90 protein-coding genes (1 of these 90 running past the window's edge) are annotated in these 115,343 nt (G+C 69.8%); 49 read left to right on the top strand and 41 right to left on the bottom strand.

Going from position 1 to position 115,343, the window contains the following annotated elements:
• Window positions 1–280 precede the first annotated feature (280 nt).
• Window positions 281–4,291 carry an RHS repeat domain-containing protein gene (locus D7Y04_RS33255; RefSeq protein ID WP_121761918.1) on the top strand — a complete coding sequence of 1,337 codons (4,011 nt, stop codon included), beginning with the start codon at window positions 281–283 and terminating at the stop codon, window positions 4,289–4,291.
• Between the two features lie 967 nt (window positions 4,292–5,258).
• On the opposite strand, the gene D7Y04_RS33260 is transcribed toward D7Y04_RS33255, so the two are convergent.
• From D7Y04_RS33260 to D7Y04_RS33270, 3 genes are read right to left on the bottom strand one after another with little or no spacing between them, the layout of a single operon-like run.
• The gene (locus D7Y04_RS33260; RefSeq protein ID WP_121761919.1) at window positions 5,259–5,708 is read right to left on the bottom strand and encodes a hypothetical protein; all 450 of its coding nucleotides are present in this window, start codon (window positions 5,706–5,708) and stop codon (window positions 5,259–5,261) included.
• Window positions 5,705–6,538: a class I SAM-dependent methyltransferase gene (locus tag D7Y04_RS33265; RefSeq protein WP_121761920.1), complete on the bottom strand. Its 834-nt coding sequence runs from the start codon at window positions 6,536–6,538 to the stop codon at window positions 5,705–5,707. The genes D7Y04_RS33260 and D7Y04_RS33265 overlap by 4 nt, the downstream gene beginning before the upstream one ends.
• A 10-nt stretch (window positions 6,539–6,548) precedes the next feature.
• Window positions 6,549–7,955, bottom strand: coding sequence for a general secretion pathway protein GspE (locus tag D7Y04_RS33270; RefSeq protein WP_121761921.1), 1,407 nt, complete (start codon window positions 7,953–7,955; stop codon window positions 6,549–6,551).
• Window positions 7,956–8,111: 156 nt separating this feature from the next.
• On the opposite strand from D7Y04_RS33270, the gene D7Y04_RS33275 reads away from it, so the two are divergent.
• From D7Y04_RS33275 to D7Y04_RS33315, 9 genes are all read left to right on the top strand, one after another.
• Window positions 8,112–9,146: an SPFH domain-containing protein gene (locus D7Y04_RS33275; RefSeq protein ID WP_120599303.1), complete on the top strand. Its 1,035-nt coding sequence runs from the start codon at window positions 8,112–8,114 to the stop codon at window positions 9,144–9,146.
• A gap of 22 nt (window positions 9,147–9,168) precedes the next feature.
• A complete protein-coding gene (locus D7Y04_RS33280) occupies window positions 9,169–10,089 on the top strand; it encodes an NAD+ kinase (RefSeq protein ID WP_121761922.1) in 921 nt (306 codons plus the stop codon).
• Between the two features lie 419 nt (window positions 10,090–10,508).
• Entirely contained in the window at window positions 10,509–10,931 is a 423-nt protein-coding gene (locus tag D7Y04_RS33285; protein ID WP_120580288.1) for a PTS sugar transporter subunit IIA, read from the top strand.
• Window positions 10,932–10,964: 33 nt separating this feature from the next.
• Window positions 10,965–11,450, top strand: coding sequence for a PTS sugar transporter subunit IIB (locus D7Y04_RS33290; RefSeq protein ID WP_120599301.1), 486 nt, complete (start codon window positions 10,965–10,967; stop codon window positions 11,448–11,450).
• Window positions 11,451–11,454: 4 nt separating this feature from the next.
• On the top strand, window positions 11,455–12,174 hold the full coding sequence (locus tag D7Y04_RS33295; protein WP_121753257.1) for a PTS sugar transporter subunit IIC: 720 nt from the start codon (window positions 11,455–11,457) through the stop codon (window positions 12,172–12,174).
• Between the two features lie 17 nt (window positions 12,175–12,191).
• A complete protein-coding gene (locus D7Y04_RS33300; RefSeq protein ID WP_370457279.1) occupies window positions 12,192–12,986 on the top strand; it encodes a PTS system mannose/fructose/sorbose family transporter subunit IID in 795 nt (264 codons plus the stop codon).
• A gap of 33 nt (window positions 12,987–13,019) precedes the next feature.
• The gene (locus tag D7Y04_RS33305; protein WP_120561227.1) at window positions 13,020–13,298 is read left to right on the top strand and encodes an HPr family phosphocarrier protein; all 279 of its coding nucleotides are present in this window, start codon (window positions 13,020–13,022) and stop codon (window positions 13,296–13,298) included.
• 43 nt (window positions 13,299–13,341) lie between these two features.
• Window positions 13,342–15,153: a phosphoenolpyruvate--protein phosphotransferase gene (gene ptsP, locus D7Y04_RS33310; protein WP_121761923.1), complete on the top strand. Its 1,812-nt coding sequence runs from the start codon at window positions 13,342–13,344 to the stop codon at window positions 15,151–15,153.
• 93 nt (window positions 15,154–15,246) lie between these two features.
• The gene (locus tag D7Y04_RS33315; RefSeq protein WP_120594768.1) at window positions 15,247–15,573 is read left to right on the top strand and encodes a hypothetical protein; all 327 of its coding nucleotides are present in this window, start codon (window positions 15,247–15,249) and stop codon (window positions 15,571–15,573) included.
• A gap of 61 nt (window positions 15,574–15,634) precedes the next feature.
• On the opposite strand, the gene D7Y04_RS33320 is transcribed toward D7Y04_RS33315, so the two are convergent.
• The 7 genes from D7Y04_RS33320 to D7Y04_RS33350 form a co-directional block, all read right to left on the bottom strand.
• A complete protein-coding gene (locus tag D7Y04_RS33320) occupies window positions 15,635–16,039 on the bottom strand; it encodes a hypothetical protein (RefSeq protein WP_121761924.1) in 405 nt (134 codons plus the stop codon).
• 41 nt (window positions 16,040–16,080) lie between these two features.
• A complete protein-coding gene (locus tag D7Y04_RS33325; RefSeq protein ID WP_233601687.1) occupies window positions 16,081–16,545 on the bottom strand; it encodes a DUF4329 domain-containing protein in 465 nt (154 codons plus the stop codon).
• Window positions 16,546–16,739: 194 nt separating this feature from the next.
• Window positions 16,740–17,276 (bottom strand): MgtC/SapB family protein, encoded by a 537-nt coding sequence (locus D7Y04_RS33330; RefSeq protein ID WP_233601688.1) that lies wholly within the window; start codon window positions 17,274–17,276, stop codon window positions 16,740–16,742.
• A 10-nt stretch (window positions 17,277–17,286) separates the two neighbouring features.
• Window positions 17,287–17,892, bottom strand: a complete 606-nt coding sequence (locus D7Y04_RS33335) for an MXAN_6521/LA_1396 family lipoprotein (protein ID WP_120594769.1) — start codon at window positions 17,890–17,892, stop codon at window positions 17,287–17,289.
• 100 nt (window positions 17,893–17,992) lie between these two features.
• Window positions 17,993–20,650: an RND family transporter gene (locus D7Y04_RS33340; RefSeq protein WP_120594770.1), complete on the bottom strand. Its 2,658-nt coding sequence runs from the start codon at window positions 20,648–20,650 to the stop codon at window positions 17,993–17,995.
• A gap of 114 nt (window positions 20,651–20,764) precedes the next feature.
• Complete coding sequence (locus tag D7Y04_RS33345) at window positions 20,765–22,933, bottom strand: site-specific recombinase (protein WP_121761926.1); 2,169 nt, start codon at window positions 22,931–22,933, stop codon at window positions 20,765–20,767.
• A 118-nt stretch (window positions 22,934–23,051) separates the two neighbouring features.
• Window positions 23,052–23,648 (bottom strand): ABC transporter substrate-binding protein, encoded by a 597-nt coding sequence (locus D7Y04_RS33350; protein WP_121761927.1) that lies wholly within the window; start codon window positions 23,646–23,648, stop codon window positions 23,052–23,054.
• Window positions 23,649–23,881: 233 nt separating this feature from the next.
• Between D7Y04_RS33350 and metK the strand changes: the two genes are divergently transcribed.
• From metK to D7Y04_RS33365, 3 genes are all read left to right on the top strand, one after another.
• A complete protein-coding gene (gene metK / locus D7Y04_RS33355; RefSeq protein WP_120594773.1) occupies window positions 23,882–25,072 on the top strand; it encodes a methionine adenosyltransferase in 1,191 nt (396 codons plus the stop codon).
• 128 nt (window positions 25,073–25,200) lie between these two features.
• On the top strand, window positions 25,201–26,118 hold the full coding sequence (locus tag D7Y04_RS33360; protein WP_120594774.1) for a methionyl-tRNA formyltransferase: 918 nt from the start codon (window positions 25,201–25,203) through the stop codon (window positions 26,116–26,118).
• 81 nt (window positions 26,119–26,199) lie between these two features.
• Window positions 26,200–27,450 carry a glycosyltransferase gene (locus D7Y04_RS33365; RefSeq protein ID WP_120594775.1) on the top strand — a complete coding sequence of 417 codons (1,251 nt, stop codon included), beginning with the start codon at window positions 26,200–26,202 and terminating at the stop codon, window positions 27,448–27,450.
• A gap of 1 nt (window position 27,451) precedes the next feature.
• Here D7Y04_RS33365 and D7Y04_RS33370 read toward each other — a convergent pair whose 3' ends face one another.
• The 3 genes from D7Y04_RS33370 to D7Y04_RS33380 all read right to left on the bottom strand — a co-directional run bounded on the left by D7Y04_RS33370 (window position 27,452) and on the right by D7Y04_RS33380 (window position 32,150).
• Window positions 27,452–28,861: a di-heme oxidoredictase family protein gene (locus D7Y04_RS33370; protein ID WP_233601689.1), complete on the bottom strand. Its 1,410-nt coding sequence runs from the start codon at window positions 28,859–28,861 to the stop codon at window positions 27,452–27,454.
• 74 nt (window positions 28,862–28,935) lie between these two features.
• On the bottom strand, window positions 28,936–30,348 hold the full coding sequence (locus D7Y04_RS33375) for a hypothetical protein (protein ID WP_158620595.1): 1,413 nt from the start codon (window positions 30,346–30,348) through the stop codon (window positions 28,936–28,938).
• A complete protein-coding gene (locus D7Y04_RS33380) occupies window positions 30,345–32,150 on the bottom strand; it encodes an Ig-like domain-containing protein (RefSeq protein WP_233601714.1) in 1,806 nt (601 codons plus the stop codon). The genes D7Y04_RS33375 and D7Y04_RS33380 overlap by 4 nt, the downstream gene beginning before the upstream one ends.
• A gap of 268 nt (window positions 32,151–32,418) precedes the next feature.
• Here D7Y04_RS33380 and D7Y04_RS33385 point away from each other — a divergent pair, with 268 nt between their 5' ends.
• Both D7Y04_RS33385 and D7Y04_RS33390 read left to right on the top strand, forming a co-directional pair.
• Entirely contained in the window at window positions 32,419–32,820 is a 402-nt protein-coding gene (locus D7Y04_RS33385; protein WP_121761929.1) for a type II secretion system protein GspG, read from the top strand.
• A gap of 106 nt (window positions 32,821–32,926) precedes the next feature.
• Window positions 32,927–33,334: a type II secretion system protein GspG gene (locus D7Y04_RS33390; RefSeq protein WP_120579881.1), complete on the top strand. Its 408-nt coding sequence runs from the start codon at window positions 32,927–32,929 to the stop codon at window positions 33,332–33,334.
• Window positions 33,335–33,528: 194 nt separating this feature from the next.
• On the opposite strand, the gene D7Y04_RS33395 is transcribed toward D7Y04_RS33390, so the two are convergent.
• Complete coding sequence (locus D7Y04_RS33395) at window positions 33,529–34,002, bottom strand: YchJ family protein (RefSeq protein ID WP_121761930.1); 474 nt, start codon at window positions 34,000–34,002, stop codon at window positions 33,529–33,531.
• Between the two features lie 139 nt (window positions 34,003–34,141).
• Between D7Y04_RS33395 and D7Y04_RS33400 the strand changes: the two genes are divergently transcribed.
• From D7Y04_RS33400 to D7Y04_RS33410, 3 genes are all read left to right on the top strand, one after another.
• Entirely contained in the window at window positions 34,142–35,035 is an 894-nt protein-coding gene (locus D7Y04_RS33400; RefSeq protein ID WP_120594780.1) for an undecaprenyl-diphosphate phosphatase, read from the top strand.
• A gap of 14 nt (window positions 35,036–35,049) precedes the next feature.
• A complete protein-coding gene (locus D7Y04_RS33405) occupies window positions 35,050–35,673 on the top strand; it encodes a CoA pyrophosphatase (protein ID WP_120594781.1) in 624 nt (207 codons plus the stop codon).
• Between the two features lie 140 nt (window positions 35,674–35,813).
• Window positions 35,814–36,734, top strand: a complete 921-nt coding sequence (locus D7Y04_RS33410; protein WP_120594782.1) for a class I SAM-dependent methyltransferase — start codon at window positions 35,814–35,816, stop codon at window positions 36,732–36,734.
• Window positions 36,735–36,742: 8 nt separating this feature from the next.
• Here D7Y04_RS33410 and D7Y04_RS33415 read toward each other — a convergent pair whose 3' ends face one another.
• The 4 genes from D7Y04_RS33415 to D7Y04_RS33430 all read right to left on the bottom strand — a co-directional run bounded on the left by D7Y04_RS33415 (window position 36,743) and on the right by D7Y04_RS33430 (window position 42,407).
• Entirely contained in the window at window positions 36,743–37,336 is a 594-nt protein-coding gene (locus D7Y04_RS33415) for a hypothetical protein (RefSeq protein WP_121761931.1), read from the bottom strand.
• 3 nt (window positions 37,337–37,339) lie between these two features.
• On the bottom strand, window positions 37,340–39,715 hold the full coding sequence (locus D7Y04_RS33420; protein WP_233601690.1) for a hypothetical protein: 2,376 nt from the start codon (window positions 39,713–39,715) through the stop codon (window positions 37,340–37,342).
• 119 nt (window positions 39,716–39,834) lie between these two features.
• The gene (locus D7Y04_RS33425; RefSeq protein ID WP_120594785.1) at window positions 39,835–41,190 is read right to left on the bottom strand and encodes a sigma-54 dependent transcriptional regulator; all 1,356 of its coding nucleotides are present in this window, start codon (window positions 41,188–41,190) and stop codon (window positions 39,835–39,837) included.
• Window positions 41,187–42,407, bottom strand: a complete 1,221-nt coding sequence (locus D7Y04_RS33430; protein WP_233601691.1) for an ATP-binding protein — start codon at window positions 42,405–42,407, stop codon at window positions 41,187–41,189. The genes D7Y04_RS33425 and D7Y04_RS33430 overlap by 4 nt, the downstream gene beginning before the upstream one ends.
• Window positions 42,408–42,509: 102 nt before the next feature.
• On the opposite strand from D7Y04_RS33430, the gene D7Y04_RS33435 reads away from it, so the two are divergent.
• Together D7Y04_RS33435 and D7Y04_RS33445 are read left to right on the top strand one after the other, a co-directional pair.
• Window positions 42,510–43,916: a serine hydrolase gene (locus D7Y04_RS33435; protein ID WP_121762052.1), complete on the top strand. Its 1,407-nt coding sequence runs from the start codon at window positions 42,510–42,512 to the stop codon at window positions 43,914–43,916.
• A gap of 953 nt (window positions 43,917–44,869) precedes the next feature.
• The gene (locus D7Y04_RS33445; protein WP_233601692.1) at window positions 44,870–45,262 is read left to right on the top strand and encodes a hypothetical protein; all 393 of its coding nucleotides are present in this window, start codon (window positions 44,870–44,872) and stop codon (window positions 45,260–45,262) included.
• Between the two features lie 13 nt (window positions 45,263–45,275).
• Here D7Y04_RS33445 and D7Y04_RS33450 read toward each other — a convergent pair whose 3' ends face one another.
• Both D7Y04_RS33450 and D7Y04_RS33455 read right to left on the bottom strand, forming a co-directional pair.
• A complete protein-coding gene (locus D7Y04_RS33450; RefSeq protein ID WP_121761933.1) occupies window positions 45,276–46,748 on the bottom strand; it encodes an MBOAT family protein in 1,473 nt (490 codons plus the stop codon).
• Between the two features lie 3 nt (window positions 46,749–46,751).
• A complete protein-coding gene (locus tag D7Y04_RS33455; protein WP_121761934.1) occupies window positions 46,752–49,487 on the bottom strand; it encodes a GDSL-type esterase/lipase family protein in 2,736 nt (911 codons plus the stop codon).
• Window positions 49,488–49,668: 181 nt separating this feature from the next.
• Between D7Y04_RS33455 and D7Y04_RS33460 the strand changes: the two genes are divergently transcribed.
• From D7Y04_RS33460 to D7Y04_RS33475, 4 genes are all read left to right on the top strand, one after another.
• Complete coding sequence (locus D7Y04_RS33460) at window positions 49,669–50,730, top strand: mannose-1-phosphate guanylyltransferase (RefSeq protein ID WP_120578420.1); 1,062 nt, start codon at window positions 49,669–49,671, stop codon at window positions 50,728–50,730.
• Between the two features lie 220 nt (window positions 50,731–50,950).
• The gene (locus D7Y04_RS45960) at window positions 50,951–53,332 is read left to right on the top strand and encodes a serine/threonine protein kinase (RefSeq protein ID WP_233601693.1); all 2,382 of its coding nucleotides are present in this window, start codon (window positions 50,951–50,953) and stop codon (window positions 53,330–53,332) included.
• A gap of 170 nt (window positions 53,333–53,502) precedes the next feature.
• A complete protein-coding gene (locus tag D7Y04_RS33470) occupies window positions 53,503–54,873 on the top strand; it encodes a phosphomannomutase/phosphoglucomutase (protein ID WP_120594790.1) in 1,371 nt (456 codons plus the stop codon).
• 50 nt (window positions 54,874–54,923) lie between these two features.
• Window positions 54,924–55,856 carry an ROK family protein gene (locus D7Y04_RS33475; protein WP_120594791.1) on the top strand — a complete coding sequence of 311 codons (933 nt, stop codon included), beginning with the start codon at window positions 54,924–54,926 and terminating at the stop codon, window positions 55,854–55,856.
• Between the two features lie 135 nt (window positions 55,857–55,991).
• Here the strand turns inward: D7Y04_RS33475 and D7Y04_RS33480 are convergent, their stop codons facing one another.
• Window positions 55,992–57,038: a YCF48-related protein gene (locus D7Y04_RS33480; RefSeq protein ID WP_121761935.1), complete on the bottom strand. Its 1,047-nt coding sequence runs from the start codon at window positions 57,036–57,038 to the stop codon at window positions 55,992–55,994.
• Between the two features lie 46 nt (window positions 57,039–57,084).
• A complete protein-coding gene (locus D7Y04_RS33485; RefSeq protein ID WP_233601694.1) occupies window positions 57,085–57,978 on the bottom strand; it encodes a DUF547 domain-containing protein in 894 nt (297 codons plus the stop codon).
• A 62-nt stretch (window positions 57,979–58,040) separates the two neighbouring features.
• On the opposite strand from D7Y04_RS33485, the gene D7Y04_RS33490 reads away from it, so the two are divergent.
• Window positions 58,041–59,081 carry a Rieske 2Fe-2S domain-containing protein gene (locus D7Y04_RS33490; RefSeq protein WP_120594793.1) on the top strand — a complete coding sequence of 347 codons (1,041 nt, stop codon included), beginning with the start codon at window positions 58,041–58,043 and terminating at the stop codon, window positions 59,079–59,081.
• A 49-nt stretch (window positions 59,082–59,130) separates the two neighbouring features.
• On the opposite strand, the gene D7Y04_RS33495 is transcribed toward D7Y04_RS33490, so the two are convergent.
• On the bottom strand, window positions 59,131–59,340 hold the full coding sequence (locus D7Y04_RS33495; protein WP_120594794.1) for a hypothetical protein: 210 nt from the start codon (window positions 59,338–59,340) through the stop codon (window positions 59,131–59,133).
• 143 nt (window positions 59,341–59,483) lie between these two features.
• Complete coding sequence (locus tag D7Y04_RS33500; protein ID WP_120594795.1) at window positions 59,484–60,869, bottom strand: TolC family protein; 1,386 nt, start codon at window positions 60,867–60,869, stop codon at window positions 59,484–59,486.
• Between the two features lie 203 nt (window positions 60,870–61,072).
• Here D7Y04_RS33500 and D7Y04_RS33505 point away from each other — a divergent pair, with 203 nt between their 5' ends.
• Complete coding sequence (locus tag D7Y04_RS33505; protein ID WP_121761936.1) at window positions 61,073–61,561, top strand: MarR family winged helix-turn-helix transcriptional regulator; 489 nt, start codon at window positions 61,073–61,075, stop codon at window positions 61,559–61,561.
• A 39-nt stretch (window positions 61,562–61,600) separates the two neighbouring features.
• On the opposite strand, the gene D7Y04_RS33510 is transcribed toward D7Y04_RS33505, so the two are convergent.
• The 4 genes from D7Y04_RS33510 to D7Y04_RS33525 form a co-directional block, all read right to left on the bottom strand.
• Window positions 61,601–62,392, bottom strand: a complete 792-nt coding sequence (locus D7Y04_RS33510; RefSeq protein ID WP_121761937.1) for an energy transducer TonB — start codon at window positions 62,390–62,392, stop codon at window positions 61,601–61,603.
• 15 nt (window positions 62,393–62,407) lie between these two features.
• Complete coding sequence (locus tag D7Y04_RS33515; RefSeq protein ID WP_120581013.1) at window positions 62,408–62,845, bottom strand: biopolymer transporter ExbD; 438 nt, start codon at window positions 62,843–62,845, stop codon at window positions 62,408–62,410.
• Window positions 62,846–62,848: 3 nt separating this feature from the next.
• Window positions 62,849–63,541 (bottom strand): MotA/TolQ/ExbB proton channel family protein, encoded by a 693-nt coding sequence (locus tag D7Y04_RS33520; protein WP_120581012.1) that lies wholly within the window; start codon window positions 63,539–63,541, stop codon window positions 62,849–62,851.
• A 215-nt stretch (window positions 63,542–63,756) separates the two neighbouring features.
• Window positions 63,757–64,749 (bottom strand): aldo/keto reductase family protein, encoded by a 993-nt coding sequence (locus tag D7Y04_RS33525; RefSeq protein WP_121755849.1) that lies wholly within the window; start codon window positions 64,747–64,749, stop codon window positions 63,757–63,759.
• 158 nt (window positions 64,750–64,907) lie between these two features.
• On the opposite strand from D7Y04_RS33525, the gene D7Y04_RS33530 reads away from it, so the two are divergent.
• The 10 genes from D7Y04_RS33530 (at window position 64,908) to D7Y04_RS33585 (ending at window position 80,359) form a co-directional block, all read left to right on the top strand.
• The gene (locus D7Y04_RS33530) at window positions 64,908–66,509 is read left to right on the top strand and encodes a hypothetical protein (protein WP_121761938.1); all 1,602 of its coding nucleotides are present in this window, start codon (window positions 64,908–64,910) and stop codon (window positions 66,507–66,509) included.
• Between the two features lie 19 nt (window positions 66,510–66,528).
• Complete coding sequence (locus tag D7Y04_RS33535) at window positions 66,529–67,527, top strand: MoxR family ATPase (protein ID WP_171809712.1); 999 nt, start codon at window positions 66,529–66,531, stop codon at window positions 67,525–67,527.
• Complete coding sequence (locus tag D7Y04_RS33540; protein WP_121761939.1) at window positions 67,520–69,298, top strand: hypothetical protein; 1,779 nt, start codon at window positions 67,520–67,522, stop codon at window positions 69,296–69,298. Before D7Y04_RS33535 ends, D7Y04_RS33540 begins: the two co-directional genes overlap by 8 nt.
• Complete coding sequence (locus D7Y04_RS33545) at window positions 69,295–70,281, top strand: ABC transporter ATP-binding protein (RefSeq protein ID WP_121761940.1); 987 nt, start codon at window positions 69,295–69,297, stop codon at window positions 70,279–70,281. The genes D7Y04_RS33540 and D7Y04_RS33545 overlap by 4 nt, the downstream gene beginning before the upstream one ends.
• Complete coding sequence (locus D7Y04_RS33550; protein ID WP_199749775.1) at window positions 70,278–71,801, top strand: ABC transporter permease; 1,524 nt, start codon at window positions 70,278–70,280, stop codon at window positions 71,799–71,801. The genes D7Y04_RS33545 and D7Y04_RS33550 overlap by 4 nt, the downstream gene beginning before the upstream one ends.
• Window positions 71,802–71,806: 5 nt before the next feature.
• On the top strand, window positions 71,807–72,658 hold the full coding sequence (locus D7Y04_RS33555) for a DUF58 domain-containing protein (protein WP_167548260.1): 852 nt from the start codon (window positions 71,807–71,809) through the stop codon (window positions 72,656–72,658).
• Entirely contained in the window at window positions 72,655–74,388 is a 1,734-nt protein-coding gene (locus D7Y04_RS33560; RefSeq protein ID WP_121761942.1) for a BatA and WFA domain-containing protein, read from the top strand. The genes D7Y04_RS33555 and D7Y04_RS33560 overlap by 4 nt, the downstream gene beginning before the upstream one ends.
• Window positions 74,385–77,126 (top strand): VWA domain-containing protein, encoded by a 2,742-nt coding sequence (locus tag D7Y04_RS33565; protein ID WP_121761943.1) that lies wholly within the window; start codon window positions 74,385–74,387, stop codon window positions 77,124–77,126. The genes D7Y04_RS33560 and D7Y04_RS33565 overlap by 4 nt, the downstream gene beginning before the upstream one ends.
• 2,022 nt (window positions 77,127–79,148) lie before the next feature.
• Window positions 79,149–79,964: a hypothetical protein gene (locus D7Y04_RS33580; protein WP_121762055.1), complete on the top strand. Its 816-nt coding sequence runs from the start codon at window positions 79,149–79,151 to the stop codon at window positions 79,962–79,964.
• A 47-nt stretch (window positions 79,965–80,011) separates the two neighbouring features.
• Window positions 80,012–80,359 (top strand): response regulator transcription factor, encoded by a 348-nt coding sequence (locus tag D7Y04_RS33585; protein ID WP_233601696.1) that lies wholly within the window; start codon window positions 80,012–80,014, stop codon window positions 80,357–80,359.
• Here D7Y04_RS33585 and D7Y04_RS33590 read toward each other — a convergent pair.
• From D7Y04_RS33590 to D7Y04_RS33615, 6 genes are read right to left on the bottom strand one after another with little or no spacing between them, the layout of a single operon-like run.
• The gene (locus tag D7Y04_RS33590; protein WP_120598628.1) at window positions 80,342–81,322 is read right to left on the bottom strand and encodes a DUF4438 domain-containing protein; all 981 of its coding nucleotides are present in this window, start codon (window positions 81,320–81,322) and stop codon (window positions 80,342–80,344) included. The two genes, D7Y04_RS33585 and D7Y04_RS33590, sit on opposite strands and share 18 nt — an antisense overlap.
• A 16-nt stretch (window positions 81,323–81,338) precedes the next feature.
• Window positions 81,339–82,436: a hypothetical protein gene (locus D7Y04_RS33595; RefSeq protein WP_120598627.1), complete on the bottom strand. Its 1,098-nt coding sequence runs from the start codon at window positions 82,434–82,436 to the stop codon at window positions 81,339–81,341.
• A 59-nt stretch (window positions 82,437–82,495) separates the two neighbouring features.
• A complete protein-coding gene (locus D7Y04_RS33600) occupies window positions 82,496–84,484 on the bottom strand; it encodes a hypothetical protein (protein ID WP_121761946.1) in 1,989 nt (662 codons plus the stop codon).
• Between the two features lie 21 nt (window positions 84,485–84,505).
• The gene (locus tag D7Y04_RS33605) at window positions 84,506–85,810 is read right to left on the bottom strand and encodes a hypothetical protein (RefSeq protein ID WP_120598625.1); all 1,305 of its coding nucleotides are present in this window, start codon (window positions 85,808–85,810) and stop codon (window positions 84,506–84,508) included.
• 36 nt (window positions 85,811–85,846) lie between these two features.
• A complete protein-coding gene (locus D7Y04_RS33610; protein ID WP_120598624.1) occupies window positions 85,847–86,917 on the bottom strand; it encodes a hypothetical protein in 1,071 nt (356 codons plus the stop codon).
• Between the two features lie 42 nt (window positions 86,918–86,959).
• The gene (locus D7Y04_RS33615) at window positions 86,960–88,174 is read right to left on the bottom strand and encodes a hypothetical protein (protein ID WP_121761947.1); all 1,215 of its coding nucleotides are present in this window, start codon (window positions 88,172–88,174) and stop codon (window positions 86,960–86,962) included.
• A 112-nt stretch (window positions 88,175–88,286) separates the two neighbouring features.
• Between D7Y04_RS33615 and D7Y04_RS33620 the strand changes: the two genes are divergently transcribed.
• The gene (locus D7Y04_RS33620; protein ID WP_121761948.1) at window positions 88,287–89,078 is read left to right on the top strand and encodes a DNA alkylation repair protein; all 792 of its coding nucleotides are present in this window, start codon (window positions 88,287–88,289) and stop codon (window positions 89,076–89,078) included.
• A gap of 52 nt (window positions 89,079–89,130) precedes the next feature.
• Here D7Y04_RS33620 and D7Y04_RS33625 read toward each other — a convergent pair whose 3' ends face one another.
• Window positions 89,131–90,441, bottom strand: a complete 1,311-nt coding sequence (locus D7Y04_RS33625; RefSeq protein ID WP_233601697.1) for a hypothetical protein — start codon at window positions 90,439–90,441, stop codon at window positions 89,131–89,133.
• 135 nt (window positions 90,442–90,576) lie between these two features.
• On the opposite strand from D7Y04_RS33625, the gene D7Y04_RS33630 reads away from it, so the two are divergent.
• The gene (locus D7Y04_RS33630) at window positions 90,577–91,623 is read left to right on the top strand and encodes a hypothetical protein (RefSeq protein WP_121761950.1); all 1,047 of its coding nucleotides are present in this window, start codon (window positions 90,577–90,579) and stop codon (window positions 91,621–91,623) included.
• Between the two features lie 39 nt (window positions 91,624–91,662).
• Here D7Y04_RS33630 and D7Y04_RS33635 read toward each other — a convergent pair whose 3' ends face one another.
• Together D7Y04_RS33635 and D7Y04_RS33640 are read right to left on the bottom strand one after the other, a co-directional pair.
• Window positions 91,663–96,402: a translocation/assembly module TamB gene (locus tag D7Y04_RS33635; RefSeq protein ID WP_121761951.1), complete on the bottom strand. Its 4,740-nt coding sequence runs from the start codon at window positions 96,400–96,402 to the stop codon at window positions 91,663–91,665.
• Window positions 96,399–98,576 carry an outer membrane protein assembly factor gene (locus tag D7Y04_RS33640; RefSeq protein WP_233601698.1) on the bottom strand — a complete coding sequence of 726 codons (2,178 nt, stop codon included), beginning with the start codon at window positions 98,574–98,576 and terminating at the stop codon, window positions 96,399–96,401. The genes D7Y04_RS33635 and D7Y04_RS33640 overlap by 4 nt, the downstream gene beginning before the upstream one ends.
• A gap of 166 nt (window positions 98,577–98,742) precedes the next feature.
• On the opposite strand from D7Y04_RS33640, the gene D7Y04_RS33645 reads away from it, so the two are divergent.
• Window positions 98,743–99,057, top strand: a complete 315-nt coding sequence (locus D7Y04_RS33645) for a hypothetical protein (RefSeq protein ID WP_120593633.1) — start codon at window positions 98,743–98,745, stop codon at window positions 99,055–99,057.
• Window positions 99,058–99,112: 55 nt separating this feature from the next.
• Here D7Y04_RS33645 and D7Y04_RS33650 read toward each other — a convergent pair whose 3' ends face one another.
• Entirely contained in the window at window positions 99,113–100,666 is a 1,554-nt protein-coding gene (locus D7Y04_RS33650) for a 4-alpha-glucanotransferase (protein ID WP_121762057.1), read from the bottom strand.
• Window positions 100,667–100,839: 173 nt separating this feature from the next.
• The gene (locus tag D7Y04_RS33655) at window positions 100,840–101,358 is read right to left on the bottom strand and encodes a hypothetical protein (protein WP_121761952.1); all 519 of its coding nucleotides are present in this window, start codon (window positions 101,356–101,358) and stop codon (window positions 100,840–100,842) included.
• Window positions 101,359–101,521: 163 nt separating this feature from the next.
• Here D7Y04_RS33655 and D7Y04_RS33660 point away from each other — a divergent pair, with 163 nt between their 5' ends.
• From D7Y04_RS33660 to D7Y04_RS33690, 7 genes are all read left to right on the top strand, one after another.
• On the top strand, window positions 101,522–102,106 hold the full coding sequence (locus tag D7Y04_RS33660; protein WP_121761953.1) for a DNA-3-methyladenine glycosylase: 585 nt from the start codon (window positions 101,522–101,524) through the stop codon (window positions 102,104–102,106).
• Between the two features lie 35 nt (window positions 102,107–102,141).
• A complete protein-coding gene (locus tag D7Y04_RS33665; RefSeq protein WP_120593630.1) occupies window positions 102,142–102,771 on the top strand; it encodes an RNA polymerase sigma factor in 630 nt (209 codons plus the stop codon).
• A gap of 65 nt (window positions 102,772–102,836) precedes the next feature.
• Complete coding sequence (locus D7Y04_RS33670) at window positions 102,837–103,076, top strand: anti-sigma factor (RefSeq protein WP_014399836.1); 240 nt, start codon at window positions 102,837–102,839, stop codon at window positions 103,074–103,076.
• On the top strand, window positions 103,073–104,143 hold the full coding sequence (locus tag D7Y04_RS33675; RefSeq protein ID WP_121761954.1) for a radical SAM protein: 1,071 nt from the start codon (window positions 103,073–103,075) through the stop codon (window positions 104,141–104,143). The genes D7Y04_RS33670 and D7Y04_RS33675 overlap by 4 nt, the downstream gene beginning before the upstream one ends.
• Window positions 104,144–104,341: 198 nt before the next feature.
• Window positions 104,342–105,103 carry an SDR family oxidoreductase gene (locus D7Y04_RS33680; protein ID WP_121761955.1) on the top strand — a complete coding sequence of 254 codons (762 nt, stop codon included), beginning with the start codon at window positions 104,342–104,344 and terminating at the stop codon, window positions 105,101–105,103.
• A gap of 182 nt (window positions 105,104–105,285) precedes the next feature.
• Window positions 105,286–105,909 carry a DedA family protein gene (locus D7Y04_RS33685; protein WP_121761956.1) on the top strand — a complete coding sequence of 208 codons (624 nt, stop codon included), beginning with the start codon at window positions 105,286–105,288 and terminating at the stop codon, window positions 105,907–105,909.
• A 93-nt stretch (window positions 105,910–106,002) separates the two neighbouring features.
• Window positions 106,003–108,189 (top strand): hypothetical protein, encoded by a 2,187-nt coding sequence (locus tag D7Y04_RS33690; RefSeq protein ID WP_121761957.1) that lies wholly within the window; start codon window positions 106,003–106,005, stop codon window positions 108,187–108,189.
• Here D7Y04_RS33690 and D7Y04_RS33695 read toward each other — a convergent pair.
• Window positions 108,186–111,335, bottom strand: coding sequence for an ABC transporter substrate-binding protein (locus D7Y04_RS33695; RefSeq protein ID WP_121761958.1), 3,150 nt, complete (start codon window positions 111,333–111,335; stop codon window positions 108,186–108,188). The two genes, D7Y04_RS33690 and D7Y04_RS33695, sit on opposite strands and share 4 nt — an antisense overlap.
• Before the next feature lie 65 nt (window positions 111,336–111,400).
• Here D7Y04_RS33695 and D7Y04_RS33700 point away from each other — a divergent pair, with 65 nt between their 5' ends.
• Complete coding sequence (locus D7Y04_RS33700) at window positions 111,401–112,441, top strand: lasso peptide biosynthesis protein (RefSeq protein WP_121761959.1); 1,041 nt, start codon at window positions 111,401–111,403, stop codon at window positions 112,439–112,441.
• Here D7Y04_RS33700 and D7Y04_RS33705 read toward each other — a convergent pair.
• On the bottom strand, window positions 112,425–113,450 hold the full coding sequence (locus D7Y04_RS33705) for an arginine N-succinyltransferase (protein WP_120575303.1): 1,026 nt from the start codon (window positions 113,448–113,450) through the stop codon (window positions 112,425–112,427). The two genes, D7Y04_RS33700 and D7Y04_RS33705, sit on opposite strands and share 17 nt — an antisense overlap.
• A 334-nt stretch (window positions 113,451–113,784) precedes the next feature.
• Between D7Y04_RS33705 and D7Y04_RS33710 the strand changes: the two genes are divergently transcribed.
• Entirely contained in the window at window positions 113,785–114,831 is a 1,047-nt protein-coding gene (locus tag D7Y04_RS33710) for a heparin lyase I family protein (protein WP_121761960.1), read from the top strand.
• Window positions 114,832–114,919: 88 nt separating this feature from the next.
• On the top strand, window positions 114,920–115,343 hold the 5' portion of the coding sequence (locus D7Y04_RS33715; RefSeq protein ID WP_121761961.1) for a hypothetical protein. It continues 389 nt past the right edge of the window; 424 of the gene's 813 nt are visible here — the first part of the coding sequence; the start codon lies at window positions 114,920–114,922; its stop codon lies off the right edge, out of view.

Raw genomic sequence — 115,343 nt, forward strand, 5'->3', positions numbered from 1 at the left:
TACTACCAAGCCATGCCCATGATGAAGGAGGAGCGTCTACTTCCCCTCGTGCAGCGCTTCTCTGAACTCCTTCACGCACACCACGTCTTCCGGCAAGCCTTCGGTTTCATATGAGGGGATAGCTCAGGGGCTTCAGGACATCGTCCTTCTGGACCAGGGAATCGCGACCATTCCGGACTCCTTCGCACGGTCCCGGGCCCGGGTGCTTCTGTCACGCGGTTCCAGATTCGTTGATACCACGCTCTTCATTCCCATTGGAGCGGTGTCCGCGGAGCGCGGGATGTATCGCTCACTGGCGATGGATGTGAACGGTGATGGGCAGATGGACTTCGTGCAGCCGGATGGCTCGGGCTCCGAACTCCAGGTCTGGATCCGGCAAGGAGTCAAACCCTTCCTGCTGCGGTCAGCGACAGATGCCATGGGGGCGCGGGTCGAGTTCGACTATGCGCCCCTCACGGACACCGCCATGTACACGCGAGGGCAGGGTTGCATCTACCCACAGCCTTGCGTGCGTCAGGGCATGTGGCTGGTGTCCGAACTGCGAACCGAAGCGGGGCCGTTTCACCCCATGCGCCGCGTTTCCTACCAGTACGAGGACGCGCGTCTGGATGCCTTGGGCAAGGGTTTGCTTGGCATCCGCAAGCGGACGGTGACGGACCACGCTTCCGGCTCTGTCTCGCGTGAGACCTACGCCCTCGCTCCGCTCGTGGGGAAGCGGTATCCGCTGGCGCGGCAGTTGCTCAACCGGACTGTTCGCACCCCGCTGTCCAATGGCCGGACCTGGATCCGGGAGACCGTCGCCACGCCTGCCTATGTCGAACGCACTGCGGCGGATGGAACTCGTTACTTCTCTGTCTATACGGCATCGAAGACCGAGCGTGCGTTTGAACTGGGGCTGCCCGTGCTGTGGTCCGTGACGCGCACGGTGGAGGATTTCGATGCGGACTTCGGCAATGTGAAGGCTGAGAAGTGGGTGTGGTCGGATGGTTATGTTTCGCGGCGTGATACCGCGTACGAGAACCGTGTCCCGACATGGCAGGTGGGGCTGCCCAGCCGGATCACGGAGACCGCGACGACTGCGCAGGGGCTGTCTCGAACGCGCATCCGGAGCTTCGTCCATGCTCCGGGCTCGGGCCTGCTCACGGACGAGGTGACTGAACCGGATTCGACGGACCCGGACGTCTACCTGGCCACCCACTACGACTACACACCGGACGGAATGGGACTTCGCGGCGGCGTGACGCTGAGGGCCCTGAGCGGCGCGACGCGGACCACTTCGTACGAGTACGACTCCGCCACGAAGACGACTGTCTCCGCCATCACCAATCCAGCCGGGCACCGCCAGATGATGGCCTATCATCCTGGCCTGGGCGTGCTGGCCGCGACCGTTGATGCGAATGGGGTGCGCCAACGCTGGCAGTACGACGCCTTCGGGCGTCTGCGCGTCGAGGACGGGCCGACGCTCGCGGATGTCTCGTATGAGTACCTGCCGGGCCGTATCCGGACCGCCCGGGCGGGAGGCAGTGAGGAAACCGTCTTCCTGGATTCGCTGGGGCGTGCGGTGACACGGCAGCGCCAGGACTTCGCCGGCAACCTTGCTGAGGAGAACTACTTCTACAGCGCGGCCGGGCGTCTGGTGGAGGTTCAGCGTCCCTCCCCGTCGGGTGAGACAGCCGTGGCGCGCACTCGCTACCAGTACGACGAACTGGGACGCCTCACGCGGCTGACGCAACCGGACGACACCTTCCAGACGCTGGCCTACGCGGGTCTGACCCTGACGGAAACGGATGCGCGAGGCAATGCCACCACGACCGAACTGAACGGCCGCGGTTGGGCCATGAAGGTCAGTGAGCCGAACCCGGCGGGTGGCGTGCTCAATACGACCTTCGAGTACGGGCCCTTTGGGACGGTGACGGGCACCGAGTCCGTGGGGCGGCACGCGAGCATGGAGTATGACGTGAGAGGACGGCGCACCCGGTTGTCCGACCCCTCGAATGGCGTGTCAGTGACTCACTACAACGCCTTTGGCGACACGCGCCTGGTGGAGGACGCGGAGGGAGAGCAGCAGGTCTTCATGCGTGATTCCCTGGGCCGTACCACCAGCGTTATCACCTTGCTTGGAGAAACCACGTACTCCTGGGACACGGCGGTCAACGGCGTGGGCGCACTGGCGGGCACGGCGAGCGCGGACGGCGTGTCCACCGCCTATGTCTATGACACGCTCAGCCGTCGCAGCAAGGAGACGACCCAGGTCGCCGGTTCCCTCTACTCCTTCGACTACACCTACGACGCGTACGGCCGGCTGAAGACGGTCGCCTATCCGGAAATCGGCGGGACCTCGCGACTCCAGGTCCAGTATGGCTATACGCCGCGGGGGGACCTGCTGGACGTACGGAACGTTGCATCACAGCTTGTCTACTGGCAGGTGGGGGCTCGCACGGCCAGCGGGCATTTGAGCCATGCCGTTCTGGGAAATGGTACGGAGAGCCATTACCGCTATGACAACGTGGGCGCATTGCGCTTGGTGGAGACGGGGTCGGGCACCTCCAACCTCCAGCGGCTGCTCTTCAATTACGACGCGAACGGCAACCTCACCGAACGCAATGACGGCGTGGCGGAGTCGACCGAGGAGTTCGGTTATGACGGACTGGATCGGCTGACCCGATGGACAGTGTATCAGAACTGCCAGCGCGCCATTTTTGAGTACGGCTTCTCGTCGGACGGCAACCTCACGGGCCGCACGACTGTGGAGGGGAGCGCTCCTGGCGAGTCGTATGTCTATGGCCAGAATGGAGCTCCGCCGCACGCCGTGACTCAAGGCCCGCAGGGGTCCTACGGATATGACGCGCGCGGCTTCCGGGTAACGGCGCCGGGAGGCACCGTCGTGGAGTACACGGTCGCAGGGCTCCCCCATCTCATCCAGCGTGACGCGGACGAACTGACTTTCCAATACGACGCCTTCAATGCACGTGTGCGGAAGATGCGCTCCAACGGGGAGTATTCCGTCACGGTGGGGGCTGGGTTGTACGAGAAGCAGGTGGAGCGGCTGCGGACGCGCCACCTGTTTTCCATCACCGCGGAGGGTCTGCCCATTGCCCGGGTGACACTGTCCCGGCGGGACGCAGGCCGCCCGTTCACGCAGGAAATCGCATACGTCCATCGCGATCCGTTGGGCAGTGTGGAGACGCTTTCCGACCAGCAGGGGGCGCTCGTCGCGCGGATGAAGTTCGACCCCTTCGGTCGCCGCGTCTTCCCTCAGGCGCTTGCAACGGCCCAATCGCCCGTCGTGGGGAAGGCCCTGCGTGAGGGGTTCACCGGCCACTCACACGACGATGAACTGGGGCTCATCGACATGAAGGGTCGCATCTATGACCCATCCGTGGGCCGCTTCCTGACCCCGGACCCATTCGTGCAGGCGCCGTCAAGGAGCCAGTCTCACAACCGCTACGCTTATGCGTGGAACAATCCGCTTCGCTACACGGATCCCAGTGGGCTCATGAATGAAGGGGGCTGCAGTGGAACCCCTGAAGATGGCGAGTGCTGGGAGAACATCGCGGTAGGAGGTGACGGAGGCGGGCAATCGAGTGACTCCACCATCTACGGCTCCTACTTCGGCTGGCAGAGTGACACCTGGTATGCGACGGGGCCAGACGGTCGGAGGCGGGGGCCGGGGCGCGTGCCAGGAAGTGTGACGGCGGGCGAAATCGAGCAGATGACGGCCGAAGCACGTCGGGCGTTCTTCCAGGCCGAATCGACAGGCGGCCAGGTGCCCGTCAACTTTGGCACGGATGAACTGGATGCCGCAGTCGATCAGGGAAGCGATCAGTTTCTCTTGGGGATGGGGGGGATCTTGTCGGTCGTCAGTCTCGCATCTGCGACAGGAATCTCGGAGGTGGCTCCGGCCGCGGTCGCTCGGGCCGCTGTGAAGGCCACGGTGGCTGGCAGTGGCGTCGCCGTCGCGAGTGGTACGGGCCCCCACGCGCCGATGGTCGTTGTCCGAATCATCAAGAAGGGTGAAAAAATCGCGGACATCGTCAATGAGTCAAAGGCTTTGACCTTCACTTCGGGAAATGAGCATGCTCTCGTGAGGCTCGCGACAGGGGAACGTGCGCTCGTCTCAGGTGGTCCGGGAGGGATTACCTTTGCTCCAGGCCAGGTAACTCGCATTTTCGGGCATACGCATCCAACTTCGGCCCCCCCTAGCTCGGCGGACTTCGAGGCGCTGCGGAGGCTCGGGCAGTCACAACAAACTGTCTACCATGGTGGTCAGGCCACCAAGATAAGGCCGTGATGAGTGTCTTGATCCAAGGTGTAACTCCCTGTTCTGTTTGTGGCAAGATCATGGGGCCGGAGGACGCCGTGGTGCAGTTGCCTGCCTTTGTCTGGAATGAGGCGGACGTGCTCCTTCCGTTCAATGACGCTTCAATGCATCGGATATGTTTTGAAGCGCATCCACTGCGAGCGCGAGTGGAGGCTGCCCTTGAAGAACTCAGCCGCAAGACTGGGCCGGGACGGCGGAAGTGCGCCGTATGTGGGAATGAGATCCTGGACCCAGACGACTATCTGATGGTGCCACGGCTCACCGATGATGCGGCTTCTCCAGTTTATCGTTTTAACTACATGCACCTTCACCGTTCGCACGTCCGTGGATGGCGTGAGCTCGGGGACCTTGAGCGCCTTCTGGAGCAGTTAGAGGCCGGAGGGGGCTGGGAGGGAAATGTGCTCCGGGACTTGCTCCAGCAACTTCGAAGGCTGTCGGTCTGAACACGCAGGAACTCGGCGCGGGGGCGAACGCCCCCGCGTCCGGGTGGGTTGTCTCGATAGGAGACGGCACCATGCCAATACCGGCATCCAAGGTGGGAATCGTAGTCGCGCGGGACTGTGGAGCCCGGGTAGCCGACTTGGCTCGCGTCTTTCACGTATGGGTCGTTGAATCGCGCGTAAACACCCCAGTTATCCAAGGCGTCTGGGAGAGCGGCCTGGTGGAGGCGGCAATCGATCCTCTCGCGGCAGGCGTCACGTCATTCGCCGCTCTCGAGGGAGAATCTCCAGAGGCGATGTGCGCCCGGATCGCCGGTGCTGTGGACGAGCACCATGGTGCGTTCGCACATGATCCCCCGTGGTCCGAAATCGAGGTCTTCGGGGCCAAGCTGACGCCAACCCTGCGGGAAGTCTTCGAGGAACTCGGAGCAACGGCCTGTACTCCCACGCAGGAGGGGTTCGTCTGTCGGCGGCGCGGGAGTGATGAGGATTTCGATTCAGCGTGATGCAGGACGCCTGGAGTCGAGGCTGACGGGCTTGTTCAGCTTGTGCATCACCCGCGTCTTCCTGACGCGCTGGGGCGCGGTCTTCTTGGGCTTGGGCTCTGGGAAGATGGTCCCGAGCGTATCCATCGGAACGCTGTACTCGAAGCGGAACTGAGGCCCCGCGACCAGGGGCCTCAGTTCCGCTTCGAGTGCACGCCGGATCATGTCGCGAACCTGGCCAGGAGTGACGGCCGTCTGATGCGGGTAGATCCAGTTGTCCGGGCGGCTGACGCGAAGGTCGACCACGAGCACACACCGGGGGGCGTCCTCGCTGGCCTGGATCGCCAGGAGCATGGGCGTGTCGCGGACTCCCTGGGAGTGCGTGGGCTTCTTCCGGATGCGCCAGTCGTAATGGGTCTCACCGAAGCGAACCCGGCGGGTGCCCTTCTTGGGAAGAGTCATGTCGCGCGAGCCTCCCGAATCGCGGTCAGTTGCCGCATGCCCCAGCGCAACGGAACGCTCCCATCCGAGCGGCGCAGCGGCTCCACGGCCTGAATGAACGAGGCCTTGAGCGATGCCTGTGCCGCCGGAGACAAGCGGTCCGCGTCATACGTCGTGAGCAGTGACTCCCAGACCTCGCTGGGTGAGCCATCGCCCTGCACGGAGAGGGACCGCATCGTGACGTCCACGAAGCCCTCTGCGAAGAGTTCTCGCAGTCCGTCCACAGAGCGGACCCGCGGGTCTCCCAGTCGCGTGGGAGGAACCGCCGCCGCGCTCTTCATGAGTCCGGCGAACACCTCCAACGCATTCCCCGGCACCAGGTCTCCACCCACGACGATGGACACCCGTCCGCCCGGCTTGAGCACACGCCGCAGCTCCGCGAGCACGGTCTCCACATCGTCCATCAGCATGAGTGCCAGATGGCTCAGCACGACATCGACACTGGCATCCTCGAACGGAAGCGACTGCGCCCGTCCCGGGACCAGGGTAGCAGTGCCGTTCAACCGACCCTGTGCCGCGACAAGCTCGTGCTCGCTCATGTCGAGCCCCAGCAGCGACAACCCGGGCTGCTTCCTTCGAGCCAGCAGCTCCAGCAGATACCCATCCCCGCAGGCCAGATCGAGCACCGCCAGGGGCCGCGCATCGCCAGGCACAACTGCCTCCAGCAGTGCATAGCTCGAAGGCGCCGTCCCGCCCTCGACTTCGACCGGAGCGGAAGCGAACCACTTCGAAGTCACGCCCGCGAGGCGCGCATGGAAGTCGAGCAGATACGACTCGGAAGGGGAGGGCATGCGGACCTCTTCAGCGCCGGGGCTTCTTCTGTCCCGCGTTCGTGGCTTCGGCGTTGAGCGCCAGCACGGAGTACAGGTTCATCGTGTAGACGCTGTTCTCCGGCTCCAGGTCCGAGGCCTTCTGGAAGAACGCACTGGCGCGTTCGTAATCGCGCTGGTGGTTCAGGAGGATCATCCCCATGCGGTTGTAGAGCGGCGCGGGCTTCGGCAACAGCCCGATGCTGCGCTCCAACAGGTCCAGCGCCTCCGCCAGCTTCCCCGCCTGCTCCAATCGCACCACGCGCTGGAGCACCTCCTCCTGCGCGTCCTCCTTCCTGGCCACCGGAGCTGGCGCCACGGGAGGAGGCTTCGACGTCAGCGCCGAGGCCAGCGACACCGAAGGCATCGGCGCCTGTGTCTTGGCCCCCGGAGCACGGGCCGCCACCGCCTTCGCGGCCGGAGGCACGGTCTTCGGCTCACTCCGCCCGAACGCGGGCACGCCATCCCCCGTGAACGCCACCTCCGCCGACGCCAGTGTGCCCACCAGCTTCGTCACGCCGCGCTCCGACAGCGACTCGAACACCGCGCGCAGCTCCAGCTCCGTCACCTGGGTGATCATCGCCATGTCCGCCAGCGCCGTGCGCCCGTCCACGAACGACAGCACGTACGCCTCGAACGGGCTCAGCGGCCGGTTCACCAGGTCCAGGCTCGCGACGATGACCGGCCGCACCGGAGGCCCCTTCGTCTTCGGCTGGGCCTGCGCCTGGAACGACACCACCCGCGTCGCCTCCTGCTGTGGCGGACGGGGCACTCCGCGCGCTCCCGTCTGCTCCGGCCTCGTGAGCAGCGCGCGCACCAGCGACACGTTGTCCCGGGGCGGCAGGTCCTCCACGCTCCTCACGAGCAGCAGCTCACAGCGCGCGCACTGGAAGTCCCCCGGCTTGCACGACGCGCCACAGTGCGGACAGGCCAGGTCCTCCGGCGGGTGCTCGAAGGCGTGCGCGTCCGAGTAGTAGTGCTTGCGGATGGCCGCGCGGATGGACCTGCGCACCGCCACGAAGGGCAGCACCTGCGCCACGCCCACCGTCTTCGCGATCTCCTCCAACGCCCGCTGCCGCTGCGGCTCGGAGATGGCCACGTACAGCGCGTCCTGCACCAGCCGCAGCGGCATGAAGTCGAAGCCCTCCGCCAGCCGCACCGGCACCCGCTCCAACAGCGCCGCGTCCACCTTCGCCTGCGCCAGCTTCTCCGTGGACACGAAGCGCGTCTTCAACTCCTGCGCCAACAGCCGCAACACCGGCGTCTCGTCCACGCCCAGCCGCACCAGGCACTCGCCCAGCTTCAGCCCCGTCTCCTTCTGCCGCGCGAGCGCCCGGGACAACACCTCCGGCGTCAGCACTCCATCCAGGATCAACTGCTCCCCGAGCTTGCGCGTCATACCCCCGATTCAAGGACGCCCGGGCCCACCCCGTCCACCGGCATCCACGCCACCTACACCGCTTTCCCGCACGCTCTGTTGCGAATGTGTACAGACAACACTAAGATGGTGTCCAGGTTACACAAACCAAACGCAGCAGGTGAGGGGGATGCGCGAATGTTCTTCGGGTACATGAAGTCGACGCCGACCACGTACGTGATGCAGTACCGGGACGGCGAGGTGGTCCGCGAAGGTGCGGGCCTGTCGTTCCTCTATTGGAAGCCGGCGACGACGCTGGTGGCGGTGCCCCTGTCGAGCGCGGACGTCCCGTTCGCCTTCAACGAGGTCACCCGCGACTTCCAGCCGGTGACCATCCAGGGACAGCTGACATACCGGGTGGAGGACGCGCGGAGGCTCGCGGGGCTCTTGGACTACTCCATCACCCCGGCGGGGCGTCACCGCTCCGATGACCCGGAGAAGCTGTCGGACCGGCTGGTGCAGGCCGCGCAGGTGCGCGCCCGCGCGGTGGTGCAGTCCCTGAGCCTGCGCGAGGTGCTGGTGCAGTCCGACATGCTGGAGGCCCGGGTGCTCGCGGCGCTGGCGGAGGCGGAGTCCGTGAAGGCGCTGGGCGTGCACGTGATGGCCTTCTCCGTGCTCTCCATCCAGCCCACGCCGGAGATGGCACGCGCGCTGGAAGCCGCCGCGCGCGAGGGGCTTCAGCGTGAAGCGGACGAGGCCATCTACGCCCGCCGCAACGCGGCCGTGGAGCAGGAGCGCCGCATCAAGGAGAGCGAGCTGGCCACGGAGTTGGTGGTGGAGGAGCGCCAGCGCCAGATTCGCGAGGCGAAGATGGCCGCGGACATCGCGGTGGAGGAGCAGCGCGCGGCCCTCATGGAGCGCTGGGTCCAGAACGAGCGCCAGTCCGCGGACGCGCGCGCGTACGCCCTGGAGAAGACGCTGGCGCCGGTGAAGAACGTGGATTGGAAGACGCTCCTGGCCACGTCCGCCAACGGTGCCGACCCCGCGCTCCACATCGCCCTGGCCTTCCGCGAGATGGGCGAGAACGCGCAGCGCATCGGCGAGCTCAACGTGTCGCCGGACCTGCTGCGCTCGCTCTTGCCCGCGGCCTCAGGCCCTCGCGGCAACAACCCCGGCCTCGCGCCCAAGCCCGGCCGCCCGGACGTCCACAACTTCGACCCCCGCGACCGCTGAAGTCCCGCGAAGGAGGCTCGCCATGTTCGAGAAGGTCGTCCTCGTCACACGCAAGACGCGGCTGGCGGACCTGGTGGTCCGCTTCAACACCAAGAAGCAGGCGAAGTTCTACGTGGAGCACAACGGCCAGGACTTCAACGGGTTCGAGGCGGAGGACGACACCTACCGCCGCGCGGTGGACGCCCTCCGCTCGCAGCTGGACGTAGGCCTGCCGGTGCAGCAGGTGGACCGCTCGCTCGTGCCCACCTTCCTCTTCACCGGCAAGGAGGTGGTGGTGGCGATAGGGCAGGACGGGCTCGTCGCCAACGTGGCCAAGTACGTGGGCAGCCAGCCGCTCGTGGGCATCAACCCGGACCCGGAGCGCTTCGACGGCGTGCTCCTGCCCTTCCTCCCTCGCGACGCCCGGAGCGCCGTGCAGCGGACCCTGGAGGGCCGCGCGAGGATGCGCCAGGTGCAGCTGGCGGAGGCGCGGCTCCAGGACGGCCAGCGGCTGCTCGCCTTCAACGACCTGTTCATCGGCGCGCGCACGCACGTGTCCGCCCGCTACCAGGTCCGCTACGGCGGCAAGGAGGAGTCGCAGTCCTCCAGCGGCGTGCTCGTGTCCACCGGCGCGGGCTCCAGCGGGTGGCTGTCGTCCGTGTTCGCGCTCGCGCAGGGGCTCACCCGCTGCACGGGCGGCACGCCGGGGAAGCCCTGGACGCTCGGCTGGGAGGACGCGCGGCTCGCCTTCGTCGTGCGCGAGCCCTTTGTCAGCCGTCACTCCGGCGCGGACATCGTCGGCGGCTTCGTCACCGCCCAGGCGGAGCTGGTGCTCGAGTCCCGCATGCCCCAGGGCGGCGTCATCTTCAGCGACGGCATGGAGGAGGACTTCCTCACCTTCGGAGCCGGCGCCACCGCCCGCATCCGCCCCGCCGAGCAGAGGGCCCGGCTGGTCGTCCACTGAGACACCGCACCCGATGCGACAGGTCCCAGGAATCCGGTACGCCCCGAGTACCATTGGACCTCGCGGGCCCTCCCGGGATTCCCAGGTGATACAGCCGCTCCCGTGCGACGGCACGGTCGCCTTCCTACCCACCGAGCGGGGGTGCCGGGCTCGTCCCGCAGGGCACGCACCGCGGGGCCACACCGCGCATCTCCTAGAGCGTGGGGAGACCGCGCCCGGCTCCCCGTCCGGCAGACGACACCGTGTCCCTTCCCCGGACCTGAAATTCCAGGCATGGTGGGCGCAGTCGCCTTACCTTCGAAGCGAAGTCGTTGGGGAAGCGGTTCCCAGGTGCAGGCGGAATACTTCGTCGGAGTTGCGTCCGGTCGTTGATGGGCGTAGGACGCAAATTCTCCCGGGAAGTGGCTCAGGGGTGATCAATGGTCGGCCTCGTCATCGCATCGCACGGGCGTCTCGCGGATGAGCTTGTCTCTACCGCTGAACAGATCGTGGGCAAGCTGCCCGCCGTGGCTACTTGCAGCATCGAGCCGGGGGCCCCAGTCGAGGACCTCCGCGCCAAGATGAAGCAGGCGGTGAAGACCGTGGATGAAGGGGACGGTGTCATCATCATGGCCGACCTCTTCGGAGGTACCCCCTGTAAGGAATCGCTGATGATGTGTCAGCGGATGAATCTGGAAGTCCTGGCCGGCGTCAATCTGCCCATGCTGCTGAAGGCCAACTCGCTCCGTTCGGAGCAGATGGCCCTGTCGGACATGGCCAACCAGCTGGCGTCGTACGGCCAGCGCAACATCACCTGTGCATCCGCCCTGCTTCGCGAGGCCCAGCAGCAGCCGCGAACATGACGGACCCGCACGGGTCGGCGATTCGAGACTGACGTGATCACCCTGGTCCGCGTCGACAACCGCCTCATCCATGGCCAGGTCGTCGAAGCCTGGCTCCCCCACCTCAAGGTGTCGCGTGTGGTGGTGGCGGACGATGAGGCGGCCTCCAGTCCCCTCATCCGTGCCGCCATGGCGCTCGCCGTGCAGAGCGCCATCGAGGTGCTGATCCTCCCCCTGGCCCAGGTGGACTTCGCCGCCCTGTCCAAGGACGGCGTGCGCACGCTGGTGCTCCTGAGGGATGTCGCCTCCGTGCCCTTCGCCTTCCAGCACGGGCTGGCCATGGACCAGCTCAACCTGGGCAACGTGCACTTCGGCACCGGGAGGCGGCAGGTGTCGCCGTCCGTCTTCCTGGCGGAAGGGGAGCTCCAGGCCCTCCAGCAGCTGTCCGCGCAGGGCGTGCGCGTGGAGGCGCGCGCCGTGCCCGCGGAGAAGTCCGTGGACCTGCCGGACCTGACCGAGCGCTGGTCGAAGGCCGGGTGAGCCGGTGAACGTCGGCTGGACCCAGGTGGCGCTCGCGTGTCTCTGGGGGGGGCTGGTGGCCGTGGAGCGCAAGGCGTTCCTCCAGGCCATGCTGTCCCGGCCCCTGGTGGCCGCCACGTTCATGGGCGCCCTCTTGGGCGACGTGGGCGGGGGCCTGTCCGTCGGCATGCTGCTGGAGCTGTTCTACCTGGGCACCGCCAACCTGGGCGCCTCCCTCCCTGAGAACGACACGCTCGCGGCCACCGGCACCGCCGCCGCCGCGGCCACCCTCACCGCCGCCACCGGCGCGGGCTCCACGCCGGCCATCTGGTCGCTGGCCGTGCTGCTCTTCATCGGGCTGGGGCGGGTGGGGCGCAGGCTGGACCGGCTGCTGGAGGGCTACTCCGCCCGGCTCGCGCGCGTGGCGCTGTCGTCCGCGGAAGCCGGCAACCTCAACCGCGCCATGCGGCAGAACCTGTGGGGGATGTGGCCGCACTTCGTGTCCTACGGCGCCATCACCGGCGTGTGCGCGCTGGCCGGCTACTTCCTGGAGCCGCTGATGGTGGCGCTGCCGCACGGGCTGGTGCGGGGCCTGGCGTGGGCGTACCCGGCCATGGCGTCCGTGGCGGCGGCCATCGCCGCGCAGTCCAGCCACGCGAAGCGCGCGCCCCTGTACGCGGGCCTGGCCGCGGCGGCCGTCACCGTGGCGGTGGTGCTGGTGCAGCTGCAGGAGCAGCGGCCTTGAGCACGACGCCCACTCCCGTGCCTTCCGCGCCCGCCGCCGCGCCGGCCTTCACGCCGCCCGTGCGGCTGTCCCGGGGCACGCTGCTTCGCGTGTTCCTGCGCTCACTCTTCCTCCAGGCGTCGTGGAACCCCAAGGGCATGCAGAACCTGGGGCTCGCGTACGCCGTCTACCCGGCGCTGGCGAAGCTGTACCCGCCGGGCCCGCTGCGCGAGGCGGCGGTGCGCCGGCACCTGGTCTTCTTCAACACGCACCCGTACGTGGCGGCGGCCATCGTGGGCGGCGTGGTGAACCACGAGCAGAAGATTGCCCGGGGGGAAGAGACGCCGGACCGGGTGGTGGGCTTCAAGGCGGCGCTGATGGGGCCGCTCGCGGCGCTGGGGGACGGGTTCTTCTGGCTGTCGCTCAAGCCCGCGGTGGGCGGCCTGTGCGCGGCGATGGTGCCGCTGTTGGGCGTCTGGGCGGTGGCGCTCTTCCTGGTGCTGTACAACCTGGTGCACCTGCTGCTGCGAATCCGGCTGTACTGGCTGGGCCTGAATCTGGGAGACCGGTTGGTGGAGGCCGTGGCGCGAGTGAACCTTCCCGCCAAGGGCGCCCGGCTGAGGGGCGTGGCGGCGGCGAGCGCGGGCGGCCTGGCCGCGTGGCTGGCGTTGAGCTTCGGGGCGACGGCGGGCGGGACCTGGGCGCCGTTCCTGGCGGTGGGGTGCCTGGCGGTGGGCGTGTTGGCGTACGTGCTCGTCAACCGGCGCGTCCCCACCTACGTGGTCCTCTACGTCGCGGCGGGATTGGCCTGCGCGGCGGGTGCCTTTCTGTGAGTACGAACAGTCGAGTGAAGCGGGAGTCGCACGATGGCCAGTGAAGCCGAGGGAACCTTCGAGATCATCAACGCGCTGGGGCTGCACGCCCGGGCCGCGGCGCAGATGGTCAAGGTGGCCAACCGCTTCAAGAGCGAGGTCTTCATCAAGGCCTCCGGACAGCGCGCCAACGCCAAGTCCATCATGGGCGTGCTGATGCTCGCGGCGGCCCAGGGCACGCAGGTGACCCTCACCTGCAAGGGCGAGGACGCCGAGGCCTGCTTGTCCGAATTGAAAAAGCTCATCGAGGACCGGTTTGGCGAAGCGCAGTAAGCGTCGAAAGGGGAGTTAGACTCCCCGTGAGGTCAGGAGAACCGTGAGCAGCCAGGCCACCCCTACACTCAGGTTGACGGGCATCGGCGCCTCTCCGGGCGTGGCGGTGGGCCATGCCTTCATCCTGGACAGGAAGCGCATCCGCACGCCCAAGCTGCGCCTGGCGGACGCGGAGGTGGAACCCGAGCGGATGCGGATGAAGACCGCCATCGACCTGTCCGACCGCCAGCTCGCGGAGCTCAAGGACCAGATTACGCGCACGGAGGGCAGCGACCACGCCCTCATCCTGGAAGCGCACCGGCTGATGCTCCACGACCCCATGCTCGTGGACGAGGTCAACCGCCTCATCGTCGAGGACCGCATCAACGCGGAGTGGGCGGTGCGGCGCACGGCCCGCAAAATCAAGCACCTCTTCGACAACATCCCGGACGAGTACTTCCGCGAGCGCCGCTCGGACGTGGACTATGTGGCCGACCGCATCATCCGCAACCTGATGGGCCAGGTGGTGGACGAAGAGGTGGAGGTGCCCGCGGAGGCCATTGTCGTCGCACATGACCTGCCGCCAGCGGACGCTGCGATGATGGCTCGCAGCGGCCGCGTGGCGGGCTTCGTCACCGACCTGGGCGGACAGACCAGCCACACCGCCATTGTCGCCCGCGCGCGGGAGACGCCCGCGGTGGTGGGCGCGGGGCGCGCGAGCGAGCAGATTTCGCCGGGCGACCTGGTGGCCATGGATGGCACCCGCGGCGTGGTGCTGGTGAACCCCACCGAGGACCAGCTGGCGCTGTTCCGGGAGGAGCAGCGCCGCTACCTGGAGAGTGAGCAGCTGGCGCTGGCCACGAAGGACCAGCCCGCGGTGAGCACGGACGGCTTCCGCATCCGGCTCAACGGCAACATGGAGTTCCTGGAGGAGATCCCCTCGCTCCTGGCTCACGGCGCGGAGGGCATTGGCCTGTACCGCACGGAGTTCATGTTCCTGGACCGCAAGACGGCGCCCACGGAAGAGGAGCACTACCGCGCCTACAAGCAGGTGCTGGAGGCCATGGGCGGCCGTCCCGTCACCATCCGCACGCTGGACCTGGGCGGCGACAAGGTGCCGGGCAAGACGAAGCACGAGAAGGAACCCAACCCGGCCATGGGCCTGCGGGCCATCCGCTACTGCCTGTCCAACCGGGAGCTGTTCCGCGTCCAGCTGCGCGCCCTGTTGCGCGCGAGCGTGCACGGCAACCTGCGCCTCATGTTCCCGCTCATCTGCGGCGTGAGCGAACTGCGGGAGGCGCGCAGCGAGCTGGAGGCGTGCCGCACGGCGCTGGGGCGCGCGGGAGTGCCGGTGGGCAAGCGCTTCCCGGTGGGCATCATGGTGGAGACGCCCAGCGCGGCGACCATCGCGGACCGGCTGGCGCAGGAAGCGGACTTCTTCTCCATCGGGACGAACGACCTCATCCAGTACTCACTGGCCATCGACCGCCAGAACCGCGAGGTCGCGTACCTCTACCGGCCGCTGCACCTGTCGGTGCTGCGCATGCTCCAGGGCATCGTGGACGCGGCGAAGGCCGCCAACATCCCCGTCTCCATGTGCGGCGAGATGGCGGGCGATCCGCTCTTCACCCTGGTGCTCCTGGCGCTGGGCTTCGACGAGCTGTCCATGACGTCCGGGCAGATTCCGGTGGTGAAGCGACTGATGCGCCGGGTGAGCCGGAGCGAAGCGGTGGAGATGCTCCAGGGCGCCATGGAGCTGACGACCGCCGAGGAGATCGAGCGCTTCGTGCGCACGGAGATGGACCGGCGCTTCGGCGGCGGCCAGGAAGGCCTGCTGCTGCCGCCGGCGCATGATCCTGAACCTGAGTCCGTGTAGGCCCTGCTCCCCCGCATGAATGCGAGGGGAGGGGGTCGCCGTTTCCAGGCGGAGTGAGCACGTTCGCCGGATACGAATGCAGGAGGCAGCAGCGTGTTCAAGCCAACGGACATTCAGCGGGGCATGACGGTGCGGGACCGGGACGGCGAAGCGCTCGGCGGCATCGTCGCGGTGGATCCGCGCGGCTTCACCATCGGCACGGGGCGCATCTTCGAGCGGGAATACCCGGTGCGCTTCTCCGACGTCGCGGACCTGGACGGGGACGACGTCTACCTGCGCCGGGACCTGGCCAGTCTCCCGGGCGCCATGCTGGCCGAGGGCGCGCTGGAGCTGGAGGACGACAACTGCCACCCGGACAAGGCGCACCGGCCGGTGGCCTACACGCACGACCTCACGGGTGCGCTGGTGCCCATGGAGTAGCGGGCGTTCGCGCGAGGGTGGGGTGCTTGGGGCCGTGAGGAAGCAGGCGCTTCCTCGCGGCTCACTCGCGTTTGAGGATGACTCCCTCGTCGCTGACGGCGTAGTTGGCGCCTGCGTCCATGACTTCCGACTTGAGGCCGCAGCGTTCCTGTTCCAGCGGCGTGAAGTGGATGAAAGTCACCTTGTCGCCACGCTGGATCCAGGCGTCATAGGTCGGAAGCCGGAACAGGCACTGGGTCATGGGGTCCGCGCCACCGGGCGCGTCTCGTCCCGGGGGCATGAAGTCATCCAACGCGATTTGAAGGGCCTTGAGCTGGGGCCCCTGCACGGTGGTGGAGTCCTCCTTGCGCCATTCCGGGAATTGGATGCCCTGCGCCACTTCGGGAGGGGCCACTGGCGCTGGCCGGTGAAGGTGCATGCACCCCGACGCAGTGAAGAGCAGCAGTGCCAGGCCCAGACGCTTCATGTGTCCTCGCTCCAGAAGGGCTTTCACCGCGAACTGTAGGGTTACTGCCCGCGCAGGTCGTCCGTGATTCGCTTCACAGGAACGAATTGACCGGCTTCGAGGAGGAAGACGGTTCGCTCCTGGAAGTCATAGAGGCGGACTTCGCAAGCGGGGTTGAACATCAGCCGGAAGTAATAGCGCTGTGTGCGCGCCTGGAGATCCTCTGGCGAGAATCCCGTGATGGCGGGATGGCTGTGGTAGTCCGCGTAGATGCTGATCGTTCGTGCGTCGGGGTCCGCGACGCGCTCTGGTGGTTTGCAGGACTTCCTGCCACCCGGCAGGGGCAGCGGATGGCCGAGCGTCGAGGGATGACTGGCATAGAACGGGGACTCGAAGTTCCGTTGGTAGATGACCCCGCAGTACTCCTGCCCCTCACGCGTATTTCCTGCCGTGGCGCCGGGCATCTGTCTCACCATCTTGCAGAGTTCGGGGGCCAGCGACATCAGGCTGTCGAAGGGGCCCACCATGGGGCCAGCGACAACGAGGCGGCGCTCCTCATCAAGCCAGAACCGCGAAGGTCCCCCTCCTGCGCATCCCAGCAGCAGGGCCAGGAGTCCCCATGCGGAGGTGGCTGCGCGTGAAACGCCCCTGCGGGCCGCGGGCTGTGTCGCCATGCCACGACGCTAATGGTGGTGTCTGACGCTGCCTCAAAACCCGCGCTTCACTCGGGACGGGACTCCTCTTCACCCGTGGGGGGCCCGTCCTCGCTGTTTCTGCCTTCTGGCGGCTTCCTGTGTCGCCCGGTGTGCCGTCCTTCTTCGGGTGACAGCATCCGGGAGACGGGGCGCAGCACCACCAGCGACAAGAGGGCCAGGGCCACGGTGGCGCCGGCCGCCACGTAGAGGCCCAGCCCGCAGGCCAGGCCCACCGAGGCCGTCAACCAGAGGTTCGCCGCCGTGGTGAGCCCTCTTACTGCTTCCCCGTGGCGCAGGATGACTCCCGCGCCCAGGAAGCCGATGCCCACGACAATCTGGCTGGCGATGCGGCTGATGTCCGTCTGCGTGCCGTTGGGGTTCGCACCCATCCGGAGCAACTCCTCCGTGTACACGCTGGAGAGCGTGAAGCAGCACGCCCCCAGCGCCACCAACGTGTGCGTGCGCAGCCCCGCGGCCTGGTTGCGCGCCTCGCGCTCCACGCCCAGCACGCCGCCCAGCAGCGTGGCCAGCACCAGCCTGCCAATGAGGACCTGAGGTTCCACCCGGGCGACGCTACTCGCCCAGGTCGATCTTCTCGTCCTTGTCCGCGTCGTTCAGTTCGGGATTGGGCAGCGTGTCCAGCGTGGCCACCAGCAGCTTGTAGGACGGCACCACGTAGGGCTCCACGTCCTTGCTCAGCTCCGTTACGTACTGCTCCTTGCGCTCCACGTACTTCTTGTCCTCGGAGTCCCAGCTGCCGCCGGCCTCCGCGGCCCAGACCTCCTCACCGTCGCGGCAGCGGATGAGCTGCGCCTTCACCGCCACCTCCGCGCCGTCACCCACGCGCTTCACCGTGGGATCCAGCCAGAGCACGCCCTCGATGCCCTCCACGCACTGGTCCTGGAAGGTGAGGTCCGTGCGGCGCTCGGAGAGGGACGTGTTGGCCTTCACGATGTAGTCCCGGTTCTGGTTCAGCCACTGCCGGGCGATGAGGCTCCACAGGTCGCCGATGTACTGCTGGCCCTGCGGGAACGGCTGCGTCACCACCGCCAGCCGCTTCACCTGCTGCCGGTCCACCGTCGCGTAGTCGGGACGCAGCCGCTGGCTCTTCACCGTGCTCGCGCAACCCGTGAGCACCATCAGACCCAGCACCGCTCCCACCCGCTTGAACGTCCCCATGGCTTGAAGCTCCCGAAGAAAAGAACGGCCCCGCGCTTCCCTTCAAGGGAAGGCGGGGCCGAAAGGTCCGGCGCGGATATTAAGCGCTTCCTCCGCGCTGTCAGGCGGCGCGTGTGGAGGACGTGTCACCGCCCGAGGCGGAACCGCCCTCTGACGAACGTCCCGCGTCCTTCTGCCGCTTGTCGTGCATCAGCTGCATCACCGCCGCCAGCACCGTGAAGGACACCAGCAGCGTGGTGATGAGGCCGATGCAGGCGACAAGGCCCATGGAGCGCAGGCCGTTGTGGCTGGCCACCAGCAGCGCCGCGAAGGCCGCCACCGCCGTCAGCGTGGAGGACACCACCGCCGCGCCCACGCTGCGCAGCGCCACCAGCGGGGACGTGCCCTCCAGGAAGCGGTGCAAGAGGTACAGGCCGTGGCTCACGCCGAAGCCCAGGAGGATGGGCAGGATGATGATGTTCATGAAGTTCAGGCGCAGGTCGAACAGCGCCATGAAGCCCATCATCATCGCCAGGCCCACCGTCAGCGGAATCACGGACGCCAACGCCAGCTTCGCGTTGCGGAAGTCCGCGAAGTGCATCACGAGAATCCACAGCGCGGTGAGGATGACCGTGAGCTTCGCGTCCTTGAGCACCATGCGCGCCAGCGACGCGTACAGCTGCGTGGCGCCCGCGGCGCGGAACTCCTTCTCCACCGGCGCGCCCGTGGGCCCGCCTTCCGTGAACTTGCCCGGCGTCACCATGCCCTTGATGGAGCTGGTCTGGTCCGCGAACTGGAGCATCTGCTTGCCGTCCCACAGGTCCACGCTCGGGTAGATGAACGTGAGGTAGCCGTGGTTCTCCGGGCTCGTGGTGGGCAGGTGGCGGAACTGCGAGGCGTAGATTTCCGGCACCTGGTGCACGTCGAAGGGCCGCGCCTCCAGCATCTTGAAGAACAGGGCCGCCTTCTCCTGTGTCTCCGGAGGCAGCGCCTTCACGTCGATGTCCTTCAGCTCCTCCTGCCACTCCTCAAGAATCTTGGCGTTCGCCTGGGAGATGCCCTCCGGCGGCACGAAGGTGAACAGGCTCATCACCTGCGCGATGGCCGGACGCTTCTTCGGGTCGGTCGTCAGCTCCTTGTAGAGGGCCTCCGTCTCCGCCAGGTCCTTCGTGTAGATGGCCAGCGGGTCGCTGGCGATCTTGAAGCGCTCGTTGATTTCATCCTGGAGCAGCACGGACGGCTGGTTCGCCGGCATCAGCGCGCGGGTGTTGTAGTTGAAGCGCACTCCGTACGGCAGCCGCGCGAAGAAGCCCGCGTCCGCCGGGGGCTCGCCGCTCTTCCACGGGATGGCCGCGCCGCACACCACCGCGACAATCACGCAGCCCACCGCCAGCACCAGGCCGGGGCGCGGGATGCGCAGCTCCTTGCCGGACGCGTTGTTCGTGGGCGGCGGCTTCATCACGCCAATGAGCTTCTGCGGCAGCTCCGGGTTCTTGCGGCCCGCGATGGCCAGGAGCGCCGGGCACCAGGAGAACAGCGTGAAGCCCAGGATCAGCGTGCCCGTGCCGGCCAGGAGTCCGAACTGGGAGAAGCCGCGGAACTCACTCACCATCAGCACGTAGAAGGAACCCGCCACCACCACCGCGGACACCAGCGCGGGCCGACCCGCGTTGATGACCGCGTCGCGGATGGCCACGTCGTAGCGCTTGCCCGCGCCCAGCTCCAGGCGCGTGCGGAAGATGAAGTGGATGCCGTAGTCGATGCCGAACCCCAACATGATGCCGCCCAGGATGGAGGTGATCATGTTGAGCTCACCCAGCGTCGCGTAGGTGAAGCCCAGCGTGTACAGCGTGCCCACCACCGTGCCGCTCACCACGATGAGCGTGGGCGCCCACTTGCGGAAGAACGCGATGGTGATGACGAAGATGGCGAGCAGCGCGATGATGGTGACCGGCTGGAGCGAGTCCTCGATGGCGTACGAGTCGTCCACCGCCGTCTTGTAGGAACCCGTGAAGCCGTAGGGGACCGTTTTCTTGTCGCCCAGATTGTTCTTGTCGTAGTTCTCCACCAGCTGCACGCCCGCGGCGTTGCTCTTGGAGTACTGCGCCAGGTCGCCCCGCAGCTTGTCCACGTACTCCTTCGTCTGGCCAATCTGGTTGGTGTCCCACATCGGCTTGATGAGCAGCAGCAGCATCTTGCGGTCCTGCGAGATGTAGTAGTCGTCCGCGATGCTCTTGTTGCCGACGCTGGAGTACTTGGCGACCAGGTCCTGCAGGTCCAGCTTCACCGGCTCCGTCTTCTTGATCTCGATGTAGAACGGGTTCGCGCGGCGGATCTGATCCTTGAGGAACGCCATGATGCGGCGCTTGCCCTCGGCCAGGTCCTCCGTCTTCACGAACAGCACCATGTTGTTCTGCACGAACTCGACGGGAATCTTGTAGGTGACGGAGCGCGCGTTCTCCTTGTCCTTGCCCACCATCGCGGCCACGTCGTCCGCGACCTTCTTGAGCGTGGCCTCGTCGTCACCGCGGAAGGTGAGCATGAAGAAGCCGCTGCCGCCCACCATGTCGATGACGCGCTTGACGTCCTTCACCTCCTGGAGGTCCTGGGAGATGAGGTCCAGCTGGTTCGAATTGATGGTCAGCTTCGACGTGCCCCACAACGACAGACCGAGCAGCAACAGCAGCACGATCATCACGGTGCCGGGGCGCCGGACCAGCATCTCTGCGTAGGCCAGGGCGAGGCGGGGCGGGGGATGGGAAGAAGGATTGCCGCTCATGGGCGCGGGACCCTATCGCCGAACGTTCCCGCCCGGAAGCAAAGCCCGGGGTGCCTGTCCGCCCCACCTCCGCGCGAGACAGGGCCTCTTATCGCGGGGGAATAAACCGCGACTTCAGTGTCCTGGAGGCCCGGCCAGGGGGACGACCTGCGCCTGCGTCCCACCCATTGCGGGCTCGTCGCGGGGCGGGATGAGGAAGGGGAGCGGGTTTCGCAGGAAGCGCAGGAACACCGCGCCCAGGAAGCGCAGGCCCTGACTCACCGGGACGTCGCGAGCGCGCAGGGCCACGCCCAGGGCCAGCGTGAAGGACACGCCGAAGTTGATGATGCCGACCCCCAGCACGCCCGCCACGGCCGCCAGGAAGCCGGGCTCCATCACGGCGGAACTGCCCAGCGCGCTGCCAGCGAGGGCCAGCGCGCCGAAGGAGAAGGTGACGTGCCGTACGTCCAGGGGGATGCCGAAGAAGCTGCCCACGCCCGGCGCCACCGCCAGCAGCACGCCCAGGGTGATGCTGCCTCCCACGCCCGCGGCGTGGCGCTCGAGCGCGTCCGCCACCTTGCGCGCGCCCTTCACGCCCACGAGCGCGCGCAGCACCGGGTGATGGGCCAGCGCCTCCGGCAGGCGGCGGTAGACGACGAAGTTTTCGAACCAGCCCGCGGCCACGCTGGACATCCAGAGCAGCACGCCGGTGAGCACGGCGTAGAGGAGCGTGGCGCTCTTCCAGGGGTGGAGCGTGGCCACGACGTCGCGGGCCTGCTCCTGGGACAGGAACGTGTGGCCCCGGAGCGCCTGGAAGCCCAGCGCGAACGCCACCGCCACGGGCAGCACGCAGCCCAGGTTGCCCAGGATGGCCGCCAGCTGGGAGCGGGTGACTCGCGGTACCAGCTCCGCCAGGCGCTCCATGCGGCGGGGGCCGCTGTCCGGGCCCGTGTCCTCGCCCACCGCGGCCGCCAGCGTGGAGGCCGTCATGGACGGCTGCTTGGTGGCCAGCGTGAAGCCCAACAGCTGCATCAGCACGAAGCCGCCCGCGTAGTTGAACGCGACGAAGAGGCCCGCGAAGAAGGGAGCCAGCGGCAGGCCCATGAGGAAGAACCTCAGCGCGGTGGCGAACGCGATGAGGAGCCCGCCGCCCGCGGCCGAGTGAACCATCTGGTGGAACCCGGCCTGCGTGGAGGTGATGTCGTGCTCGCCGGTATTGCCGGTGCGCTCGATGATTTTTCGCGCCAGCAGCCGCGCGTTGCGTCGCACCAGCGCACGCACGGAGCGGTCCGCGTGCGCGAGCCGCAGCAGGTCCGACAAGAGCGCCAGCGCCTCGCGCCAGCGCGGCTCACCCCGGGGCGAGCCCAGCACCCGCGCGATGGCCTCCATCCGGTCCAGGCCTCGCTGGATGCACTCCAGGCGGTACACCAGGTCCACGCTGACGCCGAAGTCTTCCAGGTGCTGGGTGACGGTGCGCACCACGCCGCGGCAGTCCTCCACCACGCGGAGCAGGTCCGCCAGCGACTCCTGGGCCCCGTCGCGCGCCAGCACCGCGTCGCCCACCATCCGCAGCCGCAGGAAGGGCGACGCGCGGAAGGACATGTCCGGGGTGCGGTCGCGCACGTCCTCGGCCAGCCCCAGCCCCGTCACCTGCACGCCCAGCAGCACCAGCGCGTCCATCAGGTCCCCGCGCACGCGTGAGGACGGGGTGGGCTCTGGTGGGGGCGGGTCGCCCACCAGCGCCGTCAGCCGCGCCAGCAGTAAGGGGGACAGCGTGCCCAGCCACTCCGCGTCCTCCGGCACCGGGAACAGGCGCAGGAGCAGTTCCGACAGCTTGCCCGGCTCCGGCGGCGCGGGCAGCACGCCGCGCACGAGGCGGTCCGTCAGCTCGGAGAAGAAGCCGTTGCCGGCGCTCAGGCCCACCTGGGCGAAGAGCTTCAGCCCCCGGCTGCTCGCGCACACCCCCGCCACCAGCCGGGTGACGGACGCGCGCAGGGCGCCCTCGCCCTCCAGCACGCGCACCAGCAGGGACAGCCGGGAGTTCGAGGGGGACAGCGCAAGGTCGTCCGCGTCCGTGAGGCCCTGGGCGGGGATGCGGTCGCGCATCCAGTGAATCCACCGCTCCACCCACTCCAGGCGCGGCTCCAGGCCGTCATCGGGGACCTCCGACAGCAGCCGGAGCAGGTCCCGGACCGCGGGGTGGCCGGGGGCCCGGGGCGCGTACTGGACGCAGAACGCGTCCATCTCACGGTCGGACGGCACACCCCGGAGCTGCAGCCGCGGGGCGGGGGTCGAAACACTCATTCGCCAGGCGCTCCGGGGGAGGAGGAACGCCCCAGCCTAACCGGCCCGCGCCTCCCCCGGAACCCGGAGGGACGGCGAGGGCCTGGGTGCCTGGCTGCCCAGGCGGCAGCTGACTGGATTACTTCACCTTCACCGAACCCAGTTCGTTGTTCTTCGCACGCATGGCGCCGAGCAGCCCGTCCCAGCCGCCCTCCTTGAAGAGGGGGCGGACCTGATCATCGCGGATGCCGGTGAGCATGGAGTCGCCCAGCACGGACACGTCCACGACCTTCCAGCCGCTGCCCACCTTCTCCACGGCGTACTTGAGCTTCATCTCCTGCTTCTTCAGCGGGTGGTTGATGAAGATGGTGGAGCCCACGAGCGCCTTGTCGCCCGTCACCTGCGGTTCGTCGTAGGTGATGGAGTCCAGGTTCTTGAAGTTCTCGCGCACCTTGGGGAAGGCGATCTTCGCGAACAGGTTCTGGAAGAGCTGGGTGAACTCCTTGCGCTGGGCGTCCGTGGCCTTGGTCCACTCGTCACCCAGCAGGAAGAGTCCCTGCTGGTCGCTGCCCAGGTTCTCCAGGGCCTTGAGGTCCTTCTCGTAGCGCACGGACTGCACCACGGTCTTCACCGGCTTGGTGATGGCTTCGGAAGCCTTGGGCGCGGCGAGCGCGGGCACGGCGAAGGTGATGGCAACCAGGAGGGGAAGGGTGCGAAGGCGGGCGATGGCGTTCATATGGGTCTGTGACCTCCAGAAGAAGGGCGCGGGTCCTGTAGCCCAGGGGAACGCGGCGCGAACCAATAAATTCATCCGGCGGGCAGGCACACCCGCGGCATCGGGTCCGCCTGTCCGAAGGGCGCTTTCGCCGAATAAACCCTTGTATCGACAGGTTTGACTCTGCTGGGACCCCACGTTTAGTGTCCGCCCCCTGCGCTGCGTCACCGAATTAGCGCGAAGCCCGAGAAGACATGCCTACCGACTTCCTGTTCACGTCTGAATCCGTCACCGAGGGCCACCCGGACAAGATCGCCGACCAGATCTCCGACGGTGTGCTCGATGCCATCATCGCCAAGGATCCGCAGGCGCGCGTCGCCGTGGAGACGCTCGTGAAGACGGGCCTCGCCATCGTCGCTGGCGAGGTGACGACGAATTGTTACGTGGACATCCCGAAGATCGTCCGCTCGACCATCACGCGCATTGGCTACACCGACAGCTCCATGGGCTACGACGGCCACACGTGCGGCGTCATGGTGGCCATCGAGGGTCAGAGCCAGGACATCGCCCGGGGCGTGGACAACAAGAAGGACCAGGGCGCCGGCGACCAGGGCATGATGTTCGGCTACGCGTGCGACGAGACGCCGGAGCTGATGCCCGCGCCCATCCACTACGCGCACGCGCTGACCCGCCGCCTGGCGGAGGTGCGCCGCAAGAACCACCCGTGGATCCGCCCGGACGGCAAGAGCCAGGTGACGGTGGAGTACAAGGACGGCAAGCCGGTCCGCATCGACGCGGTGGTGCTGTCCACGCAGCACTCGGATGACGTCTCCAACAAGAAGATCCAGGAGGCCATCCGCGAGGACGTCATCCTGAAGGTCCTGCCGAAGAAGCTCATCGACAACAAGACCAAGTTCTTCATCAACCCCACGGGCCGCTTCGTCATCGGCGGCCCCATGGGCGACTCGGGCCTCACGGGCCGGAAGATCATCGTCGACACCTACGGCGGCATGGGCCGTCACGGTGGCGGCGCGTTCAGCGGCAAGGACCCGTCCAAGGTGGACCGCTCGGCCGCGTACATGGGCCGCTACATCGCGAAGAACGTCGTGGCGGCGGGCCTGGCCCGTCGTTGCGAGGTGCAGGTGTCCTACGCCATCGGCGTGGCGGAGCCTGTCAGCGTGATGGTGGAGACTTTCGGGACGTCCACGGTGCCGGAGGAGCAGATCGCCCGCGCCGTGCGCCAGACGTTCGGCCTGCGCCCGCGCGAAATCACCGAGCACCTGGACCTGCTGCGGCCCATCTACCAGAAGACGGCCGCGTACGGTCACTTCGGCCGTGCGGAGAAGGAGTTCACCTGGGAGCGCACGGACAAGAAGGACGCGCTCCGTGAGGCGGTCGCCGCCCCCGCTCCCAAGACGCGCACGCCCCGCCTGAAGGCGGTCTGACGCACCGGAAGCACTCCGGTTGAGCCCACGCGCTCGTCCCCTCCCTGGGGGCGAGCGCGTTTTCATTTCCGCGCATGGCGCGTGCGTTGGCCGGGCGCACACGGTGGGTGAATTGTTAGGACACGGCCATGCCGACTTCGGGTGCCGCGCCTGGCTGGCGCATCGTGCTGCTCACCGTGGCCCCCGCGGTGGCGCACGACTTCACGTTGGCGCTGAGGGCCCAGGGGCATGACGTGGTGGCGCTGGTGGTGCCCGCGGGCATCCGGGGCCTGCGCCCGCTGGACATGGAGGGGTGGGCGGAGCTGGGGCGGCTCTTCGAGGCCGCGCCGCCGTCCGTGGACGTGCTGCTGGTGAGCGAGCGGGCACACCTGACGCCCCGGTTGGCGGGCCTGAAGCCGGACCTCCTGCTGTGCTTCTTCTTCCCGTGGAGGCTGCCACCGGAAGCGCTGGCGCTGGCGCGGCTGGGGGCGGTGAACGTGCACCCGTCCCTTCTTCCTCGATACCGGGGGCCCTGTCCGCTGGGGTGGGCGCTGCGCGAGGACGCTCGCGAGCTGGGGCTCACCTTCCACCGCATGGACGCGAGCTTCGACACCGGACCCGTGCTCGCGCAGGGGGCGTTCCCGGTGACGGACGAGGACACGGAGGAAGTGGTCTTCGAGAAGCTGATGCTTGCGTCGCGTCGGTTGCTTCCCGGGGTGGTGGAGCGCGTGGCGCGAGGAGACGTGGGCGAGCAACAGGCGGGGGCCGACGCTACCTTCGCGCCCTTCTTCGAGCCGGCGTATCGGGACATCGACTGGCGCGACAGCGCGCGCTCCGTGCACTTGAAGGTGCGCGCGTGCCGCTTCGCCGGGTGGCGTGGGGGCAGGGGCGATGCGAGGGCCCGGCTTGATGGCCGCTGGGTTCGGGTGCAGCGCACGCGGATGTGGCGGGGCGAGAAGCCTTGCGCGGAGCCGGGCACGTTGCTGGCCCGACAGGGAGACGAACTGCTGGTGCAGTGTGGGGACACGCCGCTCTGGGTGGTGTCGCACGCGCCGGAGGAGGCCTGAGGGAGGACTTCAGCAGGCAGCCGGGCGGGCGGCTGGGGGCGCGCGGGTGGCGCCTGCCGACGGGCGGACACACACAAGGGTATGGCGAAGAATCCCGGAGACCCCTACCCCCTCGTCCAGGTCGAGAACTACGAGCGCTACGTGGGCGCGGAGGTGGTGGAGCGCATCCTGGAGAAGGCGCGTCCGCTGCAGGACCTGCGGGTCGTGCACGTCAACTCCACGTACTACGGCGGCGGGGTGGCGGAGCTGCTGTCACCGCTGACGCTGCTGATGAACAGCGTGGGCATGACCACCGAGTGGCGCGCCATCCAGGGGCCGCCGGACTTCTTCAACATCACGAAGAAGATGCACAACGCGCTGCAGGGCGCGGACATCCACCTGACGTCGATGAAGGCGACCATCTACGAAGAGGTCGTCTACGAGAACGCGGTGCGCAACCGGTTGGACCACGACCGGGTCGTCATCCACGATCCGCAGCCACTGCCCATCGTGCGGTACAGCCGCAAGCGCGGGCCGTGGATCTGGCGTTGCCACGTGGACCTGTCGAATCCGGAGCCGTCGCTGTGGGCGTACCTCAAGCCGTTCGTGGAGCAGTACGACGCGACGGTGTTGAGCATCCCGGAGTACGCGCGCGAGCTGTCCACCCCGCAGGTGTTCTTCATGCCGGCCATTGATCCGTTCTCCATCAAGAACCGGGAGATGAGCGAGGCGGAGATTGAAGAGCGGCTCCAGCATCACCACATCCCCACGGACCTGCCGCTGGTGGTGCAGGTGTCACGCTTCGACCGGTGGAAGGATCCGGAGGGCGTGGTGGCCGCGTGGCGGATCGCTCGCAAGGAGATGCCGTGCACGCTGGTGCTGCTGGGCAACATGGCGTCGGACGACCCGGAGGGGCAGAAGGTCTATGAGGAGGTGATGCGGCACAAGGATGAGCGGCTCATCATCCTCAGCCAGGAGGACACGGCGCTGGTGAACGCGCTCCAGCGCCGCGCGGCGGTGGTGGTGCAGAAGTCACTGCGTGAGGGCTTCGGGCTCACGGTGGCGGAGGCGATGTGGAAGGGCACGCCCGTCATCGGAGGGAACGTGGGTGGCATCCGTCATCAGATTGAAGACGGGCACAACGGCTTCCTGGTGGACTCGGTGGACCAGTGCGCCCAGCGCATCGTGCAGTTGCTCCGCAACCCGAAGCTGCGTCACCAGCTGGGGACCCACGCGCACGAAACGGTGCGCCGCCGCTTCCTGCTCACGCGCTACCTGGAGCAGTACCTGGACCTCTTCGGCGCGTTCGAGGCCCGCTACCACCTGCGTCCCCTGCCGCACATGACGACGTGATTCAGAGCGAGTCCAGGAACGTGAGCAGCGCGGCGCGCTCCTTCGGGGACATGCGCTGCACGGCTTCGCGCGAGGCCTGGGCTTCGCCGCCGTGCCAGAGGATGGCCTCCAGCACGGAGCGCGCGCGGCCGTCGTGCAGCAAGCGCGTGTGGCCGTTCACGGTGGCGGTGAGCCCCAGGCCCCAGAGGGGCGGAGTGCGCCATTCAGTTCCGGTGGCCTGATGGTCCGTGCGCCCGTCCGCGAGCGCTTCGCCCAGGTCGTGCAGCAGCAGGTCCGTGTACGGCCGGATGCGCTGGTTCGACAGCTCCGGGAAGCCGGGCAGTTCTCCAGTGGTGGTGCTGGGGCGGTGGCAGCGGTCGCAGCCCGCGCGCAGGAACGCGGCCTTGCCCGTGCGCACGTCCTCGCGGTCCGCGCCACGTCGCGCGGGCACGGCGATGAGGTGCGAGTAGTCGGAGAGGGAGGCGAGGTTGGCGGCGTCCACTTCGGGCTCGCCACCGGTCGCACCCTTGAGGCACTGCGACTGCGCGGCGGTGCACGGAGGTTGGGGGAACAGCGTGGACGTGAGACCCATGTCGCCCAGCAGCGCGCCCGCGGCCTGATGCTCCAGGTCCGGCTGATTGGCCTTCCAGCCGAAGCGGCCGAGCACCTCGCGGCCTTCCTTCGCGTTCCAGACGCGGTTGGGGCGGCCCCGGATGCCGTCGCCATCGCGGTCGTCGGGGTCGGCCCAGGCGAGCAGCGTCGCATCCGGGATGGCCGCGAGCAGGCCCAGGCCCACCATGGGCTGCGCGATGCGTGGGGACAGCCGAACGTCGGGCGCGAGCGGGCCGTAGCCCAGGTCCACCAACTCGTAGCTCGGCGACTGGAGCGTCACGCTGCCTTCGCCTCGGAGGGACAGGGCGGGCAGGGGCGCGTAGGTCACCTGCACCTGGCCTTCGGCGGGGACGCCGTCGATGGCGCGAGGCTGGAACTGGTCGCCGTAGGTGGGCTCCGGCACGGGCTCTCCGTGGGGGCCGGTGCCGGGCACTGAGAGGCGCACGAGCAGCGACGGGGGCGCCTTCGTGTTGCTGGCGACGGGCGCGCCCCGGCCATTGGCGACGTGGCATGCGAGACACGAGGTGGCGTGGAAGAGCGGGCCCAGGCCGTCTCGGTCGCGCTGGCCCGAGGGCGCGGGGACCCAGTCCACCTCGAAGTTGGCCTCGCCCAGGAGGAAGCGCGACCTGTGCTCCATCGTGATGTTGGCGAGGGACTGCACGAAGGCTTCGGGGCCGGCGTGGGCCACCGTGGTGGCACCCCCGGACCGCGTCTCGTCCGGGTCGAACGGCGCGACCTCCAGCGGCACCTCTTCCGGTGTGTCGATGGGCGAGTCGTCCGGAAGCGGGGGGGACGACTGCCCGCAGGACACGAGCATCATGACGAGGATGCACGCGGGGACTGTGATTCCAGAACGCATGGTCATGGCGGACGGGCTGCCGGCGCGCATGGCGGTCAAGGCAGGTTCACGGCGCGCGGCGTGGACACATGGGACGGCGTGCCTGCGCCCAGACCCAACTGTCCGCTGAGGTTGCTGCCCCAGATGAGCACACTTTCGTCTCGTGTGCGGACGAGCGCGTGCTGGGCTCCCGCGGCAATCTCCACGACAGGCAGGTCCGTGGCCACGCGCGCGGGTTTGACGCGCTGGCTCGTGTCCCCCACGCCCAGTTGCCCCGTGGTGTTGAGTCCCCACGCCCAGGCCGTGCCATCTCCGCGCAAGGCCCAGCTGGAGTTGTTCGCGGCCACCACCGCCGTGGCCCCCGTGAGCTCCAGCACCGGCGTGGGCTGCGCGCGGCCCGAGCCAAAGCCCGCGTCACCGTGGCCCAGCTGTCCCGACGTCCCCGTGCCCCACGCACGCGCCGTTCCGTCCTTGAGCAGCGCGAGCAGGTGGCTGCGCCCGGAGGCCAGTTGCTCCACCTGCTCCAGGTGCGGCACGCGCTCGGGAGCGGCCTGCACGCGCGCCTCCGTCTCGCCCGTGCCCAGCACGCCGTCCCGGTTGTAACCCCACACGGACACGGTGCCGTCACGGTGCAGCGCCGCGGAGTGCTCGCTGCCCGCGACCACCTGCACCACGTCGGTGAGGTCCGGCACGACGGTGGGCTCCGTCACCGCTTCGCCTTCCTCACCCAGGCCCAACTGTCCGCGTGCGTTGACGCCGAAGGCCCAGACCTGGCCGCTCGCATCGAGCAGCAACGCGTGCCCGGTGCCCAGCGCCACGCCCACCACATCCTTCACGCCTTCAATCCGGTGGGCGCTGCCCGTCACCATGCCGCCCGCGGCGAGCTGGGACGCCAGCGCGCCGCACAGCCACGCGCGCCCGTCCGAGCCAATCCACGCGGTCGTGTCCATGGCGGACACCATGCCGATGGGCTGCTGGTCCTCCAGGGCGAGCGCCGGCACGGGCCGCTCGTCCGGAGTCACGTCGCAGCGCTGGCCCGACCCGTTGTCGCCCCATGAAGCGAAGCGCCCCTGATGCAGCACGCCCGTGTGGCTGAGGCCTGCCCCCAGCTCCGGTCCCGAGGAGAACGGCACGTCCTGCGTCGCCGTGTTGCCCGCGTCATCCGTGGCCGACACATGCAGCACGTGCGAGCCCGGCGGCACGAGCAGCTCCATCGCCAGCGTGGAGCCGGCGATGGAGAGCGTGCGGGAGATTCCGTCATCCAGCCACACCTGTACCCGCGTGGCGTCTCCCACATCCCCCGCGATGCGCAGGCGGCTCACGACGAGCCGCTGGCCCGACACGGGCGTGTCGATGCGCAACACCGGCGCTTCGGTGTCCACGGGCGGGACGCCAGGGTCCTCCCCGGGCTTCGGGGAGGACTCTCCGCACGCGCACAGCGCCAGCAGCAGGAGCGCGGTGCTTCTCACGGCAGCGTCACCTGGATGGGCTCCGAGTACGCCCACGACTCCTTCGCGGCGGGGCCTCCGCCCACGCTGCCCTTGAAGTTCCATCCCCAGCCGTAGATGGAGCCATCGCTCCGGATGCTCACCGCGTGGAGCGCGCCCGAGCCGAACGTCTTCACGTTCGTGAGCCCCACCACGGGCGTCGAGGGCGACGAGAGCGACACCTTGTCGCCCGTGCCCAGCGAGCCGGTGGAGTTCTGTCCCCAGCCCACCACGGTGCCATCCGCGCGGAGCGCGAAGCTGATGGTGCCGTTGGCGACCACCGCCGTGGCGTTCGTGAGGTTCAGCACCGCCACCGGCACGGCGCTGGTGCCATCCGCGCCGCTCAGTCCCTGACCCAGCTGTCCATTGAGGCCCAGGCCCCAGGCGACGACGCTGCCATTCGCGCGCAGCGCGAGCGTGTGGTCCTTGCCCGCGGAGATGTCCACCACGTCCGTGAGCCCCGGCACCTGCGCGGGCCGCGCATGCGAGTCGCCATCCTTGGTGCCCAGGCCCAGGTTGCCGGAGCTGTTGCGCCCCCACGTCCACACCGTGCCGTCCGCGCGCAGCGCCGCGGAGTGCTCCGAGCCGGCGGCCACCTGGATGACGTTTGTCAGCTCCACCACCTTCACCGGCACGTCGGAGGCGGCCTTCGTCGAGCCGTCACCGAGCTGCCCCGCGTTGTTGGCGCCGAAGGACCACACCGTCCGGTCCTCCGCGAGCACCAGCACGTGCGTGAAGCCCCGGACCGCCGTCACCGCGTCCGTCAGCGAAGGCACGCGCACCGGAGCCCAGCGCGTCGCCGTGTCCTGCGTCTCGGAGCCGGGGACGCCCAGGCCCAGCTGCGCGTTCTTGTTGTCACCCCACGTCCACACCGTGCCGTCCGTCCCGACCACGAGCGAGCTGTTCTGGCCGAACGCCACCGCGCTCACCGTGGGCAGCCCCGTCACGAGCAGCGGAGAAGGGGAGTAACCCAGCTCCGGCCCGGGCTGGCCCACGCCCAGCTGTCCCAGGTTGTTGTTCCCCCAGGCGTACACCTTCCCATCACGCAGCAGCACCGAGTGCGAGCCGCCGCCGCTCACCCACCGGCCGAAGCGGAAGTGGGCCTGCTGTTCGGTGGTGTTGCCCGCCTCGTCGCGCGCCTTCAGGACGAGCGTGTTGTCGCCGCGCCCGGGCGTGAGCTTGAAGGCGAAGGCGCCGTCCGCGTCCGGCGTCACGGTGACGGACTCCTCCGCGCCGCCGTTGAGCTGCCACGTGAGGCCCGTGACCGCGACATTGTCCGTGGCCCGGCCCGTGACGTTCACCTGGTACACGGTGAGGTCCTGGCCCTCGGTGGGGCTGGTGAGCGCCAGCGTCGGGGCCTGCGTGTCGACGGTGGGCGCGACGTAGGTGAAGTGCAGCGTCGCTTCCGTGGCCTGGCCCGCCGCGTCCACCGCGCGCAGGACGACGGTGTTCCCGCCCGCCACCGGCTCCACGGGCACCGTCACCGACTGCTCCGTCTGGCCCTGCGTGACGGGGACATTCGTGGTGGTGCCGCTGTTGGGCGTGACCGTCAGCGTCGCGAGCCCGCCCTCGGCATGAACCACCGCCTGCACCTGCACCGGGAACGCCTCCACCTGGGCGCCCTCCGTGGGCGAGGTGAAGGACACCGTGGGCGCCGCGGCCTGCGTGCCCGCGTCCGCCTGCGTGCCAGCATCCGTGCCCGCGTCCACGGTCACACCCGCATCCGTGTTGCCCGAGGGCTGGGGCGTCGGGTCGTCGTCACCGCACGCTCCGAGCAGCAGCATCGCCGCCACCCACGCACTCCACATCGCCCTGTGTCCCCGCATGGACCCGCCTCGCTGGCCGTTCACGGATTACCGTTTCGGCTGGCTAATTTGAGATTGATTCGCAAAGTCGATTCGAAGCGGGCGTGTATCGCGGCAGGCGCCTCGCGCGCAAGGGGGTGGAGTGGGTGCGGCGATTGCACGGTGGCGCCGTGAGGCCGCGCCTGGTGCGCGCGGTGACACGACACGGTGGCGCGTCGCACACGACGTTCGCGCCAGAAAGACAGACATGACCTCCCGAATCGGCCTCCGTCCCTGGCTCAAGACCTACCGCTGGTTGCTTGTCTTCGTGGCGTTGGTCCTCATCGGCTACGCCGTGCTGGCGCTGTCCATGATGAACCTGGAGCGAGGGGCGCAGCTGCGGATGGTGGCCCTGGACATGCGGCACCTGCTGAAGGCGGTGACTCGGTACGCGGAGCGGGCGGGACACGTGCCGCCGCCATCGGTGGGGCTCTCCGCGCTCGTGGAGGAACGCCTCCTGGAGCGCATCCCCGTGGATCCCTGGGGCCATGACTATGTGTACCGCGTGGAGGCGGGTACGCCGGTCATCCTGTCCTATGGTCGTGACGGCATCCCGGACGGCGAAGGCCCGGACGCGGACCACTCCTCTCGCGTCCTCCTGGCGGAGTGAAGTGGGCCCACGGGTTGCAATGGCAGTCATCCCGGAAGGCAGAGGGCCTTCCGTGAGGGACACGCTGACTCCGGCCCGAGCCGGTCCGCGTGCCGGAAAGACAGACATGGACAGGAAGAAGCGACGTCAGCGCGGCATGACGCTGATTGAAATCATGGTCGTCATCACCATCCTGGGCCTCATCGCCGCCGCGGTGGGCGTGTCGGTGATGAGCCAGTTCGGCCAGGCGAAGCAGCAGCGCGTGGGCCTGGACTTCGGTTCGCTGGGGCAGGGACTCCAGCTGTACGCGATGAAGAAGGGCCGGCTGCCGGACACCACCTCCGGGCTGCGCGTGCTGGTGGAGGAGAGCATCCTCCCGGAGCTGCCGCGCGACCCGTGGGGCAATGACTACGTGTACACGCTGGACAGGGGCGTGCCGGCCATCGTGTCACTGGGCGCGGATGGCGCACCGGGCGGCGACGGCGATGACCGGGACCTCTCGTCACTCGACAGGGACGCGCGGTCCCGAGGGTGACGGAGGGAGGAAAGGGTGCTGCCCGAGTGGAGAAGCCACGATTGGGTGGCGTTTCAGGCCAGGAGCGGATTCGAACCGCGAGCCCCATTGTGGTGGAGCTTTACCAGAGCGTGTAGGGCCTCTCCGGCCGGGCAGCACCTCCAGGGACGCAAATGCCGCGAAAATCCTGACGGGGGATTTTCGCGGCCGCGCCTTCAGTCCGTGGGGAAGGTTTCCAGCGTGAGGGACTCGGGCGGGACCTTCAGCTCGCGGGGCAGCTTGAGGACGCCGTCCAGGTAGCGCCAGCCGGTGCCGTCGTGGCGGAAGTCCGAGCGCTCCACGAAGGACTGGTCCTTCCCCTTCTCGAACACCTTGGCGAAGAAGAGGACGCGGGCGAGCCCCGTGGTGTCCGGAGGCTGGTGGCCCATGACCACCAGCCCCGGGTACTGGTGGGCCTGGGCGAAGGCGCGCAGCTCGCGCACGACGTCCGCTTCTGGACGGGCCCGCATCGGGTGGTCGGGGTGGAGCGTCTTCCACAGGTAGGCGGCCTCGCGCCAGGCGAAGGCGCTGTAGCGGCTGCGCATCAGGCGCTCGGCGTCCGGGGCTTCCGCCTCGCCTTTGTGGAAGGGGGCGCAGCACTGCTTGTAGCGCTGGCCGGAGGAGCAGGGACACAAGGGGACGGGGGGCATGGCGGGGCCAAGCCTACCCGGGTTCCCCTCCCGGCTTCCCAGGCTGGACGGTCGGGTGGCGGACCTGGGCCGTGGTGTGGGGAACCTTCGCGCTTGCGGGGCAGGGGGGCAGGGCATATCCCTGGCGGCCACGTCCCCTATGAGCCTGCTTGAAGCCATCGTCCTGGGTCTGGTCCAGGGTCTCACGGAGTTCCTGCCCATCAGCTCCACCGCGCACCTGCGCATCGCGCCGGAGCTGTTCGGCTGGCCGGATCCGGGTGCGGCGTACTCGGCCATCATCCAGCTGGGCACGGTGGCCGCGGTGCTCATCTACTTCCGCAAGGACATCGTCGCGCTGGTGAAGGCGTTCGTCGTGGGGCTGGTGAAGCGGGACCCGTTCGGCACGATGGAGGCGCGGCTCGCGTGGTTCGTGGGCGTGGGCACGCTGCCCATCGGCATCTGCGGGCTCGCGTTCAAGAAGGTCATCGAGACGCAGTTCCGTTCGCTCTACGTCATCGCGGGCAGCCTCATCGTGCTGGCCATCGTGCTGTTCGTCGTGGAGAAGCGCGCGTCACACCAGCGCACCGTGGCGGACATGACGTGGAAGGACGGCATCATCATCGGCCTGTGGCAGGCGCTGGCGCTGGTGCCGGGGTCGTCCCGGTCCGGCACGACGCTCACGGGCGGCCTGTCGCTGGGGCTCAAGCGCGAGGACGCGGCGCGCTACTCGTTCCTGTTGTCCATCCCGGCGACGACGCTGGCGGGCATCTTCGAATTGAAGCACCTGCTGGAGGCCACGCAGCGTCCGTCGACGGTGGCCCTGGTGGTGGGGACGCTGGTGGCCTTCCTGTCGGGCATGGCGGCCATCGCGTGGCTGTTGAGCTTCCTGAAGCGGCGCACCACCTTGGTGTTCGTGGTGTACCGCATCGCGCTGGGCGTGCTGCTGCTGGGGCTGTTGCAGGCGAACATCCTCAAGCCGATGTCCGGCGTGGAGAACCTGGCGACGCCGGATGCGCCGACGAAGCCGCCGGTGGAGAAGCAGATCACGGACTGAGGAAGGGGGAGGTCGTGCGCGTGCAGGCCCTGTTCGATGCGCTGGAGACGCGGCTGACGGCGAGGCCGGCGCGGACGTTCGAGTGGAAGGGCCGGGCGCTGCGAGAGGCCGCGGTGCTGGTGCCCCTCTTCGAGCGGGACGGCGTGCCCCACATGGTCTTCACGCGGAGGCCCGCCACCCTGCGCACGCACGCAGGGCAGTACGCGTTCCCGGGCGGAGGCCAGGAGGCGCGGGATGTCACTCCGCTGGAGACCGCGCTGCGCGAGACGGACGAGGAGCTGGGCGTCGCGCCCACCCACGTGCGCGTACTGGGTCTGCTGGACGAGACGCCCACCACGTCCGCGTACCGCATCCGTCCCTACGTGGGCGTCATCCCGGGGGATGGGAAGTACATGCCCAACCCGGCGGAGGTGGACCTGGTGCTGGAGGTGCCGCTGGTGCGCCTGCTGGACCCCTCCATCCTCCGTGTGGAGCGGCACATGTGGGAGGGGATGGAGCACGACGTGCACTTCTACACGCACGGCGAGCACGTCATCTGGGGCGCCACGGGACGCATCCTGCGCAACTTCCTGCAGTTCGTGGTGGAGGTGCCGGGCATCCACGACCTGCTGGACGCTCCCTCGCCTGCTGGCCGCTGAGCCCCAAGGCTTGTGACGGCGTCCGTGCTGGCGGGCGGCCCTGGCGGAAGGTGCCTTGTCGCCCTGGAGGGCCGGTCCCACGTTGAGGGGGAAACCCTTCGAAAGGGCGCGACGTGGATGGTGGCAGTGGGTCCGGGGCCATGGAGGTGAGGGAGGCCGCGCTGGTGGCGCTGGGAGAGGTCCTGCGCGCCAGGGGGTACGCCTTCACGACGGTGACTCCGGAGACGCACCGGCGGGTGAATGCGCGGCCGGGGGCGAACCAGGCCTATTCGGTCCGGGACGTGTTCGGGTGGAGCCGTCCTTTCGGGCCGGGCGTGCTGGAGCCTCGGATGGTGGCGCTGCTGGAGGAGGCGGGCGCGCTGGCGGACTGCCGGGACGGGACGCACCGGAGCCGGGTGCGGTTCTCCTGCTTGGGAGCGGGGCTGTATGTCCATTCCGCGTGGCCCACGTCGGAGCAGGACGCGGTGTTCTTCGGGCCGGACACCTACCGGTTCTGCGCGTTGCTCCAGCGGGTGCCGGGCAGCTTCCGGCGCGTGGTGGACCTGGGGTGTGGCTCCGGAGCCGGAGGCTTGTCGGTGGCGGGGAGGAGCGGGGAGGTGGTGCTCGCGGATTTGAACCCGTTGGCGCTGGAGTTCTCGCGGGTGAACGCGAGGCTGAATGGCTCGCATGGGGTCCAGGCGGTGCACTCGGACCTGCTGCGGGATGTATCCGGCCGGTTCGATTTGATCATGGCGAACCCGCCGTACCTGGCGGACACGGACAAGCGCACGTACCGGGACGGTGGCGGCACGCACGGCACGGAGCTGTCCGTGCGCATCGTGCGTGAAGGCGTGGAGCGCCTGGAGCCGGGCGGCACGCTGGTGCTCTACACGGGCGCGCCGGTGGTGGACGGCGAGGACCTGCTGCGCTCCGCGCTGGAGCCGGTGTGGCGGGAAGCGCCCCTCGCGGAGGTGCGCTACGAGGAGTTGGATCCGGACGTGTTCGGCGAGGAGCTGGAGAAGACGCCGTACACAGGCGTTGAGCGCATCGCGCTGGTGGCGCTGGTGACGCGGCGGATGTGAGTGCCGCGTCAGGGCTGACGGCTCACGGCGCAGCGACCGGTGGCCTGTCTCGCGAGGTCTTCCGCCACGGAGCGCAGCAGGCTCCCCAGGACGGGTGCGCCGGAGGAGGAAGCCTCACCCTGGGTGAGCCACCGCGCCATGCGGCCCAGGCTCGCGGCCGTCACGACCTGGAGCCGCACCTCGACCTGCACGACGAAGTGCTCGTCCGCTCCGGGCCTTGAGTCTAGCGTCCAGGCCACGCGCTCCAGCTCCAGCGTGCCCACTCCTCCCGTCAGCTCGCGCCCGTCCAGCACGTAACCCTCGTGGGTGAACGCGAGCACCTGGGTCAGTCGCGCGCTGTCCAGGTGCGCGTCGAACCAGAAGGAACGGCGCCGCCAGAGTGTCAGCTCCACCTCCAGCTTTCCCGCGAGTCCCAGCCGCACCAGCCGGTCCAACTCCGGTGAGATGAAGGCGCGTGCCTCCGGCCGGACCATCACGCGCTTTCCGGAGAGCGTCGCGGTGCAGGCCGCGGATGCCTCTTCCGCGTGCGCTCCGGACGCGAGCAGGCTCGCCGCGACGACGAGCGCCGCGCCATGCCTGCTCTTTGTTGCGTGCCTTCCCATGGCTCAGAAGGTCCGGTTGAACAGCAGGCGCGCTTCGGGCGTGAGCTGGGCCTTTTCGTCGATGCGCCAGGCAGCCTCGAAGCGCACGGCGTCGCCGAAGTGGAAGCTGCCACCCAGGCCCAGCTGCGCACCCGACCACGCGCTCGCGGCATGCACCGCGCCCAGGTCCGCGAAGATGCCCAGGCCGTGCCAGCGGTACTCGGCGCTCGCGAGCACCGAGCTGTCGCCTCCTCGGAACTCCTTGAAGCCGAAGCCTCGCAGCGCGGTCCAGCCTCCCAGCGCCTCCTGCTTCTGGAGCGGCAGGTCGTGGCCCATCGCGGCTCGCAGGCGCAGGCTCAGGCCCGTGTGCCAGTTCATGGGCACGTCCATGGCGACGTCGCCCACCAGCTTCCAGAAGCGCGCATCCGCGCCGCCCGCGCCCGGGCCTTCACCCACCTCCAGCGTCACGAAGCCGCGCAGCGCGGGCTCGCGCTTCCAGTTCTTGTGGCGCTCGAAGAGGGACGTCTCCGGCGTGCGGAAGAGGGAGCCCACGCGCGTGCCACGCTCCGCCGCGCCGCTGTACTCCAGCCGCACCACCGCTGAACGGAACCGGCCCTCGTTCACCGGCGCGTTCGGGAACGGCGGGTCGTCGCTCCGGAAGAGGCTGAGCGGCGGCGTGAACGACTGGAGCGAACTCATCGTGTCACCGCGCACCTCCACGCCCGCGAGCCACGACTCCGCCCAGCGCCAGGTGGCGAAGGCCGTGAAGCCCTGACGGCGGAAGTAGTCCCGGTCCGGCCGGTTGATGAGGAACGAGTAGAAGTACGAGTCGAAGTCCCCCAGCCGCCAGCGGTCCAGCGTGTCGATGAAGTCGTGCACCTGCGCGCCGAGCTCCTCGATGCCCAGCGCGGGCAGCTGCACCTTGGCTCCGCCCAGCAGGTTGACGTGGCGCTGATTGCTGGTGCCTTCCGGATCGCCCGGGATGCGCTGTCCGCCCAGTCGCAGGGGGATGAAGAAGGCTCCCTCCAGCGTCGTGTGCACGCGGTCTCGCGAGTCGAAGATGCGCAGGCTCGCCGAGAGCCCCGGGGCGAAGCCCGTCACCTGCGTGTGCACGGGCAACAGGTCCACGTCCAGGTCCGGAGGACGCGGGCGCACGTGGACGATCAGCTTCTTCCCCTCCAGCGTGAGGCCGTCGCTCCCGGCGTCGCTCTCTCCGAACATCCGGCTCCAGCCCAGCTCGAACTCCACGCGCTCGTGGCGCCGCGACTTGCGACGGGGTTCCTCCTGCGTGCGGTAGTGCCGCGTGCCGTCGGCCTCTCGTTCCTCGACGATGCGCACGGTCGTGCGTTCGTCCTGGAGGTCCTCGCTGTCCACCGCGCGCAGGAAGGGCAGCCGCGACTCCATGCGCTCCATGGCGCGGCGGGCATCACTCCGGAGGAAGACGTCGCCGGGCTCCAGGCCCAGGGCTTCCCGCACGCGCGTGGCCATCGCGTCGTCCACGCCGCGCACCTCCACGGACTCCAGCTGGCCTTCATCCACCGTCACGACCAGCCGGCCTTCGGGGGACAGCGAGGCGGACACCGTCGCGAGCAGGTAGCCGTCGTCCTCGCGAAGGGTCTTGAGGACCCGGTCGAGCGCGGCGTCCAGGCCTCCCAACATGATGCCGGGGCGGAACGCTCCCTCGTCCCGTCGCGCCAGCCACGGACGGGGCGGGCGCGGAGCAGGACAGGGGCTGACGACCCGCAGGGTCCCGTGGCGCTTGTGGACGCGCAGCGTGGTGACCTCGTCCTCGTCCTCGTCCTCGGCATCGTCCTCGTCGGAGGTAGGGGAGGACAGTTCGAACAGCGCTCCCCACAGTTCGTCGGGCCGGAGGTCCTGAAGGCCTTCGAACTCCACCGACGTGAGCGTGGGGTTCTCCTGCAAGGTCACTTCGAGCAGGGCTGGACCCTGATCACTGACGCGAACGCGGGGCTCCACGCGGGCGAAGAGGCCGGTGCGCGCCAGGCGATGCAGTAGGGACTGCACTTGCGTGGCCGTCAGGGGCCGCGAGTCTTCCGCGGCAGGCGCACCCACGAGCTTGCGGACCTGCGGATCCGTGAGCCGCTGGAGCCCGCGAAACTCCAGGCCCGTGGGCGTGAGTCCCCGGCCGTCGACCTCGACCTGCAGAGCCCCGAGCACCGTGGAATCCGAGAGGTCGTCATCATCCTTGTCGAAGCCCTCCGGGCACGTCGGGTAGCTCCAGTCCTCCGAGGCGGTTTCGCCCTCCGGTGGTGCGGTGGACGGGGAGAGGGCCACGGACGCGTCGGAGGTACCGGCATCCGGTGAGGGTTGGCCCAGGGCCGTGAGCGAGACGAAGCAGAGCGCCAGTGCGAGACGGTTCATGGAAGGCGGCAGGAGCATGCTCCGTTCCAGGTGCGGCCTCACCGCAAGTGCCCGGAACGACGGAGGGCGAGCAGACGGGCGGATGTCATGGACACATCCTGATGTGTCGGGCGGTTGTGGCCGTGACATCGCGCGGCTCACGAAGAGACGGGCAGGCCCAGGGCCTTGATGCGCCGGTAGAGGTTGCCTCGGTCCACCTGGAGGATGCGCGCGGCTCCGGCGATGCTTTCGCCCTCGCGGAGCGCGGCGCGGATGAGGTCCCGCTCGAAGTCCTCCACGTGCTCGCGGTAGCTCTTGTCACCCAACGTCGTGCGCGGCGCGGGCGCGGTGCTCGTGGGAGCCGACACCGCGTCCGGTCCCAACTCCAGCGGACCGTCACCCCGGAGCAGGTTCATGCGTTCGATGACGTTGCGCAGTTCGCGCACGTTGCCGGGCCACGGGTAGGCACGCAGTGCGGCCTCCGCTCCCGGCGCGAGCACGAGCGGCGTCTTGGGACCCGCGAGCTCCGCCGCGAAGACGCGCGCGAGGGGCAGCAGGTCCTCGGGGCGCTCGCGCAGCGGCGGTAAGTGCAGTGGCAGCACGTTGAGGCGGAAGAAGAGATCCTGCCGGAAGCGGCCCTCTTTCACCGCGCGGCCCAGGTCCTGGTGCGTGGCAGCGAGGATGCGCACGTCCACCGCCACCGGCAGCGTGCCGCCCAGTCGTTCCACCTGACGCGTCTCCAGGACTCGCAGCAGCTTGGCCTGGAGCTCCAGCGGCATGTCCCCCAGTTCGTCCAGGAACAGCGTGCCGCCCTGCGCCTGTTCGAAGCGGCCCGCGCGCCGCGCCACCGCGCCGGAGAAGGCGCCTCGCTCGTGGCCGAACAGCTCGCTCTCCAGCAGCGTGGAGGGAATGGCCGCGCAGTTGACCGCCACCAGCCGGCCCTTGCGTCCGGAGGCCTTGTGCAGCGCCTGCGCCACGCGCTCCTTGCCGGTGCCTGTCTCGCCGGTGATCAGCACCGCCGTGTCGCTGGGACCCACGCGCGCGATGAGCTGGCGCAGGGACTCCATGGCCGGGCTTTCGCCCACCAGGTTCCCCGGCTGGGCCAGCGCGTCCAGCAACCGCTCGCGCTCCTCGCGCAGCGCGCCCAGGGCCAGCGCGTTGTGCAGCGCAGTGAGGAGCCGCTCGGGGGACGGAGGTTTCTCCACGAAGTCCGTGGCCCCCAGCTTCAGGGCCTGCACTGCTTCGGAAGGTGAGGCCTCTCCGGACAGGACCACCACGGGGACGGGCAGTGGCTTGGGCAGACGTGCCAGCAGCTCCAGCCCTGTCTCGCCCGGCATGCGCAGGTCCAGCAGCATCAGCGCGGGGGGCGCGTCCGGCGCTTCGAGCAAACGCGCGGCCTCCGCCGTGGAGCGGGCCTCCACGGGGGTGAAGCCTCCGTCTTGGAGCAATCCACGCACGGCCCTCAGGACGCCGGGGTCGTCGTCGACGATGAGGATGCGGGCTCCGGTCTTCATGCGGCCACCTGGGAAGCGTCGGAAGGCAGCACCACCTGGGCCCGGGTGCCACCCTGGGCGCCCGGCTCCAATCTCAAGGTGCCGCCGTGCTCGTGGGCGATCTTCTGCGCGATGGGCAGGCCCAGCCCGCTGCCACCGGGCTTGGTGCTGAACAGCCCCCGGGTGAGGACAGGGCCCTCCAGCACGCCCGGGACGCCACTGCCGCCGTCACTCACGGTGACGTGCACGCGGCCGTCCGCCGCTTCGTGCAGCGCGACGTGGACGGGTGGGGCGGTTGATGGAGAGGCCTCGGTGGCGTTCTTCACCAGGTTGCCGAAGAGGCGGCGCAGTCCGTCGGGGTCCGCGCGTAGTGACACCTCTTCGCCAGGGTCCAGCACCACGGGCACCGGGGAGTTGCCCGCGTACAGGGCGCACACCTCCGCGAGCAGTGGACGCAGCGCGACGTCCTGGAAGCGGGGGGCCGGCAGGCGCGCGAAGGTGGAGAAGCTCTGGGTCATGCGCATGAGCAGGTCCACCTCCTCCTGGAGGAGCGCCACCGCTTCGGCGAGGCGCGTCGGGTCTGGCAGGGTGCCGGCATCCTGCGGAGACAGACGCGCGAGCGACAGCCTCATTGCGGTCAGGGGGTTCTTCAGCTCGTGGGCGAGCGCGCGGGCCACGTCCTGCCACGCGGCGATCTGCTCGGCGGCCTTGAGGTGTTCGCGCTGGTCCAACAGCTCCTGGCCCATGCGGTTGAACTGGCCCAGGAGGAACTGGAGTTCGTCGCGAGCGGGCTCGGGGACGGGAAGGCGGACCGATAGGTCTCCGCGGGAGTACGCCCGCATGCCCTCCAGGAGCCTGGCCATGGGGCGCGTGAGGACGCGGCCCAGGAGCACCGCGGATACGGCCAGCACGACGGCGGCGATAGCTCCCACCCCGGCGATGAACACGGGCACGCGGCGCACCAGGGCCCGCCGCGCCAGCTCCGCCTGCGCCAGGTTCAGCCGCGCCTCGTCGAGCGCATCCGGAGGCAGTCCCCGGCGGGTCAGCTCATCGGAGACGTTGTCGAGCACGGCCTCCACGGGCGCGATGGAGATGGAGAGCACGCGCTCCAGTACGCCCTGGGCCAGTGCGCCCAGCAACGCCAACGGGATGAGGCCCGCGAGCAGCATCACCGCCAGCAGGCGTCGGCGGAAGCGGAACGGAGGCGGGGGAGGGCCCACGGATGGCGCACGGCTCATGGCGAGCTGTTCATATCGCGGGGCGTGCATCGTTCGCGCGGTTGGGGACTCATGATGGGATGCCATGCCCGGCCCATGCAGGGCCGGATGCCGGAAATCCCCATGCGCCATTCCCTGAAGCCGCTCACGTTGGCTGTCGTCTTCCTGATGGGTCTGCTGGTGGCCCGTTCCGCTCAGGCCCGTGACTCGCTCCGCGAGCGCATCGACGCGTTCGTGCGCGCGGAGCAGAAGCGGATGGGCGTGCCGGGGCTCGCGGTGGGGGTGGTGAGCCACGGCCGGGTGGTGCTGGCGAAGGGGTACGGCTTCGCGAACCTGGAGCACCAGGTCCCGGTGGGGACGGACACGCTCTTCCAGTCGGGGTCGGTGGGGAAGATGTTCACCGCGACGGCGCTGATGCTCCAGGTGGAGGCGGGGCGCGTGTCGTTGTCCGACAGCGTGACGAAGTACTTCCCGGATGCACCCGCGACGTGGAAGCCCATCACGGTGCGCCACCTGCTGACGCACACGTCTGGCATCAAGGACCTGGAGGGGCTGCTCGACGAGCGCAAGGACTACACGGAGCAGGAGTTCGCGGAGTTCATCTACAAGCTGCCGCTGGAGTTCCCGGCGGGGCTGCGGTGGAACTACAGCAACTCCGGCTACGTGCTGCTGGGCCTCCTGGTGAACCGCGTCGCGGGCATGACGTATCAGGAGGTCCTGGCGCGCCAGGTCTTCAAGCCCGCGGGCATGAAGACAGCGCGAGGCATCAGCGAGGCGGACGTCATCCCGAACCGCGCGGCGGGCTACGAGCTGGTGGGGGGCGTGGTGAAGAACCAGCAGTGGGTGTCGCAGTCGTTGAATACGACGGGGGACGGCGCGCTCTACTTCTCGCTGAAGGACATGCTGGCCTGGGAGGAGGCGGTGGCGAAGCGGGCCCTCCTGACGCAGGACAGCTGGCGAGAGGTGTTGTCGCCAGTGAAGCTGAACAGCGGTGCCAGCCAGCCGTACGGCTTTGGCTGGGAGGTGCTGGAGCGCAACGGCCAGCCGCTGCACAAGCACACGGGCTCGTGGCAGGGATTCCGGACGGCCTATTCACGCTTCCTGGGGGACGAGCTGTCCATCGTGGTGCTGGCGAACCTGGACAAGTCGAACCCGGCGCTGCTCGTGGAGGGCATCGCGGCCATCGTGAATCCGGCGCTCGCCGTGCCGCCGCTCAAGCCCATTCCGGACACGGAGCCGGAGGTGACGGCGAGGCTCACGGAGCTGCTGGAGAAGACGCGCCAGGGCGCCTGGGAGCCGTCGATGTTCGCCTACGTGCCGGCCAGGTACTTCGAGGAGGCCGGTCCGTTCTTCAAGTCCATGTTGCAGGGGCTTGGGGCCGCGGGGCCGCTGGTGCTGGCGAACCGTGAGACGCGAGGCGACGACCGCCTCTACACGTACCTGGTGCAATTCGGCGCCGCGACGTGGCGGTACCGCGTGGGGCTGACTCCCGACAATCGGGTGACTTTGCTCACCCTCCAGGCGAACTGAAGCGGTGGGGTAGGCTCGGCGGGACAGCGCGTCTCTCCGAGGCGCGATGGAGGTTCCAGTGCGGCCCATGCTTCTCCTGACTCTTGGCGCAGTGCTGGCTTGTACGAGCTCCAGGCTCTACTACCTGCGAACAGAGCTACCCTTCCTGGACGACGACCCCAACCTGGCGGTCGTGCCGGGTCCCTGGAAGCATCCGGACGTTCCGAGCGTACTCTCGAATGCGGCGACCATTCCTGATGACCTGGTGCTGCCAACCCTGAAGGCGTTGATGGCATTGCCAGGGGCAGTCGATGCCTGTGATCCGAACACGAGGAGACAACGTCGAGATGCAGTCGAATACTGCGTCTCCATCTACAAGACGCCGCAAGATTGGCGCGTCTCATGGCCCATCCGGAGCTTCGTGGGAGAGGAAGGCAGTTGTCAGCCAGCCTATGGCGGTGTGGCTGACGAGGACTTCGGAGCGGATGTTCCCATCTTCGGATTCGCGCACAACCATCCCTGCGGAACGCCCGTCAGCAGCCGCGATCTGAATGTCTTTCCATCAATGAGGCTGGAGCAGGGCGGATGGGTGGTCGTGACCTATGGCGCGACACCCAGTGGGAAGCTGATCAGAGACTCACGCGGTGAGCTGGTTCCGGCCTGGGGATGGCTCGCGACAGGCCACCGGGACTCGCCTCGCTTCTACAAGTGGAATCAGGCCGGACGGATGTACCGGTGGAATGAGGTGCGTCGGGATTGGGAGATGGTGTCGACCTGCCAACCAGGGACACCTCCGGGACCTCTCAGCCCTCGCGGAGGTCCCCCGGAATGCATCCCCGCGTTGCAGTGGTAAAAGGTTCACGGCTTCAAGCGAGGAGACGCCCATGCTGAGACCCCACGCCCTGCTCCTCCTCGTGTCCCTTCTCCAGGATGGGGGGACGGAGACTGCGGCACCCCGGCATGCGCATTCCGTCGTGAGGAATCCCGCGTTTCCGACCGCCACGACGGGCTCGGATGCGGGGGCGTCTGTCTCCACTCGCGCGCCCATTGTCGCGGAAGGCATCCAGTGGCCCGACGACCTTCAGCCCCTGGCGACGCTGGACGGGCCCGCGGTTCTTGCCGCGCACGCCGCGTTGCAGCGGAGGCTCTCCCGCTATCCCAAGGAGTACGCAAAGAGCTGTGCGTTCTCCGCGAAGGGGATGGAAGTCATCGTGGGCGAGGAGCGAGGGATCTACTTCGTCCGCATCAACCCTCGACCCGACAAGTGCGGTTGGGCGCCCGGCACGGTGCTCGCGTTCGACGAATTCGAACTGTACGCCGTCTCACCCGAGGGAAAGGTGTTGGCGCGCTATCCGTACATGCCCTGAGCGAACCGCGTCCTCAGAACTGCAGATACACGTACGGCCGGGTCTCCAGCGTGGACAGTTGGCGGATTCCCAACCCCAGGAGCACCAGCACCACCGCTCTCGCGGGTGCGGGCAGCTTGAGGAACACGAGCGCCGCGGTGTCGTAGAGCTTCATCGGCACCGCGTGCGCGATGACCGCGATGGCCAGCATGCTCCACACCAGCGGACCCACGTTCGCCAGGCCCGGGATTCCCGCCAGCATCCGGGCGTAGAACTCACCCGCGTGCGCCATGTCCGGCGCTCGGAACACCACTCGCGTCAACACCACCAGCGTGAACGTGGCCAGCATCCCGATGGCCACGCGCGCCGGGCCCGGTTCCTGCTGCTTGCCCTTGAACCACCACCAGCACCGCACCCCGCACAACGCCACGCCGTGCACCGCGCCCCAGACCGCGAAGCGCCAGTCCGCCCCGTGCCACAGGCCTCCCAGCACCATCACCATCATCAGGTTGAAGCACACGCGCGGCTTCGACCGGCGGTTGCCGCCCAGCGGGATGTACAGGTAGTCCCGCAGCCATGACGACAGGCTCATGTGCCAGCGGTTCCAGAACTCGAACAGGTTCTTCGCCAGGTACGGCCTCGCGAAGTTCTCCGGGAACTTGAAGCCGAACAGCGACGCCACACCAATCGCGATGTCCGAGTACCCCGAGAAGTCGTAGTACAGCTCCAACGTGTACGCGACCGCCGCCACCGCGCACTCCGCCGACGAGTACGCGTGCGGACTGCCGAACACCGGATCCACGATGCCGCTGCCCAGCACGTCCGCGATGACCAGCTTCTTCACCAGTCCCACCGCAATGCGGAACAACGCCTTGTTCCCGTCATCCGACGACAGCGTGGGCACTTCCCGGAAGTGCGCCATCAACTCCGACGCGCGGACAATCGGCCCGCTCAGCACACGCGGGAAGAACAACATGTAGAGCAGGTGCTCCACGAACGAGTGCTCGGAGCTCGCCTTCCCCCGGTACACGTCCACCGTGTAGCTGATGGCCTGGAACACGAAGAACGACAGGCCCACTGGCAACAGGAAATGGAAGGGCTCCGGCCGTACCTCCACGCCCCACGGCCCCAAGAGCGCCGCCACCGTCCGGCGCAACAGCTCCAGGTACTTGAAGCCCGCCAGCAACCCCAGGTTGGAGACGATGGACAGCACCACCAGCAGCTTGCGCAGCCCCGGCCGCTCCGTGCTCCCCATCCCCTTCACCAGCAGGTGATCCACCGTCACGCCGGCCAGGAAGATGAACAGCGGCACCAGCTTCACGACCAGCTCGCCCACGGGCATCCCGCCCACGAACGCGCTCAGTGGCACCTGCAGGAACGACACGTAGACCAGCAGGCTGGCCGTCAGCAGCAACAGCATCCGCGGCCAGTAATGCCGGTGCATCGCCCAGTAGAGCGCGAACACCACGATGACGAAGACGACGTACTGGAGGCTGTGGGACAGCACGGCTCAGGGCGCTCCCGCGGCGGAGGCTGTCGGCTCGCCGCCCTTCTTCGTGGACTCGTACGCCGCCATCAGGTCCTTCACGAACGCGTTCGCCAGCACCGCGTAACCCTGCGGCGTCAGGTGCACCCCGTCCGCGTGGCCCAGCGGCTCCGGCTGCCGCTGCCAGCGCTGCATGGACCGCTCACCGCCCATCGCCGCTCGCGCGGACCAGTACGCACAACCGGCGTCCTTCGCCACCTGCGGCAACGTGTTCAGCACCTTCGCCAGCGACGGCGCTTCATCCCACTGGCCGTTCGCCTCCTGCTGGAGCCGGTCCGTGGGCCCGATGACCAGGCACTCCGCGTTCGTCGCCTTGCGCATGCGCGCAATCAACGCCGCGTAGTCCTGGCGCAGCCCGTTCGCGTCCAGCCCCGGCAGCTCCGCCTCGTTGGTGCCGTACCAGAACACCAGCAGGTCCGGCCGGCGCGCGGTCAGCTGCGCGTCCATCGCCGGCGCATCCATGTCCCGCGCCGTGAAGGCCGTGGAGCCAGGCAACCCGAGCGCGTCGTACACCAGCCCCGGCACGTCGTACTCCAGCGACGCACCCAGCACCGTCGCGCTCCCGCCACCCTCCGGTACCTTCACCTGGACCGAGTGCGCCACGCCCGTCACCGGGAACGAACGGATGCGCACCGTGGGCTGCGTCAGCGGCTCCGGCGGCGGTGCTTCCGGCGGAATCTCCTCGCCGTCCACCGTGATTTCAGGCGCCGCGGCACCCGGCGCGTCCAGCGCGTACAGGTCCAGCCGGCCCTGGCGGTTCTTGTCCTCCGCGCAGCCTTCGCAGAAGGAGATGCCCAGGCTCGCGCCGGGCGCTCCCACCGCGCGGATGCCGGTGAGCCCCCAGAGGCCTCCAGGCGTGCTCTTCGCGTCCTCCACCGTCCACGCACCGTCCAGCGTGCGCGTCACGTGCGCCCCCTCCAGCCGGGAGGACGGCTTGCCCGCCGCGATGAAGCCCCGGCCCGCGTCACCGAAGCGCTTTGTCAGCGCGTCGCGGACCTTGTCGGAGAAGTAGTGCGCCGCCGTGTGCGACGCGCCCAGCTGCGCGATGCCCACTCGCAGCTTCGCGCCGGACTCCCGGCGGGCCAGTGATTCGAACGTGCGGCGCAGCGAAGGGGCCGCGTTCTGCAGGCCGGTCGTGTCCGTGCCCGGCAGCCGCGGCGGATGCGTGCGCGCGAAGGCCCGCTGCAACGACAGGTCGAACAGGTGGCCCAGCAGGTTGGAGCCGCGCACGCGAGGGTGCACCAGGTCCTCCAGCATCAGGCCGGACTCCAGCCACTTGAGCGCGGAGCCCTCGCCGCCCATCGCCGCCAGCGTGTCGTAGAAGGCGCAGCCTCCCGCGCGCGCCTCCTCGCGGAACACCTCCGACACCTCCGCCGAGTGCCGGCGGGTGATCAGCTCGCCGCTCAGCGTGCGCACGCCCGCGTCGATGGGCGACATGACGAGGCACGCCGCGTCTGGCACCGACGTGCGAACGCGCGACACCAGTTCCTTCATCTGCGAGCGGACCTCGTCCAGCGTGGTGCGGTCGCGCGAGAGGAAGAACGCCTCGTTGCCGCCCACCATCAACACCACCAGCGACGGCTTGCGGTGCTTGAGCTGCGCACGGAACGCTTGGGGCTGCGCGCGCAGGTACACCTCCGCCATGCCGCCCAACAGGCCCACCGTGTCGTAGACGACGCCCGGCGTGCCCGACTCCACCGACACGCCGTGCAGCTCCGTCTTGCCGCTCGTGGTGAGCGTCAGCGTCTTGGCGCCTTCTGGAATCTTGAGCCGCGCGAAGGCCGCTTCCGCCTTGGATCCGAACGCGCGCGTCTGGATTCGCTGCGTGTTCTTCCCGTCCACCGCCACCTGCACGGCACCGTTCGCGGGCTGGGCCAGGAAGAACAGCTCCGCCTCGCGCGCTCCCTCCACGGAGTAGCGCGTGGACTGCGCGGGGCCGCTCGTGGAGAAGGCCACGCCCGTCCAGCCCACGCGGTCCTTGGGCCAGTGCGTGTCCACCAGCCGCTCCATCTTCCATCCGTCCGTGCTCGCGGTGCCCGCGCGCGTGGCGCGGCCGGCGCTCGCCAGCCGGTGGATGTAGAGGAAGCCCGGACCGCCCGAACCAAAGCGCTCCTGGAGCCGGTCGCGCACCACGTCCGTGACGTAGTCGGAGGCGATCAGCGAATCGCCCAGGTGCACCACCCGCACTGGCGTGCGCCGCGCGTCCGCGCGCAAATCTCCCAGCGCCTTCATGAACGGCGCCAGGCCGTCCTCTTCACACGTCCCGTCCGCGCGCGTCTTCCGGCAGTTGAGCTCGATGTCCACGTGCTTCGCGCCCATGCGCTCGCGCAGCGCTTCCAGCTCCAGCGCGGTCGCCAGCGTGGGGGCGCTCAGCTCCTCCAGCCCGATGCCGGGCACGGCCGGGGCCTCCCCCACCTGCGGGCCCGCCTTGGGATCCGTGTCGTTGGCGGCGGTGTCCGCATCCGCGACCGCGGTGGGCGGAGCGTCCGGGACCATCGTGTCCGAGGGCGGGCGCGGGGCCTTCACGCCGCGCAGCGACGCGGGAAGTGCGATCGCCGCCAGCTTGGGCCCGAGCGAACCTTCCTGACGGAGGCTGGGGAGGGGGCGGAACTTCTCCGGCAATGGCGCCAGGGACAACCCCACCGCCAGCAGCACGGTGAAGGCCAGCGTCCATCCGGTGGATGTGGGCTTGAGGCTCAACGCCGGGGCATGAGACTGGCTTTTTGGGGACGGGTCAAAACTCTGCCCACATTGTCGCGCCCCATCCCTCGGAGGGTAGGCGGCCGGGCCCCCTTCCTCCGCTGGCGCGACGCGCTATGGTGCGCCGCCGTGCGCGCCAGGCCATGGGCCGGCGTGCGCCCCTAGGAGCTCGCACCCGTATATGGCCCTCTACCCCGTCATCATGGCCGGAGGCTCCGGCACCCGCTTCTGGCCGCTGTCCCGCCAGGCCCGTCCGAAGCAGTTCCTCCCGCTGGCCTCCAAGCAGCCGCTGCTCACCGACACCGCCCAGCGCCTCAAGGGCCTGGCGCCGGTGAAGAACACCTTCATCGTGTGCGGCCCCGTGCACGCGAAGACGGCGCTGAAGCTGGTGAAGGGGCTGCCCAAGGGCAACCTCCTGGTGGAGCCCGTGGCGCGCAACACCGCGCCTGCCATCGCGCTCGCCGCGCTCCAGGTGGCCGCGCGCGACCCGAAGGGCGTGCTCGCGGTGCTGCCGTCGGATCACCACGTCGCGGACGTGAAGGGCTTCCAGCGCACGCTCGCGGAAGCGGCGCGCATCGCGGAAGGGGGCCACATCGTCACGCTGGGCATCAAGCCCGCGCGCCCGGAGACGGGCTACGGCTACATCCAGGTCGGTGCCGCGCTGGACGGCGGCGGCCGCCGCGTGAAGGCGTTCAAGGAGAAGCCCGACCTCAAGACGGCGCAGGAGTACCTGGCCGGCGGCGACTACCTGTGGAACGGCGGCATCTTCGTCTTCCGCGCGGACGTGATGCTGGAGGCTTTCAAGCAGCACATGCCGGAGATGCAGAAGGGCCTGGACGCGCTCCAGAAGGCCGCGGGCAAGCGCACCTTCCCGGCCGTGCTCAAGCGCGTGTTCCCCAAGCTGCCCTCCATCTCCATCGACTACGGCGTGATGGAGAAGGCGGAGAACATCGCGGTGCTGGACGGCGACTTCGGCTGGTCCGACGTGGGCTCCTTCGCCGCCATCCCGGAAGTGCGCCCCGCCGACGCGCAGGGCAACGTCGTCTCCGGCGACGCGGTGCTGGTGGACTGCACCAACTGCGTGGTGCTGTCCGACAAGCGCACGCTGTCCGTCGTGGGCATGCACGACGTGGTGGTGGTGGACTCCGGTGACGCCGTGCTCGTGGTCCCCAAGGACAAGAGCCAGGACGTCCGCAAGGTCGTCGAGGCCCTCAAGGCCCGGAAGCGCACCAAGCTGCTGTAGGCCTGGAGGCGACTTCGCCTCCTGTTTCACCCCACACATTTCTTCCCGGGGCTCCCTGTCGTTTCTACAGGGGGCCCTGGTTCGTTTTGCGGGGTTTGCTGGCACTCGCGGGTGTTGGAGTGTCGCGGTCCGGACGAAAGCGGGCCCCGGGCACGAGGCGCGCGGGTTGCAAGTCCATCCCGGGTCCGCCCCATTTCCGGGGCGACAGGCGGGGATGGCGATGGGCTGCAAGCGCTGCGTGGGCGAACACCGGGATGGGGAGGCGTGCCCCGTCGCTGCCCGGCCTCCGGTGTCGGGGGATTCGCTGGAGGGTCAGCGGCACGGGCCGCTGATGCTGAAGCGTCGGCTGGAGGTGGGCGCGGTGGCGTCGGTGTACCTGGCGGAGTACGTGCCCACCGGGCACCGCTTCTCCGTGAAGGTGCTGCACGCGCACCTGTCTGCCCGTCCCGCCGTGCGCGCGAGGTTCATCGCGGAGGCGCTGGCGCAGCGCAACGTCGTGCACCGCCACGTGGCGCGCGTGCTGGACGTGCGCCCCGGTCCGCAAGGTTTGCCCTGCGTGCTGCAGGAGGCGCCGGAGGGTGAGTCGCTGAGCGCGATGCCCCTGCCGCTGTCTCCGGCCGAGGTGGGCGAGGTGTTGGATCAGGCGCTCGCGGGGCTGGAGGCGGCGCACGCGCGGGGTCTGGTGCATGGGGACCTCACGCTGGACTCGATGTTCATCACGCGCGACGCGAAGGGTGAGCGGCGCGTGCGGGTGCGGGACTTCGGCGCGGGCGCGGTGCGGGAAGCGGCGCTGTCGCCGGAGGAGCGCACGCAGGGCATGACGGTGGGCTCGCCCACATTCATGGCTCCCGAGCAGTGCGAGGGGATGAACCGGAGCCCTCGCGCGGATGTGCATGCGATGGGCGTGGCGGGCTACCTGCTGGTGACGGGCCGGCTGCCGTTCGGCCTGGGGCGCTCCGCGGACGTGACGCTGTTCCCGCCTCACGCCATCAACCCGAACGTGCCGCCCGCGCTGTCCACCGTGCTGCTGCGCGCGCTGGCCGCGAAGCCGGAGGAACGGTTCGACAGCGCGTGGGCCTTCCGCGTCGCGCTCGCGGAGGCGCTGGGCCTGAAGGCACCGGTGCGCAACGCGTTCGCGGATGCTCCCGAGGATGTGTCCGATGCGGTGGAGGTGGTCGCCACGGCGAAGGCGCCTGCCGAGACGCACGACGCGGCGGACGACTTCGACATCGTGGAGGACGTGCCTGAATGGGGCATGGCCGCCTCGTCCGTGGAGGATGCGGCGTTGCGCGCGGCGCATGGCGTGCCGTCCAACGTCCGCCCCGGTGAGGGGGACATGCGCGCGGAGGTGGCCGCGTTCTGGGCTTCCGCCGTGGCGCTGCTGGGGTCCGCCGAACCGGAGCTGCCGGCCGAGGGCTACGTGCCCACCGCGCCGGCCAAGACGATGAAGCTCGGCATCGTCACGCTGAACTCCCTTCAGGCCGCTGCGCCCATCCTGCTGGTGGATCCGGCCTCGCCCCTGGACGTCATGGCGCAGCCCTCGGTGAACTCCACGTCCACGCTGGGCGCCGCGGCCATCCCGTTCATGACCCTGGCGCCGTCGCTGGAGCCCGTGTCCATTCTGTCGCCTCCGCCCATTCCGTTGGTGGACGTCGTCCATGACGACGCGCCCATTCCGCTGGTGAACGCCCTGCCGCCCCTGGAGGCCTCCGCGCCTCGCACGGACGCGCCCACGGACCTGCGCGTGCGCCTGGGCCTCACGCCGGGCGAAGTCCTCCAGTCCGTCTCCGTGAGCGACGTCGCCCCTGAAGGTCTCTTCGCCGAGTGCCAGGGCTCACTGCCCCCGCTCGCCGCACGGCTAACGGTGGAGGTGTCCTTCCGGGGCGAGACGGCCCTGGGCGCCTGCGACGTCGTCCGCCACGTCACCTTCGACGAGGCGCGCACCTGGAACGTGCCCGCGGGCGTCTTCGTCCACTTCTCCGACGAGTTTCCCGCGCTGGGCCGGCTGCTCTCCCGCGCTCTCATGGAGGACGCGGAGCCCGCGCCCGACGGGGAGCTTGGCCGCATGCTGTCCCGCGCGGAGGCCGTCGCCCGGGACCCCTACACGCTGCTGGGCGCGAAGCACGACGCCGACTTCGGTGACATCCACCGCCGCGCCCAGGCCGCCCTGCGCCGCCTGGTCGCCTTCCAGCACCGCCCGCTCCCCACCGTGCAGCGCCAGGCCCTGGACGCCCTGCGCGTGCGCGTGCTGGCCGCGCAGCGGATGCTCGGCGATCCGCTCTCCCGCGTGGGCTATGACGCCACCCGGGGCAACGTGGGCGGCCTTGCCCGCTGCGTCGCCGCGGGCGTCCCGGAGCCCACCATGGAGGCCCTGCGCAGCGCCTTCCTCGCCGCCCGTCCGGAGGTGGAGAAGAAGGCCCGTGCGCTCTTCACCCAGGGACATGCGTTGGAGGTCCAACGGGCCGTTCCCGCCGCGCTGGAGCGCTACTCGGAGGCCCTCAAGCTGGACCCGCTGAACACGTCCTGGCTGAAGCACTACCAGTCGCTGCTGCGGCGGGTGCCAGCGGGAGCTGGTGCCCAGGCCCCCGGGGCCATGGTCTGATGGGGGCCATCAGCCCCTGCCGGGGGTAGGTTCCGCCCTGCCTGGAGGGGCCGGGCGTTCAACAGTCAGCCGGGCTCGTTCGGGCGTGTGCAGCCCCCGGGCCCGCTCGTGTAGTGTCCGACGCCTTCCGTTACGCCCTCCCGGTTCCTGTCGAGGGTGGGGACACTGCCATGAACGCGCACATCTTCCGCGAGTACGACATCCGAGGCCTGGTGGACAAGGACCTCACCATCGAGGTGGTGGAGCTCCTGGGCCTGGGCCTGGGCACCATGATCCGCCGCAAGGGCGGCACCTCCATCGCGGTGGGCCGCGACTGCCGCGAGTCCTCCACGCGCTTCCGCGACGCGCTCGCGAAGGGCCTCACCGCCACCGGCCTGGACGTCTACGACGTGGGCGTGGTGCCGACGCCGCTGACCTACTTCGCGGCGAACACGCTGCCCGTGGACGGCCTGGCGATGATCACCGGCAGCCACAACCCGAAGGAGTTCAACGGCTTCAAGATTGGCGCCGGCAAGACGACCTTCCACGGCCCCGAAATCAAGGAGCTGCGCCGCCTCATCGAGGCGAAGGACTTCGCGACCTCGAACAAGCCCGGCAAGGTCACGCCCTTCGACATCATCACGCCCTACAACCACTTCATCCGTCAGACGGTGAAGGTGGGCCGCAAGGGGATGAAGATCGTCATCGACGCGGGCAACGGCACGGGCGGCGCCATCGCGGTGCCCCTGTTCGAGAGCATGGGCTTCGACGTGGTGCCCCTGTTCTGCGAGATGGACGCGGACTTCCCCAACCACCACCCGGACCCCACGGTGGTGGAGAACCTCCAGGACCTCATCAAGAAGGTGAAGGAGGTCAAGGCGGAGGTCGGCATCGCGTACGACGGCGACAGCGACCGCATCGGCGTCATCGACGACCAGGGCAACGTGCTCTGGGGTGATCAGCTGATGGTGCTCTTCAGCCGCTACGTGCTGAAGGAGTCCCCGGGTGCGGCCATCATCGGCGAGGTGAAGTGCAGCTACACGATGTACGACGACATCGCGAAGCACGGTGGCAAGCCCATCATGTGGAAGGCGGGCCACTCGCTCATCAAGTCGAAGATGAAGGAGGAGCACGCGGAGCTGGCCGGCGAGATGAGCGGCCACATCTTCTTCAAGCACCGCTACTTCGGCTTCGACGACGCGGTGTACGCGTCCGCGCGCCTGCTGGAGATTTTGACGCACGAGAAGCAGTCCATGTCGCAGCTGCTCTCCGACGTGCCGAAGACCTTCGCCAGCCCCGAGCTGCGCTTCGACACGACGGAGGAGAAGAAGTTCGCGATGGTGAAGCGCGCCACGGAGATCCTGCGTGACGCGGGCCACAAGGTAGTGGACGTGGACGGCGTGCGCGTGACGTTCGAGGACGGCTGGGGCCTCATCCGCGCGTCGAACACGCAGCCCATCCTGGTGCTGCGCTACGAGGCCAGCACGGAGGCCCGCGTGAAGGAGATTCAGGCGCTCATCGAGAAGACGGTCGCCCAGGCGCAGAAGGAAGTCGGCGCCTGAGCCTTTCGCGCTCCACGCGAAGCACACGCACGTAACGGAGGGAGCTGGACATGCCGACGCTGGGAATCGACCTGGGCGGGACGTTCGCCCGGGCCGCGGTGGTGGATGGGAAGGGTGAAATCCTCGCGAGCGCCAAGGTCGCGGTGCAGGACCGCAAGCCGCAGGGCGTGGTGGAGACCATCGCCCAGGCGGCGGAAGAGGCGGTGAAGCAGTCCGGCGTGAAGGTGGACGGCTGCGGCGTGGGCGCGGCGGGGCAGATCCACAAGGACACGGGCGTCATCTCCGTGGCGCCCAACCTGGGCTGGCGTGACGTGCCGCTGGCGGCGATGTTGACGAAGCGGCTGGGCTTCGACGTGAAGGTGGTGAACGACCTGTCCGCGGCGGCGTGGGGCGAGCTGCACGCGGGCGCGGGGCGCGGCGCCCAGGACATCCTGGTGGTGTTCGTGGGCTCCGGCGTGGGCAGCGCCATCATCGCGGACGGGCGGCTGGTGCAGGGCGGCGGCGGCGTGGCGGGCGAGCTGGGCCACATCAAGGTGGTGCCCGGCGGACGGCTGTGCGGCTGCGGTGAGCACGGCTGCCTGGAGGCGTACGCGGGCGGCCACAACCTCATCGCGCAGACGAAGGAGCTGCTGGCGTCCGGCGGCTCGCCCGTGCTGGAGCAGCTGACCAACGGCGACCCGTACACCATCACCCCGGTGACGCTGGAGACGGCGGCGGAGGCGGGTGACGCGAAGGCCAAGGAGATCCACGCCCGTGCGGCGCACTTCCTGGCGGTCGCGGTGGCCAACTACGTGACGGTGCTCAACCCGTCGCGCCTGGTGCTGGGCGGCGGCGTGCTGACGCACTGCCCGGGCATCAAGCGGCTGGTGCTGGACGGCGTGCAGCAGTGGTCGTCCCGCGTGTCGCGCGAGGGCCTGCTCATCGCCGACGCGGAGCTGGGCGACGACAGCGGCATCATCGGCGCGGCGCTGCTGGTGAAGTGAAGCACCCGGCGCGGGTGGAGCCTGCTCCCCCGCGCCATGCAGGTCCCGTCAGGGCGCTCGCGGCGCGAAGCCGCTGCCATGCGATGCGGCTCGCGCCACGCATGGCTGTTCCGCGGTGGGAAGGACGCCGGAGCGCTACGGCTGCTTCGGCGCCGTGAAGGCCAGCTTCGCGATGCGCCCCTCCTCACCCACGGCCCAGGCGGTGTCCTGCTTGCGAGGCGGCGTGGACACGGCGTGGAAGCCGGTGGCGTCCAGCGGCTCCCACGTCCTGCCTGTGTCCTTCGACACATCGGAACCCGTGGGCCCCACGGTGATGAGCCACATCTTCTTCTCGGGCGTGAACGGCGCCACGCAGGAGCGGTAGCCCCCGGGCGGCGTGCCCGGCACGGTCCACTTGCGCTTGCCCGCGTCCAGCGTGAGCGCCGCGTTGCCGGTGGCCACCTCCGGCTGTTTGTAGTTGCCGCCCACCGCGACGCCCGCCATGGGGCTCCAGAAGTAGAGCGAGAACACGCCCGCGCCTTCACCCGTGGCCAGCGGCGTGGGCGCGATGCCCCAGGTCTTCCCCCGGTCCGCCGAGTGCAACACGCGCGCGATGGAGCCCCCCAGTCCGAACCAGACGTGGGACTTGCCGTACACCGCGATGCTCGTGCCGCTGGCCGCGAAGCCCGCTTCACCCTCGAGCGCGGCCGGCAGTGCCCCTTGCGGCACGGGCTTCCACGTCGCGCCGCCGTCCTCCGTGGTGATGACGACGAAGTGCCTGTCCACGGGGTCGCTGAACGCGATGCCGTGCTGTTCGTCCCAGAAGGCCATGCCGTTGAAGAAGGCCCCGGGCACGGTGTTGGTGAACTGGAGCGTCCAGTGCGCGCCGCCGTCCGTCGTCTTGTAGATGCGCGACTTGTCACCCGCGCCAATGGACAGCACGTAGGCGGTGCGGTCGCTGAAGGCATCCACGTCCCGGAAGTCCAACCCGTCCGCATCCGGCACGGGGGCCCGCGTCCACGTCTTGCCACCATCCGTGGTGCGCACGACCGTGCCCTTGTCGCCACTGGCCCACGCGACGCGGCCGTCCACCGCGCTCACGCCGCGCAGCCGCACCGTCGTCCCGCTCGTCTGCGGCTCCCACTTCATGTCCGCGCTCCCCAGCGCCAGCCACGTCGCCAGCCACACCGCTCCCATCGTCATGCGCCGCTGCCTCCCGCGTGTTCGTCCGCGATGGAGGGACGCTAGCTCAGCGCCGCTCGGCGGTGCTCGCGGCGTCGGGCAGCGAGGTGTCCTCGGGAACGAAGGCGATGCGGCACTTGTCCAGGTCGGGACCGCAGGCGCGGTCCAGGTCGCCGCGTGTGTCGCAGCCCGGACGCTCCTCGCAGGTGTCCGGCAGGAAGGCCCAGACGAACTGGAGCACGTTGCCTCCACGGCCCTCCGGCAGCGCGTTGAGGAAGTCCTGCTTCCGGTCCTCGAACAGGCGCGCCAGGCGCACGGTCTTGTCCTCCAGCTTCACGTTCCGCGCATCCCCCACGTACTGGCGGCTGGCGTCGTTGAGCTGGGCGTCCAGGAACTCCGGCTGATAGGGCGCGCCGTCCAGCCGGGGCCCGCCGCGAGTCCCCCGGAAGAGGGCGAAGTGCACGCGCGGATCGGCGTACTCGCCCAGGAGGATGCGCTGCTCCAGGGCGTACAGCGTCAGCCTCTCGCCGCCCACCGGCCACGTGCGGCCCCAGTAGAAGCGGCCGAACCAGGACGCCTCCACGCCATTCGGGTAGTTCTCCACGAGCTGCAGGAGCACCAGCGCGTTGTACGCGTTGATCCAATACGCCAGCCCGTCCTCGGGCGACGGGAAGAGCTCCGGCTTCCGGTGCGGCGATACCGCCGCGAGCGACGCGACGAAGCGCTCCAGCACCGCGAGGTCGCGCCGGAGGCCCTCGAAGTCCAGGTCCCCGCTGGGGCGCACGTGGCTCAGCGCCTGCGCGTAGTCCGTGTAGCTGAAGGGCCCGGCCGCCGGAGGCACCGGCGCCGGCAGTGTGCCGCGCACGTACAGCCATGCCCCCGTGGCGAGCGCCACCAGCACGGCCATGGTCGCCACGGCGAACCAGCGCACACGGCTGCGGGAAGGGACGGGAGCTTTCACGGCCGGGCAGTCTATGCCACCCACCTGGGTCCGCAGCGACAGACCGTTATACTGCGCGCGCCATGGAGCCTACCCCCGACGTCGTCAGGCATTTCCATCCGGTGCTCCCCTCTCGTCAGCTCCGCCGCCAGCCCGTCCGCGTGGAGCTTGCGGGCCACGCCTACGCGCTCTTCCGGGACGCCGCCGGCAAGGCCGCGGCGCTGTCCGACGCGTGTCCGCACCGCTTCGCACCGCTGTCGAAGGGCCTCGTGACGAAGGAGGGTCAGCTCCAGTGCCCGTACCATGGCTGGCGCTTCGACTCGAAAGGCCACGGCACCAACCCCAGCCAGCCGGAGCTGCGCCACTGCGAGGCGAAGAGCTTCCAGGTGGTGGAGCGCCACGGCTACCTCTGGCTCGCGCACGCGGACACGCCCGAGTCCGCGATGCCGGAGCTCGCCAGCGGTGACTACGTCTTCGGCGGGACGTTCTCCACGCTGTTCCAGGCGCCGCTGCACGTGGCGCTCGACAACTTCAGCGAGGACGAACACACGCCCTTCGTCCACACCCGGCTGGGGTGGAACGGCTCGCAGGCGGGCGCGGTGGAGTTCGAGGCGCACAACCACGAGGACCACACGGAGGTGCACTACCGCGCCCCGCAGCGGCCCGCGCCCATCATGCGCCTGCTCGCGGTGGGCAAGGGGGACTTCTTCCGCAATGACTGGGTGACGCGCTTCGACCCGGTGCGCAGCGTCTACACCGTCAGCTGGGTCCAGCCCTCGGGAGCGCCGCGCCCCTTCATCACGCAGGCGCATATCTTCTTCGTGCCGGAGACGGCGCGCACCACGCGCCTGCACGTCTTCTCCTTCCTGCGCACGACGGTGCCCGCGCTGAGGCCCCTGCTGCCGGCGGCGGCGAAGGCCGCGCTGGGGCTCACCTGGTGGGAGGTGCGCGATGACGCGCGCTTCATCCCCACCGTGGCGGACACGCCCTACAGCCACAAGGGCATGCGGCTGGACAAGTACGACAAGCCGCTCGTGCACCAGCGCAAGCTCATGGAGCGCATCTACTACGCGCACCCGCCTGAGCCGGCGCTGCCCCAGGTCCGCGACGCCACCGGCACCTGAACGACAGGGCCGCCGTGGCATCGCGAGGACCGGTAAGGCACGCGGATCCTCAGTGCATCGGCGCGGGCTCTTCGTAGGCGGGCACCGTCTCGCCGGTGCGGGCTTCGTAGGCGTTGCAGCCACTGTTGCCGGAGACCACGAGCGCGAACTGCTGGAGCTCTGGCTGGTTGCAGCTCTGCGTCGCGTCTTCGCTCGGCTCGTCGCTGTTGCCCGCGAAGAACCGACAGTTCTTGCAGTTGCCCCAGGATTCATCCGCCATGGTTCCCTCCTCGTGGAACGGGTCCTACAGAGGAGGGTGGGGCCGGTGATGGACCCCCACAACGAAGCACCTGCTTCCCGCCCGGGAGGGCAGGGGACCCGGCGCCCTGGAGCGGGCGCCGGGAATTGCACCTCACACCGCGCCTACTGCTGGGGCGCGGGCTGCTGCGGAGCCGGCTGCTCCTGCGCGGGCTGCTCGGACTTCGGCGCGCCCGCGCCAGGCTGCGCACCCAGGGCGGCCGCGTCCTTCTTCACCGAACCGGACTCGAAGGAGCCCAGCGAGTTGAGCAGGCGCAGCGCGGCGAGCGACGCCTGGAGGCGCTCGGACACGAAGCCCACTTCCGCGTTGGTGAGCGCGGTGTTGGCGTCCGCGACCTCCAGGTAGGTGGCGACGCCCGCCTTGAAGCTCACGTCCGTCAGGCGGTTGGACTCGCGCGCCAGCTCCAGGGCCTCCTCGGCCTTGGAGCGGTTGGCCAGCGCGTTCTCCAGGTCCAGCTTGGAGCGACGCACCTCTTCCTTCACGCGGGCCTGCGCCAGCACCTGGGTGACGGTGGCTTCACGCACGCGCGACGACGCCTCGGAGAGGTTCGCCTCACGCAGGCCGCCGTCGAACAGCGTCCAGCTGGCGCCGAAGGTGATGGCCCAGGTCTCGTTCTGGCCGGTGAAGCCCGCCGCGTTCGCGATGCGGTAGGCGCCCGTCACGCCCAACGTGGGCAGGTAGCTCAGGATGACGCCCGTCTTGTTGATGCGGCTGAGCTTCAGGCCCACTTCCGCGGCCTGCACGTCCGAGCGCTCCTGGATGGCCTGGTTGACCAGGTCGTCCGGCGACGCCTGCGCGGGCACCGTCGGCTCCGGCGGCGGGGCCAGGTCGAACTCCGGCTCGCGCTGGATGAGCGTGCCCAGCGCCAGCTTCAGGCCCGCGAGCGCGTTCTTCGCGCGCACCAGGTCCTGCTCCGCGCGGGAGCGGTCCAGCTGGGCGCGCAGCAGCGCCACGCGCGTCACCGTGCCCGCGTCGAACCGGGCCTGGGTGTCCTTCTCCCGCGCCTGGTTCAGCTCCAGCAGCCGCTCCTGCGCGCGCAGGGCTTCCTGCTGCGCCGCGGCGCCGTAGTACGCCTGCGCCACGCCGAAGAGCACCTGCCGGCGCGCCGTCTGCGTGTTGAGCTCCGCCAGCTGCACGGACTTGTAGGAGGCCGCGATGCCCGCCCACAGCTGCGGCGCGATGATGGCCTGCCGCGCCTCCAGCTGCGCACCCTTCTGGATGAGCGGCTGGATGGTGATGTCCACCGGGGCGATGGGGCCTGCCGGGATGATGGCCGCCACGTTGTTGCGCGTGATGGAGGCCCCAGCGGTGATGGTGGGCAGGTAGCCCGACCAGGCCTTGCGCGTCGCGAGCGATGCCTGCTCGAAGCGCTCCTGGGCGATTTTCAAATCGAGGTTCTGCTGGCGGGCGGACTCCAGTGCCTCATCCAGCGTCAGTACGGGCGCCGCTGCCAGGGTGGCCGACAGGGACAGCGCCAGAAAGGTACTCATACCGCTTCGACCTCCTCACCGACCCGCGGGAGCGCGAGGCGGATCCGTCCAATGGACGACTGCGTTGCGTCCTCTACCCGACCCCGGAGCCTCGTGAAAGTACTCCGCACTGTCGGATGTTGGAATATGCGGAATGTAGTAGCGGTCAATGGTTGATGATGTCAATTGTTTATGTGCGTCCGATGACTTAACGTAAATTCACTATGAATGGCTTCAGCGACGGTCCTAGCGAGCAGGTGACACGCCGGTCGGCGGCCACCACCGACCTGTCGGAGGGTGGGAGTGGGTTGCCGGAGCAGGCGTGGACGCTCCTCTTCGAGCTGCTGCACACGCACATGCGCAACTTCCCCGCGCTGGCGGCGGAGTTCGACCTGTCCCCCGTGCAGGCGCACGTGTTGAGGCAGCTGGGCGAGGGAGCGCTCGCCATGAGCACGCTCGCCAACTACCTGTCGTGTGATGCGTCCAACGTGACGGGGCTGGTGGACCGGCTGGAGGCGCGCGGGCTGGTGGAGCGCAAGAGCAGCGAGCAGGACCGCCGCGTGAAGATGCTGGTGCTGACGGAGGCTGGCGCGGAGCTGCGCGGTCGGCTGATGGCGCGGCTGAGCTCGCCGCCGCCCCTCATCGCCGCGATGCCGGACGAGGACCTGGCGGCGCTGCGCGACATCATGCGCCGCGCGCTCAAGACGCAGTAGGCGCATCGCCCCGGGCCCAAGGCTCCGGGGCGCGTGCACTCAGTCCAGCAGGAACGTGTACGAGTACTTCATCTCCGTGGCCACCGCTTCGCCGCCCTTGATGGCGGGCTTGAAGCGGAAGCGGCGGATGGCGTCACGCGCGGCCTCGTTGAGGCCGTAGCCGGGCCCGGAGATGACCTTCACGTTGCTCACCTTGCCCTCCGCGTCGATGGTGATGGAGAGCGTGACGGTGCCCTCGATGCCCGCGCGGCGCGCCTCGTCCGGGTAGGGAATCTTCACTTCGGACGCGACGGAAGGCTCCGTGTCCACCTGGTACACGGGCACGTACTTGGGCGCGGAGTAGCCCTTCACGTCCTGGGGCGCCTTCGCGGTGCCGTTGGCCTTGCCGTAGGCGGTGTTGCCCACGGGCGCGGCGAAGGAGCCCGCGCTGGTGGTGGACGACATGGTCATGCCCACCACGAGCGGCGGCGGCTTGGCGGACGGCGGCGGTGGCGTGTCGTTGGGCGGCGGCGGGGCCTCCGTCGGGGGCGGGGGCTTGGGCGCCTCCGCGACCTTGATGGGCGGCGGCTTCACCTTCACCTTCGGGGGAGGCGGCGGCTTGGGCTCCTCCGGCTTCTCCTCCGGAGGCGGCGGTGGCGGAGGCTTCTGCACCTCCACCATGACCAGCTCCACCGGCTTCTGGATGGACGCGAGCTTGCGGCCCTCCAGGGTGGAGAGAAGACCGAAGCCCACCCCGTGCAGCGCGAGCGACACGAGGACGAACACGAGCAAGAACCGCGTGGAGCGGTCGCGCTGGGGCAGGGAAGAGGATTCGAGGACCGCCTGGCTCATTGTTGCGAAGCCTCGTCAGGGCGTGGCGGGCGCTGCCCGGGAGGGGCCAGCGTCCTTCTCGATGTTGAGGGCGAACTTCGCGATGCCCTGTCCCTTCACCACGTCGATGAGGCGCATCACGCGGCCGTAGGCGAGCGTCTGGTCCGCGCTGATGATGGCGCGCGTGTCCTTGTCCTTGGCCACGGCTTCCGTCACGCGGCGGGACAGGTCCGCTTCCGTCACCTCGGCGCCGTCGAAGTAGAGCTTGCCCTCCTTGTCGAGGACGACGTTCACCAGGCCCTGCACCGTCTCACCGCCATTGGCGGCGCGGGGCAGGTCCACCTCCACCGTCTCGCGGACGATGAAGTTCGCGGTGACCATGAAGATGATGAGCAGCACCAGCACCACGTCCACCAGCGGGGTGACGTTGATGCCGGAGATTTCCTCGTCGCTGTCGTTCGCGCCGCCGGCCATGGGCTAGTTGCCCCCCGCGGCGCCCGGCTTGCGCGCCTTCATGGCGCCCACGAGCGCGTGGCCCAGGGCGGTGGTGCGGCTGGTGAGCGTCTTCAGCTGGCGGTTGAAGATGTTGAAGGCGACCACGGCGGGGATGGCGACGGCGAGGCCCACGGCGGTGGCGACGAGCGCCTCCGAGATGCCGGCCATCACCGTCTGCTGCATGGCGCCGCCCTTGGCATTCATGGCGCCCAGGTCGTTGAAGGCCTTGATGATGCCGAGCACCGTGCCGAACAGGCCGATGAACGGGGCGTTGTTGCCCAGCGTGCCCAGGATGGACAGGCCGCGCTCGTACTGGGGACGCTCGCGGGCGACGGTGGACGCGATGACCTGCTCCACGGTGTCGGGGCCCTGCTGCGCGGAGGCCAGGGCCTCGCGGATGACGGAGGCCTCCATGCCCTTCTGGTTCTTCACTTCACCGGCCACGGCGTCGAACTCGCCGCGCGCCAGGCGCACCGCCAGGGCCTCCGAGTTGGCCAGCCGGTGGCGCGAGAAGTAGACGGCGCGCTCCAGCATCACCGCGATGGAGATGATGGACAGCGACACGAGCAGCCAGAGCACCCACTCGGCGCTGCCCAACGTCACCCCGAGCAGCTTGCTGCTCAACCATCCGAGTTCGGGTTGGGCCGCCTGGGCCAGGAGGAAGAAGGACGTCATGTGGGGAAAGCCCGGTTCAAGAGTGGGACCGCGTTAACGCGCGGCGCAGTCTCTTGTTCCCCCCAACTTAAAAGTCAAATGGAACGGGGTGGAGTTCACCCCGCTGTCGCGCGCCACTGGACGGGCGCGGCGAAACCAGGGCGCGGATGTCATATCCCAGGCACCAGGCGGGACGGGCGTCGGAGCGCCTGCCCGCCGGGTGGATGAGCGCGTTTTCAGGGTCGGCGGTTGGGGCTGGTGGTCTGCGCGGGATCGCGCTCCACGACGGGGCCGAGGATGGAGTCGATGCGGCGCATGAGCTCCGCGTCGAGCTTCACGCCGGTGGCCTTCACGTTGTCGAGCACCTGCTCCGGCTTGGACGCGCCGATGATGGCGGAGGAGACGCTCTTGTTCTGGAGCACCCAGGCGATGGAGAGCTGCGCCATCGACAGGCCTGCTTCCTGGGCCAGCGGCTTGAGCTGCTGGACGCGGGTGAGCACGTCGTCGGTCATGAAGCTGGTCATGAACTGCGAGCCCGGGGTGGCGGCGCGGGTGTCCGCGGGCGGGGGCTTGCCGGGGAGGTACTTGCCGCTGAGCACGCCCTTGGCCATGGGGGACCAGACAATCTGGCCCAGACCTTCGGCGTCGGAGGTGGGGATGACCTTGGACTCGATGACCCGCCAGAGCATGGAGTACTGCGGCTGGTTGGAGATGAAGGGCACGCGCAGCTCGCGGGCGAGCTTGGCGCCAGCGGCGATCTGCTCGGCGGTCCATTCGGAGACGCCGATGTAGAGGGCCTTGCCCTGGCGGACGATGTCCGCGAACGCGAGCATGGTCTCTTCCAGGGGCGTCTCCGCGTCGAAGCGGTGGGCCTGGTAGAGGTCCACGTAGTCCGTCTGCAGGCGGCGCAGGGAGCCGTGGATGGACTCGATGATGTGCTTGCGAGACAGGCCGCGGTCGTTCTGGCCGGGGCCGGTGGGCCAGTAGACCTTGGTGAACAGCTCGTAGCCTTCACGGCGCTGGCCCTTGAGGGCGCGGCCGAGCACGGCTTCGGCCTTGGTACCGGCGTAGACGTCGGCGGTGTCGAAGGTGGTGATGCCCGTGTCGAGCGCCGCCTTCACGCACGCGATGGCGGCGTCCTCCTCCACCTGGGAGCCGTGGGTGAGCCAGTTGCCGAAGGAGATTTCGCTGACCTTCAGACCGCTGCGACCAAGGAATCGGAAGTTCATAGGGGGCGGCACACTAACCGCCGCCTTTGGAGGTCCGCTCGGGTTTCGCGGTTTCTCGACAGCTGGAGTCGGACGGGCGACCGTCCACGGCGGGATTCGACCGTTCCCGGGCGTCGCTTGTGAACGGTGGGCCGGGTGTCCGACACTGGCTTCCACGCATGGCCGCCAGTGACGAACGCCGCTTCCAGTCTCTCGTGCTCGCGCCCATCCGGCGCGTGCAGCGGCGGCTCAACGGGGTCGCCTGGAGTGGCGCGGGCATCGCCCCTCTTTGGGCCATGGCCACTGCTTGCGTGCTGTCACGGTTGCTGCTGCGCGACCTGGCTGTCTGGGCCGTGCCTCCGCTCGTCATCGCGGGGCTGGCGTGGTGGTTTGTTCGTGCCCGTTCGCGTGGCGTGTCGTTGGAGTACGCGGCGGTGCTCGCGGACCGCTCCGCCAACGCTGGCGGCCTGCTGCTCACGCGGCTGGAGCGTCCCGTTGGCGAGTGGGAGCTGAGCCTCAACCAGTTCGCCCAGCAGGTGAAGCCTCCGGAGGTTCCCTGGCGCCGGCCCGTGGGCGCGCTTTTGGGTGCGCTCCTGTTCCTCGCCGTGGGGTTCCTCGTTCCGCTTCCGGCGTTGCGCACGTCGAACATCAACGCCGCCGCCGCGACCCAGGTCGCCGCCGTGCAGGCGCAGGCCGAGGCTTTGGCTCGTGAGGAGCCCCTGGGCCCCGATGTCGAGGAGGAGCTGCGCCGGCTGTCGGAAGAAGTCGCGCAGGGCCGCTTCGACTCCGCGGATTGGGAAGCCGCGGATGCTCTGGAGAAACGGCTCGCTGAACGCGCCTCCGAGGCCGCCGCCGAGCTCAACCGCGCCTCCGAGGCCGCCGCTGAACTGGAGGACGCGCTCGCCGCCGCTGGCGGTGCCGAGGCCGCCACCCGTGAGCGCGAGTCGTTGGAGCAGGCGCTGATGGCGCTCGATGCGCGTGCCAGCGGGACCTCGGAGGACGACGCCACTGGTGAGCAGGCGGCTTCCGCGTCCGAGCAGAACTCCCAGGGCCAGGGTGCTGGTGAACAGGATGGCGAGCAGCAGGGCTCGCAGGCGCAGGGCACGGGGGAACAGGGCGGCGACAAGCAGGGCTCACAGCAGCAGGGCTCCGGCGATCCGTCGGCCCGCGAGGCCCAGGCCCGTGCTTCCGCTCGCGCCCAGGCCTCCGGCTCTCCGGATCAGATCGCTGACCTGCGCCGCACACTGGAGCGTCGGCAGCAGTCGCTGGCCCAGCGCTTTGGAGAGGAAAACGCCTCACAAAGGAACCGCGGCGCCCAGGCCCGGCGTCCCACCCGGCGGCAGCAGTCCGGACAGGGACAGAAGGGTCAGGGCCAGAAGGGGCAAGGCCAGGGCCAGGATGGGCAGGGCGAAGGTGACGGGGAAGAGGGCGACGGCGAGGGCCAGCAGGGCAGTCAGCATGCGAGCCGGAACACGCGGCAGGGCAAGGGTGAGGGCGCGGGCGTGAGCCGGGGCGGGGAGAGCCAGCCGGTCGTCTTCGGCGGCGAGGCGGAGATGGATCCGAACCGGCTCGCGTTCCAGCCGCTACCGGATGGCAATGGCGGCGATGCGGAGGAGTTGTGGGGCCTTCGCGCAGCGGATCCGCAGGCCCGCACGGGGCAGGCGGGGCCGTCCAGCGCGAAGGGCACGGGCGCGAAGGGCGATGCGACGGCGGGACCGACCTCCGGTCCGCTGCTGCCTCGCAACCGCGACCTGGTGAAGCGGTACTTCGGTGGTCCGTAGTCCAGAAGGGGGAAACGACGTGGCAGCGGAGCTTCTGAGTCCCGCCGAAGCGCAGGGCGCGGCGGACGTGGCGTCCCGGCTCAAGTCCGGGCTCAACCAGGTGATGCTCGACCAGGAGACGGTCGTCGAGCAGGTCGTGACAGCGGTGCTCGCCCGGGGCCACGTGCTCCTGGAGGGCCTGCCCGGCCTGGGCAAGACGGAGCTGTGCAAGGCCCTGGCGCGGCTGTTGGCGCTGCCCTTCCGCCGCATCCAGTTCACCCCCGACCTGCTGCCCGGCGACATCACCGGCACCTACGTGCTGGAGGGCGAATCGCGCCGCGACTTCGTCTTCCGCGAGGGCCCTCTCTTCGCGAGCCTCGTGCTCGCGGACGAAATCAACCGCTCCAGCCCCAAGACGCAGTCCGCGCTGCTGGAGGCCATGCAGGAGCGGTCGGTGACGGTGCTGGGCCAGACGCGGCCGTTGCCCGACCCCTTCTTCGTGCTCGCCACGCAGAACCCCATCGAGCTCGAAGGCACGTACCCGCTGCCCGAAGCGCAGTTGGATCGCTTCCTCTTCCGCATCCTCGTGCCGCCCGTGGGCGCCAAGACGCTGCGCACCCTGCTCACCACGCGCGTGCGTGGCGCGCCTCCCGCGCAGGAGCCGGTGCTGGACGCGGAGGGCCTGTCGCGCCTGTTCGCCGCCGTGGACCGCGTGCACCTGCCCGGCCCGGTAGCGGACTTCATCGGCCGGCTGGTGGAGGCGTCCGACCCGCGCCAGCCTTCCGCTCCGGAGCCTGTGCGCCGCTTCGTGCGCTTCGGTGCGAGCCCTCGCGCGGCGCTGGCCCTGGCCGCCGCGGGCCGTGCTCGCGCGCTGCTCGAAGGCCGGCCCAACGTGGGCTTCGATGACGTGGTTGCCTCGGCGCCCGCCGCCCTCAACCACCGCCTGGTGCTGGCCTACGAGGCGTCGCTGGAGAAGGTGACCGCGCCGGACGTGGTGCGCGAGCTGCTCAAGGCCACGCCCGAGGTGCCCCGTGGCTAGCCCCGCGCACCTGACCTTCGCCGTGCTCATGGGAGCCCTGCTCTGGACGGGCCTGCCGGGCGTTCCCGGCGGGACGGCGGCGTTCGCCACCAGCCCTCCAAAGGCGGTGGAGGCGCGGGAAGAGGCGTCCCAAGCCAGCGGCTACCGCGAGGTGGTGGAGACGACGGAGAACCTCCCCACCGAGGGCGACCTCAAGGCCAGCGTGCGCGTCGTCACGCTCGTGCCGAACCGGGGCTACACGCCCATCCAGGTGACGGTGCACAACAACGGCGGCCAGCCGCGCCCGGTGCGTCTGTCCATCTATTCGCAGGGGCGAGTCATGGAGCGCTCGCTGGAGCTGGGCCCCCGCGAGCGCACTGTCACGTGGTTGCTGATGCCCGCGGACCTGCAGTCGGGGACCCTCAACCTGGACTCGCCCGGGATGGCCACCGCGTCCCGGGGCTTCTACCTGGACAGTTACAGGGGGGCCCGCGTGATGGTGCTGGGCGACGTGAAGGCCTTCGAAGCCGCGACCGGCCTGAGCCGCGCGCCGGAGAACAATGAGCCGCTCGTCGCCACGCGCTTCGTGGATCCGCGCACCGCGCCGCGCGAGCTGGCGGCCTACGCGGGCTACGACGCGGTGCTGGTGGCGGTGCCGGCGGACCAGGTGCCGGACGACGTCTGGGCGGTGCTGGAGACGTTCGCCGTGACCGGCGGAAAGCTGGTGCTCGACCAGCCCCCCGCGAATCCGCGCCTGCGCTTCCCGCTGCTCCAGGATGGGAAGGCGGAGCTGTCACCCTACGGCTTCGGCTTCGTGCGCCAGTTCCGCGACTGCCGGAAGCAGACCCCGGGCTGCGGCTTCCGACTCTGGGAGGACACGGAGCGGTCGCCGGCCGTGGTGGAGCCCGCGGGCCCGCCGCCTCGCTGGGAGCGCTACAGCATGCTCATCGATGGGCGCCTGCCGCTGCTGTCGAGCGCCCGTGCGCCCGTGGGACGATTCCTGCTGCTCATCTTCCTCTTCGTGCTCGCGGTGGGGCCCGGCGGGTGGGTGCTCGCCCGGCGCAAGGGGCCGCTGGCGGTGCTCATCGCCGTGCCCACGCTGGCGCTCCTCACGAGCCTGGGGCTGGTGGCGTGGTCCGTGCTGGTGGATGGCTTCAGCGTGCACGCCGCGCGCTACAGCCTCACGCTGCTGGACCGCGAGCGGTCCCGCGCGGTGACGGTGGGCCTCAACGCCTGGTACGCGAACCTCGCGGAGGACAGCGTGCGCATGCCCGCCTCCAGCGTGCTGCTGGCCCCGTCGTCCTCGACGGGCCTGGAGGATCCGCCGCGCCTCCTGGATTGGACGAACGGGCTGGTGGTGAAGAACAGCTTCCTGTCTTCGCGCAGCTACCGCGAGTGGGGCGAGGTCGCCGTGGTTCCCTCGCGCGCGCGGCTGACGGCGCACAAGACCGACGGTGGCGTGCAGGTGCAGAACGCGCTGGGGGCTCCCTTGATGGGCGGCACGTTGAAGCTGGACGGCCAGCTCTATGTCCTGCCGGAGCTGGCGGACGGCGCGGAGGGGCTGGCTCCGCCGGAGGAGGCGGAGCCCGGGGACGTGGACCTGCTGGGCCTGGCGCACGAGCAACGCATGCGCTTCCAGGACGCGGTGGCGCCCATGATTCAGGAGCTGGAGGACGGGGCGTTCGTGGCGCGGCTGGGCGGGCGTGGCTTCACGCCCACGGCGGCTCTGGACGTGGAGCTGGATGCCGCGCTGCACGTGGTGCGCGGTCAGGTCGAGGAGGCACGACGATGAGCCTGCTGGAGGTGAAGGGGCTGCGGCGCGACTACGGAGCGCTGCGCGCGGTGGACGACGTGTCGTTCTCGCTGGAGGCCGGCGGCATCCTGGGCTTCATCGGACCCAACGGCGCGGGCAAGAGCACCACGCTGCGCATCCTGGCCACGCTGGACGTGCCCACCGCGGGCACGGTGCTGCTGGACGGCACGTCGCTGGTGGACGCGCCGGACCGGGCCCGGCCGCTGCTGGGCTACATGCCGGACCGCTACGGTACTTACGACGACGTCACCGTGAGGGAGTTCCTGGACTTCTTCGCGCGCGCGTACGGACTGAAGGGCGCGCAGCGCAAGCAGCGGGTGGACTCGGTGATGGAGTTCACGGGGCTGGGGCCGCTGTCGCACAAGCTCACCACGGAGCTGTCCAAGGGCATGCGCCAGCGCGTGGCCCTGGGGCGCACGCTGCTCCACGACCCTCGGCTGCTGCTCCTGGACGAGCCTGCGGACGGATTGGATCCACGCGCGCGCATCGAGCTGCGGGAGCTGCTGCGTGCGCTGGCGGATCAGGGCAAGGCGGTCATCATCTCCAGCCACATCCTCACGGAGCTGGCGGAGATCTGCGACAGCTGCGTCATCATCGAGCAGGGGCGCCTCTTGGCCCAGGGCAAGGTGGAGGACCTGCTGCGCCAGAGCGCGGGCCCGTCCCGCGTGATGGAGCTGACGGTGCGGCTGGCGGCGCAGGGCGACGAGGGCGAGGCGCTGTGGTCTCGCACGGAGCGCACGCTGCTGGAGCAGCCGCGCGTGAAGGACGTGGCTCGCGAGGGCGGCGCGCTGCGCGTGCGGCTGGAGCTGGAGGCGGACGCGGGGCCTGCGCAGACGGAAGCGGCCGCGGCGGCGCTGCTCGCGGCGCTGGTGTCGCAGGGGCTGCCGGTGTGCGCGTTCAGCCCGCGCGAGCGCAATCTCGAGGACGCGTTCATGACGGTGACAAAGGGGAGGGTGGCGTGAGCACGCAAGCAAGTCCCGCGTCGGGCGCGGCCGAGTCCGCCCCCTCGCCGGGGGTTCCCGCCGCGGTGTCCGACCGTTGGGAGAAGTGGGGCGACCGGCTCAACCCGCTGGTGGTGAAGGAGGTGCGGCAGGGGCTGCGCACGCGCGTCTTCTGGGTGAGCTTCGGGCTGCTGCTCGCGGCGTGCCTGGTGCTGTCGCTCATCGCGTTCGCGAACACGCACGACAGCACGTACACGCGCGAGGGGCGGTCGTACTTCTTCTCCTTCTTCGTGTGCCTGGCGCTGGTGCACTTCGGCCTCATCCCCTTCAACGCGTACCGCTCCCTGGCGCGCGAGCGCGAGGACGAGACGTGGTCGCTGCTCCTGCTCACGGGGCTGGGACCCCGGCGCATCCTGCGCGGCAAGGTGGCGTCCTTCCTGGTGCAGGCGGTGCTGTACGCGTCGGCGGTGGGGCCGTTCCTGCTGTTCAGCTACTTCCTCAACGGCATCGACCTGCCCACCATCCTGATGGTGCTGATGTTGGGCGGGGCGTGGATGGTGTTCCTCACGCTCGTGTCGGTGTGCGCGGCGACGGTGGCGGACAGCCGGATGGGACGGGCCGCGGTGCGGTTCGCGCTGGTGGCCGTGCTGGTGGTGACGTTCTTCCAGGCGCTGACGTTCACCTTCGTGGTGACGAACGAGCGTGGCAGCGGGTTCTCGTTCGACCGGAGCTTCTTCCTGGGGCTGGGCGCGGCGTTCTGGCTCCTCGTGTCGGACGGGTGGCTGGTGTTCGAGACGGCGGTGGCGCGGCTGTCGCTCGTGACGGAGAACTACACGCGCCATCCCCGGCGGGCGTTGGTGGTGCAGGTGTTCCTGACGTTCGTGGGGATGACGGCGGTGTGGTGGCTCATGGACCGGGATGACGACATCCCCGGGGTGATGGGCATCCTCGGAGGGCTGCACCTCATCTTCGCCACCCTCTTCATGGCGACGGACGTGGACGGGCAGTCGCGGCCGCTGCGCGCGGGCACTCGGGCGTGGACGTTGTTCAGGCCCGGGGCGCTGCGCGGCTTCCGGCTGTCGGTGCTGCTGCTCGTGGGGTGGGCGGTGGGCTGTGGGGTGTTGCTGTGGCTGTCGGATGGGTCGACGAGCAGCTTGCGGATGGGGATGGCGCAGGCGGCGCTGGCGCTCTACGGGGTGCTGTACCTGTCGGTGGCGCTGCTGTTGGGGCGGATGCCTCGCTCGGGGCGGTTCGCGTCGCCGGTGTCGGTGCGGTTGCTCTACGTCCTGGTGGGAGTCCTGGGGGCCGGCGTGCCGCCGTTGCTGGCGGTGTTCCTGAACCTGGAGGGGCACGATGAGTTGCTCAACCTGCTCAACCCGATATTGGGGACGGTGAACTTCGGCAAGTACGACTACAGCGACCCGAGCGGTCTCAAGCTGCCGCCGGAGATGCTCCTGTGCGTGGCGCTGGTGGCGGTCCTGGCGGCGTTCGCCGCGGACCGGGTGCTCGCGGACCGCGAGCGGCGGGCCCACCAGCAGTGAGCACGCTGTTGGATGAGGCGGAGGTGGCGCGCCTGGCGCCGGGGTTGAGCCTGGCGCTGCCTCGCCTGCCGCAGCGGGGACGGGTGGGCGAGGTGCGCGCCACGTCCGCGGGCAGCGCGATGGAGCTGCATGACTTCCGCGCGTACCAGCCAGGGGATGACCTGCGGCAGTTGGACTGGAACGCGGTGGCGCGCACGGGGGAGCTGGTGCTGCGCGTGCGGCAGGACGAGGTGTCGCCGCGCGTGGAGGTGCTGCTGGATGGTTCGCGCAGCATGGGGCTGTCGCCGCGCAAGGCGGCGGGGGCGCGGGAGGTGGCGCTGCTGACGGTGGAGGTGGGGGGGCGGCAGGGGCTGACGCCGACGCTGCTGTGGGGCGGGGCGCGGTCGGAGCGGGTGCAGGGGCCGGCGTGCCGCGCGGCGCTGCGAGGGGCGGAGTTCGAGGCGCGGGATGACCTGGCGTCGGCGCTGGGGCGGCTGCCGCCGTTGCGGCCGTGTGGGTTGCGGGTGGTGGTGAGTGACTTCCTCTTCGAGACGGACCTGGAGGCGCTGTGCGCCCGGCTGTCGCGAGGCGCGTCGGCGCTGTTCCTGGTGCAGGTGCTGGACGCGGAGGACCTGGAGCCTACGGGCGGTGAGGGCGCGCGGCTGGTGGACGCGGAGAGTGGCGTGGCGCTGGAGGAGTTGCTGACGGACGGCGTGCTGGCCGCCTACGCCCGCCGCTTCGCGGAGCACCAGCGTGCGCTGCGAAGCGCGGCGGTGCGGGCGCGGGGAACGCTGCTCACCGTGAACGCGGCGGAGGGGCTGCGGGCGCAGGTCGCGGGTCCGCTGCGCGCGTTGTTCGTCGCGGGAGGCGGGGCGTGAGCTTCGGGCTTCCCTGGGGACTGCTGGCGCTGGGCGCGCTGGTGCCGCTGGTCGCGGCGTACTTCCTGCGTCGCCGGCAGAAGCCGGTGGTGGTGAGCGCGTTGTTCCTGTGGCGCACGCCGCGTCCTCGCGCGGAGGGCGGGCCCCGGTGGGAGCGCTTCACGCGTGAGGCGTCACTGTTGCTGGAGGCGCTCGCCGTGCTGGCCGCCGCGCTGTACCTGGCGGACGTGCGGCTGGGGGAGAACGCTCGGCGCCGTCATCTGGTGCTCGTCGTGGACGGCAGCTTGTCCATGTCCGCGCGGACTCCGGATGGCAAGACGGTGCTGGAGCATGTGCGCACCGAAGCCGCGAAGCGCGTGGAGTCGGAACGCGCGACGCACGTCACGGTGCTCGCGAGCGGCGTGGCGCCCCTGGTCCTCGCTGGACCGGAAGCCGATGCGTCGCGTGCCCTGGGCGCGCTGGAGTCCTTCCAGGCGCGCGGTCCGGACCATGACGTCACGGCTTCGCTCCTGTGGGCGCAGGAGCTGGCCGGCCCGGGCAAGCACGTGCACTTCTTCACTGACGCGCCGCCCTCCGAGGACGCGACCGTGCCTCCCTCCGTGCGCTGGACGGCGTTGGGCCATTCCCAGGGCAACGTGGCGGTGGTCTCCGCGCAGCGGCGCGACGAAGGCGGCCGGGCCACGGTGACGCTGCGGGTCGCTCGCTTCGGGGCGGGGCCTTCGGAGATTGAAGCACGCGTGCGCGCGGCTCCCGGACCGGGCGCGCGTGAAGGCACCGAACGCACGGAGCGCATCGCGTTGCCGCAAGAAGGCGCGGCGACCGTGCGCCTCACGTTCCGCGAGGCCGGCGACGTGGAGGTGTCCCTGCCGGACGACGCGCTGCCCGAGGACGGACATGTGCGCCTGCCCCCGTCCCCCGTGATGCCAGTGGCCGTGGGGCTGACGGAGGGCCTGTCGCCCGCGTCGAAGCAGGCGCTGGAGCGCTTCCTGGCGGTGTCTCCCGATGTGGCGCGCGGCCCTCCTGTTCCCGGCGCGCCGGTGCTGTCCGTCGGCCCCTCGCGCGCGGAGGCCCGCGTGACGCTGGGCGCGGAGGGAGCACTGCGCACCTTCGTGGGGCCGTTCTTCACGGAGAAGGGCAGCACGCTGATGGACGACGTGCAGCTCGCGGGCGTGCGGTGGACGGCGGGCGCGAACCCTCCGGGCCGTCCGTTGATGACCGCGGGCGAAGCCGTGCTCGTGTCGGAAGAGGAGGGCGGGCGGCTGCACCTCAACGTGGACCTGGCGCGCTCCAACCTCCAGCGGACCACCGCCTGGCCCGTGTTGCTGGGCAACGTGGTGCGTGATGCGCGGCGGCTTCGCGAGGGCTTCCCCCGGCGTCAGCTCAACCTGGGCGAGTCGCTCTCCGTGGTGACGGAGGCCGGTGCACGCTACGCCTTGAAGGGACCTTCGGGCCGCAAGCCCGTGTTCGGCGCGGGTGCGCTGAGCCTGCCCGCGCCCACCAGCCCCGGCCGCTACGTGCTGGAGCGCGAGGGCCGTGAAGTGGACTCGCTGGAGGTGCTGGCGCTGGACGCTCGGGAGTCGGACCTGCGCGGCCGGGGCAGCGCGGACGTGGCCGCGAAGGAAGCAGGCGAGGACTCTGAAGGGAACAGCGGCCATGAGCGCGCCCGCTGGCCCCTGGTGGTGCTGCTGGCCGCGCTGCTGGCGGACTTCTACGTCACGAGGAAGGCATGACCTTCACCCTTCCCCAGGCGTGGCTGCTGCTGTTGCCGCTGGGCCTCTTCCTGTGGCGCTACGGCCGGAGGCCCGGTCCGCCCATGGTGCTGCGTTGGGCGCTGCTGGTGCTCGGCGTGGGTGCGCTGTCCGGACCGGAGCTACGGCTGGCGAACGCGGGCAGCGACGTGGCCGTGGTGGTGGACCGTTCACGCTCCATGCCGCTGGACGTGGACCGGGTGGCGCAGGAGCTCATCTCGCTGGTGGAGTCCCAGCGCCGGCCGGGCGACCGCGTGGGCGTCATCACCTTCGGCCGCGAGGCCCGGGTGGAGTCCTCGCTGTCGGAGCGGAGCCGTTTCGGCGGCTTCACGCGGCCGGTGGACGCGGAGGCGTCGGACCTGTCGGCCGCGCTGGACGCGGCGGGCGCGCTCATTCCCCCGGAGCGCACGGGCCGGGTGCTGGTGGTCTCCGACGGCCGGGCCACGGGCGCGGATGCTCGGGGCGCGACGCGGCGGCTGGCGGCGCGAGGCATCGCGGTGGACTACCGGCAGGTGTCCCGGCCGGAGCCCGCGCTGGACGTGGCCGTGGTGTCGCTGGACGTGCCCGCCACCGTCTCCGTGCGCGAGCCCTTCCAGTTCTCCGCCGTGGTGCAGGCCACCTCGGCCGTCACCGGCACCGTGCGCCTGGAGCGCGACGGGAAGGTGCTGGTGAAGGGGCCGTACGACTTCAAGCCCGGGCCCAACCTGTTGCCCCTGCGCGACCTGCTGGAGGAGCCGGGGCTCGTGCACTACCGGCTCACGGTGGAGGTGCCCGGAGACGGCGTCCCGGAGAACGACGTGGGCGTGGGCGTGCTGCGCGTGGAGGGGCCGCCGCGCGTGCTGCTGCTCACCGCGCAGCCCTCGGGCACGTTGGCGAAGGCGCTGACGGCGACGGGCATGACCGTGGACGTGAAGGCGCCGTTCCACCTGTCGCTGGAGGCGCTCGACGGGGTGGGCGTGGTGGTGCTGGAGAACGTGGACGCCAACGCGCTGGGCGAGACGGGGTTGAACGCGCTGGCGAACTACGTGGACCAGGCGGGCGGCGGGCTGGTGATGACGGGAGGACGGTCGAGCTTTGGCGAGGGCGGCTACCGGCGCTCGCCCGTGGAGCCACTGCTGCCCGTGTCATTGGAGATGCGCGAGGAGCAGCGGCGCGCGTCGGTGGCGATGAGCGTGCTCATGGATTCGAGCTGCTCCATGGGCATGCAGGTGCCGGATGGGCGCACGAAGATGGAGTTGGCCGCGGAGGGCGTCACGGCGGCGCTCACGTTGCTCAACGCGAACGACGAAGCCTCCGTGCACATGGTGGACACGGAGCCGCATGAAATCTTCCCCTTGAGTCCGGTGAGCAAGGGCCTGCCCTTCGACCAGGTGGCGCGAGGCTTCAGCGGCGGTGGTGGCATCTACGTGGGTACGGCCCTGCGCGCGGGCAGCAAGGAGATCCTCCGCAGCGACAAGCCCACGCGGCACGTGGTGCTGTTCTCCGACGCGGCGGACTCCGAGGAGCCGGGCGACTACCAGGAGACGCTGGCGGCGCTGCGAGCGGCCAACGTGACGGTGTCGGTCATCGGTCTGGGCAAGCCCACGGATCCGGACGCGGACCTGCTGCGCGAGGTGGCCCGGCGCGGCGCCGGGCGCATCTACTTCGCGGAGGACGCCATGAGCCTGCCGCGCATCTTCAGCCAGGAGACGCTCGCGGTGGCGAGGGCCACGTTCGTGGACGAGCCCGCGTCACTGGAGGCCGCGCCGGACCTGCCGCTGCTGGGGCCGCTGCCGACGACGGGCCTGCCTCAGGTGGGCGGCTACAACCTCACCTACCTGAAGCCTCGGGCGAACGTGGCGCTGCGCACGTTGGACACGAACGCCGCGCCTGTGCTGGCGCTATGGCCGCACGGAGCGGGGCGCACGGTGGCGCTCACGGCGGAGGTGGACGGCAAGTACACGGGTGAGTTGCGCGAGTGGGGCGCACTGAGGGCGACGTTGGAGGCGGCGGTGCGCTGGTCGATGGGACGGCCGACGCCGAAGGAAGAGGCGGTGGTGCGCTCGGAGCGCCAGGGCAACGTGCTGCGTGTGACGTTGGATCTACCGCCGGGTGAGCCGATGCCGGGCGCGCTGCCCACGGCGGTGTTGCTGGCGGGCGACGGGCGCTCTGGAGTGGAGAAGCCGCTGCACTGGGAGGACGAGGACCGGCTGGTGGTCGAGTACCCGCTGACGGGCAGCGGAACCTGGCACCCGGTGGTGAAGTGGGGCGGACGCGTCTTGAGGGCGCCACCGGTGGCGCTGCCGTACGCGCCGGAGTTCGAGCCGGGCAGCGCGAAGGAGGGCCTCAAGCTCCTGCGAGCATTGGCTGCGGTGGGCGGAGGCCAGGAGCGGCTGTCGATGACGGGCCTGTTCGCGGAGGCGCCGGAGTCGGAGGGCCGCGTGGCGCTGGCGCCCTGGCTGGTCGCGTTCGCGTTGGCGGCGATGCTGGCGGAGGTCGCGGTGCGCAGGTTCCTCTCCGCGCCGCGAGTGCGTGCCGCACGGGAAAGGCCCGTGAAGGAAGCCAGCGCACGAGAGCCGACGGCAACTCCACGCACGGACGCGAAGCCCGCAGCGACGACGCCCAAGCCTGTTCAGGACGAACCCGCCGAGCAGAAGCCGGAGCCTCCGAAACCGCCCGCTGGGGTGGACTCCGCACTGGAGGCCGCACGAGCGCGGGCACGGCGTCGCACGGGGCGCTGATCCGAGGTGCCCGAGTGCGCGAGTCCGCGCACTGCGCCAGGTTCTCTGAGCGCCATGCTGTCCAACAGGGGAGAGAAGGGAGAACCCTGCTGGGACTGCCCGGCAGCGGCGTACCCACGAACCTGTCCGACAGTCGGACCGACTTGGTGGCCCTCGGCTGGGGGCTCCCGGTCCGCCGCTATGAAGGGCGTGCGGGAGCCTTTCGGGTCCTGTGGCTGCCCCGCGACGCGCGACGCTGGACGCCACGACCGGGGGCACCGGCAACGTACTCGCGTCTGTTCTGAGCACGCGCCGAGAGCAGGCGAGCCGGCGTGGGGACAGCCTTCCGGGATGACCGCACTGTCGTCCTGGGGAGCCGCCGTGGCGCCTCCATCCTGAACTCAACCGTCGAGCCCGGCTCCGGGTCGAACTTCCCTGCGCAAGGGTGATTCCTACTGTGCGTGGGCAGGTTGTTTCTCAGGGGAGGTTGCCGTGGCTGGTGATGATTCGGGGCGGAAGCGGAACCGTGCGCCCGTTGCCTCCCAGGGCGTGATGTCGCTCCTGGATCGCTGGGTTTCCGACCTCGAACGGGATGCTCCCTTTTCGCGGGAGGATGCGCCGGAACCACGTCAGCGCGCTTCCGGAGCCGCTGCTCGCTCTGCTGACGATCCGCTCGATGACCTCGGCCCAGGTGACAGGGCGACGCAGGGGGAGCCCGCTGCTTCTTCCCGCGGGGCCCGGGAGGAGATGCGTCCTTCGCGTCGCGGCTCCAGGCCTCCTGCTTACACGAGGGAAGGCGAATCATCGGGAACCGCGGGTGCGCCGCTGCGTCCTCCTCGTCAGAACCCTGAACGTTTCGCCGAACCGGGGCCCAGCCGTCATGCCTCGTCTCGCGCGACCAGGGGGGAGGGGCGCCCTGCGCGTCCTGACAGTGAGCCGTTCTCCGAATCGAGACCCCGCACTCCTCCTGAATCCGAGGGCCCTGGCGCCGCACGTGAAGGCATGCGCCCTCCACGGTTCGGTTCCGGCACGCCTGCCGAGTCCGTGCCCCGACCCCGGATGCCGCAGGGTGGAGGCTCCGCTTCGGGTGAGGGAATGCGCCCTCCACGTTCCGGCCGCAGTTCGCTTGCTGAGTCAGCGCCCCGAGCCCGGATGCCGCAGGGCGGAGCCCCCGCTTCTTCCCGCGCGGCCCGTGAGCAGCACCGCCGCGAAGCGATTTCGTTCGGCGAGCAGGAATCCCGCGTCGATTCCGTTCGCACGGCGCGCGGAGAGCATCACGTTGAGACGGATCCGTTCAGCGAACAGGCGCCCCGCATGCCGGCGGCATCGGAGCGACCGGCCCGTGATGCAAATCGCCACCTGAGGTCCGGAGCGGATCCGTTCAATGCGTCAGAGGCGGCTGCTGCTCGCTCGGGACGTGAGGCAAGCCGCGACGCTCACTCTGATGCGGGTCCGTTCTCGCCAGAGGCTACTGCTGCTCGTTCGGGACGTGAGGCGAGACGCCACGCTCACTCTGATGCGGGTCCGTTCTCGCCAGAGGCTGCTGCTGCTCGTTCGGGACGTGAGGCGAGACGCCATTCGAACCAGGGGGCGGAACCGTTTGCGTCAGAGGCTGCTGCTCGTTCGGAACGTGAGGCGAGACGCCATTCGAGCCAGGGTGGGGAACCGTTAGCGTCAGAGGCTGCTGCTCGTTCGGAACGTGAGGCAAGCCGCCACGCTCATTCTGGTGCGGATCCGTTCGCGCCAGAGGCTGCTGCTGCTCGTCCGGCCCATGTGGCAAGCCGCCATGCTCACTCTGGCGCGGATCCGTTCGCGGCGCTGGAGGCGGCCTCGGCTCGTTCGGTCCGTGAGGCGAACCCTCACTCGCGCTCCGGAGCAGACCCCTTCAGGGAACCCGAGTCGGCACCTGCCCGCACGTCCGGGGATGAGAACGCCCACCTCCGCTCCGGAACCGACTTCTTCACCGCGTCGCAGTTCCGCGAAGCGGAAGCACAGGATTCGCCCTTCCGCGCGGCCCGTGAGGAACTCCGGCTCCAGGGGCCCGTGGTCACCTTCCCGGATGGCGCTCGAATCGTCCTGGGCAACGAGGGCGGCCGGCCCATCCATCGCGGCACCGTCGCGGTGCGCGGGCCGTGCGCACCCTCTCGTGAAGAGGTCATGGGACCAGGCCTCACGGAACCCCAGGCCCGCGCCCTGGACTTCGTCCTCGCTTGGTTCGGGCACCCGTTCGACTCCGTCACCTCCGAACCCCAGCCCGGCGGCGAGCCCCGGTGGGGCGCCTGGCCATTGTCAGGGCCCCTGCTCATCACCGCGCTCGTCCACTGGAAGCATCACGAACCCGAGGCGTTCGACGCGCGTCTGGGACGGCTGGGACTCGAAGCCACCCCAGCGCAGCCGGACGCAGCCGCCTCGCTGCGCCTCCTGGGCTTCAGGCACGCTTCCCCCAGCGAAGGCCACGATGCCCTGGCCCTGCTCGCCGAAGACCCCCGGCTGCTCGCGGCGCTTGCCCGGGCCGGCCGGGAGCGCGGCGCTCAACGGGCGCAGCTCGAAACGCTCGTCACGCACGTGCTCCGCCCCATGCTGGCCTCCTACTCCCTGGCGGAGACCGCCGTGGACGCGCCCGGTGGACTCTTCGCTTCGGCCCGCGCGCTGGCCCTGCTCTTCCACTCCGAGCTTCGCTTCGGCCGCCGCGGCGTCACGCGGCTCGTGACGCTCGCTCGCGAACGGCCGGAGCCACGTGTCGCGGGTGATCACGCGGGTGAACGCCTCGCGGAGGACCTGCGCGCCACCGGCCGCTCGCGCGAAGCCTCCGAGGTCTGGCGCATCCTCACCTCTCCCGAACTGGCGGACCCCTCCTAGCGCACGCCATGCGGACGCCTCTTCCACCCGGGAGCCATGTCCTGCTCGTGGTCCCCGACCCCGGCGCCCCGGCTGCTCCCCAGGAGCAGAACCGTGTCCTGGCCGGCGAACTCATCCTCAACGGTCAGCGCTACCACCTGGTGCCCGCGGAGCCCTCCACGAGCCCCGCGACGGCGCCCGCGTCCGACGTGCGGTTGCTCACCTCGCGCGAGCTGCAGGTCGTCTCGTGCGTCTGCGCGGGCTGGGGCAACAAGCAGATCGCCACGAAGCTCAACATCAGCGCGTGGACCGTGGCGGCCCACCTGCGGCGCATCTTCGTCAAGCTGGGCGTGGACACCCGCGCCGCCATGGTGTCGCGCTGCCTGGGCGCGGTGTCCCTACCTCCGACCCCGTGACGGCCCGCGCGCCGGCGGCGCCACGCTCTGCCGCAGCCCCAGCACGAGCGCCACGTTGGCCTGGGGCCGGCACACCAGCCGCACGCACTCCCCCGGACAGATGAGCAGCGGCGTCACCCCGGGCCCATGCCCCGCGACCTTGCTGTCCGAATGCACCACCACGCCCACCGTGATGACCCCCGCCCGCCGCGAAGGCCCGAAGCGGTAGTCCAACGGACACACCGCCACCAGGTCGCCCAGGCGGAGCGCATTCAGCCGGTGCTTGCGCACCAACCGCGCGTCCGACAACTGGATGTCCAGGTCCCCCAGCACGCCCTCCGAACGCCCGAACCCCGAACCCATCAGCTCCGCGGGCACCGTGTGCGTCACGGGAACCACCAACCGCCCGCGCTCCGTCCGCACGCCCCATTGCCGAAGCAGCCGGGGTGACAGGTTCAGCGCGCGCACCTGCGGGAAGTCCGGCAGCTCCAGCCCCTGGCCGTACGCATCCAACTGCACGCGGTCGCCAATGCACAGCCGGCGCTTCACCGCGGGCGGGAAGTCCACGATGACGTGGTTGATGCCGCCGTGCTTTCCCACCACGGTGCCCACCGCGCCCCTCGCGGGACCGCTCGTCACGCGCGCGCGGTTGCCCACGCACGCATAGAACATCAGCGCCCGGTTGGAGCCACCGCGTTGGCCGACGTCGTCCTTCCCCGTGTTGTGCAGCGACACACCCGCTTCCATGTGGTCCGCCGCCAGCCCCACCGCGCGGTCTCCCACGCGGCGGTTGAGCACGATGCCGCCGCTGCCCGGCACCAGCCGGGGCACCCCATCCCGGCCCATGCGGTACGGCGACGCGCGCACGACGGGATGGGACACCTGTCCCGCCACCGCCGAGGCCACCATCCGCGACACGTTGGTGCGCGGCGCCGAGGCGGCCCCCATGCCCGCCTCCATCAGGGGATGCAGTGGGAGGTCCATGCCGTGCCTCCCGCCTTCAGCGCAGCGCCGGCGCGGGGCTGGTGATGCCCAGCGTCTGGCGCAGGACGGGCGTCACGCCCCGGAACGACCGGCCATCCGGCGTCATCCGGTACGCGGCGATCCACTCTTCCGCCACCGGGCCCAGCGGCATCACCTCCGTCTGGAAGTCCCTGAAGTCACGCGTCTTGAACGGGTTGTCCGCGACGAAGTTGAGCAGCAGGCGCCCCGCGTCCGCCATCTTCGAGCGCTGCGAAATCTCCCCCGCGCCGCCCAGGTAGCGCTGCGACACCACTTCAATCACGTCCCACTTGGTGTTCGCGTCGAAGGCCTTCTTGATGTCCGGCGTCTCCATCGCGTCGAGGATGGTCTTGAGGTACTCGCCCACCTCCACCGTGAGCGCCAGGATGTTGCCGTAGGTGGCGCGGTCGATCTGCCAGCGGATGTCCGTGCCCAGCCGCTGGATGGTGGCCTGGCTCGCGAAGGGCCGCTCGTTCAGTTGCTGCGAGCCGCGGATGACTTCACCAATGAGCAGGTCGCGGAAGTACTGCGCGATGGCGGACACGAAGGCGATGAACTCGCGGTGGAAGTTGCGGAACATCACCGCGCCCGCCGGCGCCGCCAGGCTGCCGTAGTTGAACGCGCGCCGGTACGCGAGCTGCCGGTCGCGCGGCTTGTAACGCAGCGGTTGGTGCTTCTCCATCAGGTACAGCGCCCGCGCGCCGGGGCCCCGCTGGATGCGCATGCGCCCGTCGTGGAAGAGGCGCAGGAGCACGCCCGCCACCTGGAACACCTTCATCCGTTCGTGCTGGTAGATGTAATAGAGCTCCGCGGTCGCGTGGAGCTGCGTCTCGATGACGGACTCGTCGAAGTCCTGGACGAGCAGCGGCCGGCTGATGGAGTCAAAGGACGGCGCTCCGTCCTTGCCCAACCCCATCAGGTCCGAGAAGAGCGACGCCGTCGAGCCGTCGGAGGCGCTCGCGAGCAGCTCCTCCTCCCGGAGCGAGAGCTGCTTCTGCAGCTCCGTGCGCTGCTCATCCGACGTGACGTTGGAGAGGACTTCCCGCTTCCACTGCGCGAACAGCCGCTGAAGGGCTTCTGCCGTACCGATGCTCATGGCATGCCACCTGGGTCAATGACGTTGAAGGAATGGGTTTCAGGCCCGTGCGTGCGCGCTCATGGCTTGCGAGCGTGGCGGACGTGGCGGCGGGAGTGGCCCGACTTGGCGTGCCCGTTGGGCGGCGCGGGCTGTCCGTCCGAAGCGTGCCGCCCCTTGCCGGAGATGATGCGCTCCACGGCCTTGAGCTGATCCGAGAACGCTGCCTCCAGCTGACGGGCCAGCTCCGGCCCCTGGGCCTCCAGCTGCTGCTTCACGTCCGTCATGATGCGCGCCCGGCTCTTCTCGATGAGCGAGGCCACGTTGTTCAGGCTGGCCCCGTTACCCACCGTGGTTGCGTGTGCCGCCCGCTCGCCCGGCTCCGCTTCCATCGGGTGCTCCACGGCCCCCGGGTTGATGCCTGGCTCCAGGTCCTTCTCGATGCGGTCCAGCGAGACGCGGATCGGCGGAGGCACTGTGAACGGCTCGCCGGTGTTGCAGTGCGCGCCCTCAGGGAAGCCGTACTTGTGGTTCCGGTCGTCCTCGATTTCCTCCGACTGTCCGGGCGCCTCCTGGGTCAGCGTGTTCGCCAGCTCCAGCGAGTCCTCCTCCAGTCCGCACTGCTCCCGGAGGAACGCCGGGCTCACGTTGAAGACGTCCACGTTCGCGTCCAGCTGCTCGATCATGTCCTCGTGGAGGTCCACGCGGTTGCCGCCCGGCACCACGGCCTCGTCGTAGTCCAGCAGGAACAGGTCGATGATCCGGTCGAGGTGGTAGAGCTTGCGATCCAACCGGGCCAGCTCCTTCCAGAACTCCACCGACGTGCTGGGGTCCATCAGCAGGTCCTCGATGAGCTCCTGGGTGTCGTTGCGATCCCTGAACTTGTCGTTCAGCGCCTGCTCCTTGCCCGTCAGGTCCCGGAAGGTCAGCGGGACGGGGAGCACCAGGTTGAGCAGCCGCGCCCCGGCGTTGGGCCGGTCGAACGCGTCGATGAAGAGCGTGAGCGCTTCCGTGAAGGCGGCCAGGGGCGCGGAGGCTCCCTGGACCTTCGCGTTCAACGCGACGCCCCGGCTGCTGCCGCCGGAGTTGGAGAAGCCGGTGGTGGACGTGTCCAGCAGGCTGCCGGCCACGTCCCGCAGGCGCCGCAGCTGGATGAGCTCCACGGGCACCGCCGACGCGATGCCACGCATGTCCTCCGAGTTCTGCCGGGGCGTGTGGTTCAAGAGCACGTCCAACAACCGCGACATGGCATCCGGCCGGACGATGGCGCGCAGGTCCGACTGCCCCCGGGCGCGCAGCTGATCCAACAGCTTGCCGTAGGACGCCTGGCCGTCACCCCAGTCGTCGTAGCCCTCCTGGATGGAGGTGGCGGTGAGCTGCTCCAGTGAGTTGATGAGCGCCTCGCGGCGCTGGCGCAGGTCCTGGAGCGCCACCTGGAACACCGTGCCGCCCTTGTCGAAGCCGGCGCGGAAGAGCGCCTCGCCCGCCAGGATGCGCAGGAGCGTGGCGTTGTCGTCGATGGTCGCCGCGAGCCGGCCGAACTCCTGGACCACCGTGGGGTTCACCATCCCCACCAGGCGCGCCACGCGCGCGGTGTCCCCCAGCTTGCGGATGGAATAGAAGGCCCGGTCGCGCGACACGGGGTCCACCGCCATGTTCGCCGCGGCCTCGCCCTCGTCCAGCTCCGCGAGGATGGAGTCTCGCCAGCCGCACATCGGTGCCTTGAAGTCGCGGTTGGAGGCCAGGTTCACCGCGATCTCCAGGTCGTCCACCAGCGCCTTGCGCTCCTGGCGGAACCTCCGCTGGCCCGGCGAGTCCAGGGTGCCATTCATCATGGCCATGACCGGCTCGGGCGTGGCCGAGACGCGGATGGGCTGGCCACTGCTCTCGTCGTCCAGGCGCGCGGCCGTGGTCGGGTAGAGCTTGCGCAGCGCGTACACCACCGCCTTGGGGTCACGCGCGTCGGACACACCGAGCTGACGGCGCAGGAACTCGTCGAACTTCGACTTCGCGCTCGAGGCCAGCTCGATGGATGCGCCGGGGCTTCTCCCCTTCACGTTCTCGTACATCGTCCCTCCCTTGAGGTCCTGTCATGCGGCCAGGGTGACGCCCACGCCCGGCGTCCGCGCGTTCCGCGTGCCGAGCTTCACCAGATGATTGAGCACCGTCCGAGAGATGCGCTCGGGCGGGGCCAGCCTCCGTTCGAGCGCCTCGCGGCTGGCGCTCACCACGTGGCGCGGCGGCAGCCCCGGCGGGATGTGCCCGCGCGCCAATGACTCCGCGCCCCGGTCGATGCGCTCCTGATCCGACGGCCAGAAGGGCACCACGTCCACCAGCGCGCGCTGCGCCAGGCCCCGGCGGGGCTGGAAGGCAATCTCATCCACGACATGGGGGATGAGCCGCGCCGCCGTGACCAGGAGCAACTTGGGGATGCGCGCGTAGGGCAGCCGCGAGCGATACAGCCGGTCCCAGTTGTCGCGCACGTCACATGCCCGGCGCTGGAAGCCCATGCGCCGGAGCATCTCCGCCTGGATGAACACACGCAGGAACGGCGTGGGGTGCGCGCTGAGCGGATGGAACGTCAGCACCCGTGACGCCGGGTACGCGAGGAAGTCCTTCATCGAGTGCACCGACGCGGGCCCCCCGAGCAGGCACGCGATGAGGTCCGCGAAGATCTCCTTGTGCCAGCGGCCCCACAGGCGCGTGAGCCATGGGTTGCCGGTGGCGTGCAGCACCCTCCGCTGGAGTGCCACCTGCGTCTCCTGCCAGACGCCCAGGTCCGCCTGCAGGTTGTGGCCGATTTCATGGAGGATGACGCCCATGCCCCATGGAGCCTCCACGCGCTCGTAGGGCACGCGGATGAGCGGGAAGGGGTTGCGCTCCCCGAGCAGCCGGCTCAGCAACACGCCGCGCCGGAAGGTGGCCGGGGAGAAGCCGTGCTCCAGGTAGGTGAGCGGCTTGAGCATGGGGCCGTCCATCAGACCCGGCGCGGCCTGGCGCACGGCCTGGAAGCAGTCCACCGCGATGGCGTCGCAGGCCGCCAGCGCCGGCGCGAACCGAGTGCCCCGCTGGCTGAAGACGTCGAAGAAGAGGCCGTAGGCGCGGCGGGCGCGGTCGATTTCACGCTCCAGCAGCGCGTTGCGCTCCAGCACCTCGCCAGGCGCGAGAGGGGCGTCGCCCAGCCGGCCGTTCAGCCGCGACAGGGCGCGGCGCACGTCGCGGTCGATTTCTCCCAGGCGCGCGTTGGCCGCGGCGAAGTGCGCGGCGGAGGGGGCGTAGGGGACGTCCCGGGGCCGGATGCCCACGTCCTGCGGCGTGAGGCGCGACAGCCGCCCCGCCCGGAACGTGATGCTCTGGACCTTGGCCCGCAGGAACCGCTGAAGCGTGTCCGCCATGTGCCCGCCTCCCCCTTGCCGCTCACGCCCCCTGGTTCACCGCACGATGACGCGCACCGGCCCCCGCAGCGTGACGGTCCGCAGCCGGCGCAGGCCGGTGCCTCCCATCATGGGATTCACCCGGCCGCGAGGCCCCGTCCGGCGCAGGCCCGCGCGCGCCCGGAGCTGCCGCACGGCGGCGCTCGTCCGGGCCAGGCGGCGCACCACGCGCGGGCTGGAGATGACGCGCCCGCCGATGCGGCGGAGCATCCGCGGCACCGCCTGGGGGCTCGCGCCCTGCTGGCGCACCAGCCGCGTCACCTGACGCACCACGCGCGTCACCGCCGGCAGGGCCCGCGGGCCGTAGCGCTGGCTGATGCGCGAGGCGAGCTGCGTCGTCATCTGGCCCACCGCGCGTCCCAGCGCCCGGGCCTGTTGGGGCGACTGCCGGCGGCGCGCGGGAGACATGGTGGAGCGGACCACGTGCCGCGCCGCCAGCCCGCCCAGCACGCGGTTGAAGGCGTCCATGTCCTCGTCGTTGGCGTAGTCCCCGGCGGCGTCCGCGAAGGCGTCCATCGCGTCCGCGCGGAGCAGCCCACCCAGGCTGCGGCCAATCTCCTGGCCCGCGATGCCGCCCAGCCGGGGCGCGGCCTGACGGATGAGCCTCATGGCGATGGGCATGGCCCTGCGGCGGATGCGCTGGAAGGTGGGCCCGGCCACGGTGGCCAACCGGCGCGCACCGGCCGCCAGGCGGCGGAGGAACTCGTCCTCGTCCTGGGCGTCCATCGCGTCCGCGAAGGTGTCCTCCAGGGCGTTGGGGTTGTCCGTCTCGAAGCCTTCGGCCTCGAAGCCCTCCTCCATGGGGGTGGGGTTCTCCTCGAAGCCTTCGGCCTCGAAGCCCTCCTCCATGGTGGTGGGGTTGTCCTCGAAGCCCTCGCCCTCGAAGGGGTCCTCCATGGTGGTGGGGTTGTCCTCGAAGCCCTCGGCCTCGAAGCCCTCCTCCATGCCTTCGCCCTCGAAGGGGTCGTCCATGCCCTCGTCCTCGAAGCCCTCCTCGCCCTCTGCCAACAGGTCGGACATCTCGTCGCCCTGGCTCGAAAACTCCTCTTCGAAAGGCTGCGGTTGCATGGGTACTCCTCCTTGTCCTGAAGACTTCGTGAGTGGATCGACCTAGGCGCGGCGGACGCTCGCGGCGCTGACCGCGGCGACGGGAATGCGGCGCAGCAACTGCCGCCGGGCATGCACCCGCCGCGCGGCCAGGCGCGGCGGGACGACGCCCATCGCGGGCATCTGGACCGCGCGCGTGATCACCCGGCGCCCCGCGCCCTGCACCACCCTCGGCAGGGCGGTGATGGCGCCGCCCGTGCCGCGCAGGCGCAGGTTTCCCGCCGCCAGCCGGGCGATGAGGCGCATCAGCCGCAGCCGCCTGCCCGAGGTGCCCGGCACCTGCTGGGCGAGCCGCATCAGGAGCTGCTCCACGCCGCGCGTGCGAGCCCGCAGCACGCCCTGCGCGGCGCCACCGAGCGTGGTGCTCATGGGCACCGCCTGCCGCGCCACCACCCGCGCCGCGAGCCCCGCGCCCAGCGGCAGGGCCACGGCGGGCGGCACCTGCCGCGCATCCGCCATGTCCGCGAGCGCATCCAGCGACGCGTCGTCATCCGCGCCGTCGCCGCGCAGAACAGAGGACGCGATGCGCCCGCCCACGCCTGGAATCAGGCCACCCACCGCCCCCGCGAGCGCACCGCGCAATCCCTGTCCCCGCAGCAGCCCCTGCGCCGCGCCAATGCCCGCCGCGACGACGCGCCCCCACGGCCCCGCGAGCCCCGCCACGCGCTGGACCACCGGCAGCGCGCGGGCAATCAGCGGACCCGCTCGGCGCAGCGCCGCGGCCCCCAGCTGGCCCGCCCGCCGCACTCCCCGGGCGATGCCGCGCGCGGCGCTGCGGATGCGCCGGGTGACGCGGCGGAGGAAGGCCTCGGAGTCATCCGCGTCCATGGACTCCAGCACGAAGGGGTTGAGCGTCCGCGCGAGCGTCACCGCGGCGGGACCCGACACGAGGCGGTTGCTGGTGGCCGGCATGAACAGACCGCTGGCCGGGCTCGCCTCGAACCCGTCGAAGCCGTCGTCCTCCAGGAAGGCGTCCTCCGCCTCGGCCTCGGCGAACAGCTCCTCGAAGCCGTCATCCTCGAAGCCCGAGGGCTCGAAACCCGACGGCTCGAAGCCCGACGGCTCGAAGGGGTCCGCCTCGAAGCCCTCCGCCTCGAAGCCCTCCAGGTCGCTGAACTCGTCCGCCAGGTCCTCCAACTCCTGGAGGGCATCCGGTCCCTCCCAGGCGTCCATGGCGTCGAGGGACTCCACATCGGACATGTACTCAGCGCTGGTCATCGCTTCCCCCTCGCAGGTGAGACCTCCACCCTTCACGGGCCGCAAGTTGGAGAAGGGACACGGAGAGTGACAGTCACTCGTTTGGACTAGTGCTGGCAGAATCCCGCGCGACATGACCTTCGAAGAGACGATGCGGGAGCTGGAGCGGCTGGGCACGGCGCAGACGCGGAAGACCTACCTGCGGCACGGGGCTCCAGAGCCTGTGTCCGGTGTGAACTTCGGTCCGTTGGGGGTGTTGAAGAAGCGCATCGGCACGGACGGAGCGCTCGCCCGGGCGCTCTGGGCGTCCGGCCACACGGAGGCGCGGTTCCTGGCGACGATGGTGGTGGACGCGCCCGAGATGCCCTGGAAGGAACTGGACGCCTGGGCGAAGGGGCTGGACTGGTACGGGCTCACGCCCGTCTTCGTGGCGAACGTGGTGCTGCGTTCACCGCACGCGGTGAAGGCGCTGACGTGGACACAGTCGAAGTCCGAATGGGTGGGGCAGGCAGGGTGGCAGAGCCTGTCCGCGCTGCTCACGAAGACCGCGCTGCTCGCCGGGGAGGACCTGCTGCCTTGGCTGAAGCGGATTGAACAGGAGCTGCCGGGCGCGAAGAACCGCGTCCGCGAGGCGATGAACGGCGCGCTCATCGCGGTGGGCGGCTCCTCCGGAGGCGCGGTCCAGGCCGCGGCGCTCGCGACGGCGAAGCGGCTGGGCAAGGTGGAGGTGGACCAGGGCGACACGGCCTGCGAGACGCCGGATGCCACCCAGTACATCCTGAAGATGCAGGCCCGGAAGGACGCGAAGGCCAAGGCCCCGGCCAAGAAGCCCGCTGCCAAGAAGGCTCCGGCCAAGAAGGCCGCGGCAAAGAAGGCCCTGGCCAAGAAGCCCGCGGCCTCCAAGCGCACGCGGGCCCGGGCCTGACCTGGCGCGTGCGCCCGGCATGGAGGCCGGGCGCACGGTACAACTCACCGGCTCAGTTCTTCACGCACGCGGCCTGGCCACCCGCGTCCTTGTACGTCTTCACGCGCTTCACCAGGTTGCCGCCGTCCGTCTCCGGCGTGGTCTGCTCGTAGTTGCCCGCGCCGAAGAGCATGCCCACGCCGCCCGCGGCGGCCACTTCGCCCGGGTGCGTGAGGAAGTAGTCCACGCGGTTGTCGCGCCACTTCTGGTTGCTGTTGGGCAGGGACATGTTGCCCACCGGCAGCTGCCACCAGATGTGCGGCTTGCCCAGCCGCGTGGAGACGGCCTTCGCCCAGGTGAAGGCCTGGGTGAAGTGCGGCAGCTTGCGGTTCTCCGGATCCCACCAGGCCGCGCTGCCCGTCGTCTTCTCGTACCAGCCCGCGTCGCGGTCGGACGCCTCCACCGTGACGAAGTCCGTGTCGCCCGCGCCCACGGACAGGAGGAAGTCCGCGACCTTGTTCGCCTCGCCCGCCACGTCGAACGACGCATCCGTGTTCTGGGACACGTCCGTCTTCGTCGCCCACGCGCTCGCGTGCAGGCCCACCTTCGCGTTGGGCGCGTACTTGCGCACCATGGCGATCATGCACTTGCCCAGGCCCGCCCCGTTGTTCTCCTGGCTGCCGCAGTCCGTGGGGTTCGCCGCCTTCACCGCGGCCGGCGTGGACTGCGCCTTGCCGTCCTTGGGGAAGAACTGGAGGTAGGCCCACATGTCCGGCTCGATTTGCAGCAGCGCCTTCTCCTGGCCCACCTGCTTCAGCAGGAAGCGCCAGTCCGCGAGGTAGCGGCCCAGGAACGCCGAGTCGTTGAGCGCCTTCAGCTGCTGTTCGCCCTCCGTGTAGCCGCTGGCCTGGAAGGCTTCGTAGTAGGTGATGAAGGGAATCTGCCCGTTCGCCTGCGCGGCCTTGATGAAGTCGCGCACGTAGGCACCGGGCGGGTCCTGGTCGTACTGCCAGCAGCCCCACCAATTGCAACTGCCGCCGGCGCACGACTTGCCCTCGGACGTGCATCCAGACGCGCACGAGTTGCACGCGTCCTTCGAATCGAACAGGCCCGCCGCGATGTAGAGGTAGCGCACGTCGAAGGGCGCGGCCTTCGCGGTGTCGTCCTCCATCTGCGCGCCCACCAGCACCGTGCTCTTGCCCAGCGTGGTGAGGAACTTCGCGCCCAGGCACTCCGAGCCGTCGCCCGGCGTCACCCCGGGCCCATCCGTGCCCGGCCCGGGCTCACCACCCGGCTCACTCGAATCCGAACAGCCCGCTACGGCCAGCAGGCCCGCGGCGAGGAACGGCCAACACTTCCGACGAAACAGGGCAGGGGTCCGCATGATGTCCAGAACTCTACTCCGCCCCCGTCCTCCCATGCCCCTTGCCGCTGGGAGCTTTTCCTAGCCTTGCCGGAAAGTCTTGAGTCACGCTCGCCCCACCGGCCCACAGCCGGCCTACCCCCCGAGGTGTGCGTGATGAAGCTCCGTTTGTGCGTGCTGCTGGTACCCGCGCTGCTGGCGGCCGGCTGCGGTCCCCTGGAGGAAACCCCCGAGCCCGTCATCGACGAGCTGACCGGGCAGGTGCTCCAGGAGGCGACGACGAAGTACGACATGCACCGCCTGTTGGAGGACTCGGACGTCACGGGTGGGGCGGGCATCACGCCGGCGCAGGTGCAGGCGTTCCTCCAGCAGCAGGGCTCGTACCTGGCGGGCTACACGGACCCGGCCTACGGCAAGACGGCGGCGACGCTCATCGTGGAGCGCTCACGCGCGAGCAACATCAGCCCGCTCTACATGCTGGCGCGCATCCAGGGCGAGTCCAGCCTCATCCAGAGCGGCACGTCCACCAACCTGAGCAAGGCCACGGGCTGTGGTTGTCCGGACGGCAGCGGCTGTGATGCGCAATACGTGGGCTTCGGCAAGCAGGTGGAGTGCGGTGCGAAGAAGATGCGCGGCTACCTCACCGACCTGGAGGCGGGCCGGGCCACCATCTCCGGCTGGAAGACGGGCGTGACGAAGTCCACGTCGGACCCGTGCTCGGTGAAGCCGGTGAACCACGCCACCGCGGCGCTCTACACGTACACGCCCTGGGTGGGCGCGTACGCCATCCAGTGCGGCCGCACCACGGTGGGCGGCTCGTCGCTGATGGCGTCCATCTACAACCGCTACAAGACGGCGTACGCGTGGACGCTCACCTCCACGGAGGGCTGCTTCTCCGGCACGGTGGACGCCACGGTGCCGGAGGGCTCGTGCGTGCAGAGCTCGTCGGACGCGCTGTGGCGCCAGTGCTCGCAGGGCGTCTTCATTGGCGGCACCACCGCGAAGCCGTCCAACTGCAACGTGTCCTTCCCGTTCTGCGCCTCCACGCGCCTGGGCAGGAGCGTGCCCCTGCGCACCTGCGTGCAGGTGAGCAGCACCCTCTGGCAGCAGTGCGGAGCGGAGGGGACGTGGCGGGACGCGCCGGGCGCGGGCAGCACGGGCGTGGGGCCCATGGGCACGTGCTACGCGGCGTATTCGCTGTAGGGCAGTCCACCGCCGCCCGGACGCGCTACGTCCGGGCGGTCAGTATTCCTTGGTCCAGATGAGGTCCAGGCCGCCGGAGCGCGCGTCGCCGTACATGCCTTCCAGGCTCCAGCGCGGGCTGAAGAGGTACTGGAAGCGCACGGCGTTGGCGTTCTCACCCTTCTGGAGGTTGGCGCCCACGCGGCCGGTGTAGCCCACGTAGATCTTGTCCGTCACGTACGTGCCCACCTCCAGCTTGGTGCCGGCGATGCCGCTGTCACCCGCTTCGATGGAGAGCACGTCCAGGGGCAGCTTCGCGGCAATGGCCTTGCGCGCCTCGTTGGCGACGAACGAGCCCACCACCGACGCCGCCTGCGCGCCCGCGTTCATGGACGCACCGGAGCCGCGCTCCAGCGTGCGGCGGCCGGTGGCGAGCAGCGTGTAGATTTCAGACTCCGGCAGGGCCGGGTCGCTGGTCGTCTTCAGCGTCACTTCCTTGCCCTGGCCGCGCACGGTGACGAAGACGGTGACGTTCGCGTTGTCGTTGCGGTGCTCGGCGGTGACGTTGATGTACGGCATCATCACGGGGCCGGTGAAGCGCACCTGGCTGTCGCGCTGCACGTCGAAGCGGCGGCCCAGCACGTCCACGCGGCCCAGCAGCACCATCACCTCGCCGAACATGCGCGCCTCGTTGGCGTACTCGACGCGGAAGCCCTCGGACAGGCCTAGCTGGACGTTGAGGTCCGTGCCGCGCACCCACAGGTTGCGAGGCGCGTTGATGTTCACCCAGAACTGACGCTGCGGGGGGCCCTCGTCCTCGCCATCCTCCGCCAGGGTCTCCTCTTCCGCCTGCGACGTGGGGCCGCCCGCGCCGCCGCTGCCCAGCGTCGACTCCGGGTTGCCGGGCATGCCGGGCGAGTCCGGCGCGTTGCGCGGGTCCTGCGCCTTCGGCGACGTGGCCACCTGCGTGGGCGCCTTCTCCTTCTTCTTGCGCTTGTCCACCGGCACGCCGTTGCGGACCATCACCACGTCCACGGGGCGCTCCAGGGGTTGCAGGTCCTTGCGCTTGGCCTCCGGCAGTTCGACGTGCGCCTCCGGGATGGACAGGTCGCTGATGTTCACCAGCCGCTCGGTGAGGCTGCCCTTCATGGACAGGTTCAGCGTCAGGAGGGCCATGAGCTGGTCCTCCACCACGATGGGCAGGTTCTTGGTGTGGCCCTTGCCCTCCAGCACGAACTCGCCGCTCTTGCCCTGGCGGTTCGCGGTGGCCGTCAGCTCCAGCGTGCCGTTGCCGGACTTCGCGGTGAGCTTCTTGAGGTCGATTCGCTCCTGCGACGCGTTCAGCGCGAGCTGGATGTCGTGGTACTCGCCGAAGCCCTGCAGCCCCAGCCGGCCGTCCTTCCACTGCAGGTCGCCCTTGAAGGTGGGCGCGCCCACGGTGCCGCCCAGGTTCGCGTCCGCCTGCATGATGCCGCCCAGCGAGCGCACGTACGGGGAGATGCCGGAGAGGAACGTCGGGTCGAAGCGGCGCGCGCGCAGCGACACCTCCACCGGCGCCCGCTCCGCCTTCTTCGCCGGCCCCTGCGCGGACTGGAACGCGGGCAGGGACAGGTCCAGGTCCATGGTGCCGCCCAGGAGCAGCGACCCGCCGCCGGGCGCGGTGAGCATCGCGTCGAAGAGGGACTTCGCCTGGGAGTAGGAGTAGTGCAGCCGCGCCTGGCCCAGCGCCGTCTGCGCGACGCCCAGGCCCTGCATGCCCGCGTTCAGCTCCAGCTCCGGAGCCTCCGGCGTGCCGCGCGCCACCAGCTCCATGGACAGCACACCCTGCGGCCCGCGGTTGCCCTGCGCCGGCTCCACCGCCATGCCGGGAATCTCACTCAGGGGCACGGGCCCCACGCGGCCCTTCATCCGGAAGGGCACGCGGCTGACCACCTCGCGGTCCTGGAGCGCGGCCAGCGGCGCCAGCACGCGCGCCTCCAGCGTGGCCAGCGGCCCGTTGGGGCGCTGCACGTCCAGCGTCAGCTTCACGTCTTCAGTGCCCGCCAGCGCCAGCGCGGTGCCGTTGAGGGGCGGCAGGCCGTTGGCGGTGACGCCCTTGGCCTGCATCTCCACGCGGCCCTGCGGCGCGAGCGCGGAGCCGTTCACGTCCGCCTTCAGCGTCACCGTGCCGCCCGGCTTGTCCACGCCCTCCGCGCCCTGGAGCAGCGTCAAGGGCAGCTCCGCCACCAGCGCCTCCAGGTGCAGCGGCGCCTCCAGCGCCTGCGCGGGCGTGGGCGTGTTCGCGATGACGCCGCCCAGCGTGAAGGGCGTCTTCACCAGGACGTAGGCCTGCGGCGCCACGCCCTTCACGTCCATCCGCGCGCTCAGCGTGGCGTCGTTCGCGTCGGAGTTCGCGTGCAGCTCGAAGCCCAGCGCCTTCGCGAAGAGGGCCTCTGGCCGGCCGGGGTAGCGCAGGTCCGCGCCCACCACCTTCAGGTCCAGGCGAGGGTCCTTCGCGGAGCCGTCCACCACCAGCGTGCCGGTGACCTGACCGGAAGGGCCGGGCGGCTGGTTCGCCAGCTTCAGCACCTCCGCGACGTCCAGCTTCTCCAGGTTCACCGTCAGGGACAGCGGCTCGTTGCGCCGGCGCAGCACACCCTGCACGGGCACGTCGAACTTGGAGGACACGCGCGCCGCGTTCAGCTCCGCGCCCAGCGTGCCGGTGGCGCGGTCCTTCACGTACTGCGCCTTCACCTGGAGCCCCAGGCCCTCGTAGCCGCGCGCCTTGCCGTCCGCCAGCGTGAGGTCCACGTCCGCGTCCGGCCGCGCCATCCGGCCCTTCGCCGCGACATGGCCGGACAGCGTGCCGCCCAGGCCCAGGTCCTCCGGCACCGCGATGCGCGGCAGCTTCGACAAGTCGAAGGCGCCCATGTCGATGCGCGCGTCCACGCGCTCGCCATCCTTCACCGCGGCGATCTTCAAGGTCTGCGGCCCCGACGCGAGCGCCAGCGGCGGAGCCAGCGCGATGCGACCGCCACCGAAGGCCAGGTGCGTGGGCTGCTGGAGCGTCCAGGTGGCCTCCGGCCAGGACAGCGAGAAGGCGCGCATGGCCAGCCCCTCGTTGTCCTCATCCACCGTGCCCTCCACGCCCAGCGCGAGCTTCGCGTCGCCGTCCACGCGCACGCTGGCCTTCAGCTCGCGGTTCTCGTCGGTGGTGAGCGCCAGCGACAGGTCGCGGAACGTCTTGCCCGCGGTCTTCAGCTCGCTCACCAGCACGGTGGCGTCGGTGGTGAGCGGACGCGTGACGTCCGGCACGCTCGCCTTGAGCGACAGGTCCTGGATGGCGATGTCGCCGTAGTTCAGCGCCACGAAGTTGCCGTCCGCCTTCACCCCTGGAGAGCGCGGCGGCCCCTTCACCTGGAGCTCCAGCGAACCGCTGCCGGACATGGGCGGCACGGTGCCGCCGGGCAGCAGCTTGTCGAGCGCCTGAGACAGCAGCTTCAGGTTGCCCGCGGACAGGCTGCCGCGAGCCTCCAGTGCCTTCGAGGTGCCTTCGCCAGACGCGACGAACGCCGCGCCCGGCATCATCACGCGCAGGTTGGCCACGTTGTAGCGGCCGTCCTTGGCGCTGGCCTTCATCTCGATGGGGCCCACCGACTGGCCCCGGAACTCGGACGGAGTCACCGTGAGGGCCACGTCGCCGTCCAGCGTCTCCACGCTGTCGCCACCGCCGTGCGCGATGAGGTCCGCGGCGATGTTGGTGGGGATGCCGTTCTCCATCAGCTCCGCCAGGTTGACCCCGCGCGCCTTCACGGTGGTCTCCGAGGTGCGGAACGTCTTGAGGTTCACGTCGCCCGTGAGGTCCAGCGTGGCCTTGCCCGCGGACGCGCCCAGCTGGGCCTTCGCGAGGTCGCCGTCCATGGACGCGGTGCCCTTCGCTTCAATGGGCACCACCAGCGGGTAAGCGGGCACGAAGGCCTTCACCGGCTCGGGCGGCACGGCCAGCCGGCGCAGCTCCACGGCCGCGGCTGTCTCGCCGGTCTGCTTCGCGCCCAGGTCCGCCTCGATGCCCGCGAGCCCCAGCTGCGCGTCCACCTGGCGCACCACGTCCTTGCCCTGGCCCTTGAGCACCAGCCGCACCGGGCCCTTGAGGGGAAGGGTGAGGCCGCCCGTGGCCTGCAGGTCCGCGGCGAAGTCCATGTCCGCCAGCGCGTAGTGGCCCTCGCCCTTCGCGCCCAGCTCCTCCAGGCGCACCTGTCGCTCGCCGCCGTCCGGCAGCTCCTGCTGGAAGTCCACGTAGCCGTGGCTCAGCTCGAAGTCCTTGAGGTGGATGCGCAGGGCGCTCTTGCTCTCAGTGGGAGGCTCCTCGGGCTTGGGCTCCCGGGGCTCCAGCGCGCGCATCACGTTGAGGCCGCGCTCGTCCTGCACCAGGTACAGGCGGGGCGTCTCGATGCGGACCTTGGTCAGGTCCACCTTCTGTCCCAGCAATGGAGACAGGTTCAGCCGCGCCTCCACGCGGGCGATCTCCGCCGCCAGGTCACCTTCCGGCGTGTAGAGCTTGATGCCGGTGAGGACCGCGCCGTTGAAGTCCAGGTCGAACCCGCCCAGCTCCAGCCTGCCCGCGAACTGCTTGTTCGCCAGGTCCACGCCGAAGCGGGCGATGCGGGCGGACCCGCCGGGACTGGTGGCGTACACGAGCGCGCCCACCACCAGCAGGACGATGAGTCCCAGGAAGCCAAGCAGGCCCCACAGCAGCCGCCGTCCCCAGCGCTTGCGCCGTTGGGGCGGGGCGGAGGGGGCGGGGGTCGTGGGTTCGCTCAAAACGCCTCTCCGATGGAGATATGGACCGCGCAGAGCCCTTCCGGGGCACCCGCGAACGCTGCTTCAGCGGAGGTCGAGGTCTTGTCGAACTTGCGTCCGAAGCCCAGGCATCCACCAGAGGACGGATAGATGTACCCGGGATCGCTGACGGGCAATCCCCGCCCGATGTTCAAGCGCCTGGCGATGTCCAGTCGGATGGGGCCCACCACCGTCAGGTAGCGCAGGCCGGCGCCCAGCGCGTGGTAGTGCTCGGGACCGAACAGCTTGGGTGCGTTCTTGCCGAACAGCGCCTCCGTGCCCACGAGGCCGGAGTCATAGAAGATGGCGACCATCAGGCTGTCCGTGAGCATGTAGCGCAGCTCCACGGAGCTCTCGAAGAGGCTGTTGCCGCCCACGGGCACCGTGTCCCAGGAATCCAGGATGGGGTTGCCGCTCGCGTCCAACAGGATGTTGCCGTCGTCGTCCTTCTTGTAGGTCGGCGCGAGCGGCGTCATCGGGGACAGCCGCTGGCCGTTGAAGCCGCGCATCGCGGTGGCGCCGCCGGAGAAGAAGCGGGTGACGATGGAACTCTGCCCGCCGCCCGCCGGATCCAGCGTGCCCGCGCGCAACTTCACCGCGAGCGTCAGGTCCTTCTTGTCTCCAAGGGAGTGGTAGTAGCGCAGGTCCGGAAGCAGCCGGACGTACTGGTACTGCCCGAAGAAGGGGCCGCCGCCCTTCTGGATGGAGAAGCCCACGTAGTAGCCGTCGCGCGGCTCGGTGCGGTCGTCTCTGCGGTCCCAGGCGAACGCAATCTCCAGGAAGCTCAGCGCCTGGTCGCATGTGTTTTTCTCGTTCGTGTTCTCGCAGCCGAGCGTGATGGGCGGGACGCCCTCTTCCAGGCTCACCTGTCCCTTCAGCCGGTAGAGCTGCAGGTTGTACGAGGGGAAGACGGAGAAGGACGGGTGGGGCGTCCAGATGATGCCGGTCTTCAGATAGCCGCCGTAGAACGAGTAGGCCTGCTGGAGCCCCTTCTCCGCGGTGACGGAGGCCTGCAGGGCCACGTCGCGGAAGAGGAAGCGCGGCTGCTCGAACTCCGTGGTGAAGGTGAAGACGGGGTCCTCATCGGAGCCCTCGTCGTCGCGGAGGCTCGCCAGCACGTTGGGGATGAACGCGTAGCCCAGGCGTCCGCGCAGCGTGAGCCTTCGCAGGCCGCCGCGGAAGTTGCGGTTGGACCACTCGCCCAGGATGCGGCCTTCCTGCCGCGCGGCATCCACGCCGATACCGCCGCCCAGCTTGATCGAGTGGAAGGGCGACTCGCGCACGTCCACCACCACCGGCACCGTGGCGTTCTGCCGGTCCGGTGCGCCCCGGTTCACCTTCACCGCGCCGAACACGCCCATGCGGAAGACGCGCGCCTGCGCCTCCGCCAGCGCCGCTTCGCTGAAGTAGGCGCCCTTGATGACCGCGCCCTGCGCCTGCTCGATGATGCGGCGGGGCGGCACCTGCGGGTTCGCGTCCGTGGCGATGAAGATGTTGCCGAAGCGGTAGCGCAGGCCCGGGGCAATCTGCAGGTCCACCACGGCCTTCTGCGTGGCCACGTCCACGCGCACCTCGCCGCCGACCTCCGCTTCCGCGTACCCCAGGTCCTTGAGCCGCTGGAGCACCAGGTCCTTGGTGGTCGCCCACGTCTCCTCGCGGAACACGTCGCCGGTCTTCACCGGCAGCTCCTCCAGGATGCGCTCCCGCTCGCGCTGAGACGGGTGGTCCGGCCCCTGACCCAGGGACTCCAGGCCGTGCGTTTCAATGCGGTCGATGAGGGTGGGCGCGCCCTCGTTGACCACCACCTTGAGGCGCACGGCCTTGTCGCCGTCCGGGATGACCTCGTTGGACTCCACCTGCGCCTGGTAGAAGCCCTCCGCCTGGTAGAAGCGCTCGATGCGGCGCAGGTCCGCCTGCCACGCGTTGGTGTCGAAGTAGTGCGCCTTGCCGAAGGGCCAGAACGCGTACCAGGGCGTGGAGGACGTGAGGATGCGGTCCTTGATGTCCCCGTCGTCCACCTTCTTCGTCCCCTCGATGTCCAGGGACTTCACCTTGGGGCCGGTGGGCTGATTGGAGGTGGTGGCACATGCCGTCAGCAGCACGGTCAGCGCGAGGGGCACGGCGGAGCGGAATCGGAGGAGTCGGACGTCGGCCACGCCACGTTTCTTACCGGATGGCCAGCCCCTGACGCGTTTCGCAATGTTTCTTTGTGCGGCGAGTGTCGCATTCCACGACCTCGGGGACGGGGTCAGTGTCCGCCAAACCCCGGGCACCGCCGTGGCGCGTGCAACCGGGCCCGGGGTGCGTCAGATTCGGGTCCCTATGGTCCGGCGAATCGCACTCTTGCTGTCGGCCACGCTGGTGCTGGCCACCGGCTGCGGCGTGAGCGAAGACGAAGTGGTCCAACTCAAGGAGGGAGAGAACCTCGCCGACACGCCCTACTGTGGCTCGGTCGGATGCGCGGATCCGCTCCGCTTCTGCGCGGAGCTGTTCCTGGAGTTCGGCCGCTCGCCGCCCCTGTGCGTCGTGGACAACATCTGCGACCGGTTGGAGTGCGCGAAGGCGGGCCGCCGCTGCGCCGTGTTCGACGGCTTCCCCGGCCAGGTGAAGTGCATCGAGGAAAACGGCCAGCAGTAGGCGGCCGTCGTCCTCGAACCCCGGGGCAGCGGTCCCCGGGGGCGGATGCTTCAGGCTACCGGCGCGACGAGGCGGTGAGCCACGCCAGGCGCTCCGCGGCGTCCTTCGTCTGGGCTTCCGTGAGCAGCGCGTCCGTGTTCTGCGCGATGCGGTAGGCCCAGTTGGCGTCGCCCATGGTGCCGGGCAGGTTGATGCGGTCGCGCGTGCCCAGCACGTCCTGCCACGGCAGCACGCACAGGTCCGAGCCCGCGTTGAGCGCGGCGGCCAGCGTGGCGCGGTGGATGTCCGGGGTGAACTCGCGCGTCAGCGCCACGCCCTGGAACTCCGGCCACGCGCGCGCGGCGTTCTGGCGCTCGTGCTCCTGCGCCTGCTCCCACCACTCCGCCTGCGGCTCCGTGTCGTGCGTGCCGGTGGTGACCAGCGACACGGCGGGGAACTGGTGCGGGTCGCGGTAGGTGTTGTCGTCGCGCTCCCAGCGAAGCACCCGGTAGCCGGGCAGCTTCAGGTCCGCGAGGATTTGACGCACGAACGGGGGAATCACGCCCAGGTCCTCGGCGACGATGCCCGCGCCCTCCGACAGCAGCCGGAAGTGCTTCTCACCCTGGCGGCGCCAGGTGGGCTCATCCCCGGGGACGAAGTAGCCGGTGGGGTTCTTCTCGTCGCGGATCCACTGCCGGAAGTAGCCCACCGCGTGGTCCACGCGGCGCAGGTCGTAGTAGCTGGCAGCCTTGGCCGCGCGCTTCTTCAGCCACGCGTAGTCGTCCTTCTCCATCGCGGCGAAGTCGAAGTAGGGCAGGCCCCAGTCCTGGCCCGTGGCGGAGAAGTCGTCCGGAGGCACGCCCAGGCGCGCGTCGCGGCGCAGGATGTCCGGGTGGGCCCAGCAGTCGGAGCTGTCCTGCCCGATGATGAAGGGCTCATCCCCGCACAGCAGCACGTCCTTCGCCTTGGCCTGCGCGCGGACCTGGTTCCACTGCGCCTCCGCCAGCCACTGGAGCCACGCGTGGTAGCGCACGCGGCGCTCCATGCCTTCCTTCTGGATGGCGAGCAGCGCGTCCGGCTGGCGCGTGCGCAGCCCTTCGGGCCACTGCCACCAGGGACGGCGGTCTTCCTTCTCGCTGATGGCGGTGAAGAGGGCGTAGCTCTCCAGCCACTCGCCCTGCGCCTCGCGCCACTTCTGGAACTCCTGGGCGCGCGGCGTGCGCGGGGCCCACTCGTGCTTCTCGAAGTGGTCGAAGGCGCGCGCGAACGCGGCGTCCTTCAGCGGGAACACCAGGTCGTAGCGCACGCGCGCCGCGGTGCGGGCCTCCGCCAGCTGCTGCTTCTGCGCGTCGCTGAGCGCGCCCTCTCCGCCGGTGGCCTGGAACTCCGGCACCTGGTTCAGGTCGATGAACAGCGGGTTCAGACCGAACGCGGACCGCGTGGCGTACGGGCTGGGGTCGCCGGGCGCGGTGGGGAGCAGCGGCAGCACCATCAGCATGCGCTGACGCGCGGCCTTCATCCAGGAGAAGAGCCCGTCCATGGCACCGAAGTCACCGATGCCGAAGTCCGTTCGCGAGCGCAGGGAGAAAAGAGGCAGCAGGAGACCGGAGAGCCGGCCAGGAGTGGACATGATGCGGCGCAATCTGCCCCAGCCCGGGGCTGGTGTGAACTGCCGTCACCCGGGTGTTCACCCGTGCCTGCTTGTCCGGCGCGCGGAGGTTGGCTGGTGAAAGTTGGAGGGGGCTGCCCCCCGGCTGCGCGCAGGTCCGCCCGGCCCCCGGCGGCTTCAGGGGGCGGGCGTCTTCAGTTCTCGAAGTCGAAGTCCAGGTCGACCTCGGCGGCGTCTCCCGGGCAGGTGCCACCCGTCTGCCCCTCGACCGTCAGCTCCAGGTGGCCCCGGAGCCGGTCCTCCGAGTTCTCCTCCAGCACGAACCGGCCGGACACCCGCTGGGTCGCGTCCTCCTCACCCTCCGCCTCCGGGCAGAACGACCGGGTCCAGGCCTCCTTCAACCCGGGCGAATGTCCGGGACCGGCCTGGAAGTCGACGTTGTTGTTGATCGTCATCCAGCCCTCGGCCGGAACCTGGACCGTTCCGTCGATGGCGTAGTCCGCGGGCCCGCTCCCCTTCGCGAAGGATTCGAAGTCCACGTTGACGCAGAGTCCCCTGGCGCCTTCCCGGAGCTCCCCTGGAGGGCTGTCGGAATTGCAGAAGGTGAAGACCGGCTCGATGTCGAAATCCTTGGGCCAGTTCTCATTGGGGCGGATCCAGGTGTAGGCATGCGTGGGGTAGTCCTCCCAGACGTCGCCATGCCGCACCCGCATGAGGCCAGTGATACTGGCCTCCCGCCCGCATCCGGTTCCTCCCAGGACCGCGAGCGACAGCACCAGGGCAAACGGGACACGGCGGAAAGGAGAACGCTCCTTCGGAGGGTTGTGCATGAGGCCGTCTGCCATCATCCTCCGCGCCCGGACAAGCCCCCCACCCATGACGCCCCTTCCCCTGTCCTTCTACGCCCGGCCCACCCTGGAAGTAGCGCGCGACCTGCTGGGCACCCTGCTGGTGGTGGACGGCGTCCGGGGCCGGCGCGTGGGCCGCATCGTGGAGGTGGAGGCCTACCTGGGCGAGCATGACCTGGCGTGTCACTCGTCCAAGGGCCGCACGCCGCGCACGGAGGTGATGTTCGGGCCGGCGGGGCGCTCGTACGTCTACCTCATCTATGGAATGCACCACTGCTTCAACGTGGTGACGGACGCGCCCGGGGTGGCGGCGGCGGTGCTGGTGCGGGGCGTGGAGCCGGTGGAGGGCATCTCGCCCGGCGAGCGGACGGACGGGCCAGGAAAGCTGTGCCGGGTGATGGGGCTGAACCTGAACCATAACGGCCTGAAGCTGGACTCAGAGGGGCTGTACCTGTCGCTGGGGACTCCGGTTCCGGACGCGCGGGTGGAGCGGGGGCCTCGCATTGGCGTGGAGTACGCCGGGGCGTGGGCCGCTGAACCCTTCCGGCTGTGGGACCGGGACAGTGGACACGTGAGCCGCTTCGTCTCCCGGAGGCCTCGCCGTCGGCCTTGACGCGGAACCTTTCGACTGGTTGGGTGGGAAACGTCATGTCCCACGAGGCTCCCCAGGAAGAAGACCGGCAGGAAGAAGACCGGCGGCTCCTGACGCGAGCCCAGGACGGTGACGTGTCCGCCTTCGAGGCCCTCGTGGGCCTGCACCAGGACCGGGTGTACGGCCTGGCGCTGCGGATGACGCGCTCGGAAGCGGACGCGGCGGAAATCACCCAGGACACCTTCCTGTCCGCCTACCAACACCTGAAGGACTTCCGGGGCGAGGCGGCCTTCGGGTCCTGGGTGCACCGCATCGCGGCCAACCACGCCCTCATGCGCCTGCGTCACCGCCGGGTGGCCCAGGCGGCCGAGTCCGAGCTCCAGACCCCTGAATTCACGGAGCGGGGCACCCTGGCGGACTACCCCGTCTCGGACTGGAGCCGGGACGCGGAAGAGAAGGCGCTGGACGCGGAGCTGGGGCAAGCCATCCAGCAGGCGGCCGACCGGTTGCCGGAGGGCTACCGGGAAGTCTTCCTCTTGAAAGACGTGGATGGCCTCAGCTACGAACAGATCGCAGAAGTGACGGGGGATTCCATCCCCGCCATCAAGAGCCGCCTGCACCGGGCACGGCTCGCGCTGCGAGAAGCCATCGACCTGTTCTACAACCGGGACAATCGCGGGGTGTGAAACCCCCAGGGCGTCTCGGCATCTTCGAACAGGAACGAGGGGAGCCGCAGTCAGCCGAGGTTCGGATGTATACCTGCAAAGATTCCATCAACCTCCTGCTTGAGTTCCTCGAAGGCGAAATGCCAGAGGAGGAGGCGCGGCACCTGCAGGAGCACCTGTCGGGCTGTAAGCCCTGCGAGGAATTCCTCAGCACCTATCGGGCGACTCCCGGCCTCTGTAAGCGCGCCATGGCGCTGAAGATGCCCCGGGAAGTGTCGGCGAAGCTGACCGAGTTCCTGCGCTCGAAGATCAAGTCCTGCTCGTGAACCTGAAAAGTCTGTCGCTGCCGGAGCTGGAAGCAGCGCTCGCGCCGGCCCAGCCGTCCGCGACCGCGGTGCGCAAGGTGTTCGCGGGTGTCTTCGCCCACGCCCGTCCCACGGTGGATGCCGTCGCGCTGGCGCCCCAGGTGCCGCGCAGGGTCGCGGACCTGCTCCGCGCCCAGGCGGAGATGCCGTCCCTCAAGGTTGTCGAGCGGCGGCAGGCGGAAGACGGCTTCGTGAAGTACCTCTTCGAATCGCCGCTGGGGGGCCGCATCGAGGCGGTGCGCATCCCCATCTTCGAGGAGAAGTACGTCGTCTGTGTGTCCAGCCAGGTGGGTTGTGCGCTGGCGTGCGACTTCTGCATGACGGGCAAGCTGGGCTTCCAGCGGAATCTCCAGACCTGGGAGATCCTGGATCAGGTGATGCAGGTGCGCGCGGAGGCGGACCGGCGCGTGGGCGGCGTGGTGTTCATGGGGATGGGCGAGCCGCTGCTGAACTACAAGGAGACCATCCGCGCGGCGCAGATTCTGTCGCACCCGGCGGGGTTCTCCATCTCCGGCACGTCCATCACGTTCTCCACGGCGGGGCACGTGCCCGCGATTCGCCGCTATACGAAGGAAGGGCACCCGTTCCGCCTGGCGTTCAGTGTGACGAGCGCCATCCCGGAGAAGCGCGCGAAGGTGCTCCCCATCGAGAAGACGCACCCGCTGCCGGAGCTGATCCAGGCCATCCGTGAGTACAGCGAGGCGCGGCGCGAGCGGGCGATGATTGCCTACGTGGCCATCCAGGGCTTCAACCTGGAGCGCGAGGACGCGGAGGCGCTGAAGGCGGCGTTCGAGGGCATCCCCATCAAGGTGGACCTCATCGACGTGACGGATCCGACGGGCAAGTACCTGCCGCCCACGGCGGAGGAGTTGAGCGCGTTCCGGGACCACCTGCAGATTCTGAAGGCGCCCATCGCGCGGCGCTATTCGGGCGGTAAGGAGATTGGAGCAGCGTGCGGCACGCTGGCGGCGAGCCAGTACGGCGGCACGGTGCTACCGACGCCCGCGGCTTCGCCCCGGCAAGCCTGACGTCCGCTTCCGCTGGCCTGGGCTGCGTGCCCGGCGGCGGCATGTGAGGCGCTCGCGGCTTCGCGCGGGGTTCGTGATTCGACAGCAAGAACCGGAGCGCGGGCCCTGGGCTCGCGGCGCTACGAGGACCGTGCGCCGCGGCGAGAGGGCCCCGCGGGCGCGACCTCATGAGCGGGCCCGTGTCCGGAGAACCGTCGGATGACGCATCGATTGGAAGGGAAGGTCGCCCTGGTGACGGGGGCGGGTTCAGGGATTGGCCGTGCGACGGCGCTCGCGTTGGCCCGAGAGGGCGCGCGGGTGGTGGCGGCCGGCAGACGTGTCGAGCCGCTCGATGAAACGGCGCGCATGGCGGCGGAGGCGGGAGGGCAGGTGGTCGCCCGCGCCGCGGACGTGACGAAGGAGGGCGACGTCGAGGCCCTGGTCCGCTTCACGCTGGAGACATTCGGGAGGCTCGACGTGGGCGTCAACGCGGCGGGGGGAACGTTTGGCGGTGGGCTCACGCACACGTTGGACACGGCCTCGTTCCGGGAGTGGATCGACGGGTACCTGGTGAGTGCGTTCCTGTCGACGAAGCACCAGGTGGCCGCGATGTTGAAGTCGGGCGGAGGGAGCGTCATCAACATCGGGACCTTCGTGGGGCACACGAAGGCGATACCCGGGACGTCCGGCTACGCCGCCGCGAAGACGGGCCTCATCGGGCTCACGCGCACCGTCGCGGCGGAGTACGCACCGCAGGGCATCCGCGCGAACGTGCTCATCTCTGGCGGCGCGGACACGCCCATGTTCCGGCTCTGGAACGGCTCCGAGGAGCAGCGCGCGGCCGCCGCCCGGCTGCATGCGCTCCAGCGCGTCGCGAACCCGGAGGAGATCGCCAACGCGGCCGTCTTCCTCGCGAGCGGGGAGGCGTCGTTCGTGACGGGAAGTGTCCTCACGGCCGATGGAGGCGTCTCGCTCGGCTGAGGAGCCCGGCGCGGGCTGCGGCAGGCATCCGGCCCGCGTCTGTTCACCCGTGCGTGGGTGGAGGGAGCCCCGGCCGCCCGTGTTCACCGCCGCGCGTGTGGTGGAGGACACGGGTTCCGCTGGGAGGGGAGACGACTTAAGTCTCGCGCGGAGGGCTTCCGGTTCTGGAGGGCACCGCACGGATGTGGATCGAGCACGTCGACAAGCTGATTGGGGCGCTGGGGCCGTTCGGGTTCCTGGTGCTCGGCGTGGCGGCGATGCTGGAGTACGTGGTGCCGCCGTTCCCTGGGGACACCATCGTGCTCATGGGCGGCGTCTACGCCGTGCGCGGAGAGAAGCCCTGGTGGCTGGTGCTCGCGGTGGTGACGGCGGGCAGCGTGGTGGGCGCGTTCATCAACTACCTGGTGGGCCAGTGGTTGGCGAAGCGCTTCGAGGCGCAGCCTGGGCGCTCCTTCTTCGGGCTCACGCACGCGCGGCTGGAGCAGGTGCAGGCGCGGATGCGGCACGCGGGGCCGTGGCTGCTCCTGGTGAACCGGTTCCTGCCGGGCATCCGGGGCATCATCTTCATCGCGGCGGGGGCGGCGCGAGTGCCGCGCTTCAACGCGCTGGTGCTGGGCTCGGTGTCCGCGCTGGCGCACAGCGGGCTCATCATCGCGCTGGGCATGGCGGTGGGCGGCAACCTGGAGCGGCTGACGGTGCTGGTGTCGCGCTATCAGTACGCGGTCATCGGGTTGCTCGTGGTGGCGGCGCTGGGGTTCGGTGTGCGAGCGCTGACTCGGCGGCGTGAGTCGGCCGTGGAACCGTAGCGAGCCCGGTCGGGCATGAAAATGTGCGGGGACGACCCGCCAGGGTGGGTCGCACGTTGCGCGGGCCCGGGGTGGCGCGGTTGAGTCGGGGGCATGTCCCGCATCCGTGCTCGCTGGTGGCTGCTCCTGTTGCTCGTCCTGGTGGGAGGGTGCCGCTGTGGTGACGACCCCAACGTGGGCGGTGCGAGCGCCAGCTTCCGGCCGCAGGTCGAGGTCGTGGACTTCGGCCGGGTGCTGGAGGGCACGCAGGTGCGCCGTTCACTGACGCTGGTGGCCACCGGCCGCGCGGGCGTCACGGTGGACGCGGTGACGGACGTGCCCTTCTTCGTCGTCGTGTCCCAGATTGTCGTGGCGGGCAGCGGCACGGGCACCGTGGACATCCTGTTCTCCGCGGGCAGCACGCCGGTGGAGGGGGAGCTGGTGCTCACCGCGGGGCGCACCACGGCGAAGGTGAAGCTCACCGGCGTGGGCGTGCGTCCGCTGGCGTGCATCCCGCAGAGCGAGTGCCATGACTCGCGCTTCGACCTGGACTCCGGCCTGTGCATCGAGTCCCCGCAGGCCGACGGAGCGTCATGCATCCCCAGCAGCCGTTGCCAGGAGAACGGCCGCTGCCAGGCGGGCGTCTGCGTGGGGCAGCCGCGCACGTGCAATGACGACAACCCATGCACGGTGGACAGTTGTTCGCCAACCCAGGGCTGCGTGACGGCGAACGTCGCGTGCCCGGTGCCGAGCAACCCCTGCAAGGTGGGCGTATGCGACCGCAACTCGGGCTGCCAGGAGGTGGACGTGGCGGACTTCAGCCCCTGCGGCGCGGTGAGCTGCAAGGCGGCGCGGGTCTGCCTTGGCGGCACATGCCGGTCGGTGACGCCGCCGGACGGCTTCGTCTGCGCGCCGGCCACGCCATGCCAGGATGAAGGCAAATGCAGCGCGGGCGAGTGCATGCGTCCGGACGCGGGAGACCTGGAGTCCGTCTTCAGCGCGGAGCTGGGCGGGATGCCCGTCGCGGAGGATGGCGGGCCGGTGCTGCTGGTGGACGATGGGACGGTCTACGCGTCGGTGTGCGGCGAGGACGCGGGCTGCTGGCTCGCCGCGTACACGGAGAGCGGGCTGCTGCGGTACGAGTCGCCCTACGAGGACGGAGGCGCGAGGACGCTGCTCGCGGCATCGGACGCGGGTGTGGTGGTGTTGGCGCCGGAAGCGCTGGAGGCCTACGCGCCGCGAGGCGTGGGCGAACTGCGCTGGCGCACGTCGCTGGCGTTCGCCGATGCGGCGCTGGATGGAGGAACACCGGAGGTCGTGTCCGGCACAACGGGAGCGGGCAGGGTGGCGCTCACGAAGGAAGGGGACGTGCTGACGTACGTCACGTGGAGCGACGACGCGGGCACGGAGCCGCTGCGCTCCCGGCTGGTGTTGCTGAGCTCGGACGCGGGCGTGCCGCTGGCGATGGGACCGGAGGAGGACGGAGGCGGAGCGGCGAGGCTCGCCGTGGACGACGCGCGTGGCGCGTACCTCTACACGCCGTGGGATGGACGGCTGGCCTTCACGGATTGGGCACCGGCTGATCCGGTCACGGACGGCGGGACACTCATGGCGTTCGGTGATGCGCTCGAGGACGGAGGCATCGCATCACTGAGCCTCGAACCACTCGATGCGGGTGTCCCGGGTGGGGCGTCGTCACTGGCGCTCGCATCGGGACGGTTGCTCGTAGGCACGCAGGCCTTCGTGGACACGGATGGAGGTGTGCTCACCGCGCTGGATTGGGACGCGGGCACACGCACGCTGTCGCCCCTGGCCGAGCCCGTGCTCATGTCTCCCGGAGGCTCGACCGGTCATGCGTTCGCGTTCGCGTGCGACCACACGGACGGAACTCCCTGCGCCGGCGCGGAGCTGCGCACGGTGCTGCGCTCCTTCAGCTCCGACGATGGCCAGCTCCTCTCGGAGGTGGACGTGTTGCCCTCGCCGCTGCTGCCCGGTGCCTTCCACGAAGCCGCGCTGCTGGAGCAGAACACCGTGGGCGTGCTCGCGGACGCGGAGCTGCCGAACGGTCAGCGCCAGGCGTGGCTCGAATGGATCGCCTTTGGCAACAAGCTCAATCAGTGCTCGCTGCCAGGCCGCGTGGAGGTGGCGGGCGCGGTGTTCGCCGGAGACCTGCTGCACGTGGCCCTGCGCCGCGACGGCGTCTGGATGCTGGAGTCCTATCCCCTCGGTGGACGTACCGAATCCCGAGGCTGGCCCCAGCGCAATGGCAGCCCCGCGGGCACACGCCGCGCCGTGCCCTAACCGCCCGCGGCCGGGTCCACCCAGAGGTCCTCGTAGCGCACCTGCGGCGGTGTCTGGTGCAGCCGCAGGTTCTGCACGGAGGCCACCGCCACCGCGTGCGTGCGGTCGTGGTACAGCGGGATGAGCGGGCAGTCCTCGCGCGCCAGCATCTCCGCGCGCTTGTAGAGCTGCGAGCGCAGCTCCGGATCGATGGACACGCGCGCCTCCGCCGTGAGCCGGTCCAGCTCCGGGTTGCGGTAGCCCAGCGGGTACACCGTCTGCGCGCTGGAGTTGAGCAGGAAGTGCAGGAACGCGTCGGGGTCCGGGAAGTCCGCCAGCCACAGCGTGCGGAACGCCGGGACCTTCCCCTCGCGCAGGCGCGCCAGGTACTCCTCCGGGGGCATCTGCTCATGCCGCAGCTCCAGCAGCCCCGCCTGGATCAACGGCCGGAAGAGCACCGCGTCCTCGGCGGACGTGTCGCGGCCCACCGCGTGGTGCAGGGTGAGTTGCAACCGTCGCACGCCCGCTTCGCGCAAGAGGCGCTCCGCCAGCGTCAGGTCCGGCACCGGCGTGGGCCCCAGCTCCTGTGCCCCGTCCAGCAGCTCCGGCGGCGTGAAGGTGCGGGCCGCGCGCGCGCCCGGGTGGAACTGCTCCACCACGCTCGGGATGTCCATGCCCGCGCGCAGCGCCCGCCGCACGCGCACGTCGTTGTACGGCGCCTCGTTCAGGTTGAGGCCCAGGAACGCCGTGGAAGGCGTGGTGCTGGTCACCACCTGATGCGCGTCCAGCCCATGCGCCTCCGTGTGCTCCACGTGCAGGAACGACACGAGGTCCACCTGCCCGTCCAACAACTGCCGCACCGCCTGTGGACGCGTCTCCGTGAGGACGAACTCCAACCGGTCCAGCAGCGGAAGCCCGCCGCGCCAGTAGGTGGCGTTGCGCTCCAGCACCATCCGGTCCGCCTGCATGCCGACAACGCGGAACGGCCCCGTGCCCACCAGCTTCCCCGTCGGGTCCAGCTTCGCCACCGCCGTGGCGGTCAGCGCCATGAGCTGGAGGAAGAACGCCTTGGGCTCGCGCAGGCGAATCTCCAGTGTGCCTTCGTCCAGGACCTCGATGCCCGTCACCTCGCGAGCCATTCCGCTGGCGTACTCGCGCGCGCCCTCCACGTCCTCCAACATGCTGCGGTCCGGCGAGCGCAGCGCCGGGTCCATCAGCCGCTCCAGGTGGCGCTTCACGTCCTGCGCGGTGAGCAGGGCGCCGTCGTGGAAGGTGACGCCCCGGCGCAGGTAGAAGCGGTAGCGGCGCGCGGACGGATCCGCATCCCAGCGCTCGGCCAGGTCGGGCACCAGCATGCCGTCCTCCAGCCGCACCAGGCAGGAGAAGAGGCACGCCGTCAGCTCCGCCATCTGGTTCTCCACGGCGAACAGCGGATCCACCGTCTGCCGCGCGCGCAGCGAGCCCGACTGATGCAGGCCCACCCTCAGCGTGCCGCCCACGCGGGCCCGCGGCAGCTGGAAGCGGAACACCTCCGCTTCCAGGCTCGCCGTCTCGTGGCCCAACTGGTCCACCGTGCGGTCCAACCCGTCGCCAATGCGGATGACCCGGCGTGCGTCCTCGCGCACCTGCGCGACTTCTTCACGAATGGACGCGTCGCCCCGGGTGAGCACCTGGTGCGCGGAGCGGAGTTCCTCGATGGCCGCGCTCAGGCGCATCACCGCTTCGGACAGGTCGCGGCCGGTGCGCGCCTGGGCCTCGGCCTTCTGGCCGGCGCTCTGGCCCACGCGCGACATCTCCTGAATCTGGCGCACCAGGTCCCGCGCGTTGCCGGACTGCTCGATGGCCATGCGCGTGATGTCCTCCACGCGCCGGGCCACGCGCTTGCTGGCCTCCACGACGGTGGCGCCCTGCGCCTCCAGCCGCTGCGTCTCCATCACCGTGGCCTCCACGGCGGCGAAGGTGCGCTGGGTAATGGAGCGGATCTCGCTCAGGGCCTCGGAGGCGCGGTCGCCCAGGGCCACGCCCGCGGTGGCCTGCTCGCGGCCCTCCTGCACCAGCGCCACGGCGGTCTCCACCGCGTCGCGGATGCCGGTGACCATGGTGCCAATCTCGCGCGTGGAGCGCGTGGTGCGCTCGGCGAGGCTGCGGATTTCGTTGGCCACCACGCCGAAGGGACGGCCGTGCTCGCCCGCCTGCGCGGCGATGATGGCGGCGTTGAGGGCCAGGAGGTTCGTCTGGTCTGCAATCTCCTGGATGACGTCCACGATGCGGCCAATCTCCAGCGACCGCGTGCCGAGCATCTCCATCAGCTCGGCCGCCTTGCGCACCGTCTCCTCCACCCGGTACATGCCCTGCACGCTGTCGCCCACCAGCGCCTCGCCGCGCTGGGCGGTGGCGGTGACGGCGATGGCCATGCTGTTGGTCTCCGTGGCGCGGCGGCGCACGGCGTCGATGCCGCCCTCCACCAGCGCGACGAAGTCCTCTGCCTCCGAAGCGAAGCGGCCCAGCTCGTCGCCCGACGCGGCGATGTGGGTCAGCCGCTCCGTCATCGCCTGGGTGAGGCCGCTGGTGCGCTGGCTGAAGTCGTTGACGGTCTCCAGGCCGTCCACCACCTGGTGCAGCCGCTCGGTCATCTCCAGCAGGGCACCCGTCGTCTCGTGCGCGAAGGTCTCGATGTGCTGCACGCGCTTGATGGCCACCTGGAGGCTGGTGCCGTTGCCGCCCACGGCGGTGAGCGTGCGCTCCACGGCGCCGCCCTGACGGCGCGCGGCCTCCAGCAGCATGCGGGCCTGCTCGCTCACGCCAGTGCCGGTGCGGTGCAGGTTGCTCGTCACGCGCTGCACCTGGGACATGGCCCGGCGCAGGGACAGGATGAGGCGGCGCAGGTCCTCCTGGCCCTCGAAGCCGGTGTGGATGGGCGTGGTGAGGTCGCCCTCCGCCAGCCGGGACATCAGGTCGCGCCGCTCGCGCCGCCGCATGGCCGCGAAGCGGAACCACGACAGGTAGCTGCCGATGAGCCAGAGGAACGGCACGCCGAGCAGCAGCACCGCCCACCCAGCCGTGTCATCTGGCTTGCCCGTCACCCAGAACAACACGAAGCCAAGGATGAGTGCGGAGACCAGGGCTGCCACCAGCCCGAACGAGAAGAGGTACCGTTTGGCGCCCATGGACGGGGTGGACGCTAACCCGCCTTCTCGCGCCGGTCCCGATTTCGACGCATGCTTCATGAGACATGAAGGCCCTGCTCGCCATCGCCATGCTGGCGCTCCCTGTAAACCCCGCCAGCACGGGCCCCGAGGCCGGAAAGTCGGCCCGGTTCGTGTTCGCGTGGCGGGGCGTGCCGGTGGGCACGGTGGGCCTGTCCCTGGACGCGGGGCGGTTCACGTACACCAGCCGGCACCTGCACGTGCGTGACGGCCATGCCGGTGAGCGTGTGCGAGAGGCGTCACTGCGGGTGGACGCGGCGGGGCGCGTGACGGGCGCGGACGCCGTGCCCCAGGCCCTGTGGCTGTGGCGGGGCCCACCCCCCGAGGGCTGCGTGAAGGGCCGCGAGGAGCTGTCCGGCCAGGAGGGCCCCCACTGCGTCACGGTGAGAAGCCCCACGAGCGCCGAGGGCACGATGCTGGGCGCTCGCTTCCGAGCCCGCTACGACGAGAAGGGACAGCTCCAGGCGCTGGAGGTGGGCGACTCCCGCTTCACCCTGGCGGCCCCCGGAGAGCGGCTGCGAGCGCCTCCAGACCTCTTCGCGGAGGGGGTGCCCGTGGAGGGCGGCACCGAGGGTGCGCTGAGGCTCGTTCCCGGAGGGCCGTCACGGGCTGCGTCGGCCACGGTCCCCACCCGGCTGCCGGAGATGACGGAGTGGACGCCGGCCGAGGCACGCGCCCTGTCCGCGAAGGTGCATGCGGCCTTTCCGGACAAGGGGCCCTCGGCGGCGGATTGGCGCCCGGGAGGGGAGGGCGAGGCCGGAGGCTGCCTGGCGCACGCCCTGCGCTACGCGGCCCTGGCCCGCCAGCGAGGCCAGCGGGTGGGGCTGGTGCACGGGCTGTTGGTGGTGGACGGCGGCCCCGCCCTGCCGCACGCCTGGGTGCGGGTGGCGCTGCGGGGCGGCGGGACGCTGGAGTTGGACCCCACGTCCCTGGACCCCGTGCGCCCGGACACGCACCTGGCGCTGGCGCTGGTGCCGCCAGAGGGCCCCGCCCTGGAGGCCGGGGAGCGCTGGCTGTCGCTTCTGCGCGGAGACTTCCGCGTGGTGCGCGCTACTCGAACGGAATGACGGACAGCTTCGCGCCGGGCTTCACTTCCAGGATTTCCTTGGCGCGAGCGGGCAGGTGGATGACGGTGTTGTCCAGCCGGGCCTGGCAGCGCACGGAGCGGAAGCGGTTGCGGCCGGATTCGCGCTCGACGGCGACCAGCACGTCGTCTCCCACCAATTCGAAGTCCTCTTCCGCCAGCTTCATCGTGCGGTAGCGGCGCACCAGGGAGATGTCCTCCGTATTCGCTTCGAAGTGCGGGCCGCCGTCGAACGGGTCGATGCGCTCCACGTACCGGAAGCCCACCCGCTCCAGCATCCGCTGCACGCCGCGCGTGGCCGGGCCCACTTCGCCCAGCACCTTCTGCACGCGGTCCGGGAACAGCGACGCATAGATGTCCGACGCGGGGAACAGCTCCTTGATGAACTCCTTGTTCTGGCGGCTCAGCCGGTCGGCCTCCAGGTAGGTGAGCCCGGTGAACTTCTTCCCGCAGGCCTCCCACAGGAGGCTGCGCCCGTCCGGGAGCAGCGGCGGCAGGAGCTCCGCCAGCACGCGCGGCCGGAACAGCCGCCGGTGCATGGAGATGAAGAGGAAGCGCACGAAGGACAGCTGCTTGCCGGGCTTGTCCGGCGTCGCGCGGTAGGGCGGGTCCACCACCAGGCCGCCAATCTCCGTGGGGCCCTCGTAGTTGTACGCGATGGACAGCACCTTGTGCCGCAGGTGCCGCTCCAGCGAGGCCGAGTAGTGCTCGCGCTCGCTCACCTCATAATAGATGTGCGGCGCGTCATACGTGCCGTGCTGGGCGATGATCATCGACGTGCCGATGATGAGGCTGTTGCGCACGTCCTCCAGCACGAAGAGGTACTCGCGCTCGAACGGGTCCTTCACCTTGCCGGCGAAGCTCTTCACCGACTTGTCGATGATGGCCTCGAGCGTCTCTTCGTTGTTCGGCAGGTTGACCGTGTTCAGCACCGCGGCAAGACGCTTCAGGCCGGGCAAATCGGTTTTCTGGACGTCTCGCAGTACGAGCATGGGGCACACGGATGAGCGCCCCGGGAAGGGAGCGCCGGAAGGGCCCGTGACCTTACACCACGCCCCCGTCCCGTCAGCCCCCTGGATGCTCCCCTGTCAATGACGCGTTGCGTTCAGGACATCGCTCCGCCGTCCGCTCGGTGGGTACGGGCGGCCCGCCTCCGTCGTGAAACATGTCTCAATCCAGGAGAGGGCCTGCCTGGTTGCATGCTGTGTTGTCAGGCGTCTGGGAATGGTTTGGCGAGGGAATGAAGACAGGGAATGATTGCCGCCAACCTTTGTCGAAGTTTGACATCAAAGCACCCAGTCTTCCCCCTCCCCCAAGGATTCAGCATTGAAAGCACTGCACCTCTGGCTCGTGGTTGTTCTGCTCCCGAGCCTCGCTGCGGCGGAAATCGTCTGGCGGGGCGATTTCGAGACGGGCAACCGTTCCCAATACAGCAAGGAACAGATGGTGAGTTCGGACCGGCTCCAGGTGGTGACGAGCCCGGTGTCGGAAGGCAAGTACGCGCTCAAGGCCACGGTGAAGCAGGGCGATGATCCCATCAACTCCAGCGGCAACCGCAACGAGCTCGTCTATCTGAGCAACGAGAAGGTGGGCTCGGAGTACTGGTACCGCTGGAAGGTGATGTTCGCGAACGACTTCCCCAGCGTGGACGCGTGGCAGCTCTTCACGCAGTGGCACCACGACGGGTGCTGCGGGTCGCCGCCGGTGGAGTTCTTCGTGAAGGGCGAGGTCATCCGCCTGACGCTGAACGACAGCGGCACGGTGTGGAGCACGGCGCTCAAGCGCGGCACGTGGCAGGAGTTCGTCTTCCACGTGAAGTGGTCCCCGGACGCGTCCGTGGGCTACGTGGAGTTGTGGCACAACGGCGTCCAGGTGCTGAAGAAGACCCAGGCCAAGACGATGTTCGCTGGTCAGAACAACTACCTGAAGCTGGGCCTGTACCGGGACGACACCATCAAGCCGGTGGGCGTCGTCTACCACGACGGCATGATCCAGGCGACGACCCGCGCGGACGTGTTCCCGGTGGTGCAGCCTGATCCGGACCCCGTGGTCGATGCCGGCACGCCGGTGGACGCGGGCACGACCGTGGACGCGGGCTCGCCGCAGGACCCGGACCCGGTGTTCGACGCGGGCAGCCCGGTGGATCCGGATCCGGTGGTGGACGCGGGCTCGTCCGTGGATCCGGCCCCGGTGGTGGACGCGGGCTCGCCCGTGGACTCAGGCACGGGCACGGGCGTGAAGCCGTCTCCGCTGGACGAGAGCGAGGGCGACGCCAACTTCCACGGTGGCTGCTCCGCGAGCGGTGGTTCGCTGGCCGCGTTCTCGCTGCTGGGCCTGCTGGGCCTGATGCGGGCTCGCCGTCGCCGGAGCTGAAGCGCGGGTGAAGGACCCTCCCGTTCCGGTGCGCCCGGGGCGGGAGGCGGGTTGAAGGAGCCCGCGCTTCCATGCAAGGAGGCGCGGTGTGACTCCTCCCCGATGGATGTGGTGGCTGTGCTGCCTCCTGCTGTGGACCGCGTGCGCGGGCCCGGAGGTGCGAACGCCGCGAAGCTACTCCCAGGCGACGATGGACTCCGCGACGGCGGGGTGTCTGCGCAATCCGGCGTGCGCCGCCCAGGTGGGGCAGGACGCCATCCTGCCGTGGCTGGCCCGGGCGGCGGTCCGCGCCGCGGAGGTCGCGGCGGTGATGCGCTTGTGGGAAGCGGCGGAGGTGGCCCGCGTGGAGCACGTGCTGGTGGAGTGCGCGAAGCAGGCGAACTTCGATGTGAACGAGCGGCTGTTGGGGCCCGGAGGGCGGACGTCTCGCGAGATCTGTGAGGCGAAGGTGGTGGACGCGAACGGCCGGGAGATGACGCGGGCCGTGCAGTTGGGGAACGCGAAGCATGCGG

The organism is Corallococcus sp. AB038B (genome assembly GCF_003668955.1).
Classification (GTDB): Bacteria; Myxococcota; Myxococcia; order Myxococcales; family Myxococcaceae; genus Corallococcus; species Corallococcus exiguus.

Excerpts from the sequence above, each read along its gene's own strand:
- D7Y04_RS33385 (WP_121761929.1), top strand. The coding sequence starts at position 32,419 with ATGACCTCCCGAATCGGCCTCCGTCCCTGGCTCAAGACCTACCGCTGG.
- D7Y04_RS33510 (WP_121761937.1), bottom strand. The coding sequence starts at position 62,392 with ATGAGCCAGGCGGTCCTCGAATCCTCTTCCCTGCCCCAGCGCGACCGC.
- D7Y04_RS33620 (WP_121761948.1), top strand. The coding sequence starts at position 88,287 with ATGACCTTCGAAGAGACGATGCGGGAGCTGGAGCGGCTGGGCACGGCG.
- D7Y04_RS33515 (WP_120581013.1), bottom strand. The coding sequence starts at position 62,845 with ATGGCCGGCGGCGCGAACGACAGCGACGAGGAAATCTCCGGCATCAAC.
- D7Y04_RS33505 (WP_121761936.1), top strand. The coding sequence starts at position 61,073 with ATGAATGGCTTCAGCGACGGTCCTAGCGAGCAGGTGACACGCCGGTCG.
- D7Y04_RS45960 (WP_233601693.1), top strand. The coding sequence starts at position 50,951 with ATGGGCTGCAAGCGCTGCGTGGGCGAACACCGGGATGGGGAGGCGTGC.
- D7Y04_RS33645 (WP_120593633.1), top strand. The coding sequence starts at position 98,743 with ATGGTCCGGCGAATCGCACTCTTGCTGTCGGCCACGCTGGTGCTGGCC.
- D7Y04_RS33415 (WP_121761931.1), bottom strand. The coding sequence starts at position 37,336 with ATGGGAAGGCACGCAACAAAGAGCAGGCATGGCGCGGCGCTCGTCGTC.
- D7Y04_RS33650 (WP_121762057.1), bottom strand. The coding sequence starts at position 100,666 with ATGTCCACTCCTGGCCGGCTCTCCGGTCTCCTGCTGCCTCTTTTCTCC.
- D7Y04_RS33600 (WP_121761946.1), bottom strand. The coding sequence starts at position 84,484 with ATGTACGAGAACGTGAAGGGGAGAAGCCCCGGCGCATCCATCGAGCTG.
- D7Y04_RS33280 (WP_121761922.1), top strand. The coding sequence starts at position 9,169 with ATGTTCGAGAAGGTCGTCCTCGTCACACGCAAGACGCGGCTGGCGGAC.
- D7Y04_RS33345 (WP_121761926.1), bottom strand. The coding sequence starts at position 22,933 with ATGAGTGTTTCGACCCCCGCCCCGCGGCTGCAGCTCCGGGGTGTGCCG.
- D7Y04_RS33665 (WP_120593630.1), top strand. The coding sequence starts at position 102,142 with ATGTCCCACGAGGCTCCCCAGGAAGAAGACCGGCAGGAAGAAGACCGG.
- D7Y04_RS33700 (WP_121761959.1), top strand. The coding sequence starts at position 111,401 with ATGAAGGCCCTGCTCGCCATCGCCATGCTGGCGCTCCCTGTAAACCCC.
- D7Y04_RS33340 (WP_120594770.1), bottom strand. The coding sequence starts at position 20,650 with ATGAGCGGCAATCCTTCTTCCCATCCCCCGCCCCGCCTCGCCCTGGCC.
- D7Y04_RS33565 (WP_121761943.1), top strand. The coding sequence starts at position 74,385 with ATGACCTTCACCCTTCCCCAGGCGTGGCTGCTGCTGTTGCCGCTGGGC.
- D7Y04_RS33660 (WP_121761953.1), top strand. The coding sequence starts at position 101,522 with ATGACGCCCCTTCCCCTGTCCTTCTACGCCCGGCCCACCCTGGAAGTA.
- D7Y04_RS33625 (WP_233601697.1), bottom strand. The coding sequence starts at position 90,441 with ATGCGGACCCCTGCCCTGTTTCGTCGGAAGTGTTGGCCGTTCCTCGCC.
- D7Y04_RS33395 (WP_121761930.1), bottom strand. The coding sequence starts at position 34,002 with ATGCCCCCCGTCCCCTTGTGTCCCTGCTCCTCCGGCCAGCGCTACAAG.
- D7Y04_RS33420 (WP_233601690.1), bottom strand. The coding sequence starts at position 39,715 with ATGCTCCTGCCGCCTTCCATGAACCGTCTCGCACTGGCGCTCTGCTTC.
- D7Y04_RS33410 (WP_120594782.1), top strand. The coding sequence starts at position 35,814 with ATGGAGGTGAGGGAGGCCGCGCTGGTGGCGCTGGGAGAGGTCCTGCGC.
- D7Y04_RS33285 (WP_120580288.1), top strand. The coding sequence starts at position 10,509 with ATGGTCGGCCTCGTCATCGCATCGCACGGGCGTCTCGCGGATGAGCTT.
- D7Y04_RS33335 (WP_120594769.1), bottom strand. The coding sequence starts at position 17,892 with ATGGGGACGTTCAAGCGGGTGGGAGCGGTGCTGGGTCTGATGGTGCTC.
- D7Y04_RS33705 (WP_120575303.1), bottom strand. The coding sequence starts at position 113,450 with ATGCTCGTACTGCGAGACGTCCAGAAAACCGATTTGCCCGGCCTGAAG.
- D7Y04_RS33265 (WP_121761920.1), bottom strand. The coding sequence starts at position 6,538 with ATGCCCTCCCCTTCCGAGTCGTATCTGCTCGACTTCCATGCGCGCCTC.
- D7Y04_RS33495 (WP_120594794.1), bottom strand. The coding sequence starts at position 59,340 with ATGGCGGATGAATCCTGGGGCAACTGCAAGAACTGTCGGTTCTTCGCG.
- D7Y04_RS33305 (WP_120561227.1), top strand. The coding sequence starts at position 13,020 with ATGGCCAGTGAAGCCGAGGGAACCTTCGAGATCATCAACGCGCTGGGG.
- metK (WP_120594773.1), top strand. The coding sequence starts at position 23,882 with ATGCCTACCGACTTCCTGTTCACGTCTGAATCCGTCACCGAGGGCCAC.
- D7Y04_RS33460 (WP_120578420.1), top strand. The coding sequence starts at position 49,669 with ATGGCCCTCTACCCCGTCATCATGGCCGGAGGCTCCGGCACCCGCTTC.
- D7Y04_RS33260 (WP_121761919.1), bottom strand. The coding sequence starts at position 5,708 with ATGACTCTTCCCAAGAAGGGCACCCGCCGGGTTCGCTTCGGTGAGACC.
- D7Y04_RS33525 (WP_121755849.1), bottom strand. The coding sequence starts at position 64,749 with ATGAACTTCCGATTCCTTGGTCGCAGCGGTCTGAAGGTCAGCGAAATC.
- D7Y04_RS33655 (WP_121761952.1), bottom strand. The coding sequence starts at position 101,358 with ATGCGGGTGCGGCATGGCGACGTCTGGGAGGACTACCCCACGCATGCC.
- D7Y04_RS33365 (WP_120594775.1), top strand. The coding sequence starts at position 26,200 with ATGGCGAAGAATCCCGGAGACCCCTACCCCCTCGTCCAGGTCGAGAAC.
- D7Y04_RS33610 (WP_120598624.1), bottom strand. The coding sequence starts at position 86,917 with ATGCAACCGCAGCCTTTCGAAGAGGAGTTTTCGAGCCAGGGCGACGAG.
- D7Y04_RS33615 (WP_121761947.1), bottom strand. The coding sequence starts at position 88,174 with ATGACCAGCGCTGAGTACATGTCCGATGTGGAGTCCCTCGACGCCATG.
- D7Y04_RS33605 (WP_120598625.1), bottom strand. The coding sequence starts at position 85,810 with ATGGCGGACACGCTTCAGCGGTTCCTGCGGGCCAAGGTCCAGAGCATC.
- D7Y04_RS33370 (WP_233601689.1), bottom strand. The coding sequence starts at position 28,861 with ATGATGCTCGTGTCCTGCGGGCAGTCGTCCCCCCCGCTTCCGGACGAC.
- D7Y04_RS33325 (WP_233601687.1), bottom strand. The coding sequence starts at position 16,545 with ATGGTGGGCCCCTTCGACAGCCTGATGTCGCTGGCCCCCGAACTCTGC.
- D7Y04_RS33320 (WP_121761924.1), bottom strand. The coding sequence starts at position 16,039 with ATGAAGCGTCTGGGCCTGGCACTGCTGCTCTTCACTGCGTCGGGGTGC.
- D7Y04_RS33400 (WP_120594780.1), top strand. The coding sequence starts at position 34,142 with ATGAGCCTGCTTGAAGCCATCGTCCTGGGTCTGGTCCAGGGTCTCACG.
- D7Y04_RS33590 (WP_120598628.1), bottom strand. The coding sequence starts at position 81,322 with ATGGACCTCCCACTGCATCCCCTGATGGAGGCGGGCATGGGGGCCGCC.
- D7Y04_RS33360 (WP_120594774.1), top strand. The coding sequence starts at position 25,201 with ATGCCGACTTCGGGTGCCGCGCCTGGCTGGCGCATCGTGCTGCTCACC.
- D7Y04_RS33630 (WP_121761950.1), top strand. The coding sequence starts at position 90,577 with ATGAAGCTCCGTTTGTGCGTGCTGCTGGTACCCGCGCTGCTGGCGGCC.
- D7Y04_RS33390 (WP_120579881.1), top strand. The coding sequence starts at position 32,927 with ATGGACAGGAAGAAGCGACGTCAGCGCGGCATGACGCTGATTGAAATC.
- D7Y04_RS33690 (WP_121761957.1), top strand. The coding sequence starts at position 106,003 with ATGTCCCGCATCCGTGCTCGCTGGTGGCTGCTCCTGTTGCTCGTCCTG.
- D7Y04_RS33685 (WP_121761956.1), top strand. The coding sequence starts at position 105,286 with ATGTGGATCGAGCACGTCGACAAGCTGATTGGGGCGCTGGGGCCGTTC.
- D7Y04_RS33545 (WP_121761940.1), top strand. The coding sequence starts at position 69,295 with ATGAGCCTGCTGGAGGTGAAGGGGCTGCGGCGCGACTACGGAGCGCTG.
- D7Y04_RS33425 (WP_120594785.1), bottom strand. The coding sequence starts at position 41,190 with ATGAAGACCGGAGCCCGCATCCTCATCGTCGACGACGACCCCGGCGTC.
- D7Y04_RS33430 (WP_233601691.1), bottom strand. The coding sequence starts at position 42,407 with ATGAGCCGTGCGCCATCCGTGGGCCCTCCCCCGCCTCCGTTCCGCTTC.
- D7Y04_RS33470 (WP_120594790.1), top strand. The coding sequence starts at position 53,503 with ATGAACGCGCACATCTTCCGCGAGTACGACATCCGAGGCCTGGTGGAC.
- D7Y04_RS33475 (WP_120594791.1), top strand. The coding sequence starts at position 54,924 with ATGCCGACGCTGGGAATCGACCTGGGCGGGACGTTCGCCCGGGCCGCG.
- D7Y04_RS33490 (WP_120594793.1), top strand. The coding sequence starts at position 58,041 with ATGGAGCCTACCCCCGACGTCGTCAGGCATTTCCATCCGGTGCTCCCC.
- D7Y04_RS33435 (WP_121762052.1), top strand. The coding sequence starts at position 42,510 with ATGCGCCATTCCCTGAAGCCGCTCACGTTGGCTGTCGTCTTCCTGATG.
- D7Y04_RS33670 (WP_014399836.1), top strand. The coding sequence starts at position 102,837 with ATGTATACCTGCAAAGATTCCATCAACCTCCTGCTTGAGTTCCTCGAA.
- D7Y04_RS33380 (WP_233601714.1), bottom strand. The coding sequence starts at position 32,150 with ATGCTGCTGCTCGGAGCGTGCGGTGACGACGACCCGACGCCCCAGCCC.
- D7Y04_RS33680 (WP_121761955.1), top strand. The coding sequence starts at position 104,342 with ATGACGCATCGATTGGAAGGGAAGGTCGCCCTGGTGACGGGGGCGGGT.
- D7Y04_RS33275 (WP_120599303.1), top strand. The coding sequence starts at position 8,112 with ATGTTCTTCGGGTACATGAAGTCGACGCCGACCACGTACGTGATGCAG.
- D7Y04_RS33270 (WP_121761921.1), bottom strand. The coding sequence starts at position 7,955 with ATGACGCGCAAGCTCGGGGAGCAGTTGATCCTGGATGGAGTGCTGACG.
- D7Y04_RS33520 (WP_120581012.1), bottom strand. The coding sequence starts at position 63,541 with ATGACGTCCTTCTTCCTCCTGGCCCAGGCGGCCCAACCCGAACTCGGA.
- D7Y04_RS33695 (WP_121761958.1), bottom strand. The coding sequence starts at position 111,335 with ATGGGCGCCAAACGGTACCTCTTCTCGTTCGGGCTGGTGGCAGCCCTG.
- D7Y04_RS33595 (WP_120598627.1), bottom strand. The coding sequence starts at position 82,436 with ATGAGCATCGGTACGGCAGAAGCCCTTCAGCGGCTGTTCGCGCAGTGG.
- D7Y04_RS33480 (WP_121761935.1), bottom strand. The coding sequence starts at position 57,038 with ATGACGATGGGAGCGGTGTGGCTGGCGACGTGGCTGGCGCTGGGGAGC.
- D7Y04_RS33255 (WP_121761918.1), top strand. The coding sequence starts at position 281 with ATGTATCGCTCACTGGCGATGGATGTGAACGGTGATGGGCAGATGGAC.
- D7Y04_RS33530 (WP_121761938.1), top strand. The coding sequence starts at position 64,908 with ATGGCCGCCAGTGACGAACGCCGCTTCCAGTCTCTCGTGCTCGCGCCC.
- D7Y04_RS33500 (WP_120594795.1), bottom strand. The coding sequence starts at position 60,869 with ATGAGTACCTTTCTGGCGCTGTCCCTGTCGGCCACCCTGGCAGCGGCG.
- D7Y04_RS33350 (WP_121761927.1), bottom strand. The coding sequence starts at position 23,648 with ATGAACGCCATCGCCCGCCTTCGCACCCTTCCCCTCCTGGTTGCCATC.